This window comes from Nostoc sp. FACHB-190 (genome assembly GCF_014696905.1).
Classification (GTDB): domain Bacteria; phylum Cyanobacteriota; class Cyanobacteriia; order Cyanobacteriales; family Nostocaceae; genus Nostoc_B.
This window is the reverse complement of record NZ_JACJQW010000011.1, coordinates 115,344-207,607: the sequence shown is the minus strand read 5'-3', so window position 1 is coordinate 207,607 and position 92,264 is coordinate 115,344. Positions and strand designations below refer to the sequence as shown.

Genomic DNA, 92,264 nt, shown 5'->3' with positions numbered 1-92,264 from the left:
ATTATTTCTTCATGCTTATATCCATATAACAGCATTTTGACTGCTGTAGCTCGCTTGATTTCACGTTGTTCTTGACTATTTTTGATAAAATCTTCTAACCACTGTATCCACATAACCACAACTGCTTGCTTGTTATATAATTTACTTTCTTACTTTCTCCGTATTTTCTCATAAGTAGTTTAGGATTGCTATAGCAATATACAACAGTATCAAAATGCAAATCTTTGCTAAACCCAGACAGGTTGTATTTACCGTCTTTTCCCTTACCGTTCTCTGTTACAGCCAAGTTGCATCAGCCACTACCACTTTACCCCTACGCAGCAAAAAAGGGATGGTAGTATCTGCACATCCCCTGGCGAGTGAGGCTGGGTTAGCAATGTTACGCCAAGGTGGGAATGCGGTAGATGCAGCAGTCGCCACAACTTTTGCCATATCTGTAGTTGAACCTTTTTCGGCGGGAATTGGTGGCGGGGGATTTTTGCTGCTGCATTTTGAGAAAACTGGCGAGATGAAAGCTTTGGATTTTCGGGAACGCGCACCCATCAAAGCTACCAGAAATATGTATTTAGATGCAGATGGCAAGGTGCGTTTGAATGCAAGTGTGAATGGTTATTTGGCGGTGGCGACACCAGGAACGGTGGCGGGGATGTATGAGGTGCATCGCCGTTATGGTAAGTTACCGTGGAAGGAAGTTGTCAAACCTGCGATCGCTCTGGCTAAAAATGGCTTTATCTTAAGTAAACAACTCACTTGGCGTTCCATTCAAGTTTACGAAAACCGCAAACCTGTAATTCTCCAAAATTCTGCCGCTAGAGGTATATTTACTCGCAACGACGAATTTTATCAGCCTGGAGAAAGATTAGTCCAACAAGATTTAGCACGCACTTTAGAAACCATTGCCGACAATCCCCAAAGTTTTTATACTGGCAACATTGCCCGTGCGATCGCTTCAGATATGGCAAAAAATAATGGTTTAATTACTTTAGACGACCTCAAGGCATACAAACCCATCTGGCGAACTCCTCTCTGCGGTAGTTTTCGTCAAGCTAAAGTCTGTTCTATGCCACCACCATCATCAGGCGGCGTTCATCTATTGCAGATTTTAAACATTATCGGTGACAGTAATTTAAAAGCTTGGGGGTGGCATCATCCCAACAGTTTACACTTAATGGCGGAAGCGATGAAGATAGCCTACGCCGATCGCTCACAATATTTGGGTGATCCTGATTTTGTCAAAGTACCTGTACAAGCCCTGATTAACCCAGCGTACGCCAAACAGCGTCGTCAAGAAATCAATATGGATGTGGCGAAACCTGCATCAGAAATCAAACCAGTAGCACCAGAAATTCTTCAACGGTTTGGCACAGTTAGCAATCAAATTGTTCCTCTACCCAACAAATCATTAAGATTGCCAGCCACTCGCTACGAATCTACAGAAACCAGCCATCTTTGCGTTGTGGATGAACAACGTAACGCCGTCAGCCTGACTTTTACAATTAATCTTGGTTTTGGTGCGGGTGTAGTCAGCCCAGGAACAGGAATTTTACTCAATAATGAGATGGATGATTTTGCGATTGCGCCAGGAGTACCTAACGCTTTTGGTTTAATTGGCAACACAGCAAATGCGATCGCACCCCGAAAAACACCACTGTCGAGTATGACTCCGACAATAGTCACAGAAAATAATCACCTCCGAATGGCAGTGGGGGCCCCTGGTGGCAGCACAATTATCACTCAGGTATTGCAAGTGATTCTCAATGTGCTGGAATACAATATGGACGTTGGTGCAGCTGTCTCCGTACCACGCATACATCACCAGTGGCTTCCTGATGAATTGCGCGTCGAACCTTGGGGTTTGGATGCTTTAACTCTGCAAGACTTACGCCGTCGTGGACACAACATCAAGGAACAAAACACTCCTTGGGGTAATGTTAACGCGATCGCCACTCAAGCAGATGGCAGCCTAGAAGCAGCCGCCGATCCTCGCGGTGAAGGTTCGCCTAGAGGCTGGTAGACAGTCATTACAGAATAATGCAACACTGCCGTTTTTCGAGATATAGCACTCAAAACATCTGTTAAGTCTTATAGCTGAAACTCTTGAAACTACTGGGTTTCTACTCAGCACTCAGCACTCAGCACTCAGCACTTTGCTATAACTGCAACTATTGATTCTGCACCATTGATTCTGAGTATTCTACTTGAGTGCTAAATTCATTCGCTCTCGCACTGGGTACTAGTGTCCAACCTGCCTTCAGCAGTTTTTGATAAGTTGCCCAACCCTTAGAACCGCCAGGAATTTGATAATCTGGCACTGCAAATTGCGGATAAGCTGTGTAAGGCCGCCAACCTTTATGGGCTTCTACTTGCAAATACAAAATCTTCTCACCGTCGCCACTAGACTTCGATAACCAGCACATTTGTCGATTCATGGCAAACTCCTTAGTGTTTAGCTAAAATTGCATAATCGCAGACTTTTGTCAAGCACTGCATCAATCTTCTGGGATAATTTTTAATTTCCCTAGTATGTGTCCATATACCTACAAATTGGTTTAGTAAAATTACGTAAGCCATCAGATAGATTTTCTAGACAGTTTTTAAAGATACAGCAAGACAAAATCACTCCATCCCCAACCTTTGATACTTGCAAAAAGTGTCAAATACTGCGGATTTTGTAGAAAAACGATGACAATAGCTCAATATCTTTGGCTCCATGACTGAATAATGGTGCAAAATCACTGATAGGCGCAAAAACATAACGCTTCTCTGCGATACTTTGCTGGTTATGAGGGCAAGATTTTTCTCATGTTATCTGTGGTTGCTATTAGTGTATGTAACAAGAGTTACTATTTTGCTAAATAACTGAATCACAAATCATTTGTTTTACTAGTTACACCAGTAAGATTTAGTTATCAGTGCTGGGCTAAGAGTGCTGAGTTGAAAGTGCTGAGTGCTGAGTTGTGGAATTAGGGGTGATAGGTTACAGGTTACAGCGCCTGCGGCGCTATCTTTACTCAGCACTCAGCACTCAGCACTTAATAAAATCACTAATAATCGTGCGAATTTCGTTAACTATTTCCGAGTAGTCAGTATCAGAGAAAACAGGTGTTGCACCTGCAATGTCAATTGGTTGCGCTAAATCAATCCAGGACTTGCAACCACCATATTTTGGCAGATAGGGAATTTCTTGGACTTTGGGCAGTTTATAAATGCGTAACAGCAGAACATACAAAGGCTGACGTGGTTTCCATTTTAGGCGATCGCTAATAAAATACTCATTCCAGATATGAAACGGGAGTAAAGCGTTAACAGTAGACTCCTCACTAATCGGCAAAATATCTGTAATCTCTGCCCAACTGCCAATGCGAATTGTTTCTGGATGCCAACCAGGAGTTACGGGACAGACGAGATTTGCATATTCTGATTTTAGCAGAAACGGCTGTTGATGTTCAAAAGTTGGGTAAAGTAAAACCTGCTCATGAGCAACTTGAAAACGTCCATTCTGCTCATGAATACCACCTTTACGCAGCAACATGATGGTTTTGGCAGTTTCCAAAGCATTGATCGCCACAGACCATTCTTTGAGAGCATATAAACTCGAAGTTAAATTCATCGGCATCTGCTGTAACTCTGATTTAATTTCACGCTAAGACCGTTAAAGTATGAAACTATCCGGGGAAATGTAATGAGACAACCATTATGGAAAAGCGAAAATTAGGTACATCTGCCGTAGAAATCACACCCATTATTATTGGAACTTGGCAAGCTGGCAAAAAGATGTGGGTGGGAATTGAAGACGCTGACTCGATTAAAGCCATTCGCGCCGCCTTTGAAGCCGGAATCACAACCGTTGACACAGCAGAAGTTTATGGTGAAGGTCATTCTGAGCGCATTGTAGCCGAAGCTTTATCAGATGTGCGCGACCAAGTACAGTATGCCACAAAAGTTTTTGCCAACCATCTCAAGTATGATCAAGTGATTCAGGCTTGCGATCGCTCGTTAAAAAACCTCAAAACCGATTATATCGACCTTTATCAAATTCATTGGCCTGCGGGTGCCTTTAACAGCGAAATCGTCCCCATCGCCGAAACGATGAAGGCTTTAAATGAGCTAAAACAGCAAGGAAAAATTAGAGCAATTGGGGTTTCTAACTTTTCTGGCGCACAATTGGCAGAAGCATCACAATATGGACGAATTGATAGCTTGCAACCCCCATATTCCCTATTTTGGCGGTCGGTGGAAAAAGATGCTCTGCCCTATTGTATCGAAAATCAAATTTCTATCTTGGCTTATTCACCCTTAGCCCAAGGATTATTAACAGGTAAATTTACTCGCGGCCAAAAATTTGCCCCAGAAGACAACCGCGCCAAGAATAAATTATTTCAGGGCGAAAACTTTGAACGCGCTCACCAAGCCTTAGATAAACTCCGCCCCATAGCCGAACGCCATAATTCTACCTTGGCACAGTTAGCATTAGCTTGGTTAATTGCCCAACCCCAAGCCAATGCGATCGCAGGCGCACGTTATCCCGAACAAGCACAAGATAACGCCAAAGCCGCCGATGTCAAACTTTCCTCTGAAGAAATCGCCGAAATCGACTCTATTGGACGAATTGTCACCGATCATTTAGATGACAACCCAGTTATGTGGAATTGGTAAGCTGAGTTGATAATTAAGGTTTGAAAGAAGGGTGTCAGGGTGTAGGTATTCAAAACCCTTACACCCCATACCCTTTCACCCAATCACCACAGAAAATTTTGGTGCGTAAGTCCTACAAAATAACAACAAAGATTGCAAGAATAAACAAAATGTCAACTTTAGTAAACTACTAGTTGCTGTTTCTTAGGTAAGTGCTAAATTGAATAACAAGACATCAAACAGATTCCAACCAAACCAAAAGGGCAAATGACTCTGATGTCTCCCGTCAGCAGCCCAAGCAAATTTTCAGCAAGCCCTAATTAAATGTGGTGAAAGCCAAAGCATATAAAAGGCAGAGCCAAATCCCAAAGCGGAAAAACAAAGATTGCTGAAGTTGCTAGTTATTAAGTCCACCTTAGTTGTTTACTCTCTCAATTGTTTAGCTAATTTTTAAGAAATTTGAAACCTGTGAATTCCCAATAACCTGGTCATCGTTGACCAGGTTTTGATGTTTTTAGCTATGATTTTCCATTGGCAATCTAGGTTAAATAGAGTAGCAGTGCTTTTTGCTCTTTAACAGCAGTTTCATAGTAATCAACAATTTCATTGTAGTAATCTGTCATGTAATCAATCATTTCTTCATCTGACCAGTCAATCCAAGGTACAGGGTTTGGCTTCTGCGACTCTTTTATAAAACGATTTTTAAATCCTTCTTGAGAAAGTTCTAATAAACCATCCAGAATTTGCCTAACTTCATCACCTGCTTGTAGATATCTAACTGGCCCATAGTCTCTGTCAAAATAGAGGTCTTTACCAGCACCAAAGGCATTAACTAAAGGCTTACCATCCCACTGGGAATTTTTGATGACTAGAAATGGTAAGAAATCTTTTTCGTATCCTTTTGCAACTATTAATTCAGGAATTTTGCCTTGAGGTGTATTGTAATAAGTTGCAATATAACCTGCTAATAAAAATGTTATTTCTTCCCAAGATTTATCTAAATCTAATTCGGGATTTTCCCACTCAGAAAGAAACAATTCTTCTAAGGCTTGCCAATCATAAGTATTTTTCCACTGTTTGCTTCTACCAGCAGGTGTATTACCAAATATTGCTCTAGCATTTTGTTTTGCTACTTCAGCATATTCTCCTGTCCAATAAGGCTCTCTTTGCCAGTAAGGGGATTCTGGCAAGCATTTAGCATCAAAAAACGCATCAACAAGATATGGGTCTTTGATAAATAAATCCAATGTTGATGAAGAAATTTTTTTTATTTCACCTGTTATTCCCATAAAATAACTTTGAAATTGATTTATATTCAATTCTAATAAGTACGATCGCAAGTTAAACTATAGTACACAGTAGTTTTTTTCAATGGCTTTAGTAATTGCAGGTGAACGTAGCGGGGTGGGTAAGACAACAGTCACACTCACCCTTTTGGCATCTTTATGCCGTCGTGGTGGTCAAGTACAATCTTTCAAGGTCGGGCCAGACTACATTGACCCAATGTTTCATCGGTATGTGACTGGTCTTGCTTGTCGGAACTTAGACCCAGTGCTGACTAGTGAAGTTTACGTTAAGCAATGTTTTGCTCATCACAGCCAAGCGAGTGAATATGCTTTGGTAGAAGGGGTGATGGGGTTGTTTGATGGAATAGGAAGTCGGGAAGAGAATACTGTACACCCCTTCACTTTTGCTAGTACAGCGCATATTGCACAATTGCTAGATTTACCTGTGGTGTTGGTAATTGATTGCAGTCGGTTATCGGGTTCTGTAGCGGCGATCGCTCACGGTTATTGTACCTTTGACCCTAAAATTAAAATAGCTGGTTTAGTGCTGAATCGCGTGGGGAGCGATCGCCATCTTTCTTTACTCAAAGATGCTCTAAAATCTCTACAATTGCCGATTCTCGGTGTGCTGCGTCGTCAAGATAATATTACAATTCCTGACCGCCATCTTGGTTTAGTCCCCACAGCCGAATTCAGTGAATTAGATGCAGTTATAGAACGTCTCGCAGATTTAGGTGATACTTGCTTTGACTGGCAAAGTTTATTACCTTTACTCAAAACTCAGCACTCAGCACTCAGCACTCCCCACTCAGCACTCAGCACTCAGCACTCAGCACTCAGCACTCAGCACTCAGCACTCAGTAAAGTCAGGGTTGCGGTTGCGTGCGATCGCGCTTTTAATTTTTATTATCAAGATAATCTCGATTTACTGCAAAAATTGGGTGCAGAGTTAGTTTTTTGGAGTCCTTTAGAAGATGCAGAATTACCACCAAATATTCAAGGAATGTATTTTGGTGGCGGTTTCCCAGAAGTATTTGCTCAACAATTAACCAAAAATACCAATGTTTTGCAAGCAGTAAAAACAGCGATTCTCCAAGGAATGCCAACAATTGCTGAATGTGGTGGCTTGATGTATTTGTGTCAAGAAATCATTGATTTTGAGGGTAAATCTTACCCAATGGTGGGGATAATTCCCACATCTGCTTGTATGGATAAAAGCTTAACACTGGGTTATCGTCGAGCCATAGCTTTACAAGATAGTTTATTAGTAAATGTCGGAACAAATGTTTACGGACATGAATTTCATCGCTCGACTTTAAAAGCCAATTCTCATCAACCACTGTTTGATACTTATCGCTACGATTGCGATGAAAATACGGGCTTTGAAGGCTGGAATTTACCGATTAATCTTCACGCTTCATACATACATTTACACTGGGGCGCTAGTACAGAAATTCCCCAACGATTTATTCAACAATGTAAAAGTTAGAAGATTAAATTGAAGTTGAGTAGGGTGTGTTATGGCAATGTCCAGACTTGAGCGTGTCAGAGATGGGAAATTTAGCCGTAACGCACCTGATTGAATGGAGCCTTACATTTCATTAACGCATCCCACTAACTCAAACCCAATAACTTTGCACCTGGATAAAACAACATACTCACTACCCAGGCTAATCCTAACCCGTAAGCTGTGATGAAAGTGCAGATGTAATTGAGCAACTGCAAACCCAAATGGTATGAAAATCCATCTGTTGACCTTTACAATTCTTTACCAAATTGGGCGATTAACTACAACTAGCACTTTCATCAGTTTTTGCATCCCTAGTAGTAATGAACTAATCAAAAAAAATATTGAAAAAATAGCTAAAAATTAAAAATTAATTTACAAAAACTTTTCTCACCAGTATGCAATTGACAATATATTGAATATTGCAGTCTATATTGCTTGAAAAATAAGGGCTTTTTTGCTCCTTCCTAGAGAGATATTATCGAAAAAGGCAGGCTATATGTTATTTAATTTACTAATTCAATAGCCAATTTCGCGGTGATGAACATAGCATAAGTTTCTACAGGAAAAATTTTCCGTAGTTTTATTTACCAAATTATGCTGAAATTCACACAATCTTCAGAAAGAAAAACTTAGAAAACTCTGATGAAGGAGCTAAAGTTTTGTTAAGATGCAATTGCTAGGAATTTTTCAACGGGAACTATAGTCAGCGTGTTGAAAAATAAGTACTACTAGCCACACAGAGTTCAAAGGTGATGCAATGACCACCTATATTTTTTTTGATGATGCCCTGCGGATGCTTACTAACGCCTATTTGTTATCAGCTGTCCTGCTAATCGCAGCGTCTGGTATAGGGTTAGCAGTGATAGAAACAATTGAAAAAACAGGAGAACGCTAATTTATCGCCATAAGGTGTACTACTTGCCAAAAACCACAAAGCGCAAGTAGGTGTTCACCGTCAAGAAATCCTGGGAACACTAAATTGTGAAAGTCTCACAGCGTTGCAGAATTACCTGCAAGTCCAAAACATCCAGGTGACTGTGCGCTACTGAGACAAAAATCCAGGAGCAACACACATGAATTTAGTAGACAAAATCTTGGGCAAAGAAAACCAAGCCCCAGAAAAGTTGACATCAGCTGAAGCTTTTGCCGCTATTGCTTTGGTTGCAGTGACCTCAGATGCTGTACTTTCAGAACAGCAAGTGCATAATATTTCTGCTGTATTGTCACGGCTTAAGCTTTTTAGCAGTTATCCTGAAGAATTTATCAAAAAACTGTTAGAAAAAAACCTAAATATTCTGCGGTGTGATGGTTTTAATGCTCTCTTTAATGCAGCTAAAGAATCTTTATCGCCAGAATTGCGAGAAGTAGCTTTTGCGGTTGCGGCTGATTTGGTAATGACTGAAACCGTAGTTACTGAAGAAGAAAAAAATTTTTTAAATGACTTGTATCTGGCTTTAGATATTCCACGCGATAACGCGATTAAAATCTTGCAAGTTTTAATGGTGAAGAATCAAAGCGAATGAGTTTCACGTAGTCTAACGCATATCAATGGGAATTTTCTCTAACTTGATTTAGTTCAAGTTATAGATTTGGCTGCTTAAAACTAAGTTACATATTCTCCCGTTAATATGATTTGTTGCCATTGGCTAGTATAATTTAAATTCTAGTTTTAGTGTATGGTTATATATGAGTTTATAGTTATATAACTCAGGTGAATACCACAGTATATCGATGGGCAATAGTGGCTTATTGCTGCAAATTTGAGTATACTGTTTTTAAAAGTTAATTATTAAGTTTTTTGTCATGGCAATCCTATTACTAGAAGATGGTACAGTCGAAAGCGATTTCAGTGAGATATTGCGTGAACTTGCGCCTATTGGTGTACATCTCAAGCACTATGACCCTGGAACGTCACTACTGTTTACAAATCTTTTAGAACAGGATGTTTTGACAGCTTTAGAAAAGCAATACATTGTTGAGTTGCATAACGGTGTGTTTGAATGTCTCCAACAAGAAAACGGTTCTCTCTGGTGTGACTTGCTGAATGTGCATCCAGGTGTGCCGAATCTTCAGATGTTGATTGATACTTACAGTCGTTATCATACTCATACTGCGGCTGAACCACTGTATGTCTTAGCAGGAGAAATGATTTTTGGCTTTGTCAGACCAGATGGTAGCCAAGTCCAGTTGTTAGTGCAATCTCAAGACTATATTTCTATTCCCGCAGGTGTGGAGCATTGGTGTAGTTTGACAGCATCGTTAAATTTTAAAGCTGTGCGCTATTTCACTTCAGCCGAGGGTTGGCTACCCAATTACACAGGTACGCAGTTAAGTGATGCACGCCAGCAGCCGTAATTTATCGTAATATCATTCATAGTTAAAAAGATGCGATCGCAATTCTATAAATACCTATGGCTGTTAAAGTTGGAGACATTGCTCCTGATTTCACCTTACCTGCTCAAAATGGTACAACAGTCAGCTTAAAAGACTACCGTGGTCAAAAAGCTGTTGTACTATACTTTTATCCCAAAGACGATACACCTGGATGTACAGCCGAATCTTGTGCTTTCCGCGACCAATATGAAGTGTTTAAAGATGCTGGCGCGGAAGTGATTGGTGTCAGTGGTGATTCTAGCGAATCTCACCAGAAGTTTGCCGCTAAATATAATTTACCGTTTATTCTTTTAAGTGACAAAGGCGACCAAGTACGTAAGCAATATGGTGCGACGGCGGCTTTTGGTTTATTTCCTGGACGTGTCACCTATGTGATTGATCAGCAGGGAGTTGTGCAGTATGTGTTTGATTCCATGCTGAACTTTCAAGGGCATGTTACAGAAGCATTGAAGACTTTGCAAACTCTCAGCAAGTGAGTGATGAGTAATGAGTAATGAGTGCTGTACACTTCGACTTCGCTCAGTGTACGGCACTCAACACTCTTTATTTAAGTGAGGGTGATTTCTCCTGGATGATGTTATTGAGGGAAACCTTACCGTTTTTACCGTTAGTATGGCCGTTATTGTTGCGGGGTTGAATGACACCGTAACCGCCGTGGTTGCGTTCGTAAATCACGTTAATTTCTCCAGTTTCGGCGTTACGGAACATATAAAAGTCGTGTCCCACGAGTTGTAATTGTTCCAATGCTTCAGTGAGAGTCATTGGTGGCATGGAAAAATATTTTGTACGGACGACTTCGCTGGGTAATTCGGGGGTGCGATCGCCGATTAAATCTGGTATTACTGGTTCTGGGACGACTACTTCGTTTGTTGGTTGACTTTGAGTTTTCTTGTCTTGTCGCCTTTCTTTATATTTGCGTAATTGTCGCGCAATTTTATCTGCTACTAAATCTATGCTGGCGTATAAGTTTTCGCTGCTTTCCTCGGCACGGATGACACTTCCATTTGCATAGATAGTGACTTCGGCTGCTTGTTTCGGGTTAATTCGGGGATTGCGAGCTACGCTTAGGTGGACATCCACTTCATTTGTAATGTTCTGAAAGTGACTAACCGCTTTTTCTATCTTTTGATGCACGTAATCCCTAATTGCTTCGGTGATTTCAATATTTTTGCCGTGGATGACAAGCTTCATGTAAACTCTCCCGCTCTATATGTGATGTGTGATGTGAGTTTGTTTTGTGTGAAAGTAAGTTGCGGTAAGGTCTATGACTGTTGCCAAAACAAGTTTTTTAGTTTGATATACTGCTGAGTTGGCTCTAAATAATTTATTGCTTTCAATTTTCACGCGTTCCCTTGTATTGATATCCGCAGTGGATGTCTGCGCTTGTATCTTAATTCTTAGAGTCATCAGCCAGTTCATTCTTTCTTCTTATTTTGGCGTGATGCTTATTGCAGAGAATTCCTCCTAAGACCGTTGCGGTTATTTATATATTCAAACTAGCACTTTGTATTTTCTATAGCAGGTTCCCTTGACGTTCCTTTAAAATCCTTTGCAAAGCTTGACAATTGTTGCTTGCAACGATCAAAGTTGCAATATATTTCATTATTCCTTCAGTTGATTTTTGGCATGATTCGTAGTAGTAGACCGCTAGAGAAGCGTTGTTTGTTATATGACAAAAAATTGATGTCTTACACAGATGCACACGCATGGCAGCGATCGCTTCTTGCAGAACGCATTCAAGACCCCAGCCTCGATGATGTGTTAATCTTGCTAGAACATCCGCCTGTCTATACTTTGGGACAAGGTGCAACCCCAGAATTTCTCAAGTTTGACCTTGATCACAGTGATTTTGAAGTTCACAGAATTGAGCGTGGTGGCGAAGTGACTTATCATTGTCCTGGTCAATTGGTGGGGTATCCAATTTTAAATTTGCACCGCCATCGTAAAGATTTGCATTGGTACTTGCGTCAACTAGAGGAAGTGATTATTCGGGTGTTGGCTGTTTATGGTTTGGCGGGCGATCGCATCCCCGATTTTACTGGTGTATGGTTAGAAAATCGCAAAGTTGCAGCGATCGGCATTAAAGTCAGCCGTTGGATTACGATGCACGGTTTTGCATTAAACGTATGTCCTGATATGACTGGCTTTCAACATATTGTCCCCTGCGGTATTGCAGATAAACGAGTCGCCAGTCTAGCAGAGTGGGTTCCTGATATTACTTGCGAACAAGTGCGTCCTCATATTGTGCAATGTTTCGCAGATGTATTTGGTTTTGATGTCGTGGAGTAATTTATCAACTGGTTATGAATTAAAATTGGTGTGTGCTGAGTGATAAATTAGAATAGTATACCTCTTGTATAAATCAGATTATGCCTACTAAACAAGCGAATTTTCTGTAACTCTTTGCGCTTTTGCGCGAGACTTAAAATTCGTGTTTTATAACATTCGTGCAAGAGGTCTAGTGTAAAATTGATTAAGATACGACATGTAAAATTGCTATATATTTTTAGCTAACGCTGTCAATATCGAATAATTTATAGTTCAAAACATCTTTATTTTTAATTACTAACTATTGACAACCTTAACATTATATTTTAGTACAATATTTACATAATTCCTAAGATAGTGAATTATACAATTTGTTATCTTTGCCCACAAATCACTCCCAACAATGCGCCAGGGTGAATTACTGGTTCCCACTTAGAGCTAACAGAGACTACAGCTAAAGCTTGACCATTTTTTAAATAAAGAATTGGTGGATATTGTGCGCGGCTATTATAAGCACTAACATTGGAATAAGGACTTCCATAATCTCCATACTTGTTCCATAGACTCATCTCTTGATACTTACTACCATAAGTACCATAAGGATTACAGATGGACTGATCATCAAAACGGTCACTTGAAACATTACCTAAAAACTGACCAGTACGAGGATGCATTAAAAATGCATTACCATCTAAATCAGATAAACTCTGAGCTTTAGTAGATGTTGAAGTAGTACCAATAAAAGATAGACTTAATGCTACGACTAAAAAAAACTTTTTTGGGTGCATGGTAGATATTATGTTATGGTTGAATTCTATTGGATACAAAATCAGATAGAGCTAGTTGGGGCATATTTATTTAATATTTTGTCTTGCTTATAGCAGTTGTGTCTTCCGAAGCAATACTGTTGTTTTTGTAAGCTTTATCTAAAGTTAAAAAGAATTAGTTCAGGCTATCATACTAATGTTTCGCTAAAAATGGCACACTATATAGTTAGGAATTATGCAAAAAACTCTCAAAATATCATTCCTACGTAAACTCGCATCTCTGTGATTTGATTTTTCGTGGCTTGTACGTAAGTCCTGATAGTCTTGAAATACTATTTTTTAATTTAAATATTATTAAAAACTCAAAATCTGAGCTAAATTTATTAATTTAACAGTACTTTGTAAATAAATTCCAGTATTTATATACTGTGAGTGCATCTGCCCAAGTTAAAATATGGTGGTTTACTAGTCAGGCAACAAATTCAGTACACAACTCAACTCAAATTTTGCGTGTGAAATCCCTAATTAATTTTCAGATGTATGCACCTGCGTTAAATTCCCTGAGACAGCGCGACTGGAAAGCGTTGATAGAACTATTTGACAGGGAAGACTGCGACGAAATTGAAGCCGACATCAACAAAAATTTGCACTTGAGGACACCTGAACCTTGTTGGGAAGATGATCCATTTGATTTCTTGCGGGAATATTTGTAGAGTTATTAGTCATTGGTCAAAAGGTAAAAGGTAGGAGAATGAATAAAATTTCATACTTCATACTTCAGACTTCACACTTCATAGAGGCGGCTAAGGAAGGTACGTAGGCGATCGCTTTTTGGATTTGTGATCACTTCGTAAGCTGCGCCTTGTTCTGCTACTATGCCTTGATCCATAAATATCACCCGATGGGCAACTTCTTTGGCAAATTGCATTTCATGAGTGACGACTACCATTGTCATTCCCTCGGCGGCTAATTGCTGCATCACTTGTAAAACTTCACCGACAAGTTCGGGATCTAAGGCGCTGGTAGGTTCATCAAATAGCATAATCTGGGGATTCATACATAAGCTACGAGCGATCGCAACTCTTTGCTTTTGTCCACCAGATAGTTGTTCGGGATAAGCCGAGGCTTTATCAAATAAACCTACTTTTTCTAAATATAACCCCGCAAGTTGGGCGCTTTCTTTGGCGGTTTTGCCTAAAACTTTACGCGGCGCAAGTGTGAGATTTTCCAATACGCTGAGGTGAGGAAATAAATTGAATTGTTGAAAAACCATCCCGACTTGGGTACGGAGTTGGCGCAGTTGTTGACTGTTGAAATGAGATTGTGATAATTCAATCCCATTCACTACCAAAGAACCGTGATCAATACGTTCCAGGCGATTGAAGCATCGCAGTAAGGTACTTTTACCACAACCAGAGGTACCAATCACCGCCACAACTTCCCCTGACCGAATTTCGCCAGTGATTCCTTTAAGAACTTTGAGGGAACCAAAGTTTTTTTCAATATTTTCAAAAATAATGATAGGGTTAGAATTTTTCATAGCCCATTATAAATAAGATGATTAGGAAAATTTTCTGATGTTGTATTTGAAACCTATAGATCCCCCTAAATCCCCCTTAAAAAGGGGGACTTTGATTCATTTTCCCCCCTTTTTAAGGGGGGCTAGGGGGGATCAAGCAAAATATTTAATACTTCTCAGACATATTATTAGATTAAAGTTTAGGCGTTGGTGGCGCTGGTTGTTGGTGGTTGGGTTCAGTTGTGTCTTACTAACTGGCTGTAGTGTGAATGATAGCATTGGCAAAACTTTACGAGTAGCAACTGAACCAGCCTTTCCGCCGTTTGAGTTTAAAAGCCCAAATGGAGAATTGCAAGGTTTTTCTTATGATTTGATGAATGCGATCGCCTCTGCTGCTAATTTTAAAGTAGAGTTTCAAAGCATTCCTTTTGATGGCATTATCCCCGCAGTCCAAGCTAAAACCATTGATGCGGCGATAAGTTCTATTACAATTACCGCAGAACGCACCAAAACAGTTGATTTTTCCCGTCCTTATTTTAAGGCGGGGTTAGCGATCGCAGTTCGTAACAACAATCAAGATATTACTAATTTAGATAGTCTCAAGAATAAAAAACTAGCCGTCCAAATTGGGACAACAGGCGCAGAAAAAGCCAAAAGTATTCCCGGTGTACAGATTCGCAGTTTTGATTCTGCACCTTTAGCCTTGCAAGAATTAGTCAATGGGAATGTGGATGCGGTAATTAACGATGCACCTGTAACTTTATATGCCATTAATACTGGTAACTTGCAAGGCATTAAAGTTATTCAACAATTACTTACAGAAGAATATTACGGAATTATCACAGCTAAAAAGTCGCCTAATTTAACACTGATTAACGATGGTTTAGATAAAATTCTCAAAAATGGCAAATATTTACAAATATACAAAAAATGGTTTAAAGCGGAACCACCAGCCTTACCTGACACATCTCCATTTGCAAATCAAAAGAATAGTAGTAAGGCTAATCTATTTACATCATTAAATGTAGCTTTGCGAGCTTTTCCGCTACTATTGCAAGGTGCATTTGTCACTCTCCAAATAACAGTTATTTCGGTAATTTTAGGCTTAGTTAGTGGTTCCTTAATTGGCATTATTCGCCTTTCTCAGATTAAACCTGTGCGTTGGTTAGCCAGAGCATATATAGATTTTTTTCGCGGCACACCTTTGCTAGTCCAAATTTTTATGATTTACTTTGGTATACCCGCACTGGTGCAACAACTTGGTTTTACCTTTAGCTTCAATCCCTTTGTAGCTGGTGTAATTGCTTTAACATTAAACAGCGCCGCCTATATTGCCGAAATTGTCCGCGCGGGGATTCAATCAATTGAAACAGGACAAACCGAAGCAGCAGAATCACTTGGTTTAAGTGCTGTAGAAATAATGCGCTATGTAATTTTTCCCCAAGCTTTTCGGCGGATGATTCCACCTTTGGGTAATGAGTTTATTAGCTTATTAAAAGATACCAGCTTAGTTTCAGTTATTGGTTTTGAAGAATTGCTACGTAAAGGACAACTCATTATCGCTAGTAACTATCGCTCCTTTGAAATTTACGCTGCTATAGCCTTGGTTTATTTATGTTTGACACTGCTTTCTTCCCAAGCATTTAGCAAGTTAGAAGTGTGGATGAATCCGGTTAGACAGCAGAGGAAAATATGATCATAATGAGACATTTCCACAAATGAATGTATAGAAGTTACATAAAAATGACGCAACAAAAAACGAAAAAATGATTTTGCAGGGAGTTTGGGGGACGGTTGCGTCCCTCAATCGGGGGTTTGGAGGAGAATCCCCCAAATCTTATACCGTTTCACTTTGTAAGCAACACCGAGATTGCCTAGTGCATTAACCTCACCTTTACGGTCGTTGATTTCCCGCGCGATCGCATTTGCGGATAATTTTTCTTGCAAAAGCCCTCTTAGGCAGATGAACAGGTGTAAACTCTGCATCTAAGATACGAAAACTAAATTGCTCCTGAAACCAGGAATGGGTTTATGATGAATGCAAATTCTCATGCAAACTCTCATATTTGGACGCTGACACCTACAGATGTCTACAAAACTCTCACCACAACTCCCCAAGGTATCAGCGAGGCAGAAGCTAATTTAAGATTAAAACAATCTGGTTATAACGAACTTCCCGAACCGCAAACCCGACCATTAATTCTGCGTTTTATTGACCAATTAACGCATTTTATGGCGTTGCTGTTGTGGGTGGCGGGAATTTTAGCGTTTATTTCCCAAACACCGGAATTAGGCTGGGCAATTTGGGCAGTTATTTGGATTAATGCTATTTTCAGTTTTTGGCAGGAATTTCAAGCGGAAAAAGCTTTATCAGCCCTGAAAAAAATCTTACCTTCTCAAGCCAAAGTTTATCGGGATGGCAAATTAACTGTGATTCCTACCCGTGAATTAGTTAGCGGCGATGTGATGCAGTTAGAAGAAGGTGATAAAATCTCCGCCGATGCCAGACTTGTGGAAAGTCAGTCTTTATATGTCGATGTCTCCATCCTTACCGGAGAATCTTTGCCAGTTCCCCGCATTAGCGAACCTGTCACCGTACTCAATATTCATGCTTCCGAAGCCAGTAACTTAGTATTTGCAGGTTCTACCGTCGCCGCCGGTCGCGGACTGGCGGTGGTATATGCAACGGGTACACATACAGAATTTGGTCAAGTCGCCCGTCTCACCGCCAATGTGCAGCGAGAAGCCAGTACTTTAGAAGTGCAGATTTCCAGAGTTGTTCACATCATTACTATCATTGCGTTGAGTATGGGGGTGGTGATATTTCTCCTGACTAAGTTGCTGGTGGGAATGCAACTACGCGAAAGTTTTATTTTTGCCATTGGGATTATTGTGGCATTTGTTCCTGAAGGCTTATTACCTACTGTGAGTTTAGCTTTAGCCATTGGTGTCAAGCGTATGGCTGCCAAAAATGCCTTAGTGCGGCGTTTATCTGCGGTGGAAACTCTTAGTGCAACAACGGTAATTTGCACCGACAAAACCGGGACTTTGACGAAAAACGAAATGACAGTCCGCCAATTGTGGATACCTAATACGCAAATTAACGTGACTGGGGTAGGTTATGAACCCAAGGGAGAAGTAGAAATTCCCTCTCCTGAGTATGAATCCCAAGTGCAATTAATGTTAGCTGGTGCGGCGCTTTGTTCTAATGCACGGTTAGATCATCCTCCCAATTCCCATCAATGGCAAGCATTGGGTGATCCCACAGAAGCCGCGTTATTAGTAGCCGCAATTAAAGCTGGTTTAAATTTGGAAGATTTGCAACACCAAGCACCCAGAAGGAGAGAAATCCCGTTTGATTCCCACCGCCGGATGATGACGGTTTTATTAGAAGGACATTTACCGTTAGACAATACAGAAAATTCTCAATATCTTATTTTTACCAAAGGCGCACCATTAGATGTATTGCAACATTCACGCTATTTATGGCACACAGGTGAAAAGCCGGAACTGACCCAAACCCAGCGCGAGGAAATTATCGCCGCAAATGATCAACTAGCAAGTCAAGGTTATCGTGTTCTGGGAGTAGCCACAAGTCAAGGTAGTGCAGAATTAAACCAGCCAGATGATCATTTATTGGAACAAGATTTGACTTTTTTAGGATTAGTGGCGATGATTGACCCACCGCGCCCAGAAGTTGCGGATGCGATCGCTCTTTGTCATCGTGCCGGAATTCAGGTGACAATGATTACAGGTGATTATGGGTTAACAGCAGCTGCGATCGCTCAACGCATTAATTTAGTCAACGGCAAAGCTAAAATCATTACAGGCGAACAATTAGGACATCTTTCAGATACACAATTACGGCAAATCCTCCACAAGCACAAAACTGGCTTGGTATTTGCCAGAGTCATGCCAGAACAGAAACTCAGATTAGTAGAAGCATACAAAACCCTTGGTCATATCGTCGCTGTAACTGGTGATGGTGTCAACGATGCCCCTGCTTTACGTGCTGCAAATATCGGCATCGCAATGGGAATCAGTGGTACAGATGTTGCCCGTGAAGCTGCGGATATTGTTCTCATCGATGATAATTTTGCCACTATTGTCTCCGCCATTGAACAAGGTAGGGCAGTATATCAAAATATCCGCAAATTCATGACTTATATTCTCGCCTCCAACATGGCAGAGTTTCTCCCTTTCCTGGCAATGGTGTTTCTGAAAATACCACCAGCTTTGTTAATTTTGCAAATCTTAGCCATTGACTTAGGTACAGATATGATTCCTGCACTAGCTTTAGGTGCAGAAAAACCCGAAGCCGGTTCAATGGAATTACCACCGCGCAAAAAATCCCAGCCACTCTTAGATTTACCCTTACTCCTGCGTGCTTACTGCTTTTTAGGACTCCTGGAAGGTTTAGCAGGTATGGCAGGATTTTTCTTTGTCTGGTGGACGAATGGCTATAATATTCCCCAACTACAAGCCCTCAGCCCCAGTATTCTCTCACACTCAGCCAGTGCAGCCACAATGGCGATTTATCATCAAGCCACAACCATGACCTTAGCTGTAATTGTCGCTTGCCAAGATGGTAACGTTTTTGCCTGTCGTTCCGAACGCTTTTCAATTTTGCGCTTAGGCTTTTTTAGCAACCGCTTAATTTGGGCGGGAATTGTAGTTGAATGGTGCTTAATTCTCTCAATTATTTATTCTCCTACCTTACAAACAATCTTCTCCACTGCACCTTTACAACCCTCTTACTGGCTAATCTTACTGTTATGTCCACCGTTCATCTTAATAGCCGACGAACTACGAAAGCGAATGATTGCTAAAGTCAACCATAAAAGCGATCCTGATATCTTGCACCATACTCAACACCTGTAGGATGGGCAATTCAAAAAAAAATCACAATTGTGCAATAACCAATAACAAAAATTTTCTAGCTGGAGATCACCAACGAGGTGAATCGGAATTACATCAGGACTTACGCACAAAAATTTTCTGCGGAGACTGGGTGTAAGGGTTAAAGGGTGTGGGGTGTAAGAGTTTTGGACACATACACCCCTATACCCTTCCCAAAACCCTTGGTTTTTCGTCTCACTGCGTAAGTCCTATTACATTAATAAAATAGCCAAAATTATTTTGTTTAATTCCCACATTTTTGTAGGGTTTATTTTCGGCAATAAAATTAATTTATAGTAATGCCAGCATATTGTTTAAAGCATACACTACACTATCTTTATTATTTTTTATATATTCACAACAAAGTTTATACCATACACTATTTTTTTTAGCAAGTACAAATTTTCTCAGTGTACTGACATCCCTAATGTATGTTGTTTTGATTAAAAAAATATTTAAAGTTAAAAAATTGCGTAGATTACTGAGATGATATTTTAGAGACTATTGTTCCCTACATTTATTTATACTTTCTTGACTCGCTTAGATTCGCTGAATCTAATTTTGCGGAGCCTTTCAATGTCTTTCACTAATGACCTATTGCAAGCTTTCAAGTCAACATTACCAGACAACAATGTAAATGTCGTAGTCGCTTTTCCAGGTTCTGGTGGTGATGGGCCAAGCTACGTGGATCTCACAATCAGCAACGGTAATTTTCTCAATGGACTATATGACACCTATTGCATTGATGCCAATCAAACTATAGTTCCGGGGCAAACCTACCAAGCGCAAGTTTATTCTAGTTATGATGACCCGTTACCCACAGGGATCATTGATAAACCCGAAAACCTAGATGAGATCAACTGGCTAATCAATCAAAAATTTGTCGGACAAATATCTTCTGGAGGTTTCGGTGCCTATACTTCCGGCGATTTACAGGTAGCTATCTGGACTCTACTGGAGAACAGCTTTTCTTCCGGGATATTAAGTACAGTAGGGGCATACAATCAAAATCGAGTCACTCAGCTGGTTAATGCAGCCCTTCAAAATGGCGCAGGCTTTGTACCGGGCATTAGCCAAAATGGCACACCTCAAGATATTGCAATTATTGTTGTTCCTGTTAACCAAGCTGGAACTAATATTGCACAAACTACGATTAATATCCTCAAGACGGCAGCTTTAGGTGATTTTGTCTGGGAAGACCTCAATGCCAATGGCGTTCAGGATGCCAATGAAGCGGGTGTGGCAGGTGTTACTGTTACCCTCACTGGTGGCGGCAAAGATGGTGTAATTGGTACAGCAGATGACACTACTGTCGCTACAACCACCGATGCCAATGGTTCTTATCTATTTCCACTTCTTGTGCCTGGTGTAGAGTACAAAGTTACCTTTAGCAACCTACCAACAGGTTTTGTCTTTACACAGTCCAATCAAGGTAATGATACAACCGATTCTGATGCTGACCCACTCACAGGTCAGACACAAATCATCAAGCTAAATCCAAATGAGTTCAATCGCACTATTGATGCAGGTATCTATAGAAAAGCCAGTTTAGGAGACTTCGTATTTAACGATGCCAACAACAACGGCATTCAAGATACAGGCGAAGTTGGAGTTGGTGGAGTCACAGTTCAACTCATCAACCCAACAAACGGTAGTGTCATCGCCACAACCACAACAGATAGTAGTGGTGGCTATCAATTTAGTGGCTTAACCCCAGGAGACTACCAAGTTAGATTTACAGCCCCCACAGGTTATAGTTTCTCCCCAGCCAACCAAGGCAGTAATGACGCATTAGACAGCGATGCCAACACCAGCACAGGTTTAACCCAAACAGTCACCCTAACATCAGGAGAATTCAACGGCACATTAGATGCAGGCTTAGTCGCCCTAGCCAGTTTGGGGAATTTCGTCTTTGAAGACAGCAATGCCAACGGCATTCAAGATGCCGGGGAAGCAGGAATTGGCAATGCCACAGTCAACCTGTTGAATGCCGCCGGGAATATCATCGCCACAACCACAACCGATGGTAATGGACTGTACTCATTCACCAACCTGCAACCAGGAGATTACAAAGTCCAATTTGTACAACCCACAGGCTTCAACGGTATTAGTCCGCAGAATGTAGGTGGAAATGATGCCATTGATAGTGATGGGTTAGTCTCGGATACAGTCAACCTGTCACCAGGAGAAAATGACACCACAGTTGATGCTGGGTTCTACAAAACGGCAGCATTAGGAGACTTCGTATTTAACGATGCCAACAACAACGGCATTCAAGATACAGGCGAAGTCGGAGTTGGTGGAGTCACAGTTCAACTCATCAACCCAACAAACGGCAGTGTCATCGCCACAACCACAACAGATAGTAGTGGTGGCTATCAATTTAGTGGCTTAACCCCAGGAGACTACCAAGTTAGATTTACAGCCCCCACAGGTTATAGTTTCTCCCCAGCCAACCAAGGCAATGATGACGCATTAGACAGTGATGCCAACACCAGCACAGGTTTAACCCAAACAGTCACCCTGACATCAGGAGAATTCAACGGCACATTAGATGCAGGCTTAGTCGCCCTAGCCAGTTTGGGGAACTTTGTCTTTGAAGACAGCAATGCCAACGGCATTCAAGATGCCGGAGAAGCAGGAATTGGCAATGCCACAGTCAACCTGTTGAATGCCGCCGGGAATATCATCGCCACAACCACAACCGATGGTAATGGACTGTACTCATTCACCAACCTGCAACCAGGAGATTACAAAGTCCAATTTGTACAACCCACAGGCTTCAACGGTATTAGTCCGCAGAATGTAGGTGGAAATGATGCCATTGATAGTGATGGGTTAGTCTCGGATACAGTCAACCTGTCACCAGGAGAAAATGACACCACAGTTGATGCTGGGTTCTACAAAACGGCAGCATTAGGAGACTTCGTATTTAACGATGCCAACAACAACGGCATTCAAGATACAGGCGAAGTTGGAGTTGGTGGGGTAACTGTTACCCTGACTGGTGGAGGTGCAGATGGCATTATCAATGGTATTGGCGATACGACTGTTACCACAACTACTAATGCCAGTGGCAATTACAATTTTGCCGGATTGACACCTGGTCAACAATATCGAGTGGGATTCTCTGGTCTACCCGCAGGATTTCAGTTTACTCAAGCTAATGTGGGTGCTAATGATGCTGTAGATTCTGATGCTAATCCCAGCACTGGCCAAACTCAGATTGTCACCCTTGTTTCTGGTGAAAATAATCTGACTTTGGATGCAGGTATTTATCAAAATATCGGTGATTTGTCAATAACCAAAACAGATGGTTTAACAACTGTAATTCCAGGACAGCAGATAACCTATACCATCGTGGCGCGAAACAATGGTCTGATTACTGCTACCAATGCGCTGGTGAGTGATATCATCCCCAGCAACTTAACCAACGTCACTTGGACAAGTGTGGCCAGTGGCGGTGCAACAGATAACCAAACCAGTGGTACAGGCAACATCAATGATTACGTCACCTTGACAGCAGGTAGTAGCATTACCTACACAGTCACAGGGACTGTCGCGCCTAGCCCAGTATCCACAGGTAGTCGAACCACATTTGACTTCGATGGTAATAGTGCCTTGGATGGGACAGATGGCAATACGCGGACATTCACCAAAGATGGAATTACCGTCACAGCCAGGGCATTTAGCCGTGTGGATGGGACAAATGGTGCTTGGAGTGCGGCTTATCTGGGTAGCTATGGTGGTGGATTGGGTGTCACCGACAGTAGTGAAGGAAATGGCGGTAACAACACTCACGTCGTTGATAACGTTGGCGGAAGGGATAACTACGTCCTATTCCAGTTCTCAGAAGCAGTGGTGTTGGATCGTGCTTATCTGCAATATGTCATTCAGGACAGTGATATCTCTGTCTGGATTGGCAATTTTAGCAGTCCTCCCACGACTTTAAGCGACTCAATTCTCAGCAGTTTTGGGTTCACCGAAGTTAATGAAACTACTAGTACTAGCGATCGCTGGGCTGATGTAAACGCAGGCAACTATGTGGGTAACACCATTGTGATTGCAGCTTCGGACAAAGAGACTAGCCCAGAGGATCAGTTTAAGATTCGCCATCTTGATGTTCTCAAAGTCACGCCCGCGTCTCTGGTTAATACTGCCACGATTACTGCTCCCACTGGGTTCACTGATACTAATTCCAACAATAACAGTGCTACTGATACCAACACTATCGTTACTCCATCTACTGTCAAAGTAGGCGATCGCGTTTGGTATGATACCAATGGTAATGGAGTGCAAGATACTGGTGAGTCTGGTGTTTCTGGTGTAACTGTCAAACTCTTTAACCAAGCTGGCGCTCAAATCGGAACAACCACCACTGATGCCAACGGTCTCTACCAATTCAACGTTAACGCCAATAGCACCTATAGTGTTCAATTTGTTGAACCCACTGGTTTCAACGGATTCACCACCGCTAATGTAGGTAACGATGCAGCTGATAGTGATGTTGTTAATACCAACGGCACAACGGCTCAATTCTCTGTCGGTACAACTGATAACCTCACCATTGATGCAGGACTGATCAAAAATATTGGTGATTTGTCAATAACCAAAACAGATGGTTTAACAACTGTAATTCCAGGACAGCAGATAACCTATACCATCGTGGCGCGAAACAATGGTCTGATTACTGCTACCAATGCGCTGGTGAGTGATATCATCCCCAGCAACTTAACCAACGTCACTTGGACAAGTGTGGCCAGTGGCGGTGCAACAGATAACCAAACCAGTGGTACAGGCAACATCAATGATTACGTCACCTTGACAGCAGGTAGCAGCATTACCTACACAGTCACAGGGACTGTCGCGCCTAGCCCAGTATCCACAGGTAGTCGAACCACATTTGACTTCGATGGTAATAGTGCCTTGGATGGGACAGATGGCAATACGCGGACATTCACCAAAGATGGAATTACTGTCACAGCCAGGGCATTTAGCCGTGTGGATGGGACAAATGGTGCTTGGAGTGCGGCTTATCTGGGTAGCTATGGTGGTGGATTGGGTGTCACCGACAGTAGTGAAGGAAATGGCGGTAACAACACTCACGTCGTTGATAACGTTGGCGGAAGGGATAACTACGTCCTATTCCAATTCTCGGAAGCAGTGGTGTTGGATCAGGCTTATCTGCAATATGTCATCAAGGACAGTGATATTTCTGTCTGGATTGGGAATTTTAGCAGTCCTCCCACGACTTTAAGCGACTCAATTCTCAACAGTTTTGGGTTCTACGAAGCTAACGTTACTACTAGCACGAGCGATCGCTGGGCTGATGTGAATGCAGGCAAGTATGTTGGTAACACCATTGTGATTGCGGCTTTAGACACAGATACCAGCCCAGAGGATCAGTTCAAGATTCGCCATCTTGATGTTCTCAAAGTCACGCCCGCGTCTCTGGTTAATACTGCCACGATTACTGCTCCTACTGGGTTCACTGATACTAATTCCAACAATAACAGTGCTACTGATACTGACACAGTAATTGCTGCACCTGGTGTGCGTACCCCAGGTTTCTGGGCAAATACCGAGTGGCAGAAGTTCTGGGATGGTGTCCAAGGTAACGAGCCAACACAAAAAACACTGGCTAATTTTGCAGACAGTGACCTTCTGTTCCCTTCTTATACCAACTCCGCCCAATCTGGAAAAGTGCTTGATCCTGTGACTGGACAGTATAGTGCAGGGTTACTTATCGGTGACTACAACCGCAACGGTACAACTGATACAGGTGAGAATACCATTTTCTATACTCTCAACCAAGCACGCCAGATTGTTGATGCCTCAGCACATCCTAATGGAGATGTACGTTACGATCTTGGTCGCTCTTTAGTGGCTAGTTGGTTGAATTATCTTGCTGGCAACCCCATTGACACAGCAGCTAGTACAACCGATCAAGATGCTCGATACTATATCAACGAAGGCATCAATTGGTTGCAAGCTGTAACTCCAGACGAAAATGCTGATAAGAAGGGTGATGGCGCGTTAAATCAACTTACTGGGAGCAGTGTCAATAGCCCACGCATAGATAATTACTGGAGTCAAGGTATTTCCAGTGCATCCAATTTGCCAAGTCCCTACAACTCCAATACCAAAGTTACCTATGGTTTAGATGCTGGTAGTTTCATTACTAGCAAACTGGATGAATACAACAACGGTTTGGGGCTGGCAGATCATGTTTTCTACGGAGGAAACGCATAACTGACTAGGAGAAAAAGCATTTTGATTGGATTATTTCAATCAAAATGCTCTTGTCTCGTTGAGTCTGTAAAAGAACTTGGTACTCATTTAGAGAATTGATCTGAGCGCATTGAGCAAATGTAGCTTAGATCAATCCCTAAGCATTTTTGGAAAATGATAAGAGTTGCGAGATGTTCAACTAAGATATCTCCGCAAATACACTCCGTAATGATTTTGGAATAACCATAAATTTATAATTTGAATTTTGTTAAAAATATGAATATTGCCGACTCATTAACTCAATTTGCAGGCTCTTTGTTAGAAGAATGGACAAATACAGAAACAGATTATCCCAGAAATGCGACAATTCACGAATTATTTAGAATTCAAGTATTAAAAACACCTAACTCTGTGGCGGTTGAGTATGAACGTCAGCAAATAACTTATCAGGAACTTGAAAACAAATCAAATCAACTGGCTGATTACTTACGACAAATTGGGGTCACAACAGAAACGTTAGTGGCTTTATATTTAGACCGTTCTCCTGATGTAATTATCACTATTTTAGCTATATTAAAAGCAGGTGGAGCCTATTTACCGTTAGATACATCTGCTCCTTTAGAAAGATTAGAAATTATTCTCAAAGATGCAAATTTATCTATTCTAATCACTCAAAAAAATAAATTAAATCATCTATCTTTAATTGCAAATCATCTTCAAACTATCTGTGTTGATGAGCAAAGTAATTTAACCACCATTTCTGATGGTACTTCTTTTGATAGTGAAGTCACTGCCCAAAATTTAGCTTATGTAATGTACACATCCGGTTCAACAGGCAAACCCAAAGGCGTTTGTGTAACACATCGTGGTGTTGTGCGACTAGTTGAAAATACAAATTATGCTAATTTTAGTGCTGATGAAGTTATTTTACAGCTTGCGTCGATTGCCTTTGATGCAGCAACATTTGAGATTTGGGCTGCTTTATTAAATGGCGGTAAATTGGTGTTGATGCCAGTTAAAACACCATCCTTACAAGAAATTGGCACAGCAATCAAGCAATATAATGTTACTACATTATGGTTAACAGCAGGATTATTTAATTTAATAGTGGAAGAACAGATAGAAAATCTAAAATCCCTACGCCAACTTTTAGCAGGAGGAGATGTTTTATCAAGATATCATGTCGAGAAAGTTTTAGAAGAATTACCAGAATGTCAATTAATCAATGGCTATGGCCCTACAGAAAATACAACCTTTACCTGTTGCCATAAAATTACTGTTAATGATTTGCAAAAAGACTCAATTCCTATTGGTCGTCCCATTGCTAATACCCAAGTTTATATACTTGATGATGGTTTACAAGTAGTTCCCATTGGTATTCCAGGAGAACTTTATATTGGGGGTGATGGGTTAGCGAGGGGTTATTTGAATAGACCAGATTTAACCGCAGAAAAATTTATTCAAAATCCTGTTAGTGATGACCCAGACAGTCGTCTTTATAAAACAGGCGATCGCGCTCGCTGGCTACCTGATGGCACAATAGAGTTTTTGGGTAGAATTGATTTTCAAGTCAAAATTCGAGGCTTCCGGGTGGAACTGGGTGAAATTGAGGCAGTTATGGCACAACACCCATCTGTGCGATCGGTTGTTGTACTCGCCCAGGAAGACCGTCCAGGAGACAAGCGATTAGTAGCATATTTTACTCAAGAAGCAAACATTGGTGCAGTAAATTCTAGTGAATTACGCCATTTTCTCCAACAGAAATTGCCAAATTATATGATTCCATCGGCTTTTATTTTGTTGGATCAGTTACCTCTGAATGCTAATGGTAAGGTGGATCGAAACGCCCTACCTAGTATGGAGAATCTCTGCATAGATATAGATAGCAATGTTGTGTTACCTCGAACTCAAACAGAGAAAACACTAGCGAAAATTTGGTCAGAGGTTTTAGGGTTTCCAGTTGGAATCTATCAACCATTCTTAGAAGTAGGTGGACACTCTCTTCATGCTACTCAGATTGTTTCTCGCGTGCGGGACTGTTTTAGAGTAGATTTACCTGTTTCCGCAGTCCTAGAAGCATCTACAATTTTTGAGTTGAGTCAACAGATTGAATCAGCACATCAGCAAACAGACTCTCTAGAGAGTGTTCCTGAATGGCCAGTAATTTCAGATAAAAATAACCTACCTTTGTCGTTATATCAAGAACGATTATGGTTGTTAGAGCAAAAATCTGGTCTTAGACCGATTTATAACCTACCAATAATGTTGCGGCTGACAGGAACTTTGGATATTGCGAGTTTGGAACAGGCAATTAACACAATTATTCAAAGACATGAATCGTTGCGAACTACCTTTCCCATTGTGGAAGGGCTACCTGTTCAACACATTGCTGCTGAATTGAAGATTTCCATTCTCGTCCAACAAATTGAAAACTACGAAGAAAGGGAAATTCAAAGTTTAGTCGATGCAGAAGCCAGACAGACATTTGACCTTACACAAGAGCCACCCATCCGGGCGCGATTACTGCAATTGACCGAGAAAGATTATATATTGATGATCACGATACATCATATTGCTGCCGATGGCTGGTCATTGGGAATTTTTAACCAGGAATTATCAGTTCTCTATAAAGCTTATACACAAAAATCTCCGTCTCCTCTGGCTCCACCGTTATGGCAATACAGTGATTTTAGCCTTTGGCATCGGCGATGGTTTCAGCAGCCAGAGGTATATACACCTTTAGTAGAGTACTGGAGTCGTAAACTAGCGGCTGCGCCTCCCTTGCTGCAATTACCAAGCGATCGCCCTCGTCCTCAATTACAATCTTTTTCAGGGCATATCCAATCATTTCACCTTGACTCAGAGCTAACGCAGCAACTAACACACCTCAGTCAAAAATCTGGATCTACCCTCTTCATGACACTGTTAACTGGTTTTGCAATTTTACTGCATTCCTACAGTGGTCAAAAAGATATAGTGATTGGTTCAGCAACAGCCAACCGCAACCATACTAAAATTGAATCTATCATCGGCTGCTTCTCCAATATTATGCCGCTTTGCATCAGTATAGTTGGGAACCCCTCTTTCCTGAACTTGATCAAGCAGGTACGGCAAATCACTTTAGAAGCCTATCCATATCAAGATTTTCCCGTTGAGCAGTTGTTATCTAATCTACAATCCAGCAGAGATTTAAGTTACTCACCTTGGTATCAGGTGATATTCAATCTGCTGAATGTACCTATGAACAATCTAGAGTTGACTGGATTGGATATAGAGTCAATACCAGTTGAAAAAGGTACGGCTATATGTGATTTGTCGGTGTTGATGTGGGAAACACCTCTAGGATTGGAAGGCATATTTGAATATAATACTGAACTGTTTGATGCTGCCACAATTGAACAGTTAATCCAGAATTTTCAGATTTTGCTACAAGAACTAGTAGCCAATCCAGACCAGAATATTTTGTCATTGCCAATATTGACTCAAGATCAAAAATATTGGCAACAACAGAAAGATAAACTCCATGCTTTCAAAATCCAACCAAGCCAACAACTTTCCCAAGTTACTCAGTCTGCGCCTCAAGATGAGTTAGAACAGCAATTAATTAAAATCTGGAAAAAAGTTTTAGGTGTTTCATCTATCGGTATTGATGATAACTTCTTTCATTTAGGAGGACATTCTTTATTAGCATTGCGTTTATTTGCCGAAATTGAAAAGACTTTGGACAAAAAACTACCCCTAGCCACACTGTTTCAAGTACCAACAATTAGAGAATTGGCTGAGGTGATGCGTCAGACACAAACTGTAGAATCATCTTTCTCTTTCAGTTCTCCTATGTTGAACCAAGAGGATTATCGCAAACTTATAGCAATCACTGCTGGCCGTCAGGGAGAAAAACCTAGACCTGAGTCCTTAATTACCAGTCTCAATCATCAAGGTAATAAACAACCATTTTTCTTCTGTGCTAGCAGTTTAAATGAAGTGTTACCACTTTCTCAACACCTAGGGAAAGAACAACCAATTCATTTTATAGAATCAGGATTATCTGCATTTGGATATCAAAATAAACAAGAAAATATCAAAGCAATTGCATCACATCATATTCATGATATTCTCGCCTTACAACCAAATGATGACTATATTATAGGTGGTTATTCTTATGGTTGTTTAGTAGCTTATGAAATTGCTAAACAACTAGAAATTCTTGGGAAAAAAGTATCTATTTTAATAATCATAGACTTTCCTGCTTATAATCATAGATTGTATTACTATGCTAACCAAGTTTTTCCAGCTATTCGGCAGATAAGAAAGTTCTTTCAAAAGAATTATCAATATTTAGGGAAAAATTCAACAAAGAATTTAGTTTCACCTATGAATATTTACCAACAGCTTTATATTAGCCAACAAGACTACTCTGGTAAGATTCACCTTTTTCTATCTAGTGAATTTGTATATTTATCTCATAAAATGTTACGCTTTCTTTTCCCTCGATTTGGGTGGAAGAAGCAAAAAATAGCACAAATTTATCACCTACCAGGAAATCACTTCAGTTTGCTCCAAGAACCTCATGTGCAGGTTTTAGCAGATAGATTAAATTTGTTGTTTGACAAGAAAAACTCCTAATTTTAGGAGTCAGAAAAGAGAAAATTTGCTTACTCTTTGCGCCTTTGGGGGAGAATTAAATAATATTCCGCAAACCATTAACTAATCTTTCTATCCCTGCTTTGGCTGTATTTTCTTGTAACGCCCCATAAGCAACTCGCAAATAGCAGCCATTTTCCATCCCAAAGGTTGTCCCAGGAATTACCGCAACTTTGTGTTCTTGAATTAATCTTTTTACCAACTCAAACGCATTGATATGAGTATGCACTTTCAGGAAGAAATAAAACGCACCATCGGCTTGAGCAATAGTACATAAACCTTGGAGATGATTGAGCGAGTCTATTACTAACTGACGTACTTGAGCGATCGCACCAATATTTTCCTTCAAATACTCATCTTTTGCCTGCAATGCGCCTAATGCGGCATACTGCGACACCACAGGCGGACAAATCAAAATTGTATCTTGAACTTTTTTGACAGCCACAAGTAAATGCTGGGGAATTACCATATAGCCAATGCGCCAACTGGCAAAACCATAGGCTTTAGAAAGGCTGTAGAGAGAAATTGTATAATCACTACTGCCAGCAAATGCCCCTGGTGAAATATGTTTGACACCGTTGTAGGTAAAATATTCGTAAGCTTCATCGCTGATGTGGTAGATATGGCGATCGCTACAAATTTGATTGACTTGGCGTAAAGCAGCTTCAGAATAGACAACCCCTGTGGGATTATTGGGGGAAATTGTGACAATAGCCTTGGTTTTTGGTGTAATTGCTGCGGCTAAGGCTTCTGGACGCAATTGGTAATTTTCATCTGTCTCTACCAACACCACACGACAACCCGCCATTGTAATAGCCATTTCATGATTGAAATAATATGGCGTATTCAGAATAATTTCATCCCCAGGCGAAGTAATTGCCAAAATCGCGTTCATAAACGCCATATTACTGCCGGCTGTCACCACAACACAGTTTTCATCAGTAATTTCAATACCGTTAAAAGCTGACAATTTTGCTGTCAATGCAGTTAATAAAGGCGGAATTCCTTCCACTGCTTGATAGAGATTATTTCTCGCTTCCCCTAAAAACTTCGGTAAAAGTTCAATTGCTTCTGGTGGTGGACTGTAGGAGACTACACCCTGTCCGAGAGAAATGGTTCCCGGAGAATTTTTAATCAGTTCCCCAACCACAGGAATTATTGGCGACTGAACCGCCTGCATCCGAGAAATCAATTTGTCATCAGTCATGTATGAGTTCCCATCACCCCATCTCTCTCATCTTGACAGGTGTAGGTTATTAAAGTTAATAGGTTTTGGAAAAACCAGGATAATGAACAAAGCGTTTGTGGAAAATCAGCGCCGCAAAATTAACTACCAAACAAGTAATTGCTAGAGATAACAATATATAAGTAGGAGCCATCACAACACCAACCACAAACCAGCTATATACATGAAGTACCATGACTAGAGCAAAAATAATGGCAATTCCTACAACTGGCTGCAATTGAGATGTTGGTCTACGTAAAACCGTCAAGATAATGGTTAATAATGTAGCAATTAAGTTAGCTGGTACAAGAAAGGCACAAATACCAATACAATTGGTACGAGAAAATTCGGCTAAGGTATGAAAATCAAGCATGTATAGTTATGCACTTTAGTATTAACATTTTAAATAAACAAACTAAACATATTTTTATCTATATTCAACTAAACACTAGCATCAACATAAAGTAAATACTCCGCAAATGTAACATAAATTAAACTATAGAAAATCTAATTAATTCTTAAGAAGTTTCTCGTGCTTAGATCCCCGACTTCTCAAAGAAGTCGGGGATCTGTTAAGCTACTAGTAAAATGAGTTTATTAATATTAAAAAATCGCAATAATTGAGGTGGGGATAACCCACCTAAAGTTTATTAACCAGGCAAAATTACTGTATCAATGACATGAATTATGCCATTGTCAGCATCGATATCTGCCGCTAAGACAGTAGCGTTTTTGATTTCAAATCCCTCAGAACAATCTATTTTAATGATTGAGCCTTCTACAGAAGTAACTGTACCTAGTTTTGCTAACTCAGCCTGAGACAACTTACCAGCCACAACGTGATATTTTAGAATTCTGGTCAACTGGGGAATATTCTGCACCAGAGTTTGGATTGTTCCTGGTGGTAACTTGGCAAAAGCATCATCTGTAGGTGCAAAGACTGTAAATGGCCCTGGACTTTTTAATGTTTCGACTAAACCAGCCGCTTGTACAGCAGTTACCAAGGTTTTAAAAGCGTCATTACTAACCGCAATATCAACAATATCAGCCATATTTTTTACCTATTCACTGATAAAAATTTTAAATTATATTAAAGCGATTTAATTTTTTTGACGAAAGTTACAGTTATAAAATTACAATATCATAGGCAAAAGTCTATCTAATTAATAGTTATTAATTATCTTGGGAGCAGCAATGGGCGATCGCAAGTATGCCATCATCGGAACAGGTGCATTAGGCGGGTTTTACGGTGCAAAACTACAAAAAGCGGGTTTAGATGTTCATTTTTTACTCAAAAGTGACTACGAACACGTCAATCAACATGGTTTAATCATCGAATCGAAAGATGGCGACTTTACCTTACCCCAAGTTAACGCCTATAACGATGCGGACAAGATGCCACCATGTGATGTAGTGATAGTTGCCCTCAAAACAACCCAAAATTATTTATTACCAAAATTATTACCACCTGTAATTAAAAATAATGGTGTGGTATTAGTATTACAAAATGGATTAGACATAGAACTAGAAATTTCTCAGATTGTGAGTAATGTCAACATTATTGGTGGCTTATGTTTTTTATGTTCCAATAAGGTCGGACAAGGACATATTCGGCATGTAGATTATGGACAAATAGTTTTGGGTGAATACAGCCATAACTATGAATCTGCGGGAATTACTAATATAATGCAGCAAATTGCCAACGACTTTCAAAATGCTGGTATAGCAATAGAATTAACAAAAGATTTACTCTTAGCGCGTTGGCAAAAATTAGTCTGGAATATTCCCTACAATGGTTTATCTGTGGTTTTGAATGCCAGAACTGATGAATTAATGGCAGATCCCTACACTCGTCAATTAGTTGAGCAATTAATGTATGAAGTAGCCGCAGGTGCAAAAAGTACCGGACGGATAATTGCTGATAGCTTCATTCAAAAAATGCTAGATTACACAGTCAAGATGAAGCCTTACCGCACCAGCATGAAAATTGACTATGATGAACAACGTCCTTTAGAAGTAGAAGCAATTATTGGAAATTCCCTACGTAAAGCCCAAGCCGCAGGTGTGTTTTTACCACAAATTAACTGCTTGTACAATCAGTTAAAATTTTTAGATAACAGGAATAAACGCTAATTTTAGAGCAACGTATCTGTAGAGTGGGCATTTACTACTATGTTCTTGCTGAATTGCAAGTTTTACAGAAAATGCCCGCCTATAGCAATCCTATCTGAGTTGTGAAAAAGTATTCTTTTTAACGAACCGCAAAGGGCGCAAAGGACACAAAGAAAGAGAAAGAGGAAAAGAAAGAGAATTTCACGAACGATTTAGGATTGCTATATGTATAGTTCAGAAATAAAATCCGATCACCTGTATTCAACTAGCTCTTAAAATCTCAAACCCACCCCACCTTGCACAGCCAACGCCGTACCACCGCCATCACGATAAGCATCAAAGGCAATAATCGCATTGCCAAAAATTACCGTATTGCTATTGGGAACAACGTAATCAATTCCTGGCTGTAAAGCAAAACTAATTTTATTTCCTACCGGAGAAGGACTATCACCACCAGTTAACACTAAGCCTGCGCCTAAATAAGCATCTGTTTGCCAGTTGAGAGGCAAGTCATAAGATACAGTAGGGACAACAGCCGTGTTCTGACCAATTAATGCTTGAGCGCGAAAAGAAACTGGCGCTTCTAAAAGTTTGTAACGAAAAGCCACAACTCCGCCGATTTGAATACCATCAGTTAACCCAACAGTGGGGCCGACACCCACATAGCTACCATAAGCAACTTGAGCCTGGGCTGGTTGATAATCAATCAGCAAGCTGAAAACTGCACTAGCCGCTATCAATGAACTTAAATTAGGTAGATACTTCATCACCCGACTCCTCACACCATAATTTGAATGTTTTCATGTATCATTTGTGATTTAGTGAGGAGGTAGGATTAAGTATTTTCCTGACTCCCCATTTAAATTTTACGGGCAACGGGGATGAATGCCACCTTGGGTACAAATGTAAGCTAATTGCTTGGCATCTAGGTTTTTCGCTTGAGAAAAATCAACACCTTTAACTACAGCCGATACTGTACCAGTATCAGGTGTTTCCACAAATTGATCTGCGGGGTCTTGTTTGCTTGGTGCAATAATTGTGTCTTTAAAATCTGCGCCTGCGACATTTGCACCGCGTAAATCGACAAAACTCAAATCAGCGTTGCGTAAGTTAGCATTTTCTAATTGGGCGGAACGTAAAACTGCGCCAGTCATCCGGCTAGTACTCAGGTTAGCATTGCTGAGATTGGCATGATCTAAATAAGCGCCAGATAAATCTGCACCTTGCCAATCAGTTTTGGTTAAGTTGGCAAATGATAATTGTGTCCCGATCGCAATTACTCTACCCAAGCGAGCCGCATAAAGATTAGCTTCGTTTAATTTAGCATCACCTAAATCTGCTCCAGTCAAGCTGGTATTTTCTAAAACTGCATTCCGCAAGTCAGCCCCCACCAGTTGGGCGCTGCTGAGATTTGCCCCAATTAAACGCGCACTTTCTAAATTAGCGCGGTTGAGAGTTGCCCGACTTAAATCACTACCAGTCAATAACACCCGGCTGAGGTTAGCATCGGTGAGATTGGCTTGTTTCATTTGGACTTGCGTTAAATCGGCGATCGCATCATCATAAGTATCCCAGCGACCATCTTCACCCATACTCCGAAAACGGCTACCTTTAAAACTCGCTTGGTTGAGATCAGCCGCTTTTAATTTCAGTCCTGACAAATCAATGTTTTCTAACACCAAATTAAACAAAGGACTGCCATTTGTACTGGTTTGGCTTAACGTAGTGCGAGTCAAGTCAAGACCATTGATTTTGCCACTATATACATTCAAAATCTTATTGATGGTTTGCTGGTTGATTTGTAGCCGCTTTTGCCATGATTCGCGTTCTTGGGGTGCAGCTGATTGCAGTTCGTTAGCCAGAAACTGGTTTTTATTTTTCAACTCTGGGATAGCGGGAATACCCACATTTGTTAAAGCTTGCTGAATGGAATTCAACAGCACTGGGTTAGTTTCATTCACCAACAAATCAGCCAAAAATTGAATCGACTGGGAATCATTTAGACCACCCATCGCCAGAATTGCACTTTGGCGTTCTTCTAAACTAGCGCCAGAGTTGGGACTTAATTGTTTAACAAATTCCAAAAACTTCTGACTGTTAATTTGTGAAGTTTCTCGCTGAGTTTGCTGTTTTTGAATATAAACTTGTGTCCCAATTAAAGCCGCGAGTACCGCACTCATACTTGCTAGGGTGACTGCAAACAAAGCGAGGTTGGAGTTTTGCTGCATCCGCCGCCACAATGTTGGCAATTTGGCATCTGTGGCTGACACGGGTGCGAGACTGACTTCCGTTGCATTTGGGGCTTCTGGTTCACCAGTTTTCACCAATGCACTCCGCCCATTTTGACGTTTAGCATCAATGGTTTCTGTACCTGCTAACCAATCATGTAAGGCGCGACGACCTTGGCGAGAGGATAAAGCTACACTTTCGCCTAACACCATCAATACTGCCAAAAAAGTAAACAGTCCCAAATTCGGAAAGGCAAAACTATAGCGCCAGAGGATGTAAGCAATCGAAACTGGTACAGACAAGCGACCAATACCTTCCCTAGCGATCGCTGCGCCTAAACCTGGGGCTTTACCTTGGTCATTCACCACCCGCACACCAAACCAGCGTTTTGGTAAAGTACTCCCAGTTTTTGCAAGTAAGTACAATTGCCACCAAGATAAAGTGACAGGTGCAATTAAAGCCAACATCCATAAATAATTAGTCGGCCAGGCGACATTGGGAATACCGTAACTAACAGGTAAAGCCAAAGGCCTGGCGATCGCTCTTTCTGTGACAACTAATACAGGGTTGAGTGGTACACGGTTGAGGTCACTCCTGGAATTGGCATAAGCTCCCAATCCAAACGGAATTAACCCACTCACAACCACTAGGCTAATTTCTGCTGTCCAAGCCGCCAAACGTCGAGTTACTAACGGTAATGAATTGGTTTGTGTTGGTGCATTTGAATGACTAGGTTGACTATCATTTCTCCTCACAATTGGTGTCGCCATTGAATAATTCCCTTTAAATTTAATAGTTGCGCCATAACTGGCGTGATTAATATAGAGTGCTATGGCTTATTGGAAAAGCTATCAGCGACAAAAAATTTGTATCCAAGATACACTAACCCTGCCAACACCGCCAGACTAATTGCAGAGGTCACAAGTTTTAGTACTGCTTGCAACACCGCTAAACCCATTAGCACCGTAACACCCATAACTACTAACTTTCCCGTCCCAGATAAACTTTGAAACCAAAGTTGCGAACGAGTAAAATACTGTTTAAAGTTGAGAAAATAAGACCGAGACTGCTGTCTGGCTGCTGTTTTTTTCGCTTCTACACTCTCAGCATTAATTTCTGCTTCTAGCTTTTGTAGGCGTTGTTGCCAATCTTCTTCCGGTTGAGGGTTCATAAATCTTGTCTACCTCTGCTAAAACACTTGTTCAACAGGTGAGCAATCATATCCGAAATTTTTCCGGTTGTGTTTGTGATTTTAACGAATGTTTGATTTTATCAAGGGTGATAATGCCTAAAAATAAGAATTTTTGACGCTATGAACGAATGACTTCATCTCTTTTTTATATTTAGCCATATAGACATACAAGATTAGCAATAAAATTTTATACTTCGTTTTAGGAACACTGAGGGATTGCTATCGTCTCTTAATTCAGACTATTTATATCAATAATCGCTCTACAAATAGTCGGGAGCATAAAAGAATATGAAAACTCTGAGGCTATGGCAAATTGTTCCCGTCGCTGTTGTACTGAGTATGGGAATTATCCAGCCTAACTTGGCAGAAGCACCATCAATTCCAATTCCCGCCAAACTCAAATCAGACCCCCTAGTGTTAACAGGTAAGTCTGGAGGAACTGTCCAAAGTAACTGCGGAAATATTTCTACTGTCCCTAGTCAAATTATTCAAGTCACAGAGTCAATGCCTTATATGCGCTTAACTGTTGACAGTCCTGGACAGCCAACATTACTCATTGACGGCCCTAGCGGACGCTTTTGTGTGTTAGCAGATAACTACTCCCAAAGCAAGCCAGAGTTATCCGGTTACTGGCAAGCTGGCAAGTACTTACTGTATGTAGGGCAATTATCTCCAGAGCAGCATAACTACACTCTTTCAATTTCGCAACAAAAAAAGCCTAGATAACTAGGACTTACGCACAAAAACGAGCAATTAAGGGTTTTGGCAAAGGTGTAGGGGTGTATGTATCTAAAACCCTTACACCAAACACCCCTACACCCAGTTTTTATCGACTACTTTCCTAAATCTAGATATAGTACATCAGGTCTTTCTGCTTGTGGATATTTCGCCGTTCGCACAAATCTTGTAGCGTATTTTGTTGTAAAACAGCATTGGCAGCTTGACAAGCTTCTTGCCAAACTTCCTGAATTACCTGAGTTTCTGTGTTTTGAGCATTTTGACTGGATGCTGGAGCGATCGCATCCAATCCTTCAATACAAGTAATACAATCTAATATAGTAATTTTACGTGGGTCGCGTGCCAAAACATATCCACCTTTCGCGCCGCGAATACTCTTAATGATTCCTCCACGCCTCAAAGTTGCCAGTAATTGTTCTAGATAACGAATTGGTATATTTTGTAACTCTGCCATCTGTCGAATTTGCAAAGACTCACCACTGGAGTAGCAAGATGCCAACTCCAACAGAGCTAAAAGAGCATATTCCGATTTGTTAGAGATTTCCACAGGCGTAAGATTTTTAAATTCACACCTCAAGCTTTTCAAGTTGTTGACTTTACTTGACTCAGTTCATCCTGAGCAAAACTGATCACACAACTTTGATATTTAAAGGCTTAATCTCACTGTAAATCAGCTTTATCAATAAGAGCAATTGTTTTTATTTTTCATTTCAATAAAAATAAATAATTGATAATTGTCAGCGACAAATCCGCAAAACGTCCAATCTTCTTATTTTTGGCTGATTGCTGCTGGGAACCCTTTCAATTTTGATAAAATACTGCTATAATAGTTAATCGTGGATGCGGCGACATAGCCAAGTGGTAAGGCAGAGGTCTGCAAAACCTTTATCCCCCGGTTCAAATCCGGGTGTCGCCTTTCAAGAATATCAACATTACAGGGCTTTCAAGCCCTTTTTTGTTTAGGGTTAAAGGTTTGATTTTCAAAGCCTTCAACAATTTTTGGGGTTATTTTGGGTAGTTTGGGGAAACAACTGGGGTAAAACTGGGGTAAAAATGTAAGGCAAAGGTTTTTACCCCAATCAAGATTTCTGGGGTAAAGCTGGGGTAAAGTAAAAGGATAAAGGTGTTTACCCCAGTCAATTAGCTTATGGAATCTCAAAAATCTCAAAGTATTGCCCCTAGACGTTCAGTGCAGATAAAGAACTCTAACGGCAGTCTCCAATTAGTTTTTTCCCACCCTATTATTACGCCGACGGGAGAGCTAAAAACCAAGCGTTTCTACCTTTCGACGGGACAATATGATACGCCTTTAGGAAGACATCAGGCATCGACTTTAGCGGCAAAAATCCAGAGGGATATTGATTATGGTGAGTTTGATGCCAGTTTGGTTAAGTACAAACCAGCAGCATCATTAACTACTGTTACCCCAATCACCTCAGTTACCCCTCAATTTGACTTGGGAGAATTATGGGAAAAATACACTGAGTTTAAAAAACCACAAGTTAGCCCTTCGACTTACGCTGTTGATTATCGAAAGTACCGCAATCACATCGCTAGTTTACCAACTAAAAATTTGGATGATGCGATCACAATTCGAGACTATTTGGTACAAAATCTTAGTGCTAATGCAGCTAAACGTACTCTGACAAATATTAATGCTTGTTGTGATTGGGCGCTTAAGAGCCAACTGATTGAATCTAATCCCTTCCAAAATATGGCAAAAGATATTCAGACACCGAAATCAGAATCGGTTGAATATGAAATCAATCCCTTCACTAGAGAAGAACGCGACATTATAATTAAAGCTTTTGAGGAAAGTAAACTCTACAGTTACTACGCTCCTTTAGTAAAATTTTTGTTTTTTACTGGTTGCAGACCATCAGAAGCGATCGCCCTTCAATGGAAGCATATCAGTGAGAGATACATCACATTTGAGCAAGCAATCACAATCAGTACTAAAGGGTTAGCCCTCAAAAATGGATTAAAGACTCAAAATCAAAGACGTTTTCCGATTAATAGTCAGCAACGTGAAATTTTAGACTCCATCAGACCAGAAAATTGCAACCTAGATGACTTTATCTTTAGAAGCAAAAAAGGTGGCATAGTAGACTTTGGAGATTTTCTCAATCATGCTTGGAAAGGTTACAAAAATCATCGTGGTACCCACATAGATGGAATCGTAACTCAACTTGTAAAACAGGGTGTAGTAAGCGAATATCGCAAACCTTACCAATGCAGACACACTTTTATTACTCTTTGCCTAGAAGCTGATATTGATGCGAAAGACGTAGGAAGGTGGGTGGGCAACTCTCCAGAAATTATTTACAAGCATTACGCAGGTAATAAACGTAACCTACAAGTACCAGAGATATAAGCTTAATTCTATCGCTTCCCTTAGACTGAAACACCTACTCATGTTTTTTTCAGAACTTTCAAAACCAGATTTTTGTCAGGAACACAGCTTATAATTATTTGGTATTTACCATTAAAGTTCATAACGGTAGCGATAGAGCTAAAAATATTAGTAATATAAAAAATTAATTTTTTACATAGAGATGCGTATCTAAATCAAAGATTGTTATTTTGCTGCCAGCTTTTTTCTAAGACACAACTCAGCTTCCAACTGAGCAATAAGAATCTCAGCCTTCTTTAATTCCATTTCTAATTCGCTAATAGAAAGCCCTCCATTTTTGGTTCTTTCTAACTCCTCAATACGTCGCAGCCCTGCTTTATAAATAATAGAGTGTGAATTGTCAGTCCAATACTTTTGATAAGTTTGGGTATGTTCATCTAAAGTATGACCCATCCATTTTGCTAATTCATGGCTATCTAATCCTAATTCACGTCCCCGAATGGCATAGCGGTGCCGCAAGTCATAAGCTCGAAAGTTTATTCCTTTAGTTTTTAATCTCTCGCCAAATCGATCAGCAAATGTTCGGATTTTTGTCTGAAAAAGCTCTCTAGATTCATCTATATATTTTGTTTTGGGTTTAACGATGTCAAAATGCTCTACCCACTTATAGGGAAGTGGGTATACAACTCTGGAACCAGTCTTGGTTCCCCCCGTAATCTCTTCATTAATGTATAAACGGTAATCAGTAGCTCGGTGAAAAGACTTCTCATAATCTATTGCTAATACTTCATGAGGTCTTAAACCGTAAGTAGCAATCACTGCCATGATCCAACCCCAAGACTCTCCATTACCTTTATGACTGCAAGTAGAATTTTCAACTTGGATTTTTTGCCATCCTATTATAATTTCTGCATCTGTTGGTAAGTTCCTCTCTTGTGGTTGGTAGCCCTTAGCTATACCGGATTCAAATTCATAGTTAAACTTGAAACACTTGAGGAAGACTCTTAAAGAAGATACTGTATCTTTTCTTAAATGAGTGCCAGCATCAGTTAATTCTATTGCTTTGTCAATATATTTCTTGGTTAAGCAAAAGTTGAAATTATTTTTAAAATTGAAAGCTCTAGTGACTACTTCTTGATGATGATTAAATGTGCGCTGAGATTGTTTGGTTTTTTTACGTGTCCAAAAATATCTAGTTTCAAAATCTGCCAACATTTGTTTGAGAGTAAGTTGTTCAACTTGTTCCTCATCCTGAGTATTCGCAGTATTTACTTTATTTTTTGAACCAGGTAGGTATTTTTTGAGACTAGTATCAAATTCGTTGTAATCAATATCCCGTTGAACTTCTAATAGTTTTGCTTCGGCTCTAGTCCAATTGGTGGGAGTATCAGCTAATCCCAAGCTCAGATACTTGCGCTCACCTGAATACAGATATTTAGGTAGGACAATACGCAGATGTCCACCGTTTGATTCAATTCGAGCTTTACCTACAGTTGATGAATCAGATTTATTTCGCCAAGAAGTACGTTTTTTCAATGGTTTTAGCCTTTGTATTCAAATTGTAGCTACAAGCAACTAATCAATTAAAAATTTCTACAAATAATAAGTATATTTACTCAAAATTTTTACGGTATACCCGTAAATTTAACTGATGAGTTAGCTGCTTAATTTTAAATTATAACACTCAGTAGAGTCCATCTGATAATCGGGTAAGTATAGTAAAAATGCTTGTTTGACAAGATTTTTGGCTATTTCATGTGTTAGATTTTTTATTTTTGTATTCAATTTGTAGCAGGCTATGGAAAATTTTAGGTGATTTTTACTGGTATACGTGTGAAAAGTTCGATTAATAGGCTTTTTGGGCAAAATGAGTTTAATAAAACTGTGTATTCAATTTGTAGCGAATCAATTGTTTGCCGATGAAAAATAACAAATTAGACAATCTTAAACACCTTGAGCCAATGGGAAATGAGGCACTGGCTAAGACACCTCTGTGCGTGAAGGTTTCCCCAAAAGTGGATCTAGCTATTAAGGCAATGCCGGACAAGTCCGCTTGGTTACGAAGGGTAATTACAGAAGCTGCTGTTAAAGAAGGTATTTGCTCTGAAGAATCCTGAAAATCAATACTGGTTGCGTTCTAAAATGAGTTTCTAAGCAAGACGCTGTGAGTAATCTTTGTTTCAAGAAATAGGGCTGTATTACTACAGCCCCAGTAATGAGTTATGGTTACTGCACCACAATCGGTCTGTTTAAAATGCTCATGACTTCACCAGGATTAGGGCTGGGTAGTAAAGGACTCCAATCACCAACATCTGCATAGCCAATAACTTGGAAATGATATATTGTGCTGGTTACAGCTTTAGAAGAACCAATTAAAATATGTTTTAGTGGTTCTTTACCTTGCACAATCTGAACTTCGCTTGAACTGTTGGTTTCTGCATTCGTTTCTTCGATGCTGGATAAAAAGCTTTGGGTAATCATAATTCACCTATGTGAGGTGGAAATAGCTATGACACACAATAAAGCTCGTGTTGTCACCATGACAACTAAATAATGCACTGATGACAACTAATCATTACATTTCTTGTCTTGTTTGCGCCGTCGTTTTCTTGCCCATATCTCTCGCAGGTGGGCAGGTTCATTTTCAAATTGAATCCACAGAGCATGAATTTCTGCTAATCGCCGTTTGTCAGATTCTGAAGGTTCCCGACGATGCTCACCTTGGGAAAACCAATGCGCTACCGTGCTTTTAGAACGACCACACAATTCGGCAAGTTCTTCGTAGTTGACTGCCCAGTGTTTTAGGAACTCTTCAGGCTCCATCTTGATAGCAACCCTAGCTTTGTAAACCTCAAACACTTCCCAGTGTCGTCTAGTGGGCGTTTTGGCTGCAATCATATCGATTACTTTAAGAATGCACAGGTGACAACATATAAGTTTATCATACCGGAAATAAGCGATCGCAGATTCAATTGTCTTAGAACTATGTTTGATACCTGTTTTAGGCAGAGGCTAATACCTAATGTATAACGAGAATAATTAACTAAACTGAATGTGGCTGGGATGCTAAGAGTTTTCGGGGCGATCGCAGTTATCTACCTGTATATGGCAAAATGCTACGCTATAAACCCATGAACTATGACCGTTGAAGGTGGAGATAAGTTTACCTGTAGTGACATCCCAGAATTTGATGCTGTTATCACGAGTAGCAGAAGCAATGGTTTTACTATCGGGGCTAAATTCTATACTAACGATCGCATTGCTATTATAAAAATTCAGGAGTCAAAAGTCAGAATAATTCAGATTATTGAATAAGAATTCAGGAGCAATTCTAAATTCTGGCAAATTAGCCCATATATTCTGTTTGATAAAACCTGAATTTGATACGTCATTAACTACTTAATTTACCCTTGAGAATTCCTGCTTCCTGTTGGGGTAACTTGACTGTAAAACTCGTTCCTTCTCCTACCTTACTATCTAGATAAATTTCTCCATTATGTATTTCTAAACACTTTTTAACTACAGCTAATCCTAAACCACTACCAACAACCTTGCCTACATTATTCGCACGATGAAAAGGAAGAAATAAATGCTGTTGAAATTCTGAAGGAATACCAATACCATTATCTTTGACTTGAAAAAAGATAGTATGTGGTTCACAACTAAGAGTCAAAAAAATACTTTCTTCTGGAGATGAATATTTCATAGCATTGGAAAGCAAGTTACTCAAGATAGAGTAGAGTAATTTCTCATCTAATTTTGCATGGGTACAGTTACCTTGGCTAATAAATTTAATCGTATAATTTTGTCGATTAGCAAATTGAATATCTTCGATTAAATTAATACAAAATGCTTCTAGATCCATGAGTTCTGGATGAAACTCTAATTTACCAGCCTCTGCCCTAGTTAAAGTGAGAATATCGGTAAGTAATTGGTTCATTGACCTAGCTGAAGACTGAATCCTATATAGATTCTTGAGTTTTTTCTCTTCTGTCCACTGTTGATTACTTTGAGCTAATAACTGAGCCGAACCTAAGATAATACTCAATGGTGTCCGAAATTCATGAGATACCATCGAAAAAAATTGTAACTTTAATTCGCTAAGTTCTTTTTCTTGAGCTAAAGTCCGTTGAATAGCTTCAGCTTCCTGACGCTTTACTAATTGTTGATACAATAAAGCATAAACACCTAATAAAATCGCAAAACTCAAAAAAGTACCAAGGAGTTCAATTAACATTCGGTTATGAATATTATCTTGTGAATGCCTCACAGAAATTTGCAATAACTCTTCTTCCCTGGTTTGCATGTGAGTGAGTGTTTGGCGGATTTGATTACGATTTTGATTGCTTTGATTTACCAGATGTGCTTGAACAGCAAAAGTCGATTTACCTAATTCTTTGAGATTAATAGACTGTTTAGAAAGTTCAATTCTTTGATTAATGAGTAATTTTAGCTTGGTTAGTTGCTGCTGTTGATCAGGATCATCAGCAAGTTTTTGCTGCAACTTCTGAACTTTTATATCGAGGCTTTCCATTGCCTGATAATAACGTTTCAATTCCAATTGTTCTCCATAGAGAATATAACCCCTGCGTCCGGCTTCAGCATCAGTTAATGTAGCAAATATATCAGTAATATTTTTCATTACCTCATTTGTTTCTTTAACTTTATTACTACTTAAAATTAACTGAGTAGCGTTTTGGTAAGAAATAAGACTAACTATACCCATGAATAATAAGCATAAACTAAAGCCAGAGGCAATCCATTTTCCTTCTAGCGACAATTTCATAAACGCATAAATTAATAGTTCAAAAGTAATATTTTATTACATAAGATGTTGGTAAATATTTTAAGCATAAAGATGGAAATGAAAATTATTTTCATTTCTACCCGATTTCTACCCGATTTCTACCCGATACTTTTATTTAAAACCCTCATAATGTTAAAAACAGGACTTACACAAGAACCCTCTCGAATCTTCTTAACTTCGTGTCCTACCCTGTGGGAAGCCGCTATCGCGTCTATGCGTCCTTTGCAGTTAGTTTTTTCATGATTCTGTGTAAGTCCTGAAAAATTACAAATATAATATCTCATTAATAATTTGAAATAATCTATAAAATTACTAATCATAAAATATAAATTATTTAATATTTTTCGGAATTAAAGAAATAAATGAAAGTGATTCAATTTGTATTAATACATAGGAGGCTACAATTATTGTGTCTTCATTTAAAACCCTTGAACAGCAATCAAAAACTCAAACTTTAACTCAGTTTGAATTATTTAAAGAAATTGGTCAAGTAACGGGTAGCATCATTTTATCAACGATAATGCTATCAAGTTCTATTTTAGCTGGAGGGCTAGTCGGTTTAGCGATTAGTTTTCGGAATTTACCGGATGTGAGAAAAATCCAAAATTTTTCGCCTTCAGAAACTACTTATATGTACGATATTAAGGGTAAGCTTTTAACACGTATACATGGAGAGGCTAATCGACAAGTAGTGCCTCTGAATCAAATTTCCCCGAATTTAAAACGTGCGGTCTTAGCCAGCGAAGATAGCCATTTCTACGAACATCATGGTATTGATCCGGTTGGGATTGGACGTGCGGCTTTAGCAAACTTGACGGCTGGTGGCGTGCGAGAAGGTGGTTCTACAATCACCATGCAATTAGTCAAAAATTTATTCTTATCTCAAAAACGTGCTGTAACTCGAAAAATTGCCGAAGCTGTATTAGCAATTCGCTTAGAGCAAGTTCTGAGTAAAGGCGAAATATTAGAACTATATCTCAATCAAGTTTACTGGGGTCATAATAACTACGGTGTGCAAACAGCCGCACGTACTTACTTTAAAAAATCAGCGCAAAATTTAACTTTAGCTGAATCAGCAATGATGGCGGGTTTAATTCAAGCTCCATAAGAATTTAGCCCGTTTGTAAATATGAACTTGGCAAAACAAAAACAAAAAGAAGTTCTGGGGCGAATGTTGGAACTGAAATGGATTAGCCAGCAAGAGTATAATAATGCCCTCAAACAAAAAATTAAACTGGGTGAAATTAAGTCATTTCAAGGCAGTGCTTTGCCTTATGTTACCAATGCTGTAGCACAAGAACTGATTAAAAAATTTGGACGAGAAACACTGCTCAAAGGTGGAATGCAGGTACAAACTACGATCGACACTAGCTTTCAAATGATGGCAGAAAAAACTGTCAAGAAATGGCATCGTATTTTGGAAAGCCAAGGTTTGCGTAAGAATCAAATGGCTTTGGTGGCAATTGATCCGCGCACACATTTTATCAAGGCATTGGTGGGTGGTGTGAATTCCAAAACTAGCGAATTTAACCGAGCTACCCAAGCGCACCGTCAGCCAGGATCTTCTTTTAAACCTTTTGTTTACTATACTGCTTTTGCCAATGGGAAATTTACGCCCAACAGCACAATCTTAGATACTCCGGTGAGCTACCGTGATGGTAATGGTTGGTATTATCCCCGCAACTATGATAATAGCTTTATGGGAGCAATACCAATTCGTACGGCTTTGGCTTTATCGCGTAATATCCCGGCAATCAAGCTTGGTAAAGCTGTGGGGATGAATAAAGTAATTGACACTTGCCGGACTTTGGGAATTATGAGTCCGATGGAACCTGTGACTTCCTTACCTTTAGGTGCAATTGGTGTCACCCCACTAGAGATGGCTAGTGCTTATGCCACCCTGGCGAATTATGGCTGGCAATCACCTGCGACAATGATTGCTAGGATTTCTGATAGTAGTGGCAATGTGTTGGTGGATCATACACCTAAACCAAAGCTAGTACTTGACCCTTGGGCTTCAGCAGCAACTTTAGATGTGATGCAAACAGTTGTTCAAGAGGGAACTGGTAGAGGTGCAAATATCGGCCGTCCAGTTGCTGGGAAAACGGGTACAACTTCTTCAGAAAAAGATATTTGGTTTATTGGGACTGTACCGCAGTTAACAACTGCTATTTGGATAGGTAGGGATGATAATCGACAATTATCTGGCCACGCGACTGGCGGAGGTATGGTGGCTCCTGTGTGGCGAGATTTTATGCTGAAGGCGCTTCAAGGTGTACCTGTAGAAAAGTTTCAGCCGCCTGCTAAATTTCCTCGGACTAAATCAAAGTAGAGGTATTAAGGTGAGGTATGGGGATGAAGACAAATTGTTTAATTTACAAATCTTGGGGAAATGCGGATTTTGGTAGTGGAAGATGATATCCAGTTAGCAGAAATGCTGATGGAGGCCTTGAGCGATCGCCAATATGTGGTAGATGTAGCTCCAGATGGAGAGCAAGCTTGGGATTTTATCAAGATTTTGGAATATGACTTAATAGTGCTAGATATTACTTTACCCAAGTTAGATGGTGTGAGTTTTTGTCAAAGGTTGCGATCTCCTACAGTCGGGCTGAATTTTTCCCGTAACAGCACCATACCTATTCTGATGTTAACAGCACGCGACACCTTGGCTGATAAAGTGACTGGGTTGGATGCTGGGGCTGATGATTATATGGTCAAGCCTTTTGAAATGCCAGAGTTAATGGCTCGTGTTCGCGCATTATTACGCCGTAATAGTAGCACAGCATCTTTTCCCGACCTGAGTTGGGGCAGTTTGCGTTTAAATACTAACACCTATGAAGTAACTTACGCTGATCAGCCCTTATATTTAACACCCAAAGAATTTGCGCTGTTAGAACTTATGGTTTCTAGCGGTCGGCGGGTACTCAGTCGAGCCGGAATTATTGAACGCATCTGGTCACTAGATGACCCACCCAGCGAAGAAACCGTTAAGTCTCACATCAAGAGTTTACGGCACAAACTTAAAGATGCAGGTGCGCCGGATGAGTTTATTGAAACTGTTCATGGATTGGGTTATCGTCTCAAGCAGTTTTAAATAACTACCCGATTTTTACCCGATTTCTGCCTGATACTTCCACATATAGTCTTTATACTTCCATGTTTATGGACTGGTACATAATTTGAGTTGATTTTCCCACTCATTTGTGACTTGTGGTTTTCACTAACCACTATTAACCTCAAACTCAGAATAACTCCTTTTACACCTTATTTCTCTAAATTAAGTTAATTACTTAGTTTAGAGAATTTTAATATGAAGCTGATTCTCACCTACCCGATTTTTAACCGATTTTTTCTCACTAATTTAACCTTTAATCAGTAAGATTCCAAAGACAAACAGTTTTGGAAATTTTAGTTAACTTTAGGCAATTACTATGTTTGATCCTTCAGTGAATATTTCCAATATTGTTTTAACTTATGAGCAGTATCGTAAGTTAAAAGCTTATGGTCAAGCTCATCACATATCAATTCAAGAATCAATCAAGTTAATCATAGATTCTCATCCTGAATATCAAATCAATCATAAAAAAATCAGTAGAGACTACCCATTTATCTGTTCAAGAAGGATGATTCACTTATTATTTAAAGTTAAATAGTCAGCCAAATTATCTAAAAAACACATATTAAAGCAATTAATCATGAATATTTTCAACTCTCTAAAATTCAGTTAAATATTTGGAAAATATGACTACAGCAATACCAAATTCTCAACCTAGTTATGCCCTAATTTCAGTTCATGGCGACCCTACATCTGAAGTTGGTAAAGAAGGTGCAGGTGGTCAAAATGTCTATGTGCGGGAATTAGGGTTAGCCTTAGCAAAGCGTGGCTGTCAGATTGATATGTTTACCCGCAGAGAACACCCCAATCAACCAGAAATTGTAGAATTAGCCCCCGGATGTCGCACAATTCGCCTGAAGGTTGGGCCAACAGAATTTATCTCTAGAAATAACCTATTTGAATATTTGCCAGAATTTGTCGAAGCTTGGCTGAATTTTCAACAGCGAACAGAATGTAACTATGCACTCATTCATACTAATTACTGGCTTTCTGGTTGGGTAGGTTTAGAACTGAAATCTCGATTGGGACTACCCCAAGTTCATACTTATCACTCTATAGGCGCAGTAAAATATCGCCATGTACAAAATTCACCACAAATTGCAGCAATTCGCTATTGTGTAGAAAGAGCAATTTTAGAACAAGCAGATTGTGTAATTTCTACCAGTCCCCAAGAAGTAGAAGATTTACGTCAGTTAATTTCACCATCTGGACGCATTAAAGTTATTCCCTGCGGCATTAATACAGAACACTTTGGTTCTGTAAGTAAAAAAGTGGCTCGTCAACAATTAGGAATTGCTCAAGATGCCAAAATAATTTTATATGTAGGACGTTTTGACCCCCGCAAAGGAATAGAAACTTTAGTCAAAGCTTGTGCTTGTTTGCCTAATGCTGTTCAACTTTATTTAGTTGGTGGTAGTCGAGAGGATGGTGCAGATTTTCAAGAACAACAACGCATTCAAGACTTGGTTGATAAACTGGGATTAAAAGGCGTAACAGTTTTTACAGGACGGATTTCTCAAGCACTGTTACCTGCTTACTATGCCGCAGGCGATATCTGCGTTGTTCCTAGTTACTACGAACCATTTGGATTAGTAGCAATTGAAGCAATGGCAGCCGGGACACCTGTAATTGCTAGTGATGTAGGAGGCTTGCAGCATACAGTAGTGCATGGTGAAACAGGACTTTTAGTTCCTCCCCGTGATCCTAATGCCTTAAAAAGTGCTATTCGCAGTTTATTAGAAAATCCCATTCTCCAGGAAAGTTACGGTAATGCTGCACGGAAATGGGTGCAGTCTCGATTTAGCACTCCAGGAGTTGGTAATCAAATTTATGAACTTTATCAATCTTTGACAGTTGATACATTTGTTCAGGAAGTTATTCAAAATAAAAAGTTAACGCCTGATTTAGAAAAGCAAATTCAAAATTTGTTAAAGTCAACAACTTTAAAGTCTAATGAAATTAAAGCTTTAGAAAAACTCATTGATTCTTTTTCTAATGATCTTGTTCAATGGGTAACTAGTTGAGTGTGACTATTTGTATATAGCAATCCTAAAGCTAGTGATTTTAAATACAGGAATAAATTACTCTTCGTGTATTTAAAGAAATTTTGAGAGATTAGAAAATATGAAACTACTTTTAGTGATTGAGTTAGATGCTATTTTAGTAGGTAATTATCGAGCTATTGACGCTTTAAATCAAAGACTAGCATGTATCCGCCATCAAATTCATTTAGTTTATATTACTGGTCGCTCTTATACTTCTAGTCGTCAATTAATCGCGCAAGCAAAACTTTTGAAATCAGATTACTTAATTGCAAGCGTAGGTAGTGAAATCTATCAACAAGCTTTGCTTTTAGAAAAAGACTGGGCTAATTATATTTCACAAGACTGGAAAAGAGATGAAGTTGCTGTAGTAGCCAGCTACTTTTCTGTTTTAAAAGCTCAACCAGATATTGAACAAACTCCTTGGAAATTAAGTTTTTGCCTGGATATGTCAGCATCATTGGAAGTGATCACAGATTTGCAAGATTTACTGACATTTATGGGATTACAAGCTCAGGTAATTTTTAGCAACGGTCGAGACATTGACATCATACCCAAGAGTAGTAACAAAGGTAAAGCTGTAGGATATTTACAACACTTGTTAAAAGTAGATCCAACAGCCACCATTGTGTGTGGAGGTTCAGGAAATGATATGAGTTTATTTCAACTTCCATCGCCTGGTATTATTGTTGGTAACGCTCAGACAGAAATTCTTTGGTGGTATTACAATACCTGTTACCCTTGGCATTATTTAACTCATTACCCTGATGCCACAGGTATTCTTGAAGGACTCATCTATTTTAATGTCTTACCATTTCCTAATAACTGGCGACAACCGATTCCAAATTAAAAAAAGACACAGTGATAATTGATGATCTACCGTGTCTGATACTATTGGCTCCTGCTTCACAAAAAATTTGATTTACTTCACTCTGGGTTTGCATAAAGGTATTTAGTTTCCCGTGAATTGATATTAATTAGATTCTCTTTTTGTCACGAAATCTCTTGTCATCTTTATTAATATCTAATTCCTCACGACGAAGAGTCTCTTCAGCTTCCACCGTATCTTGTTCAACTACTTTTTTAACTTTTACTTCTTCACGCAAAACAGCTTCTTTGTGAATATCAGGAGTTTCTTCATATATTCCTACACGGGTGACTTCTCCTTCACGGAAGTCGGCATCCGTAGGTGATACATTTCTAGCATCTGCGCTGGGAGTAGTACGTTCAATAACTACACGTTCTTTTTCAACAGGTACAGAAACTTTAGCTGTTTCAGTTTCCGTGTGCTTACCAATAGCTACCTCTCCAGTTTTAACACGGGATTTATTGGCAACTAATCGTTCTTCGTATAGTTTGAGATTTTGATGATCCTGTTCGTTCATATTGTAGAGATTTGGCTCACTTTCATACTTATATGTATTACGATCATGAGCATGAGATTTGCGATCGCTTGTGATAGGTGGAGCATCTACAGGGGTGGATGTTTCTAAGGATGATTGTCGGACTGGAGTACGATAAACACCACGTACTCTTTCTTCATAGTCATAATCGATTTTCTCCAAATCATTAAAATCTGGGAGATTTTCTACCTGCTCTCGTGTCAACCCTTTAGCATACACTCGCTGATTACTGTATTCAATTTGGGAACGCCCAATGGGTAACAAAACTTGTCTGCCAAAAAACCAAAAACCTGTATCAACTACTAAATAGCGAAAACGACCGGAATCATCTACTAAAATGTGTTTGACTGTGCCAATTTTATCATTATCAACGTCTGAATACACATCGAAGTTGTTGATATCGTAGTTATCAAAATCTGTGTTGTCAGATTGAGCAGCGAAATCTTCAAGTTTGTATAATGCCATGCTGATTTTCCTCCAATAGCTATATTTACTATGCTAAAAACTTATGTCTTTCCTCCTTCTTCCTTAAGAAAGATATCCAGCTAAATGATTGTTGAATTCTCAGTTATTGAAGATTTTGGTTGTTCGTCTGAGTTTCAACAATGTATTGATTGGCAGGTGAATTATTAGCAATTGGTTGTATTTTATTTTGGGAAACCAAAGTTTGATAAACTAAAGCGGAAATTTCTCCTCTAGTTGCTGCTTGATTGGGATTAAAAACATTTGCTTTTGGATAGTTGACCACTATATTTCTTTTTGTAGCTGCGGCTACGCTTCCTACAGCATATTGGGGAATTTTATTGGCATCAGCATAATTATTAGTAACGATTACTGATGCAGGATTACTCACATTGGTCGCTTGTTGTTTAGTTGTCGCAGGAGTCGCAATATTAGTTTGAGCAGCTTGGGCTTGTGGTATGAGTAAAGGCTGCATTAAACTTGTAATTGCTAAAGGTAAGAAAATCCGTCTTTTTGCAGCTTTTGGTTGGGTTTGTTGAGGCACTTCTTTTGCTGTGGTGGGAACAGAGACGGCGGCAGGATTATTAATTAAATCCAACCCTTTGTTTAAAGCAACTATGGCTTCGACCCTAGAAACTGGTTGATGAGGACGAAAATAACCACCAGGATAACCTGCCATAAATCCTTGTTGATATGCTTCTTCGATAGGACGCGCAGCCCAGTAGTTAGCAGGAATGTCTTTATATACAGCACCACTTTCTATTTGACGAACTGGTGGTTGATCAAAAGCTTTACGAATAATTGCGGCAAATTCATCTCGATCTACTGGTTGTTGTGGTCGAAATGTCCCATCAGGATACCCAGCTACAATATTTCTAGCAGCTAAACCTTGAATAAATGGTTGCGCCCAGTAATTAGGCGGAACGTCACGAAAATAAGTAGAAGAAGATTGGGCAGATGTTTCTAATGCTCCAACTGTGAATACTACCAAATTAAGAGATAGTAAAGATATACCAGTTAAAGCTAATTTAGTTAATTGAGCCATTATGCCAGCCTCCTGTTTTGTAATTTTTTCTTTATTTTAAACTTCAAAATTGATTAGTAAGGAGTGAGTTTTTATTGCTAAAACTGTTAATAGAAATAAAATGTAACTAAAGGCTGAATTTATTTCTTACTTTAGAAGCAATTCATACATAAAATCCGAAAATTCAAAATAATAAGAAATATAAAAATTACCTAGAATCAATAATTTATCTCAATTATTTCAATATTTAATTTAAGGTGGTAAAAGAGTATTTATTTAACTGCAATCCTGCATCATATATAAACTATTTACTAATTTGATAGTTAAAAATAAAACTGGAATGCAGGAGGAAATATATCTGAAAAATATCTCTTTGGATAGTAGAGCGATCGCCTAAAAAACTAGATTCTTAGCGATGGGAGGTAAAAATGCGTCAACTCATGATCCAAGTGCCACAAGGAAATGGAATAGCCGTGATGGAAATCGCCAAATCTCATCATGGGAAAAATCTGGCGCGGTTTGAAGGCTATGCAGATGAACCGATTGATGTGGTAATTGTTCACGTTTCTAATCGAGAAGTAGGCAAAGTTTTAGAGGAATTGCAAGACTTACCGAAAGTACACGTCACATTGATACCGACTGGGGTGATAACTCTGCAACCGCCTGCGTCAGAAGCACCGCAACAAGTGGTGGATGTAGAAGAACGCAGTCCGATTGAGATTTTACTTTCGGGGTTGCAAAGTGTTGGTTCTTGGCGTGGTTTTATTGGTTATGCGGCACTTGCAGGTTTTGTTGTCTGGACTGGGTTGTATACGAATACAAGTTACTTGTTGGTAGCAGCAATGCTGATTGCGCCGTTTGCAGGCCCAGCCATGAATACGGCCATTGCAACTGCATGGGGCGATCGCGCACTTCTGGGAATAAGCATTTTAAGGTATTTTGCTGCTTTAGTTGTAACTATTATTACAACTTGGCTACTGAGTTTGATATTAAGGCAAGAAATTGCCACCAGTTCAATGCTAGACAATAGCCAAGTTTCAGCAGTGGCAGTCATTTTACCATTGGCAGCCGGAGCCGCCGGGGCGTTAAACTTGGTGCAGTCAGAACGCAGCAGTTTAGTATCTGGAGCCGCCACAGGAATGTTAGTTGCGGCTTCTTTGGCCCCACCTGCGGGAATTATCGGGATGTCCAGTGCAATTGGTCGCTGGGACATAGTAATTTCGGGGCTGTTTTTATTATTTTTGCAACTATGCGGAATTAATTTTTCGGCAGCTTTGTTGTTCCGGGTATTTGGTTTGTCTGCACAAGAAACTCGTTATCAACGGGGTAACAAGCGAGTCTTCTATTCTGCTTTGGTAATCACTGTGATTACATTGGCTGGTTTACTAACTTGGCAGTTTATCAATTCTCCCAATTTGCAACGCTCTAGCCTTGCCCAACGTGCCAATGCTCAAGTGCAGAAAACGGTGAAACAAGTTGGTTTAGCCAAATTAGTCGAGGCGAATGTGCGTTTCATTCGCTCTGATATTACAGGTCAGGATACACTGCTGTCGGTAATTTATGTACAGCGTCAACCGCAAGTTACAACCTCGAATCAAGAAATTAGCGATCGCCTCACCCAAGCAATTCAAACTCAGTTATTAAACCAAGATTTTAATGTCACACCTTTAGTTAGTGTCAATGTACTAGAACTTCCTGCTAGTAAAAAATGAACCTCGAATTATGATGAATAGTTCTAAAATTTCCGAAAAACAAGCCCTAGAAAGAGAACGCAGCGAAGTCTTGCAACAGTTGGAAGATTGGCTAGAAACGCCAATGTTAATACTGGGCTTTGTATGGTTAGCACTATTTATCATCGAGATTATTTGGGGATTAAATTCTTTACTACAAGCTGTGAGCATTACTATTTGGATTATTTTTATCTTAGATTTTCTCCTAAAATTAGCGATCGCTCCACATAAACTTTCTTATATTAAAAACAACTGGTTAACAGTTATTTCTTTATTTTTGCCAGCATTACGTACTATTCGAGTTCTCCGAGTCGTCAGAATTTTAAGGACAGCAAGGGTAGTCAGAGGGTTACAACTGTTGCGAGTGATGACTCGTGCTAACCGAGGAATGCGAGTTTTATCAGCCAGTGTCAGCCGTCGCGGCTTTGGTTATGTTGTGGCGTTAACCATGATTATTACTTTATTAGGAGCAGCCGGAATGTATGCGTTTGAAAATGAAGTTCCTGGGGAATCTGGGCTGCACAATTACGGTGCGGCTTTGTGGTGGACAGCAATGTTAATCACAACGATGGGTTCTGAGTATTGGCCGAAAACTCCTGAAGGACGAGTGCTATGTTTTTTCTTAGCTTTATATGCCTTTGCCGTGTTTGGCTATGTAACTGCAACTCTGGCAACGTTCTTTATTGGTCGTGATGCTGATAATGACGAAGCCGAGTTAGCTGGGGCGAAATCGATTCAACTACTGCAAACAGAAATTACTGCCTTGCGAGAGGAGATTCAAGAACTATTGCATCAAAATTCAAATTCATGAGAATCCATATAAATTTAAAACTGTATGAGGAATGTTTATGAATGCAGAAATCTCCGCCGCTTGGGATAAATTTCAAAGTATGATTGACGGTTTCATCGCTTTGTTACCAAACATGGTCTTAGCGTTGATTGTTTTTATATTATTTTTGGTGGTTGCCAGCAGAATTAAAGCATTAGTTAAACGTTTAACTCGTAACCATCGCTATGCACGTAATTTAGGATTAGTGTTAGGTAGATTAGCCCAAGGAATTATTATTTTGATTGGGTTGTTCATTGCCCTTTCAATTGTGATTCCCACATTTAAGGCTGGTGACTTGGTGCAACTGTTGGGAATTAGTGGTGTTGCCATTGGTTTTGCCTTCCGTGATATTTTGCAAAACTTCTTAGCAGGGATTTTGATTTTGCTGACAGAACCTTTTCAAATTGACGACCAAATTGTCTTTAAAGGTTTTGAAGGTACTGTAGAAAATATTGAGACAAGGGCAACAACAATTAGAACTTATGATAGTCGGCGAATTGTGATTCCTAACTCGGAGTTATTTACAAATTCGGTGACAGTTAATACAGCCTTTGAACACCGCCGATTACAATATGATGTCGGCATTGGCTACGGCGATGATATTGATTTAGCCAAGCAATTAATGTTAGAGGCACTGCATAGTATAGACGAAGTTTTAAAAGATCCCGCACCTGATGTATTGGCAATGGAATTAGCTGAAAGCACCGTCAATATTCGTGTACGTTGGTGGATTAATCCACCTAGAAGGGCAGATGATTTATCTTCGCGGGATAAGATAATTATGGCAATTAAGAAAAAACTGACGGAAAACGGCATTGATTTGCCCTTCCCCACACAACAAATTTTGTTCCACGACCAAACCGAAGAGAAAGATGGCGATCGCTCCCGTCAGCGAGAAGGTTGGCCTAAAGGTAAAACTGAAGTACCCAAGCCTCGCCGTGTCAGCGATTCACTTAGGCTACTAGCACAAGCCCACTCTACCCAAAACGGTAACAGTAAAATAGACACTCAAACTAACGAATAATGCGAAACGTCAAGATCAGCAAACTGTGGGATCAACTCCACTCAAGTTATTGGTTTATACCAGCAGTTATGGTGATGGTAGCTACTGTTTTAGCTTTCATCATACTGAATCTTGACCGCACAGACAACATAGATATTAACTATTGGTGGGTTTACACTGGGGGCGCAGATGGAGCGCGATCGCTCTTAGAAGCTGTTGCAAGTTCAATGGTGAGCGTTGCTGCTACAGCTTTCTCCATTACCATTGTCGCTCTGCAATTGGCTGCTTCTAATTTTGGCCCCCGGCTTCTGCGTAATTTTATGCAGGATACAGGCAATCAAATTGTACTCGGCACATTTCTTGGTACATTCATTTACTGCTTACTCGTACTGCGAACCATTCATGGAGAAGGAGACGAATATAGCCAGTTTGTGCCACAACTAGCAGTGACAGTTGGTGTTTTACTGGCAATTATTAGCATTGGTATTTTAATTTATTTTATTCATCATGCTTCTACAATCATTCAAGCATCTCATGTAATTCATAACGTTAGTGCAGATTTACATTCAGCCATTGAACGTTTATTTCCTGAAAAAATCGGGTTGAGTGAACCAGAAGATAGACAAGGATTTACAGAAATTCCTACATCTTTTGAGGACGAAGCCTCACCGATTTGCGCTCACAATACAGGTTATTTACAAGCAATTGATGACGCAGAATTAATGAATATTGCTTGTCAGTATAATTTGCTCATTAGTTTGCAAACTCATCCCGGAAAATTTCTCATTCAAGGTGGCGATTTAGTCTTAGTTTTTCCTGGTAAGAAAGTCAATAAAAACCTGACTAAGCAAATCAATGATGCCTTTATTTTAGGTAAAGAACGCACTGAACAACAAGATGTAGAATTTCCGATCGATCAATTAGTAGAAATTGCCCTACGTGCGCTATCCCCGGCAGTGAATGATCCATTTACTGCTATTCGTTGTATTAACCAAATCAGCGCCGGATTATGTCATCTTGTACAGAGAAATTTTCCCTCGCCTTATCGCTACGACCATTATAATAAACTGCGCGTCATTGCCGAAGGTGTCAAATTTACTGAATTGATGGATGCAGCTTTTAACCAAATTCGCCACTATGGATGTGCTGATATTGCAGTCACTATTAGTTTGTTAGAAGCTATAGCTGCAATTGCTACTTACACAGATAATTCTAAATATCAAGCAATCCTGCGACATCATGCTGACATGATTTTACAAAATAGTCTGGCGGAAATTTCCCAACCCAAAGACCAAAAAGATATAGAAGAAAGATATAACCAAATTATTAAAAATTTAGGTAATAACAGCAATATTAAAGATTGGGAACAATAGGATGAAAAGTTTAAATTGGCGGGGTTATCGAGTTATTGCTTGGCTAGGACAAGCTATACTAGCAATCTTTGCGATCGCCGCAGCAGTTCAAAGTAAATGGCTAAATGCTTTAGGTCTAGCATTCTTTTTAATAGCATCTTTTGTATTTGTTGTTCGAGATGATAAATTACCAACCTTATTTGATTTTTTGTTTGTCTTAGCTGCATTACTCAATGCTATTGGTTGGGTATGGAATTTCTTTGGTATACCAGGGCCTTATGACGAGATCGTTCATGCTTATACAACTTTTTCGATTACTCTCGCCCTGAGCTTTTTAGTATACAGTTCCATGTTGAATGTATTTCGCAATCATACAGTTTTGTATATAGTGACAGTTACGAGTTTTGGAATTGCGATCGGTGCTTTATGGGAAATTGTAGAATGGTCTGCGGGTAAAATTCTGAATACTCAAGTCATTGGAAGTTTGGATGACACCATTATTGATTTAATTATGGACTCACTTGGTGCTGGATTAGCAGCTTTAATTAGCCTTTGGGCATTGCGAGAATGGACAAATCGTAATGAAGCAGAGTAAAAATGAATTAGGTTGGGCTGATTTTCGGGTAACTGACTATTCCCAAATGCAGAAATGGTTATAAGTGCTTACTTGATAGTTAGTCTTAACTTTAGTCATTCAACCTTTCATATTCTTTAATTTACTCAAACCTTAGCTGAGAGTCTTTCCAGTTTCGCATTTATCAATTGGATTTCTCATATTAATTGCATTGATGAATCGAATGCACGGTGCTATCCCAAAACCCTACAAATCCAGCGATTTCTTATTTTCTTCTGCCTAGAGTGATGGAAGAGCGTTACAAGAAGTATTTGGCTTAGAATGTCGGATTGTACCTGATCCAATTATCGGAACACCAATGTGTGTTCCTATCGAGCATCAAGGGTATGAGGATGACATATAACAGTGCTGAGTAGAAACTCACTATTCTTAGAGAGCGATCGCACAGATAATGCTGCTTTGTCAGAAATTCTGATGACATTGAAGCACATTTACGATATCTGAACGAAGATTGTACAAGCCGCCTGCGGGAACTGTCTTGGTTATTTACTCAAGCTGTCGAGTAGTCAGTTACCCTTAGTAGTCTGTCACAGCAACTTTGCATAGTGGCAGGCTGAGGGGGCTGGAGAGGGAGGAATTTTCTCCCCCTGCTCGACCTAAACTGCAATTTTGGGTTGGTAAACTACTAGTCTTGGTGCGGAATGATATTATCCGTCTAGAAGCAGAAATTTTCAGCAGCTTTTAGGTACTGTGTTAACTATGCGACTGATATTAGTTGAGGATGAAGCAGATTTAGGTGCAGCTATCAAACAAGTTCTCAGCCATGAGGCGTATGTAGTAGATTGGTTTTTAGATGGGAATGAAGCATGGCAACATCTCGAAAATAGCTCAACTGAGTACACGTTAGCGATTTTTGATTGGATGCTGCCTGGAGTCTCTGGAATAGAGTTGTGTAAATGGTTGCGACAGTGCCAGTCAACTCTACCTGTGTTAATGCTAACGGCTAAAGACCGTATGGAAGAAAAAATTATTGGGTTAGATAGCGGTGCGGATGATTATTTAGTTAAACCTTTTGATATGGCAGAACTACTAGCCAGATTGCGAGCATTGCACAGACGGGCTTCTTACACAGGCATAACATTTACACCCCAAGTCAAACCTCGAATTTTAGAAGTAGGTTATCTGAGGCTTAACTACAACACTCATGAACTGATTCGCCAGTATTTTAACGGAGACACGCAAGTATTAACTTTGACGATTAAGGAATTTCAACTTTTAGAGTTTTTTATGCGACATCCTAACCAAATTATCAACCGTGACCAAATTATTAATCAACTTTGGGAAATTGGTACAGCACCAGTCAGCAATGTCGTAGCAGCGCAAATCCGCTTATTGAGACGTAAATTGGGAGAAGAAGACAGCGAAGCTTTAATAGAAACTATTTATGGTGTAGGCTATCGTCTTAATATTCAGACTACAGAAATAAGTAGTTGATTTACATGAAACGTAATCCTATTTTTTACCAAACTCGGTTGAGATTGGCCGCTTGGTATACCCTAGTGATGGGTAGTATTTTAGGGCTATCTGGTTTCGGAGTATATACTGTGGTTGCCCATAGTTATTATGAAACTATAGATCAGGGATTAAAATCAGTCGCCAAGGCACTTCGTAAAAGTGTTGAACCAGCTTGGCAACAACCTGGACATTTACAGGAACTAGCTAAAGAACTTTCCTTAGAATTATGTATAGCTTCTACAAACTGTTTGCCTCAAAAAACTATTATTAAACAACCAATAGATGAGGTAGGAAATCAGGTTAATTACTATGTGCGCTTATTAGATAGTTCAGAAAAAGTATTTGCCAGCACAGGCATAGAATTTGATAATTTAAAACCTATTATATCATCACAACCTTGGCAAATTATTACTGATGCTTTTGGTACGCGATACCGCCAAATTACTTTACCTTTGTATACTCAAAACCAAATTTCAGGTTATTTACAAGTAGCACGTAGTATTACTGATTTAGAGCAACATCTAGCTTATTTGAGATTAACTTTAATTTTGGGACTGCCAATTTCGATGATTTTTGTGGCTTTGTCTAGTTGGTGGTTGGCAGAAAGGGCAATGCAACCTGTGTATCTTTCCTATCAACAGATGCAACAATTTACTGCTGATGCTGCCCATGAGTTCCGCACACCTTTAGCAGCAATGCACTCTACCATTGAAGCCGCAATCAAGTTACAGCCAGAAGCAAAAGCACATCATGGAACTTTAGATGTCCTCAAACGCCAAAATCATCGCTTATCACAATTAGTTGGTGATTTATTGCTGTTGACAAGGATAGATAAAAAACAAATAGCAGCAGAACATCAACCTTGCTGTTTGAATGATTTAATTAGCGATTTAATTGAAGAGTTAGCATCTTTAGCTGTAGAAAATCACGTCAATCTTTCTGGACAGATGCCAGTGACAAAAAAATTTTATGTCCAGGGAAATGAAGAACAGCTTTATCGTTTAATTTCTAACTTAATTATTAATGCAATTCAGGCAACACCCAGTGGCGGAAAAGTCACTGTTTTTTTAGAAATTAATGAGCTTTACGCCATTATTAAAGTCCAAGATACAGGAATTGGTATTGCCCTCGAACATCAACAACGAATTTTTGATCGGTTCTATCGAGTAGATCGCGATCGCTCTCGTAGTTCTGGTGGTTCTGGTTTGGGTTTAGCCATTGCTTTAGCGATCGCTCAAGCCCACAAAGGCAATATTCACGTTCAAAGTCAACTCGGACTGGGGAGTACATTTACAGTCCGAATTCCTCTGTAATACTCTACCCAATTGATTTTGACAGATTACAGGTGTTCAGATACCCAACTGTCAAAAGTTGGGTATCTATGGGCGATCGTAATTTGTGTTTATTTTGCGACAGTCTTTAAACAATCACAAAATTGCTGACATTCAACGCAGGTGAACTAGACAGTTGTGCAAGTTGCACCTGTCTAAATCCACCAGCATTACCATCTTGGTCAAAGTACAACGCACCAGTAATGTTGTTATAGATGAATCTTTGATCAGTCGTGGTTGCAGAAGTTCCTAAAGTAAACTGACTAATCGACAGCGCCCCAGCTAATAAACCACCACCAAAACCAGCCGCAGATATCCGGATGATGTCATTACTAATACTGAAGTCAGTAATCGTATCAATACCTTCATTAAAACGATTAAAGACAAAGGTATCTGCACCACTACCGCCTGTGATCAGGTCGTTACCTGTGCCACCAATTAAAACATCATTTCCACTACCACCGATTAGGATATCGTTACCAGTACCACCATCGAGAGTGTTATTCCCTAAAGCACCCATTGCCGAAAGATTATCATTACCACTGCCACCATTCAGTACATTAGTGCCACTAGAATTCTGCACAGTTAATGTGTCGTTACCATTGCCTCCATTGAGGATGTTATTTCCAAATGAATTAACAGCAGATAGATAATCATTACCATTGTCACCACTCAGCAGGTTATCACCTGTAGAATCATCCACAATTAATATATCGTGACCATTTCTACCGATAAGGGTATTATTCCCAGATGAATTAACAGCAGACAGATACTCATCAGCGTTATCACCATTTAACAGGTTATTGCCTGTAGAATTATCGACAATTAATGTGTTTCTGCCAGCACCACCATTGAGGGTGTTATTTCCAGACGAACCAACCGCAGACAGATAATCATCACCACTGCCACCATTGAGTAAGTTATCGCCTGTGGAATCATCCACAACTAATATATCGTTACCCGTATCACCATTAAGGGTGTTATTTCCAGACGAACCAACCGCAAACAGATAATCATCATTACTGCCGCCATTGAGTGAGTTATCGCCTGTGGAATCATCTGCAACTAATGTATCGTCACCAGCACCACCATTGAGGGTGTTATTTCCAGACGAACCAACCACAGAAAGATAATCATTACCACTAAAACTATTTAGCAAGTTATCGCCTATGGAATCATCCGCAATTAGCCTATCATCACCAGCACCACCATCTAAGGTGTTATCACCAGAAGCACCAATAGCAGAAAGCGTATCATTTCCTACATCACCTTTTAGCAGATTATTCCCGGTCGAATAGTCAACATTCAATGTATCGTTACCAGCACCGCCACTGATTCGATCGTTACCACCACTACCACCAAAAAGTGCATCATTGCCATTGCTACCAACAATATTATCACTGTAGCTTGTGCCAATAATATTTAGACTTTCGATGTTACTGTAGCGAATCCGATTTGTACCTGCGGTAATTCTGCCACTGTTGTTTGAAGTATTGTATGTGGATGAGATAGGTGCATCAGCATCGCTGTAATCAACAAAAAGATAATCTTCCCCGTCTCCACCATCGACTGTTTGCGTCGCTATAGTGGCAGGACTGGGTTCTTGTGGCACAATGTTGCTCAGATAAAAGGTGTCATCCCCTGCACCACCATAGAGGCTGTTATTTCCGGCGACACGTTCAGCATAAATCTCATCATTGCCATCGCCACCTTCCACAAGATTATTACCTGTGGAGGTACTAATATCAATGATGTCATCACCTTCTCCGCCACTGATGGTATTATTCCCAGTTGTAAAGGAAGCTAGTATGACATCATTTCCACCTTCACCAGCGATGTTGTTGTCTCCATCGCTCACATCAATGCTGTCATCTAAACGTGCATTACTAATGGTAATAAAATCATCAAACTCCGTACCAATCAAGCTCAAACGTTCGATGTTGCTGTAACTGACTTGATTGCTTCCGGCTGTGATGGTGCCAGTGTTGGTGGCACTATTGAAGGTTGAAGATATTGCTGCATCAGCATCACTGTAATCAACAAAAAGATAATCTTCCCCGTCTCCACCATCGACTGTTTGCGTCGCTATAGTGGCAGGACTGGGTTCTTGTGGCACAATGTTGCTCAGATAGAAGGTGTCATCCCCTGCGTCACCATAAAGGCTGTTATTTCCGGCTACACGTTCAGCATAAATCTCATCATTGCCATCGCCACCTTCCACAAGATTATTACCTGTGGAGGTACTGATATCAATTATGTCATCACCTGCTCCACCACTAATAAGGTTATTGCCTTCAGAAAATAGAGCTAGTAGAGTGTCATTATCATCACCCCCTTCTAAAAGGTTATTTCCAGAAGAACGGGTAATATCTAAAAAATCATCTCCTGTTCCACCTCTGAGGATACTGTTTCCTGTGGAACTGACAAAACCAGTGGCTGCATTGAGGCTATCATTTCCAGCACCACCATCTAGAATGTCGTTGCCACCATTGCCCAATAAAGTATCATTCCCAGCAAAGCCTCTAATAATATCATCGCCAGCTGTGCCAATGAGGTTATCATTTCCGCTTGTACCATTTATATTCGCCATAACTTTTACCTAAATAAATCGATGATTTACCTGAAAATTCCGTGTAATACAAAAAAGGAGAGGTGAGCATTGCTCATCTCTCCTCTAACTATCAAAATGAACAATGATGAAATTCCTTGAGAGCTAGGAATATTTAGTAGTCGTCAAGTTATAACTCTTTGAGGAATTCAATCATGGCTTGTTGGTCAGCAGGACTCAAAGAACGATAGCGACGAATGACTTCCTTTGCATCACTGCGATGGGTTCTAGAAACTTCGCTATTGTAAGGAGGACAAATCACGTCTGCTGGTGAAGAGCCATAAGAAATGTTGCCAATGGCTCCCCCTAGTGGTGCTGGACATCCTGCTCCAGGGAGGTTGGTAGGTGTCCGACTATCATCGGGGGCTGGTAAATCATGTAACTCAATAGCTGCACGAATAGCGTCATCTAAAGTACGTACAACTAATGGTGCATTGGTAACTTGACTGTTAGTGAATACAGTACCAGCAGGATTGCTGTTAACTGTGAGTCGGCTTAAGTACACACGAGCATCATGTAAGAATGGAGCGCCCATTCTACCCAAGCCCATCAGGGGTGCAGTGCGGAACTCATCACCAAACGCAGCAGCTTGACCATTGGCAAATACGTCGCCAGCTAAGTTACGCGGAATATCAAAGGTAGCAAAGGAACGACCTACAGCAGTACTAGCACCTTGTTCTCTAGAAAGAGTTGGTTGATATGTTCTGTTAACAACTAACGGCTCACGAGGTAAGGAAGCCCAGCGTTCTGCATCAATTTGAGGTACGTTGTGCAGAAGTAGGTCAGAGAAAATAGGAGCCCACTTATAGCTCAAATGTTGAGCAACGATCGCACCATCTCTGGTTGTGGCTGCTGGTGACTGACCGGTTCTTTGAACAGGGATATGGCAGCTGGCACAGCTCACCATAGAATCTGTACGGTTAATAGCATTAGGATCACGACCGTCACCACCTGCGGGAAAGCGGCCTGGAATCATCCGGTTAGAGAAAGCTACTAAATCAATCCCAAAAAGCTCTGCACCGCGCTTAACTTGACCTTCAGGGCCTTGTGGAGAACGAGAACGTGTAGGATTATTCAACACTGCCAATAGTGTGTCACCAAATTCGGGAGGAGCTGTCATCCGCAGAAAGTTCCGTTCGCTGAGTGGCACACTGAGGTGTGATTCTAAGGTGTTGGGGTATGGGTCAACACAACCTGGACGACCAGCGTTGGTAGGAGAGTCTGTTGGTTCATTACGGTTGAGAATACTTGTAAACCCAACTTCCCCTTGCAAACCACCGGCAACAAACTGAAGGATTTCTACACCATTAGCCCGCAACCCAAAGCGTCCTACACCACCGGAAAAGCCTGAACCAGCAGCGATCGTAGTGCCATTTGGGGTAGGAATAGTGTTGGTTTTACCAGTAATACAATCGCCTGTACAAGCAAAGATACCTGCATTGTTGAGAGATGAGGGGATACTTTGACTATCAGAACCTTCATCTTCAAAGCGCCGGATGTCGTTTGTCGGAATAGCTTCCATCAAACCACGACCAATATATGGAGGCCCAGCGAACTCTACAACACCTCTTCGGAAACCTAGAGAGCTAAGTTTTGTTAATGGATCAACATTGGGTAAGTTTGGGTCTTCAGCAATTGTTGGAATGCGCTCAGGCAAACACTCAGGAAGGGAAAAACGAGTGTGTTGAACAAAGCCGCCGAGGCGTGGTGAAAGTCCGCCCCTGGCAACTCCATCAAGAGGATCAAAGATATTCTGTGAGGGATTATAGTCACCGAAGGTTGTAAAGGCGGCTGTCCTTCCAGTGTTATTGATGGCATCAAGGTTATCAGCTGCTCTTCCACCGCCAGTAGCAGGATCAAGGGCTGTAAACTTAAAGTTTGTTGGTGTCGCGCGTCCAGCTCTAGATACGTTAGAAACGTCACGTACAACTCGGCTGTTAGGAGTAGCTTCAGCAGAACTCAAGTGACAACCTAAACACATTTGTTGGTTAGCAATTGGCCCTGCACCTTCTACTGCAAGGTGGGGTGTTGTAAAGAATTGTATTCCTTCTACCAAGGCCTCTTTTTGTGTGCGAGTTGCAGAAGGATAAACCAAGGCATCAAGGTCTTTCAATCCCAGTGGGAAGGCTCCAACCGCACCAAATTTTTGTCGGGGAACACGTTCTGCTGGAGTAAATGCGATTCCTGGTGCTGGTTCTGCTACATCAAATACGTTATTGATTCCATTGCCTAACTCAGTTTGTCTTTGAGCTAATAACGTCGCATCGTCTGGGACATTACTACCAATGGGAGCAGAGGAGAAAATACCTGCCAAACCGACTTCTGGGAAGAGTGCTGCCGAAGATATGGCCAGGGCAAATGAACAGCATACTATTAATAACAAAGTTGGAAGCCTACGCTTACGCGTAAACCTCATGATGTTTCGCTCTCTCATAAGTTTCTAGATTTTCATAGGAAAGTTGTTTGTTACAAGGGTGTCAATCATCAACTAGGTGATGATTTGTACTGCTGCCCTATCAGAAACATACACTATTTCAACATAAATAAAAGATACAGTATGTAACTAGTAAATTCTGCATGTCTTTACTAATAATTTAATAATCGCTTCATATACTCTGGAAAAATTTACTGATAGAGACGTGAATAAAGTTGCCCAAGATAGGATAAGGCAGCAAGATGGAGATTTTACTAAAAGGTATGCGTATTAACCGAGCGTTAACTTATGTTTTTCACTTTTGTTCTAGCGAGCGATGATAACATTAAGCAACTTATAATCTTAAGAGAATATAAATTTAATCGCTTGTAAATTTTTTATTTATTAGATTTTGACATTCTATATTATTCTTTGTCTTTTATGCCATAATTAAGGCTCGCATTAACTAAGTTAAAGGTGATGGCTAGATAATAAGCAATCACCTTTTTTTTCTGAAATGCTGGCTACTAATATTCTGGTTAGCTATCAATATCTGGCGTTGATATTAGCGTCAGACATAATGAGTATTCACCAACTTTCTGGTTAGTTATCCAGAGTTAACGCAAGAACAAACACCTTGTATAGCAATACTTTTAGAGAATGTATATCTGCTGTTGATGCTAGAAAAACTGCTGAACAAATCAGAGATGTTGGTTTAATTAAAAGTACAATTTGTGCCAGCCATAGCTTTATCCTGGCACGACAATTCAATAATATTAAGGTTTTGGCTGTTTATATATACTTGGGCAATTGGAATACTGGGGTCAACTTGTGACACCACCTTTTAGCTAGTAGTCAATTAGTCTGGCATCTCAATCAGTTTTTAATAATATATCTGATTTTTGAGTAGAAAGTTATTTCATTTAAATTTCATTTTTGCAGCAGTTTCATTGACGGATGTTAATAAAAAGTTGCGTTTTTATATGCCTATCTGTAGGCGGAAAATCATTTCATTTAAATTTCATTTTTTGCAGCAGTTGCATTGATAGGTGTTAATAAAATCTTACAGTTTCATATATCTATCTTTCGGCAGAAAAGGATTTCATTTAAATTTCATTTTTGTAGCATGTAAATTGATTGACTTTAATAAAAAGTTGCTGTTTTGTATGTCTATCTTTTGGTAGACAATAATTTCATTTAAATTTCATTTTCTTGGAAGTAGTTCTTGATGAGATACACTGTAAAAAACTTCAGATATTTACAGACTTTCACTGATGACAAGTGATTGCTAGGAATATGTTCGTCAGAGGTAAAATTCTCTGGTTGAGGCTTTCCCGACAAATGCTCCAACCTCGGCGCTTGGCGTTTGCTGAAGCTTGCTTGATTGGTTTAGTTTCGGGTCTAGCGGCAGTTTTGTTAGGACAAGCTGTGGACTGGGCAGGGGCGTGGCGAGTCCATGTTTCTTACTTATGGCCTGCTTATTTGGTGCTACCGGGGATTGGGTTAGTCGGAGGTCTTTTAGCTGGTTGGTTAGTTGAGCGTTTTGCACCGGAAGCATCTGGAAGTGGAATGTCTGAGGTAAAAGCGGTGTTGGCTCGTGTACCGATGCCGTTAAATCTGCGGATTGCTTTGGTCAAGTTGCTTAGTGCTACATTGGTGCTGGGTTCTGGGATGCCGTTGGGACGAGAAGGGCCAACTGTACAGATTGGGGCAGCTTTGGCAAATCAACTGAGTAATTGGGTTCCGACTTCTCCTGAGCATCGCCGTCAACTGATTGCCGCAGGTGCAGGGGCTGGATTAGCGGCTGCTTTTAATGCACCGATCGCTGGTGTATTGTTTGTTGTAGAAGAGTTACTTCAAGATGTGTCAGGTATTACTCTTGGCACAGCTATTTTGGCTTCGTTTATCGCTTCCGTGATTTCTCGCCTTTATGGTAGTCACAGCTTTGATTTGAGTCAGATAAATTTAGTATTTGGGCATACGACTTTCTTTGCTCAGGAAATCCCTTTTTACTTGATTTTGGGTGGATTGGCAGGATTATTAGGGATTTTGTTTAATAAAGGTGTGATTGCTAGTTTGGAGATGAATCAGCGTTTACTACACCTAAGTTTACCTTGGCGAATTGGAATTGTGGGGTTGGTTAGTGGAATTGCGATCGCTTTGTTGCCTGTAACTTTTCGTAATAATGCTGGGCTAAGAGAAATTATATTGATGGGTGATGCTCATTGGTTATTTGCCGCGATCGCTCTTTTAGTCCAGTTTACCCTGATTCTTTTAACTTATGGCTCTGGAGCGCCTGGGGGTTTACTTGTTCCCACTTTAGTTTTAGGCTCGGCTCTTGGTTATTTGGTTGGTACTGCCGAACAAAGTTGCTTGGGGATGAGTGCAGCAACAACCTATGCTCATGTAGGGATGGCGGCATTTTTCAGTGCTGTCTCTAAAGTACCGATTACAGCAGTGATCATTGTGTTTGAGATGACGACAGATTTCAATCTGGTGCTACCTTTGATGATTGTATCTGTAGTTGCCTATTTAGTAGCGGAAAAAATTGATCACAGGTCGCTCTATGACCTTTTACTCGAAAGAAAAGGCATTCACATTCAAAAAGAGCCAACTACCGATGGGCTGTTAGCACAACTCAGCGCCGCAGAGGTCATGCAAAGACGTGTTGAAACTCTCTCTAGCCAGATGAGTATTGATGAAGCAGTGCAAGCATTTTCTCAGTCTCACCATCGCAATTTCCCGATTTTAGATAATGGTAAAGTTGTAGGTATTATCACTCAGAAAGATTTAGTTACCAACGCTTCGCAACAGATAAAGGGAAATACAACTATCAGCGATATCATGACACCAGAGCCAGTGACTGTTAGCCCTACAGCCACACTAGCCTATGTTTTGCATATACTTAATCGTCATAATCTCAGCTGCTTACCTGTAACCGAAGGCAGAAAACTAGTAGGAATTATTACTCGTAGTGATATTATCCGTGTAGAAGCAGAGAGGTTAAGTGGCCAGATTCAAGCGATAGAACCAAAATCAGCGCCTTCTTATGTAGTTTATCAAACTCGCACTCCGGCTACAGGCAAAGGCAGACTACTAGTACCGCTTTCACATCCACAGACAGCCAAGACTTTATTAGAAATGGCAGTTGCGATCGCTAAACAACGCAACTATGAAATAGAATGCTTACAAGTAATTATTGTCTCACCAAGGCGTATCCCATCAGAAACACCAGTAGACACTACCAAAAGTCACCGTCTTCTGGAAGAAGCAATATTATTAGGTCAAAAACAGCGTATTCCTATTCATACCCAGATACGAGTTGCTCATAATGTTGCTGAAGCAATTTTGGAAACTGTCAAAGAGCGACATATTGATTTAGTATTAATGGGTTGGAAAGGCACTACATCAACGCCTGGTAGAGTTTTCAGCCGAATAGTAGATACCATAATTCGACAAGCTCCTTGTGATGTTGTCTTAGCTAAGTTAGATGACAAAAAAGCCTTTGACCGTTGGTTATTGCCAATTGCCGGTGGGCCTAACTCTCGCCAAGCAATTAAATTATTACCTGCCTTGAGTTCCTTAAGTTCATCCCCTAAAATCAAGCTGTGTCAAGTTTTTCAGCCGAGTAATTTCACACCTGACACAAGATTATTAGAAAAATCCCTTCATTTTCTCCAACACCGAGTTAATGGTAAAGTACTCGCTACTTCAGTCCAGTCCAATTCTGTTTCTGAGGCTGTCATTGAGTGTGCTGCACAAGACAACACCGATGTGATTATTTTAGGTGCTAGTCGTGAAAGTTTATTACAACAAGCAATTCAAGGAAATATTCCCGAAAAGATTGCGCGGAATAGTAATTGCACAGTCATTATGGTCAAAACGTAAAATATACAAATATAGCTCCAAGTTTTATTCAAAAATGACTCAAACAATATCGAGAAACCGAGAATATTGCTCCGAAAGTTAGAACAAAACAAACTTCTCTAAAGCTGAATGAAGAGCAACTTAAACTTCTCGAAGAAATAGTTGAGAAAAAGAATGATGCCACTTTGTAAGAAATTCGTGCAGAACTCAAAGAAAAAACAGGAATAACAATTGGGATATCTACGATGCACCGAATGCTAGAGAGGATAGAAATCAGCCTTAAAAAAACATTGCACGCCTCGGAAAAAGATACAGAAAGGGTTCAATTATTAAGATTACAATTCTGGCTTCAACTTCATGGGATACTGGCAGAAGACCTTGTTTTCCTTGACGAATCAGGAGATAACCTATCTTTGGATGGCACTCAAGCTAGAGGATTAGGTGGTGCATTGACATCCTTAGCACAGCAACCCTTTGTCCCTTGGATTTTAGGTATAGTGGCTTTAGGTTTGATTGCTTATGGCATCTATTCCGTCATTGAGGCTCGTTATCGCCATATTAATAATTTATAAATTAGTAAAAAAAGAAGCTATATTCATAGAACTAACTACGGAGACGAAAAATTAAGGGTTTAAACAAGGGTATAAGGGCAAAATAAAGTCAAAAATTATCTAGTTTTTAGCTTTATTTTGCTGGAAAGTTTAAATTTACAACTTTAGTTAAAAAACCTAGTAACAATAACATCGAAAATAGCATTATAAACGCTATCAAATTAAACTCTAAACCAAATCCGGTAGGATTATTCATCCAGCGCAAAATCCAGAAAGTATTATTACCAATAATAAATGAAGGAATTTCTAATATTTTAAAAATTGGTATTAGTAAAAAACTAGAAATTAGTACTAAAGCCAAAGTCATAAAGGCAATTTTTAATAAAGATTTTAAACTTGAATGCGGTCTAGATTTATCCTTAGCAAAAGGTATCTCTTGGCGAGTTACACTAGGAGGCGCATAAATCGCCACCCCTTCTTCCCTATCTTCAACTTGAATCGACTGCGGACAACGTAATAACTGTACTGCTATCCAGATATCGCCAACTGCACCCCCTGTATTAAATGCAATTACCCAAATCAACCAAGATGCTTGCGGGAAAATTGCTAACAATAGCAAACATACAACATCAATAACTATCAATGGTGCTAAACCAATCACAATAAAAGCATTACGGTGAAACAAGTTACCCGGTGAAGTGGCATAAGCAAGGGGTAATAAATACTTAACTTTCAATCCATAACGTGGCGAACCACCAAAAGCAGCAAAAGCAATTCCATGCACTAATTCATGAACGAAAATAGTTCCAAAGATAATAGCAAGTACACCCACAAAAGCCAATATTACTGGCCAAATACCTCCATCAGAACCTTCTACACTAAAAATCACAGATTGTTGATGAATAATAGCGTAATACCAACTCGCACCAGCCGCCGCCAATATTAAAAGCAACGAACCTAAAGTAGTCCAAATCAATGATATTTCTGGAGTGAGCCGAAACACATAGATTGGCTGATTGCGAGTTAATATACTCATAATTGATCCCAATTATTAACCTGTAATTTTTAGGTTAATAATACTTAGCTTTTTTTGCATCACACTCAGAGATGATTTATAAAGTAAATCTTAGGTAGGGTGTGTTATAGCTTCAGCCTAACGCACCGCCAGATTATGATGGTGCGTTAGCCGATTTTACATAGTTATGGTGATTATTTGGCTCCCAATATGCGCCTAACGCACCCTACGATAATTTTGATTAAATTGCCTTTTGTAATTCTTCAGATGTTAGAGATTTGATTAAACTTAATGGGAGTGGTTGCCGACTAATATTATTAATGTAATCTGTACTCAAATATGGAAGAAAATTCGCTTGGTCAACAGCATAAGTTTCCAAAAAAGCAACACTCAAAGCTTGAATATAGCGTTGTGCTAAAGCTGGACTAGAACCGATGATTGCTGTAGGGACAGGTACAACTGCATTGGATGATTCGGAAATTGTAGAAAAATGTGTACCACCATTGATAAGTGCTAAATATTTGTTTGGTGTTGTTAACCAAGTAAAAGGCTGAATTTGTTCTGGCAAAGCCGGAGCAACTGTATCAGCACTACCAGACACAATCATCAACGGAATTTTAATCTTGCTGAGACTAGCTTGGCCAAAAATACTACTATCAACTGGATTAATTGCAATCGCCGCTTTTATTCTACTGTCAGATAAATTGTATTCAGTATGAGGTAAATTGACTGCCAAACATTGCAGTAAAAGCGAAACATTTAATGTATCTTCTAACGCGGGGCAATCGCTATTTAATTTTTTAAAATTAATTTCTGCACCTACTAAAGCTAATGCCGTATATCCACCAAATGATTGTCCAATTACACCAACTTGCTCTAAATTTAAACGTCCTTGAAATTTTGGATTATTTTTTGATAAACGAGTCAATTCATCAAGTAAGAATTTAATGTCTAAAGGTCTATCAATAAATTCTCTAGGATTAGTAACTCTATCTGCCGTACCTGATAATAAAGCTTGTAGTTGTTTTGAATTACTACCAGGATGTTCAGGAACAGCAACCACAAAACCATAAGAAGCTAAATGTTCTGCTAGATATGCAAAACTGGTTCTATCAGAGCCAAGTCCGTGTGAGATGAAAATTACGGGACGAGGATTTTGAGTGATTGGTAGATAAATATCAGCCGGAAATTGTCTAAGACGCGATAAATCATTAAGTAAAATAGTTTGTTTTATAAACCTAAAGCTTCCAGGTTTTCTCAAGTCCTGCAATGGTGCAACTTTAAGAGTAGAAGTATTTATTAGCTGTTGCTGAGACTGTTGGTTAACAAGAGCGACTGCATTTTGAGTTTGATTAACTAAATCTTGTAAAGCGTCTACAATTTCTAAACTCTGATTTAAATTAATAGAAATTGCACTTGCAGGGAATTTTTGTAATACATTTAAAAGTGTAAAATTCTGTTTGTTTGTTGCAGATAAAATCAATGCAGCGCGAATTGCATAGAATCCTGATAAGTTAGATTCTGTCTGAATAACTTTTCCTAATTTTTCTAATAATCTTTCCCCAATAGGTGTATATAAAAACTGTGAAACTTCTATTTGACTCAAAGGAATAGGAGTGATTAAAGCTTTTCGCAGTTGAGTTAGTTGCTTTTTGCCTACATATCTGCTGTATGAAGCTAAACTTTCGTCTACTTTACCTGTTTTTACATAGCTTTCTAATGAACTAATGGGTATAGACTCTTCTAAAAGACCATAGTTAAATTTTATTCTTTCAGCACCTAACGCGGGATAAGCGGTGAGTGTGGATAATAAACTTATACTAAAAATATTCCAAGCTCTTTTGAGCAAAATCATTTGTTTACCTATCAGATGTTGCATACACTTTAAATAAAATTAGCTGACAAGAGAATTTGATAAAGATTTACATCCTTTTCAACTAAACAGGCATGACCACTATGAGGTAGAGTTATTAATTGAGAATTAGGAAAAATACTACTTAAACGTTGTGCTTCGGCTTCTGATGGCAAAAGTCGATCATTTTTACCAGCAATGAGTAAGACAGGTTGAGTAATTTGAGATAATTTTTTCTCATCAATATCAAATTCTCTCATCAAAGCTAGTCGCTGACTAGCAGTTGCTTTAGGTGCAGAGCTAGTTGATTTTAAAAGAGCTTGACTAGCCGCAGGTGAAATTTGCTTTAAGTTAGTATTTACCCCCACTCTCATCTACCAGAACTGTGGGTGGTGGTGTAGCTGGAGCTGCGATCGGTCGCTCAATTGCTGGTAAGGTAGGTGCAGCAATTGGTGGTGTTGCAGGTGCAATTACTGGCTCATTCGCAGGTAATAAATTAGCAGAATACGCAGAGGAATTTATTGAAGAACTTCAGCCAACCACTGGCTTGGGATTAGGTGCAGATCACAAGCCTGTTGAATTACCCCGTCATTACTGTTGGGAAGAACTAAAAGCACTATCCAAACCCCAAGGTGGAGTAATTCAACTTTAATAAACTAAAAAGGTATAAGGGATCTGCGGGTTAATAGTGTCCCAACCAGCCGGGTTTCGACACTTCGACAAGCTCAGTGCATCGCTTCGCTCAACCCTCAAAGATCGAGAGTTGAGCGGAGTCGAAACTCGGTTTACTGGTACTTTATTTTCATGCAATTCCCTAAGCTGAAACACATCTAAGTTTGAATGCACATCCGATAAGACTGCGATCGCTCACCAAACGATCGCCTGTCTGCATTCTCTCCCTTATTTCATCAAACTCATCCTCAATTTAGCGAACGGTGAGTGATGAAGTCGCTATAAACAATCCCATACAATTTATTCCTTCATAATGGAGGTGCTAACTAAACAATACTTTTGTCTACCAATGGAATACATTTGTACTGATACAGAGCATCAAAGTTATTTAGATATCAATTCTAAATTAAGCAAAACTGAGAAAATACTAAAGATTGGAGCTTATATCGTAAACTTACCAGATGATTCAGTTCTGAAATCGCTATGTAAAACTGAGGATTTGCAATTTTTATGGTGGAAGATGCGTTGCTTTTATGGACAAATTGCTGAATGTTTTTGTCTTTTATTCTTAAAAGAAAATATAGAAGAACGTAGTTTTAACATAAAAGATATTTTTAAGGATGCTTTTGATAAAAAATGTATTAGCAGAAATGACGTACACATTTATACCTTTGAAACAGAACGCATTTTGAAGGAATGGAATCTAATTGAAGCTGGATTTCCCTATCTTATTGCAGAAATGCCTAACTTTCCTTTTAACGAAGATATAAAATTATTCTTCGATTTTTTAGATAATCAAGCTACTGAACAGATTAAACGACATACCGCAAAGTACTATGAAATTAATATTAATGAACGTTCTAAAATTTATGGGCAAGTTTATGAAGCTGCACGGGGTAAATCAGATAACATAAATAAACTCTTAACAAATCCAATTATTCATAGATATAAGTTGAAAGAGGAAATTATAAAATTTTTATGTATCAAGTCCCAAGTAGATCCAGTTATTCAACAAAATTTGAAAGCATTGCAAACCGCACACAATGATTTTGATTTATTAGCAGTGGAAAATTGTAAAAATCGAAATAGTAGTGGAAAAACTTTAAAATCTGAAGTTTGGAAAAATGGCGAAAGATATATACTTACAAAAAAGGGATTAATTAAAGAACCATTGATTGAAGAATTAAGAGCGTACTTTTCTGAAAGTTCTCTACAAGAAGCCAGGTCAGTTCTACAGCAGTTTGTTCATTGTAATTAATATTTAATAAAAATTAAAGCTTTTGGACATTAGCATTTTGTCCAAAACTTTACCAAATTTAACATGATTTGGTTAACGGATTTAGATATTTAGCAAATCAGTTGGAGCCTGCATTTGGCTAATTATAGTGAAATCAACTTCTCCAATCATTTGAGAAGAGTAATTATGATTTGAATTTTAGCTTTACAAAACTTTATTTGATAGCACTTATCCAAGATTAGAGATTTTTGAGCTTATTTTAGTAAGCGAAGTTAAACAGTTATTTCTCTAAGGTTTGAAGAGGTTGTCATAATAATGGCAAATATCTCTTAACACTTTTCTGAGTAGGCATTCTGTAGAGCTTCATTAAAATTTTCAGATTGAAAATTCCTCTGATATTAGTGTCGAAAAGCCATTCAAAATCCACTAATTCTCAGGATAGTTAACTATGTCTGCAAATCTGAAGGAGTTGTATGTCTTTCTCGTTCTGTAACAAACATTTCCTAGCACAAAAAATTGGGTATAGTTCACATACTCTTAAATCAATACGGCAACGTGGTGAATGGATTGAAGGAATTCATTATGTTCGAGAGAATTCTAGAACAATTCGTTACAACTTAGAACTTTGCCTTAATTGGCTGGCCAATAAGCACAATCCAGACGCACACCAGAAAGAAATTGTCCGCTATTTGACAAGTTTAGAAGTCCAAACAACTCGAAAAAATAAAAGGTGATTTTTATGCTCACTAACAAGGAAACTGCGTTGGAATGGCAGTTTCAATACTATTTGATTAAACCGCCTAATAGCAATGACAAAAAGAGGAATTGACAATGGATGAAATACAGAAAGAAGTGATCGCTGCTAGTAACAGCGATCGCCAAATAAAAAAAAATTCTTCTGCTCAAGATTCTAACAGCATTAACACAATAACGCCTAAGCTACTTCTTCAGGAATTGCAATCAATACCTAAAGATTGGGCACTGGTTGCAGTGGGGAATCATAAAGCTCCATTGGGAAATAACTGGCAAAATACTCCTTTGGAACTACATGATTTTGAAGCAGCAGTCGAAACTGGAGAATTCCAATGCCTAAAAATGAAGAAACAGGATGGCAAAATCATTAATACGCCTGTTTCTCGGTGGTGTGCAGTTGGCGTTCTTTGTGGAACTCCATCAAACGGGTTAGTGTTTGTTGATCATGATGGAGCAAGTTGTGACGACCTAATTCAGAAACTTTCACAACAGTCTGTTGAAGCGGCATTACCTCAAACAGTTACCTTAACATCAGGTAGAGAAGGACGCTATCAGGCTATTTATCGAGTACCAGAAAAGTACTGGGGAGCGATCGCCACCAAAAAAATCAAACCAGACACCAAAGGAGAAGATGGCAAGCCTGAACAACTGGAACTCCGTTGGGATGGTTGTCAGTCTGTTGTTGTTGGGTATCATCCTGTTACAGGAGCCTATCAATGGTTTCCGGGACAGTCACCTGCGGAATGTGAGATTGCAGAAGCTCCTTTATGGATAATTGAGCAAATGCTGGAGAATACATCTCCGCATCAACTTACTCAGTCAAAATCTAAGACTTTAAATAGTGTACGAACATGGACTGACAAGCAATGGGCTTTATCTTACCTCAATGCTATTCCTTCAACCGAAAACTACGATATCTGGATTAAGGTTGGAATGGCTTTACACTCTGTTAGCCAAGAATTGTTACCTGAGTGGGATAACTGGAGTCGAGGTGCTACGAACTATGAGGGAAATGCTTGTGCAGCGCATTGGCAGTCTTTTAAATCTGGTAAGGGTATTGGGTTAGGCACATTAGGATTATTCGCTAAACAGAATGGTTGGCAATCTCCATTTAGTATTAATAGAAGCGAGAGCAAGGATGATCAAAAGTCTTTATCATCATGTCTTGAACAATCTGAAGATATAGAGGAATTGGCTCAAGAGGTTCAACAACTTCTTGAAATCACTGAGGAACCTGCACCTGTTCAATCATTACTTTCTTCTCACCTGACGATTCCATTAACGTGCTTAGCCAAACGATTCAATGTTCCGCTCGAAACTTTTATTGGAGTTTTCTTACCTGTTGCAGGTTCTTTATTAAGGGTTAATACTTATATCGAAATTGATGCTGCTACAAACTTCTGTCCACCTGCAATTCTGTGGATGGGTTTGGTTGGTGAAACAGGGACTACAAAATCACCGATTTTCAATAGCATACTGAATCCGCTGGAGGAGTTACAGGCAGATGCGGAAGAGGCTTATAACCAGGAATTAGACCAATGGCAAAAACTCTCCAAAGATGAGAGAGAAAATATACCTACTGAACCAACTCCGCGAGAGTATTACCTTCAAGATGCAACTTTAGAGGCGATCGCTGATTATTTAAGCAAACAACCAAATCGAGGAATTATTTTTGATGTTGATGAATTAGCAGGATTATTTGCTGGGTTTAATCAATATCGTCCTCAAGGCAAAGGTAATGATCGTCAAAAATGGCTATCTGCTTATGACGGTAAAGCTATTAAGATTAACCGCAAAACTGGCCCTAGAGTGTCGGTACCTCGTACATCTGTAAGCGTGGTAGGAACAATTCAACCCTGTGTTTTACAAAAACAGATGGGTAACTTGAAGGAAGATGACGGTTTTTGGCCTAGATATATGTGGATTCAGGTACCATTAACCGAAATGCCACCACCTGGTGGTGATACAACCCATAACCTCTCAATATTGCTTCAAACACTTTACAAGAACTTAGAAAACTTGCCGCCTAAGACTTACAAACTGAATCAACGTGGGCAACAAGTTTGGAAAGAATGGCATTGTTGGTGTGAAAAGCAGAAAGTTTCTGAACCAAATCCTGCATTGAGAGCTATTTATCCAAAATCTAAAGAGAGAGCAGCTAGGATTGCTCTGATAATCCATTGTGTAAATGCCATTGTTGATGATCGAATACCGGAACCTATCGTGCCAAGCGAGATATTGGAGGCAGCGATATCATTTACAAATTGGTTGATTGGTCAAGCTCGTCTGATTTATGCTGACTCTGGCATAACTAGTCATCCAGATTCATCAAAAATTACCCGATTTGTAGAACGGTTTAGAGGAACGGGCTGGATTACTGCAAGGAAAGTTACTCATTGGTCATCGAGCCGTGAGAAACTAAGTGCTGATATGGCTAGAGCATTCATGAGACAGGTTATCGATTTGGGTTATGCAGTTGATAATCAACAGTCTGGTAGAGCTTACCAAATCAGAATCAAAGATGACTCTGGTAATACTGGTAACAATGTACTCTAACTGCTTTGTGCAATAGCTTTGAAGCTTGGTAACAAAAGTGTTAACAGGCTGGTAACAAATAGCAATGTAAGGCTTGAATGCCTTAGCGGAAGGGTATCTAATGACGGTAACAAAGATTTTACAATCATGAGTATTCTGTTACCGTCGATCTCTTTCCTTTCAAATAACCAAATATCAAAGGATGTATTAAGTTGCAGAAAAGCCTGTTACCAAATAGTTAATAAGTTTGTTACCAGTCTAGAAGCTTCCTGAGCTAAAGAATCTAATGTAATTTGTTACCAAATTACCAACTTCCATCTTTACGTTATCGAGCAAGTTTATTAAAAGCGGCACAATATTTTCATCTAGGTAAATATTTATTACTGTATCTAGCGAACTATTGCACTTATGTAGGTTTGTTGACTGAATACTATTCTGGGGTAAAACTGGGGTAAAACTTGATGATAATGCTTAAAAACTTCATAAATGCGTTATTTTATGAGGTCTGCAAAACCTTTATCCCCCGGTTCAAATCCGGGTGTCGCCTTTTAAGAATATCAAGGTTATGGGGCTTTCAAGCCCTTTTTTGTTTAGCGTTCAAGGTTTAATTTTCAAAGCCTTCAACCATTTTTGGGGTTATTTTGGGGAAACAACTGGGGTAAAAATGTCAGGCAAAGGTTTTTACCCCAGTCAATTAGCTTATGGAATCTCAAAAATCTTAAAGTATTGCCCCTAGGCGTTCAGTGCAGATAAATAACTCTAACAGCAGTCTCCAATTAGTTTTTTCCACCCTATTATTACGCCGACAGGAGAGCTAAAAACTAAGCGTTTCTACTTTTTGACAGGACAATAAGTAGTTAGACAGCTTTATTTAATGTAGTCTACTTCATTAGACTAGGAAAGTCTATAGATTGATAAATACACTATTCATATTTAATATCTTCCCACTCTCCCCATTCATCTTTACACCACCCAAAACTACGCCAACATCCACGACTATTAGATTGTCTTTCAAAAACAAACTCAATGACACTTTCACCTGTTGTAAGACACAGGCGCTTTTTACTAATAGCGTCAAACAAAAATAGCGTCAGGCTAACATGAAAAACATTGTCTCCATTTTCAGTACCAACCATATCACCGCCTATCACAGCTAACCAAACTGTAGATAGGGGAGATTTTTCTGTTTCCATTGTCCACATCCATCGACAAAATGAAGGAGAATGCAGTTTTTTCGTATCTAAATAAATTTCTGTATCGCGTTTAAAATTATGACCCATAAACTCCTGAAAATCATCCAATAGAGCATCGATAATTTCATAAAAATCTTCTTTTGTATATGATTCATTCTCTTTACCTAGATTCCAAAGCTTTTGTTCAATATTTAATTTCATGTTTGAGTTAACCAAAATAATATGTTTATAATAGCGATATTTGAAAAACTTATATTAATTTAAATAAATTAAATTTTATCCCCTTATTTACTAGTATTAAAACTCTCTAAAATCGAACTAAATAATTATTCTTATCTTCCTTTTTGTTTTTGGCAATTCGTTAAAAAATCAAAAATGAGTTATGATACTATATATATTACTATTGCTCAATAAGCAAGTTAAAAAAATTGATTAAGCAATTTCTCAACCGACCACCAGAGGTCACGTTTGAGGATTTGCGCCTTTTTTAGAGTACTATTTGAATTTGAAGTATTCCATCATACTTTATCCTGACTCTGAAGGAGGATATGTTGCTCAAATTAAAGATTTACCTGGATGTCTCAGCCAAGGTGAAACAATAGAAGAAACGATGGAAAATATTAATGAAGCCAGAGAATTATGGATTGAAACGGCTTATGAAGCTGGAGACGAAATCCCTTTACCTATCACTGATGATAAATACAGTGGTAAGCTACTTCTGAGAATGCCAAAATCTCTACATCGTCAGTTTAGCTGAAGCATCTGAACAAGAAAATGTCAGTTTAAATCAGTATATTCTGTTTTTATTAAGTGCATCAGTTTAACACTTGTTCAATATCTAAATTTCTCTTAATTTCAACAGAGTGGGTGTTCTGTGCTAAAAGATAGTATGATTTTCAGCCTGAACACTCACCATGACTAATGCCTTTAACCGACTTGCACCCTTCATTCAAGAATATATCTACCATCACAACTGGACTGAATTACGACCAGTGCAAATTGCTGCTTGTGAAGTGATTTTTGACACTGATGCTCATTTGTTAGTAGCAGCAGCCACGGCGGCCGGAAAAACAGAAGCAGCATTTCTACCAGTTTTAACTGTATTACATAATTATCCTACTAATACAATTGGTGCATTATATATCGGCCCAATCAAAGCTTTAATTAATGACCAATTTGAACGCCTCAATGGCTTACTTAAAACAGCAGATATTCCTGTTTATCATTGGCATGGTGATGTGGCTCAAAGTCGCAAAAATCAGCTTTTAAAAAAGCCTCAAGGCATTCTTCAAATTACGCCAGAATCTTTAGAGAGTTTATTAATAAATAAACATCATGATTTAGTGCGTTTGTTTGGAGATTTAAAATTTGTCATCATTGATGAAATTCATGCCTTTATGGGTTCGGAACGTGGTTGTCAGATTATTTGTCAATTGCAGCGTTTAGCCAATGCAATTCAATCACAACCCAGGCGTATTGGTTTATCAGCTACTCTTGGTGATTATTCAATGGCGGAAGAATGGCTACGTTCGGGAACTGATAAACAAGTAATTACTCCTAAAATTGAAGCTGGTAAACGTCAAATTAAACTGGCTGTCGAACATTTTTATATTCGTGATGATATTAATTCATCGGAAATATATGATAATTATCTTTTTAATCTTAGCCAAAATAAAAAATGTCTGATATTTGCGAATAACCGCACTCAAACTGAATCTGTAATTGCTTCCCTGCGGCAAATTGCTCAAGCACAAGCACAAGCAGATATTTATCATGTCCATCACGGGAGTATCTCAGCTAGTTTGCGCCAAGCTGCGGAAAAAGCTATGCAAGAACCCCATTACCCTGCTGTAACTGCGGCAACACTTACCTTAGAATTAGGTATCGATATTGGTAATTTAGAGCGAGTCATTCAGTTAGAATCACCTTTGTCTGTAGCTAGTTTTTTACAAAGGTTGGGACGGGTTGGAAGAAGAGGTGAAACGGCGGATATGCGCTTTGTTTGTGCTGAAGATGAACCTTTATCGGAAGCATATCTGCCTGAGCAAATTCCCTGGCAACTTTTACAGTGTATTGCCATTATTCAACTGTATTTAGAGGAACGCTGGATTGAGCCGATAAAGCCGCCAAAATATCCTTTGAGTTTGCTTTATCATCAGACAATGAGTATTTTATTAGCGGCAGGAGAATTATCCCCAGCGAATTTAGCTAAACAAGTTTTAAATATGCCACCTTTTGCGGCAATTTCTCCAGCCGATTTTAAATTGTTGTTACGTTATTTAATTGATATTGGTCATATTCAACAAACTGAGCAAGGTAAATTAATTATCGGTTTGACTGGGGAAAAGATAGTCGGAAGATTTCAATTTTATGCTGTGTTTGCTGACAATCAAGAATATACCGTAAAGCAAGGCACAACAGAAATTGGTAGTATTGTGACACCGCCACCTGTGGGGAATCAATTTGGTTTAGCTGGTCGCACTTGGGAAGTTTTAGAAGTTGATTTTAAAAAAAAGTTAGTTTTAGCTAAACAGGTAGATGGTAAAGCGACTGTTTATTGGCGTGGTGGTGGCGGTACTATTCATACTAAAATTTTACAACGAATGCGACAGGTTTTAATAGAAGATGTTGAATATAGCTATTTACAAAAAAATGCTCAACAACGCCTAAAAACAGTTAGAGAATTATTTCAGTCTGCTGGATTAGCGAAATCTTATATATTGCCATTAGATAAAAATAAATGTTGTATTTTCCCTTGGATGGGAACAGTAGCTTATCGCACTTTAGAAAGATTTCTGAATGCTTTTTGTCGAGAATCTTTAGAAATTAGTAGTATGGGTGGAATGAACCCTTATTATATGATTTTGAAATTAGGCAAAGGTAAGCTGAAATATCTGCAATCAGAAATTGCTTCTTTGTGTGAGCAAAGAATTTCCGCCGAAGATTTAATCAGTACAGCCGAAGCTCCAGAAATGCAAAAATATGATGAATTTATTCCCCATGCTTTATTACGCAAAGCTTTCGCTTATGATTATTTAGATATAGAAGAACTCAGACAGCAAGTTGCTCTTTGGCAAGTTACGGAATGCGATCGCACTTAAGATAGATGTTTTTTAAATAAAACAATTCAGATGTCGGACTGTAAAACATTAAATATACTCTCCTAGAAATCAAGCTCTGACTTCTGCTAGAGGAATCTTTACCTTTGTTACAGATAGTCTTGATATGTCTTGGATAAAGTTGATTGGTTTCAAAATAGGTGAGATTTTAGCTCAATTTCATCACTAACTTATATTTAAAGTCAGCCAATTAACTCCAAAAACCTCAAGATAATGGAGTACAGTCCGGTCATGATACATTTAATTTCTCAGGTATTTTCTCGTATTAATTCCCTGTTAAATCAATTTCAGGTAAAGCAGTTTGTCGCTGTAGTATTAGTAGGATTTTTAGTCTTGACGACAAACGCTAATATTGAGCGTGGTAACACCAAAGCTGTCACTAGAGAGCTTGATAGAGTTGTACATCAGGATAAGGCTGATAGACCAAAAACTACTGGTGAGTGGAACAGAGAAGCTCGTCAAACTGAAAATGACCCTGGTAAACGCGCTGAAAGAATTGCGAAAGAATCAGCAGAGGCTGTTAAACAATGGGGTTCAGTTTATCCTGATACAGCTAAACGCAGCGCCAACAGTGTAGATGAAAATACAAGATAGGTATTGAAGAAGGGTTTAGGGGTATAGGGGTGTACTTCGACCCTTCTCCTGCCGGAGACGCTACGCGAACGACAGGCTCAGGGCGGCGCTGCGCTCAGTAAGCAGGGTGTAGGTTTTCAAAACCCCTACACCCATTCTCAACAGTCAGTCCAACAATTTTAAGCTTTGAGGCTGAAAATCTTTTCGATTACATCTTCAACGACTTTATCGGGGGTGGATGCGCCAGAAGTCACACCGACGACGATTTTACCTGCTGGTAGCCAATTTTCGGCGATCGCTAATTCTCCATTTAACTGGCGATGTTCAATAGCGTCACCAGATTTAATTCGTTCTACGGAATCAATATGGTAAGAAGGAATACCCTTTTCAAAGGCAATTTGTTGTAATTGCGTAGTATTTGATGAGTTAAACCCACCAATTACCACCATTAAATCTAATTCATGTTGTACTAATTCCAACATGGCATCTTGTCGTTCTTGGGTAGCATCACAGATGGTATTAAAGCTTTGAAAATGCTCGTTTAACTGGTCGGGGCCATATTTCTGCATCATCGTCCGTTCAAACAATTTACCAAGCTGCTCAGTTTCCCCTTTTAACATAGTAGTTTGGTTAGCAATCCCCACCCGTTCTAAATCTTGATCTGGGTCAAAACCAGCAGAACAAGCTTTAGCAAATTTTTGCAAAAATTCTTCTCGATTACCACCATTTAAAATGTAGTCAGCAACATATTGTGCTTCTTTTAAATTTAGGACAATTAAATATTTGCCAGCAAAGGAACTAGTTGCAACTGTTTCTTCATGTTTATATTTACCGTGAATAATGGAGGTGTAATCGATTTTTTTATGCTTTTCCACGGTATTCCAAACTTTAGATACCCAAGGACAAGTTGTATCAACTATTTTGCAGCCTTTATCGTGTAATATCTGCATTTCTTGAACGCTGGCTCCAAATGCAGGTAGGATAACTACATCGTTGTTGTCCACCACCGAAAAGTCTTTTTTGCCTGTTTCTACAGGAATGAATTTTACTTCCATTTCCTGCATTCGCTGATTCACAGAAGGATTATGGATAATTTCGTTAGTAATCCATATACGTTCGGTGGGGAAGTGCTGACGAGTTTCGTAAGCCATTGCAACAGCGCGTTCTACACCCCAGCAAAACCCAAAAGCTTGGGCTAACCGGATGGTAACATCACCCCGTTGCAGACTGTAATTGCGATCGCGGATTTCTTGAATCAAACTGCTGTGATACTCAGATTGCAACTGGGTTGTGACTTCGGCTTGATGGCCAAACCCCTTGCGATTGTAATTTTCTGAATGTTGGAGTGAACGTTTAAAAGCTTTTGTATCCATGTTTAACTCTGTGGTGTCTCCTCCTTCTGATTTTCGCGCGTGAAGACCAAATTTAGAAGTATGAAGTGTAAAGTCTAAAATTTTCCCCCACTCCCCACTCCCTACTCTCCACTCCCCGATGTAGTATAAATCTGCAATGCAGTCCGCCAAACCAGATAGCCGGCAGGACTGAGATGTAAACCATCTGTGGAAAGTTCCGGGCGGAGATTACCTTGTTGATTAGCAAATAAGGAATATAAATCGAGATATTTTGCCTTACGTCTAGTGGCTATACGTTGTAATTGTTCATTTAATAAGCGAATGCGACTATTAGGAATAGTTAAAAGTTTGTCTCGTCCTTCCCAGGTGGCTTCTTCTGCGCCATGTGGCAAAATCGACTGAACAACTATTTTGGCTGTGGGATGAGTTTTGCGGAGGTATCTGATAATTTGCCGCAGATTCTCTAAAATCACTTCATCACTTTCTCCCCGAATGAGGTCATTAATGCCAATCATGACAAAAATCACCTCTGGTTTAGTGCTATCAAATATATCTAATCTTTTTAAGAGTCCTGTACTGTTTTCGCCAGAAACTGCTTGATTTAGCCAATATCGATTTTCTGGTAATAATTCTGTGGGGAACCAGAGGCTGATAGAGTCTCCCACCAAGATACTTAAATGCTCAGGATTTTTTTCAGTAGCAGCTTGAGCTTCTTGTTTAAGAATATCTAACCACTGTTGGTAATTAAGTTGATGATGACGGCCTAACTCTGGTGCGACAGTTTGGGATGTATTGATTGTTTGCTGTGACGGCGAACCACCAAAAACGGCGGTCAATCTCTGCTTTTGCAAAATTAGCAGGATGACCGCCAACATCAGTATGCCGTTGGTTGCCAACGATAACAATGCCCAAGTGGGGAAGGTTTTTGCAGAAGTGGTCACGACTAGCGAAATTTGCCAATAATTTGACTCAAATTTTATCCGCTAGTTCGCAAAAGTCACACTATATTTAGTAATTGCTTTTACATTGACCACTATCTGCGGAGATGAGCAAACTGTTGGGGAATTAAGAAATAGGTCTATCCCCACCAAATTCAGAGTTGTAACCTTCCTCACCGTGTTCGTTGATATCCAAACCTTGAATTTCCGTTTCTTCTTTAACACGCAAACCAATGGTAGCATCGATTACTTTGAGAATAATAAATGTACCAACTGCGGCGATCGCATAAGCAACTACAATTGCTACTAGTTCTACTCCTAGTTCACCAAAGTTACCTTTGAGTACACCATCTTTACCTGCGGAATTAACCTGGCTTGTGGCAAAAATAGCGGTTAAGATTGCTCCGACTGTACCACCTACACCATGTACAGGATAAGTATCTAAGGCATCGTCAACTTGGAGTTTATGTTTGAAACTGACGGCATAGAAGCATACAGTAGCAGTAATAAAACCAATTAAAATCGCAGCTAACGGAGTAACAAATCCGGCGGCGGGAGTAATACCAACCAGACCTGCAACTGCACCTGTGGCTGCACCTACGGCTGTGGGTTTACCCCGGAGAAATGCTTCTAAAAGCAGCCACATCAACGCACCCGCAGCAGCAGAGGTATTAGTAGCGACAAAGGCTGTAGTTGCTACGTTTGTCGCTACATCACCAGAAGTTCCACTAGCAATAGATAAAGCACTACCAGCATTGAACCCAAACCAACCAAACCACAGCAAGCCAGCACCTAATAAAATAAAAGGTACGTTGTGAGGCGGGCTGAGGCGGTCGGGGTGAGTTTTGCGGGGGCCGAGAACAATTGCAGCGACTAAGGCCGATACACCAGAACTAATGTGAACGACTGTACCACCAGCAAAGTCAAGAGCGCCTAAACCACCGTATAAGCCGAGAAATCCACCTTTAGCCCAAACCATGTGAGCCAGGGGGCTATAAATAAAGGTTGACCAAAGTAAGACAAACAAACTGTAAGCGCGGAAACTCATCCGTTCCGCGATCGCACCAGAAATCAAGGCTGGGGTGATAATGGCAAACATGGCTTGATAAATCATGTATGCCTGATGGGGAATTGTCGGAGCATAAGAAACTACTTCTTGTGGTTCGGAACCTTGGAGATAATTTGTTGTTTCTAGCCCGACACCATTTAACCCCAGCCATTGTAAACCACCGATAATCGCGTTTCCTGGTGCAAATGCCAAGCTATAGCCCCACAAAACCCAGGTAACACCTACAATTGCCATCAACACAAAGCTCATCATTAAGGTGTTGAGGATATTGCGCGATCGCACAAATCCACCGTAAAAAAACGCTAATCCTGGTGTCATCAACAAAACCAGTGCAGATGATACCAGCATAAAAGCTGTATCTCCTGTATCAGCCGCAGGTGGTGTGGCTGCTGATGTTTGGGCGTAAGCACTACCTATGAGCGGCCATGCTAACAGAAATATAGAAACAGCCGCGATCGTCAAAACTTTCTTGAACACTTGTTTCTGTCCCTTTCTCACATCAGTCAATTTTTTTGTATACTTAATTACATTTCATGCTTTTTTATCATTGGTTTTTGTCGTGAAAGATACCCAACAGTATTGATTTTTAAAAGATTAACAAAAATATAATCCTTGTGATAGTTGTTCAGATATTAATTAATGTGTATCTATAAAATTTTTATATTATTCTTCGAGTCACCTTATTTCTGTAAGGGTTTTAAAAACGCTGTAGTTTGAGTTAGCATCTTCACCACATAATCAGTGAGAAATTCACAAGAGAAATTGCACTTAGTTCCGAGGTGCGAACATGATAATTAGAACACTAAGTAATGCGACACAAGTACCAATCAGGTCATAAGTATCGGGTGTAACTTTATCTACTCGCCAACCCCAAAGCATTGCCATAAAAATAAACACACCACCATAAGCCGCATAAACTCGACCAAAATTTGCAGGTTGAAAAGTAGAAATTACACCGTACAAAACTAAAGTAATTCCACCTAAAATTCCTAACCAAAACGACTGGCCTTGTCTTAACCACAACCAGATGAGATAACAGCCGCTTAGTTCAAATAAACCAGTCCAGACAAAATATATTAGAGATTTCATCATCATCAAAAACTCAAATATTAAAGTTAATCTGTAACCTCTCACCTGTTAACTCATATTGAATAAAAAAACCGCCCACTAAAAAGTTATGGGCGGATATTAGTCAGCAATAAGATGTAGAGACTTACAGAGTACTTGGTAAATCACCACCTGATGAAATTTCTCCAGAACTTGTCCCTTCCGAAAAACCACTAGGACTAGCTTCTTTGAGGAATCCACTGTAAGCTTCCATACCGTGTTCACCGATATCTAAGCCTTCTAATTCTTCTTCTCTGGTGACTCTAATGCCTAAAGTTGCTTTCAGCACTAACCAGAAGATGCTGCTAACAAGAACAGTCATTCCCCCTACTGCGGCCGCACCTAAGAACTGAGTAATAAACTGTCCTATGCCACCACCGAGAAATAAACCCTTAGCAGGGCCAAGACCTTCACCATACCAAGAGTAAACACCAGGGCCGACAGAAAATAAACCAACGCACAGAGTTCCCCAAACACCACAAACCAAGTGAACTGAGGTAGCACCAACTGGGTCGTCAATACCAATTTTGTCAAAAAATGGTACAGCGAAAACCACTACAATACCAGCAATCAAGCCAATAACTATGGAACTAGGAATGCTGACGTAAGCACAAGATGCGGTAATACCCACCAAACCAGCCAAAATTCCGTTAATAATCATGGATAAGTCTGGTTTACCCAAATACACCCAAGCGGTAATTGTGGCAGCAATTCCACCAACTGCACCCGCCATGTTGGTTGTCAAAGCAATGTGAGTAATTGCATTCGGGTCAGCCGCCATCACCGAACCAGGGTTGAAACCAAACCAGCCCAACCACAGAATTAAGCAACCCAAAGTAGCAATACTCATATTGTGGCCAGGCAGAGCCACAACTTGCTTATCTTGATATTTCCCGATGCGTGGGCCAAGAAAGGCCGCTCCCATCAATGCAGCCCAACCACCAACGGAGTGAACGACAGTAGAACCAGCAAAATCCCAAAAACCCACATCTGCCAGCCAGCCAGCGCCCCAAATCCAGTGTCCAGTAATGGGGTAGGCAATACCGACAAGTAATAAGCTGAAAACTAAGAAGTCAACAAACTTAATCCGTTCTGCGACAGCACCAGACACAATTGTGGCTGCGGTTCCAGCAAACACTAGCTGGAATAAGAACTTGGCAGCTAGAGGAACGCCTGCCCAACTCAGGGCGCTAAATACTCCTTGATAAGCATCGCCAGTAGCAGGGCTGTTATCTACACCTGCTAAGAACAAGCCACTAAGTCCGATAAAGTCATTGCCATTGCCAAACATTAAACCAAACCCGATCGCCCAAAATGCTACGGTCGATAAGGCAAAAACAATTAAGTTTTTGGCAAGAACGTTAACGGCGTTTTTCTGACGGCAAAACCCGGTTTCTAACATTCCAAAACCGGCGTTCATAAAGAATACTAAAAAGGCAGCGATCGCCACCCATAATGTATCAAGTGCAATTTTTAAATCTGCTGTTGTTGGCCCCGCAGGCGCTGGAGTTTGAGCAACCGCTACATAACTCCATCCCAAAACAATTAAACAAGCCAAAGGTAAACAAGCCCGCCAACTGGGAGACAATCGCTTAATTGCTAAATTTAACTGCTTGACTTTTGAGTTAAATCCTGTGCTTTTAGCGTAATTTCTGGCCGATGATCGCCTGATTTTTGTTTTTGATTTTTGTCTTTGCATGAGTTTGAACCTCACCCTCCAAACCTTCCTAAAAGGAAAAACATCTAGAGCAAAAAAACTAATACTCTCAGTCAAAAGCAGTGGTTTTTGATTTGAACCTTTAAACCACTTATTTCCACGCTAGAAAGCCAAACAACCCAAACATAAGTTTAGAAAAATTCCTAAACTCGTTGTAAATATTTTTTGCTGTTATCCTTAAGAAATTATTATGTATTATCCGCAACCGTCAAGTATTCTTCACCTAATCTTTAATCTTGAATTGTCTTGTTTGACGTGGTTAATTGCTGGCAATTGTCAACACAATGCTGGCTAGAGAATATGCCCACATTAACACATCATTTGCATAATACACTCAGATAATGGTGACTATACTAATGTCAAGTTATCCAAAATCACATAACAGAAATTCGGCAAACGCTACTTGTTCTAAACATTGGTGAACTCACAAATAAATTTGACTGATTTTCTATTTATCAAAACTGCAATTCTGTATATTTAGATACTGTTTTTTCAAGATTGTGTTTTTTACTACGCTAAAAATAATAAAAGTAAAAACCACATCCTTTACAGGGAATGGATTGATCCTCTTTGATCAAGAAAATTTTCAAATAATATTAAATTTTTATAAAAAAAATTAATTGATTGTTACTTACTCAGTGACGTGATAATCATCACTGAAGAGGTAGGGGGAGCAAGCCCTTTCCCTAAAGTGTGGAGCGTAGCGAAACTTATGTAAAAAGCCCCGCCCAGACTCCCCACACCCCCCACACTTCCCACACCCCCACACTTCCCACACCCGCTACCCATACGTGAGAAATTCGGGCTTACTCCCTGCCTATTTTGATCTGCGGTTAAAGTTCTTCTTTGAGATATTGTTCATAACCTAGCTGTGTTAATTTTGCTTGCTTGTTCATCACCAATTCCGATAGAGATTGGCGGTATTGCTGTACTTTGGCGAATAAATCTGGTTGGTGAGTAGCCAAAATTTGTACAGCTAATAGCCCAGCATTCTTGGCATTCCCAATGGCGACTGTCGCCACTGGGATACCTGCTGGCATTTGGACAATAGAATATAAAGAATCAACGCCTTGCAAATTGCGGGTAGCCACAGGTACGCCAATTACTGGTAAAGCTGTAAGAGAAGCTACCATACCAGGGAGATGGGCTGCACCACCAGCACCGGCGATAATTACCTTAAGACCCCGTTCATGGGCGGTTTGGGCATACTGCACCATCCGTTCTGGGGTACGATGGGCAGAAACTATCGCCACTTCTGTTTCTATACCAAATTCTGTGCAAACTGCGATCGCATCTTTCATAGTGGGCAAATCAGAGTCGCTGCCCATGATAATACCGACAAGGGGAGACATAGAATTTTTGATTTTGGATTTTGGATTTTCGATTAAAGGCTGATTGCGAGATTTAGAATCGTGTCAGACTTAGACTTAGCTACTTTCAGTCCAAGGTGATGACCCAAGCAACACACAAACCCATCGCTTCAAATGTAGATATTATCAATGCGCGTGTACCTGGTTATCAAGATTTACAGATGCTCTTAGTGAATCACGAAGGTGTGATTGAACAAATCTTGCCAATGGGTACGGTATTCAAACGAGTTCCACCACCTGATTTACAAATATTGGATGTAGCTGGTGATTGGATTTCATTAGGCGGTGTTGATTTACAGATTAATGGGGCGCTAGGCTTGGCGTTTACCGAACTAACACCAGAAAACGCGGCAATGTTGCCAAAAATTTCGCAATATTTGTGGGATGCTGGTGTCGATGCTTATGTACCAACATTAGTCACTACTGCCATCGAAAATATTCAGCGATCGCTGGCTATTATTGCTGATTTCGCTGCTCATTCCACAACTGGGGCGAAAATTCTCGGTGTACATCTAGAAGGGCCATTTTTAAATTATGGTAAGCGTGGCGCACATCCAGCCGAATATCTCTTACCTCTGACAATTGAGGAAGTCAAACGGGTATTAGGGGATTATGCCTCAATTGTCAAAATTATCACCCTAGCACCAGAATTAGATCCTGGCAGTGAAGTCATAGCATATTTGCGTTCTTTGGATATCACCGTCAGTTTAGGACATTCCCAGGCAACTGCCGACCAAGCCCAACAAGCCTTTGATTTGGGTGCAACGATGGTAACTCATGCTTTTAACGCCATGCCACCTTTACATCACCGCGAACCGGGATTATTGGGGGCCGCCATTACCAATCCCAATGTTATGTGTGGTTTGATTGCCGATGGGCAGCATGTCACGCCGACAATGCTAAAAATTCTCTTGCGGGCGACTCAAGAACTATTCTTAGTCAGTGATGCCCTAGCACCTCTGGGGCTACCTGATGGGATATATCCTTGGGATAGTCGCCACATTGAAGTTAAAAACGGTACAGCCCGGTTACTAGATGGCACATTGACAGGCACGACTTTGCCGTTATTCGTGGGAGTACAAAACCTGTTGAAATGGGGAATTTGTGATGTCGAAAGAGCGATCGCTTTAGCTACTA

The 92,264-nt window shown here is 39.7% G+C and carries 69 protein-coding genes, 1 tRNA gene and 3 pseudogenes (1 of these 73 only partly in view); 40 read left to right on the top strand and 33 right to left on the bottom strand.

Annotation, left to right across the window (positions count from 1 at the left end):
- The first annotated feature begins 214 nt into the window (after positions 1 to 214).
- Positions 215 to 2,014, top strand: coding sequence for a gamma-glutamyltransferase (ggt, locus tag H6G28_RS15075; RefSeq protein ID WP_190671711.1), 1,800 nt, complete (start codon positions 215 to 217; stop codon positions 2,012 to 2,014).
- A 148-nt stretch (positions 2,015 to 2,162) separates the two neighbouring features.
- On the opposite strand, the gene H6G28_RS15070 is transcribed toward ggt, so the two are convergent.
- Entirely contained in the window at positions 2,163 to 2,429 is a 267-nt protein-coding gene (locus tag H6G28_RS15070; RefSeq protein ID WP_190588859.1) for a hypothetical protein, read from the bottom strand.
- Between the two features lie 596 nt (positions 2,430 to 3,025).
- Positions 3,026 to 3,616: a DUF1802 family protein gene (locus H6G28_RS15065; RefSeq protein WP_190671709.1), complete on the bottom strand. Its 591-nt coding sequence runs from the start codon at positions 3,614 to 3,616 to the stop codon at positions 3,026 to 3,028.
- Between the two features lie 80 nt (positions 3,617 to 3,696).
- On the opposite strand from H6G28_RS15065, the gene H6G28_RS15060 reads away from it, so the two are divergent.
- Complete coding sequence (locus tag H6G28_RS15060; RefSeq protein ID WP_190671706.1) at positions 3,697 to 4,656, top strand: aldo/keto reductase; 960 nt, start codon at positions 3,697 to 3,699, stop codon at positions 4,654 to 4,656.
- A 518-nt stretch (positions 4,657 to 5,174) separates the two neighbouring features.
- On the opposite strand, the gene H6G28_RS15055 is transcribed toward H6G28_RS15060, so the two are convergent.
- Complete coding sequence (locus H6G28_RS15055; RefSeq protein ID WP_190671703.1) at positions 5,175 to 5,924, bottom strand: DUF1877 family protein; 750 nt, start codon at positions 5,922 to 5,924, stop codon at positions 5,175 to 5,177.
- A gap of 82 nt (positions 5,925 to 6,006) precedes the next feature.
- Here H6G28_RS15055 and H6G28_RS15050 point away from each other — a divergent pair, with 82 nt between their 5' ends.
- The 5 genes from H6G28_RS15050 (at position 6,007) to H6G28_RS15030 (ending at position 10,301) form a co-directional block, all read left to right on the top strand.
- Entirely contained in the window at positions 6,007 to 7,410 is a 1,404-nt protein-coding gene (locus H6G28_RS15050; RefSeq protein WP_190671700.1) for a cobyrinic acid a,c-diamide synthase CobB, read from the top strand.
- 778 nt (positions 7,411 to 8,188) lie between these two features.
- Positions 8,189 to 8,326 carry a hypothetical protein gene (locus H6G28_RS15045; protein WP_062294792.1) on the top strand — a complete coding sequence of 46 codons (138 nt, stop codon included), beginning with the start codon at positions 8,189 to 8,191 and terminating at the stop codon, positions 8,324 to 8,326.
- A 178-nt stretch (positions 8,327 to 8,504) separates the two neighbouring features.
- On the top strand, positions 8,505 to 8,954 hold the full coding sequence (locus H6G28_RS15040; protein WP_190671699.1) for a tellurite resistance TerB family protein: 450 nt from the start codon (positions 8,505 to 8,507) through the stop codon (positions 8,952 to 8,954).
- A gap of 280 nt (positions 8,955 to 9,234) precedes the next feature.
- The gene (locus H6G28_RS15035; protein WP_190588873.1) at positions 9,235 to 9,786 is read left to right on the top strand and encodes a 1,2-dihydroxy-3-keto-5-methylthiopentene dioxygenase; all 552 of its coding nucleotides are present in this window, start codon (positions 9,235 to 9,237) and stop codon (positions 9,784 to 9,786) included.
- A gap of 56 nt (positions 9,787 to 9,842) precedes the next feature.
- Positions 9,843 to 10,301 (top strand): peroxiredoxin, encoded by a 459-nt coding sequence (locus tag H6G28_RS15030; protein ID WP_190588880.1) that lies wholly within the window; start codon positions 9,843 to 9,845, stop codon positions 10,299 to 10,301.
- Positions 10,302 to 10,368: 67 nt separating this feature from the next.
- On the opposite strand, the gene hpf is transcribed toward H6G28_RS15030, so the two are convergent.
- A complete protein-coding gene (hpf, locus tag H6G28_RS15025; protein WP_190588882.1) occupies positions 10,369 to 11,016 on the bottom strand; it encodes a ribosome hibernation-promoting factor, HPF/YfiA family in 648 nt (215 codons plus the stop codon).
- Between the two features lie 435 nt (positions 11,017 to 11,451).
- On the opposite strand from hpf, the gene lipB reads away from it, so the two are divergent.
- On the top strand, positions 11,452 to 12,114 hold the full coding sequence (gene lipB / locus H6G28_RS15020; RefSeq protein WP_190671760.1) for a lipoyl(octanoyl) transferase LipB: 663 nt from the start codon (positions 11,452 to 11,454) through the stop codon (positions 12,112 to 12,114).
- 353 nt (positions 12,115 to 12,467) lie between these two features.
- Here the strand turns inward: lipB and H6G28_RS15015 are convergent, their stop codons facing one another.
- Positions 12,468 to 12,881 carry a hypothetical protein gene (locus tag H6G28_RS15015; protein WP_190671697.1) on the bottom strand — a complete coding sequence of 138 codons (414 nt, stop codon included), beginning with the start codon at positions 12,879 to 12,881 and terminating at the stop codon, positions 12,468 to 12,470.
- Between the two features lie 407 nt (positions 12,882 to 13,288).
- On the opposite strand from H6G28_RS15015, the gene H6G28_RS15010 reads away from it, so the two are divergent.
- Positions 13,289 to 13,573 carry a hypothetical protein gene (locus H6G28_RS15010; RefSeq protein WP_190671767.1) on the top strand — a complete coding sequence of 95 codons (285 nt, stop codon included), beginning with the start codon at positions 13,289 to 13,291 and terminating at the stop codon, positions 13,571 to 13,573.
- A gap of 71 nt (positions 13,574 to 13,644) precedes the next feature.
- Here H6G28_RS15010 and H6G28_RS15005 read toward each other — a convergent pair whose 3' ends face one another.
- Positions 13,645 to 14,400 carry an amino acid ABC transporter ATP-binding protein gene (locus H6G28_RS15005; RefSeq protein WP_199332854.1) on the bottom strand — a complete coding sequence of 252 codons (756 nt, stop codon included), beginning with the start codon at positions 14,398 to 14,400 and terminating at the stop codon, positions 13,645 to 13,647.
- 163 nt (positions 14,401 to 14,563) lie between these two features.
- Here H6G28_RS15005 and H6G28_RS15000 point away from each other — a divergent pair, with 163 nt between their 5' ends.
- Positions 14,564 to 16,075 carry an ABC transporter permease subunit gene (locus tag H6G28_RS15000; protein ID WP_313949928.1) on the top strand — a complete coding sequence of 504 codons (1,512 nt, stop codon included), beginning with the start codon at positions 14,564 to 14,566 and terminating at the stop codon, positions 16,073 to 16,075.
- Positions 16,076 to 16,182: 107 nt separating this feature from the next.
- On the opposite strand, the gene H6G28_RS14995 is transcribed toward H6G28_RS15000, so the two are convergent.
- The gene (locus H6G28_RS14995; protein ID WP_190588889.1) at positions 16,183 to 16,326 is read right to left on the bottom strand and encodes a hypothetical protein; all 144 of its coding nucleotides are present in this window, start codon (positions 16,324 to 16,326) and stop codon (positions 16,183 to 16,185) included.
- 84 nt (positions 16,327 to 16,410) lie between these two features.
- On the opposite strand from H6G28_RS14995, the gene H6G28_RS14990 reads away from it, so the two are divergent.
- The 3 genes from H6G28_RS14990 (at position 16,411) to H6G28_RS14980 (ending at position 30,132) form a co-directional block, all read left to right on the top strand.
- Positions 16,411 to 19,260 (top strand): cation-translocating P-type ATPase, encoded by a 2,850-nt coding sequence (locus tag H6G28_RS14990; RefSeq protein ID WP_242054584.1) that lies wholly within the window; start codon positions 16,411 to 16,413, stop codon positions 19,258 to 19,260.
- A 594-nt stretch (positions 19,261 to 19,854) separates the two neighbouring features.
- Complete coding sequence (locus H6G28_RS14985) at positions 19,855 to 25,530, top strand: SdrD B-like domain-containing protein (RefSeq protein WP_190671692.1); 5,676 nt, start codon at positions 19,855 to 19,857, stop codon at positions 25,528 to 25,530.
- A gap of 255 nt (positions 25,531 to 25,785) precedes the next feature.
- Complete coding sequence (locus H6G28_RS14980) at positions 25,786 to 30,132, top strand: non-ribosomal peptide synthetase (protein ID WP_190671688.1); 4,347 nt, start codon at positions 25,786 to 25,788, stop codon at positions 30,130 to 30,132.
- 55 nt (positions 30,133 to 30,187) lie between these two features.
- Here the strand turns inward: H6G28_RS14980 and H6G28_RS14975 are convergent, their stop codons facing one another.
- The 3 genes from H6G28_RS14975 to cupS form a co-directional block, all read right to left on the bottom strand.
- Positions 30,188 to 31,357 carry a pyridoxal phosphate-dependent aminotransferase gene (locus H6G28_RS14975; protein ID WP_190671676.1) on the bottom strand — a complete coding sequence of 390 codons (1,170 nt, stop codon included), beginning with the start codon at positions 31,355 to 31,357 and terminating at the stop codon, positions 30,188 to 30,190.
- Between the two features lie 55 nt (positions 31,358 to 31,412).
- A complete protein-coding gene (locus tag H6G28_RS14970) occupies positions 31,413 to 31,748 on the bottom strand; it encodes a hypothetical protein (RefSeq protein ID WP_190594587.1) in 336 nt (111 codons plus the stop codon).
- 277 nt (positions 31,749 to 32,025) lie between these two features.
- The gene (gene cupS / locus H6G28_RS14965) at positions 32,026 to 32,427 is read right to left on the bottom strand and encodes a CO2 hydration-associated protein CupS (protein ID WP_190594586.1); all 402 of its coding nucleotides are present in this window, start codon (positions 32,425 to 32,427) and stop codon (positions 32,026 to 32,028) included.
- Between the two features lie 142 nt (positions 32,428 to 32,569).
- On the opposite strand from cupS, the gene H6G28_RS14960 reads away from it, so the two are divergent.
- The gene (locus tag H6G28_RS14960; RefSeq protein WP_190671752.1) at positions 32,570 to 33,508 is read left to right on the top strand and encodes a putative 2-dehydropantoate 2-reductase; all 939 of its coding nucleotides are present in this window, start codon (positions 32,570 to 32,572) and stop codon (positions 33,506 to 33,508) included.
- Positions 33,509 to 33,759: 251 nt separating this feature from the next.
- On the opposite strand, the gene H6G28_RS14955 is transcribed toward H6G28_RS14960, so the two are convergent.
- From H6G28_RS14955 to H6G28_RS14945, 3 genes are all read right to left on the bottom strand, one after another.
- A complete protein-coding gene (locus H6G28_RS14955; protein ID WP_190671674.1) occupies positions 33,760 to 34,254 on the bottom strand; it encodes a hypothetical protein in 495 nt (164 codons plus the stop codon).
- Positions 34,255 to 34,353: 99 nt separating this feature from the next.
- Entirely contained in the window at positions 34,354 to 36,486 is a 2,133-nt protein-coding gene (locus H6G28_RS14950; RefSeq protein WP_190594582.1) for a pentapeptide repeat-containing protein, read from the bottom strand.
- Between the two features lie 59 nt (positions 36,487 to 36,545).
- Positions 36,546 to 36,887: a hypothetical protein gene (locus H6G28_RS14945; protein WP_190594581.1), complete on the bottom strand. Its 342-nt coding sequence runs from the start codon at positions 36,885 to 36,887 to the stop codon at positions 36,546 to 36,548.
- Positions 36,888 to 37,196: 309 nt separating this feature from the next.
- Here H6G28_RS14945 and H6G28_RS14940 point away from each other — a divergent pair, with 309 nt between their 5' ends.
- Positions 37,197 to 37,634: a hypothetical protein gene (locus H6G28_RS14940; RefSeq protein WP_190594580.1), complete on the top strand. Its 438-nt coding sequence runs from the start codon at positions 37,197 to 37,199 to the stop codon at positions 37,632 to 37,634.
- Positions 37,635 to 37,755: 121 nt separating this feature from the next.
- Here H6G28_RS14940 and H6G28_RS14935 read toward each other — a convergent pair whose 3' ends face one another.
- Positions 37,756 to 38,193, bottom strand: coding sequence for an RrF2 family transcriptional regulator (locus H6G28_RS14935; protein ID WP_190594579.1), 438 nt, complete (start codon positions 38,191 to 38,193; stop codon positions 37,756 to 37,758).
- A gap of 297 nt (positions 38,194 to 38,490) precedes the next feature.
- Between H6G28_RS14935 and H6G28_RS14930 the strand changes: the two genes are divergently transcribed.
- Both H6G28_RS14930 and H6G28_RS14925 read left to right on the top strand, forming a co-directional pair.
- Positions 38,491 to 38,562, top strand: a tRNA-Cys gene (locus H6G28_RS14930).
- Positions 38,563 to 38,793: 231 nt separating this feature from the next.
- Positions 38,794 to 40,020, top strand: coding sequence for a site-specific integrase (locus H6G28_RS14925; protein WP_190671671.1), 1,227 nt, complete (start codon positions 38,794 to 38,796; stop codon positions 40,018 to 40,020).
- Between the two features lie 204 nt (positions 40,021 to 40,224).
- Here the strand turns inward: H6G28_RS14925 and H6G28_RS14920 are convergent, their stop codons facing one another.
- Positions 40,225 to 41,535: an Arm DNA-binding domain-containing protein gene (locus H6G28_RS14920; RefSeq protein WP_190671669.1), complete on the bottom strand. Its 1,311-nt coding sequence runs from the start codon at positions 41,533 to 41,535 to the stop codon at positions 40,225 to 40,227.
- Between the two features lie 383 nt (positions 41,536 to 41,918).
- Here H6G28_RS14920 and H6G28_RS14915 point away from each other — a divergent pair, with 383 nt between their 5' ends.
- Positions 41,919 to 42,116, top strand: coding sequence for a hypothetical protein (locus tag H6G28_RS14915; RefSeq protein ID WP_190671765.1), 198 nt, complete (start codon positions 41,919 to 41,921; stop codon positions 42,114 to 42,116).
- 109 nt (positions 42,117 to 42,225) lie between these two features.
- On the opposite strand, the gene H6G28_RS14910 is transcribed toward H6G28_RS14915, so the two are convergent.
- The 4 genes from H6G28_RS14910 to H6G28_RS14895 form a co-directional block, all read right to left on the bottom strand.
- Positions 42,226 to 42,480 (bottom strand): hypothetical protein, encoded by a 255-nt coding sequence (locus H6G28_RS14910; RefSeq protein WP_190671667.1) that lies wholly within the window; start codon positions 42,478 to 42,480, stop codon positions 42,226 to 42,228.
- An 87-nt stretch (positions 42,481 to 42,567) separates the two neighbouring features.
- Positions 42,568 to 42,897: a hypothetical protein gene (locus tag H6G28_RS14905; protein ID WP_199332853.1), complete on the bottom strand. Its 330-nt coding sequence runs from the start codon at positions 42,895 to 42,897 to the stop codon at positions 42,568 to 42,570.
- A 168-nt stretch (positions 42,898 to 43,065) separates the two neighbouring features.
- Positions 43,066 to 43,245 (bottom strand): WD40 repeat domain-containing protein, encoded by a 180-nt coding sequence (locus H6G28_RS37790; protein ID WP_397329612.1) that lies wholly within the window; start codon positions 43,243 to 43,245, stop codon positions 43,066 to 43,068.
- Between the two features lie 145 nt (positions 43,246 to 43,390).
- Positions 43,391 to 44,785 (bottom strand): sensor histidine kinase, encoded by a 1,395-nt coding sequence (locus H6G28_RS14895; protein WP_190671665.1) that lies wholly within the window; start codon positions 44,783 to 44,785, stop codon positions 43,391 to 43,393.
- A gap of 430 nt (positions 44,786 to 45,215) precedes the next feature.
- Here H6G28_RS14895 and H6G28_RS14890 point away from each other — a divergent pair.
- The 5 genes and pseudogenes from H6G28_RS14890 to H6G28_RS14870 all read left to right on the top strand — a co-directional run bounded on the left by H6G28_RS14890 (position 45,216) and on the right by H6G28_RS14870 (position 50,813).
- Positions 45,216 to 47,138, top strand: a pseudogene (locus H6G28_RS14890) (transglycosylase domain-containing protein).
- A 60-nt stretch (positions 47,139 to 47,198) separates the two neighbouring features.
- Complete coding sequence (locus H6G28_RS14885) at positions 47,199 to 47,900, top strand: response regulator transcription factor (RefSeq protein WP_190594353.1); 702 nt, start codon at positions 47,199 to 47,201, stop codon at positions 47,898 to 47,900.
- 337 nt (positions 47,901 to 48,237) lie between these two features.
- Positions 48,238 to 48,459 carry a hypothetical protein gene (locus H6G28_RS14880; RefSeq protein ID WP_190594354.1) on the top strand — a complete coding sequence of 74 codons (222 nt, stop codon included), beginning with the start codon at positions 48,238 to 48,240 and terminating at the stop codon, positions 48,457 to 48,459.
- 88 nt (positions 48,460 to 48,547) lie between these two features.
- Positions 48,548 to 49,945 (top strand): glycosyltransferase, encoded by a 1,398-nt coding sequence (locus H6G28_RS14875; protein WP_190594355.1) that lies wholly within the window; start codon positions 48,548 to 48,550, stop codon positions 49,943 to 49,945.
- Between the two features lie 100 nt (positions 49,946 to 50,045).
- Positions 50,046 to 50,813: a sucrose-phosphate phosphatase gene (locus tag H6G28_RS14870; RefSeq protein WP_190594356.1), complete on the top strand. Its 768-nt coding sequence runs from the start codon at positions 50,046 to 50,048 to the stop codon at positions 50,811 to 50,813.
- A 127-nt stretch (positions 50,814 to 50,940) separates the two neighbouring features.
- On the opposite strand, the gene H6G28_RS14865 is transcribed toward H6G28_RS14870, so the two are convergent.
- Positions 50,941 to 51,831, bottom strand: a complete 891-nt coding sequence (locus tag H6G28_RS14865) for a DUF2382 domain-containing protein (RefSeq protein ID WP_190671664.1) — start codon at positions 51,829 to 51,831, stop codon at positions 50,941 to 50,943.
- A 103-nt stretch (positions 51,832 to 51,934) separates the two neighbouring features.
- Positions 51,935 to 52,873: an S-layer homology domain-containing protein gene (locus tag H6G28_RS14860; RefSeq protein ID WP_190671662.1), complete on the bottom strand. Its 939-nt coding sequence runs from the start codon at positions 52,871 to 52,873 to the stop codon at positions 51,935 to 51,937.
- A 407-nt stretch (positions 52,874 to 53,280) separates the two neighbouring features.
- Here H6G28_RS14860 and H6G28_RS14855 point away from each other — a divergent pair, with 407 nt between their 5' ends.
- From H6G28_RS14855 to rppB, 8 genes and pseudogenes are all read left to right on the top strand, one after another.
- Positions 53,281 to 54,564 (top strand): TIGR00341 family protein, encoded by a 1,284-nt coding sequence (locus H6G28_RS14855; protein WP_190594359.1) that lies wholly within the window; start codon positions 53,281 to 53,283, stop codon positions 54,562 to 54,564.
- A gap of 13 nt (positions 54,565 to 54,577) precedes the next feature.
- Positions 54,578 to 55,393 carry an ion transporter gene (locus H6G28_RS14850; RefSeq protein ID WP_190594368.1) on the top strand — a complete coding sequence of 272 codons (816 nt, stop codon included), beginning with the start codon at positions 54,578 to 54,580 and terminating at the stop codon, positions 55,391 to 55,393.
- A 37-nt stretch (positions 55,394 to 55,430) separates the two neighbouring features.
- Complete coding sequence (locus tag H6G28_RS14845) at positions 55,431 to 56,435, top strand: mechanosensitive ion channel family protein (RefSeq protein ID WP_190594360.1); 1,005 nt, start codon at positions 55,431 to 55,433, stop codon at positions 56,433 to 56,435.
- On the top strand, positions 56,435 to 57,787 hold the full coding sequence (locus tag H6G28_RS14840; RefSeq protein WP_190594361.1) for a DUF2254 domain-containing protein: 1,353 nt from the start codon (positions 56,435 to 56,437) through the stop codon (positions 57,785 to 57,787). The genes H6G28_RS14845 and H6G28_RS14840 overlap by 1 nt, the downstream gene beginning before the upstream one ends.
- Before the next feature lies 1 nt (position 57,788).
- Positions 57,789 to 58,361: a DUF2238 domain-containing protein gene (locus tag H6G28_RS14835; protein ID WP_190594362.1), complete on the top strand. Its 573-nt coding sequence runs from the start codon at positions 57,789 to 57,791 to the stop codon at positions 58,359 to 58,361.
- Between the two features lie 277 nt (positions 58,362 to 58,638).
- Positions 58,639 to 58,743: pseudogene (locus H6G28_RS36855) on the top strand (cobalamin/Fe(3+)-siderophore ABC transporter ATP-binding protein); the annotation flags it as partial.
- Between the two features lie 356 nt (positions 58,744 to 59,099).
- Complete coding sequence (gene rppA / locus H6G28_RS14830; protein ID WP_190594363.1) at positions 59,100 to 59,834, top strand: two-component system response regulator RppA; 735 nt, start codon at positions 59,100 to 59,102, stop codon at positions 59,832 to 59,834.
- 5 nt (positions 59,835 to 59,839) lie between these two features.
- On the top strand, positions 59,840 to 61,168 hold the full coding sequence (gene rppB / locus H6G28_RS14825; RefSeq protein WP_190594364.1) for a two-component system sensor histidine kinase RppB: 1,329 nt from the start codon (positions 59,840 to 59,842) through the stop codon (positions 61,166 to 61,168).
- A 106-nt stretch (positions 61,169 to 61,274) separates the two neighbouring features.
- On the opposite strand, the gene H6G28_RS14820 is transcribed toward rppB, so the two are convergent.
- Both H6G28_RS14820 and H6G28_RS14815 read right to left on the bottom strand, forming a co-directional pair.
- Positions 61,275 to 63,776, bottom strand: a complete 2,502-nt coding sequence (locus tag H6G28_RS14820) for a beta strand repeat-containing protein (RefSeq protein WP_190671660.1) — start codon at positions 63,774 to 63,776, stop codon at positions 61,275 to 61,277.
- 148 nt (positions 63,777 to 63,924) lie between these two features.
- On the bottom strand, positions 63,925 to 66,177 hold the full coding sequence (locus H6G28_RS14815; RefSeq protein ID WP_190671658.1) for a cytochrome c family protein: 2,253 nt from the start codon (positions 66,175 to 66,177) through the stop codon (positions 63,925 to 63,927).
- Between the two features lie 1,326 nt (positions 66,178 to 67,503).
- On the opposite strand from H6G28_RS14815, the gene H6G28_RS14810 reads away from it, so the two are divergent.
- The gene (locus tag H6G28_RS14810; RefSeq protein ID WP_190671745.1) at positions 67,504 to 70,095 is read left to right on the top strand and encodes a chloride channel protein; all 2,592 of its coding nucleotides are present in this window, start codon (positions 67,504 to 67,506) and stop codon (positions 70,093 to 70,095) included.
- Between the two features lie 395 nt (positions 70,096 to 70,490).
- Positions 70,491 to 70,646, top strand: a pseudogene (locus H6G28_RS37785) (DUF1206 domain-containing protein); the annotation flags it as partial.
- Between the two features lie 112 nt (positions 70,647 to 70,758).
- Here H6G28_RS37785 and H6G28_RS14800 read toward each other — a convergent pair.
- The 3 genes from H6G28_RS14800 to H6G28_RS14790 all read right to left on the bottom strand — a co-directional run bounded on the left by H6G28_RS14800 (position 70,759) and on the right by H6G28_RS14790 (position 73,860).
- Positions 70,759 to 71,661: a DUF3267 domain-containing protein gene (locus tag H6G28_RS14800; RefSeq protein ID WP_190671657.1), complete on the bottom strand. Its 903-nt coding sequence runs from the start codon at positions 71,659 to 71,661 to the stop codon at positions 70,759 to 70,761.
- A gap of 220 nt (positions 71,662 to 71,881) precedes the next feature.
- Positions 71,882 to 73,519, bottom strand: coding sequence for an alpha/beta hydrolase (locus H6G28_RS14795; protein ID WP_190671655.1), 1,638 nt, complete (start codon positions 73,517 to 73,519; stop codon positions 71,882 to 71,884).
- A 5-nt stretch (positions 73,520 to 73,524) separates the two neighbouring features.
- Entirely contained in the window at positions 73,525 to 73,860 is a 336-nt protein-coding gene (locus tag H6G28_RS14790) for an alpha/beta fold hydrolase (protein WP_242054582.1), read from the bottom strand.
- Between the two features lie 17 nt (positions 73,861 to 73,877).
- Between H6G28_RS14790 and H6G28_RS14785 the strand changes: the two genes are divergently transcribed.
- The 3 genes from H6G28_RS14785 (at position 73,878) to H6G28_RS14775 (ending at position 78,710) form a co-directional block, all read left to right on the top strand.
- Positions 73,878 to 74,144, top strand: a complete 267-nt coding sequence (locus H6G28_RS14785; protein WP_190671654.1) for a hypothetical protein — start codon at positions 73,878 to 73,880, stop codon at positions 74,142 to 74,144.
- 369 nt (positions 74,145 to 74,513) lie between these two features.
- Entirely contained in the window at positions 74,514 to 75,422 is a 909-nt protein-coding gene (locus tag H6G28_RS14780) for a hypothetical protein (protein ID WP_190671653.1), read from the top strand.
- 810 nt (positions 75,423 to 76,232) lie between these two features.
- Complete coding sequence (locus H6G28_RS14775; protein ID WP_190671651.1) at positions 76,233 to 78,710, top strand: DUF3987 domain-containing protein; 2,478 nt, start codon at positions 76,233 to 76,235, stop codon at positions 78,708 to 78,710.
- A 902-nt stretch (positions 78,711 to 79,612) separates the two neighbouring features.
- On the opposite strand, the gene H6G28_RS14770 is transcribed toward H6G28_RS14775, so the two are convergent.
- Entirely contained in the window at positions 79,613 to 80,083 is a 471-nt protein-coding gene (locus H6G28_RS14770; protein WP_190594578.1) for a hypothetical protein, read from the bottom strand.
- A gap of 304 nt (positions 80,084 to 80,387) precedes the next feature.
- Here H6G28_RS14770 and H6G28_RS14765 point away from each other — a divergent pair, with 304 nt between their 5' ends.
- The 3 genes from H6G28_RS14765 (at position 80,388) to H6G28_RS14755 (ending at position 83,595) form a co-directional block, all read left to right on the top strand.
- Entirely contained in the window at positions 80,388 to 80,639 is a 252-nt protein-coding gene (locus tag H6G28_RS14765; protein ID WP_242049275.1) for a type II toxin-antitoxin system HicB family antitoxin, read from the top strand.
- Between the two features lie 157 nt (positions 80,640 to 80,796).
- On the top strand, positions 80,797 to 82,983 hold the full coding sequence (locus H6G28_RS14760) for a DEAD/DEAH box helicase (RefSeq protein WP_190671649.1): 2,187 nt from the start codon (positions 80,797 to 80,799) through the stop codon (positions 82,981 to 82,983).
- Positions 82,984 to 83,232: 249 nt separating this feature from the next.
- On the top strand, positions 83,233 to 83,595 hold the full coding sequence (locus tag H6G28_RS14755) for a phage tail protein (RefSeq protein WP_190594576.1): 363 nt from the start codon (positions 83,233 to 83,235) through the stop codon (positions 83,593 to 83,595).
- A 158-nt stretch (positions 83,596 to 83,753) separates the two neighbouring features.
- Here H6G28_RS14755 and H6G28_RS14750 read toward each other — a convergent pair whose 3' ends face one another.
- The 6 genes from H6G28_RS14750 to purE all read right to left on the bottom strand — a co-directional run bounded on the left by H6G28_RS14750 (position 83,754) and on the right by purE (position 91,109).
- Positions 83,754 to 84,947: a 4-hydroxy-3-methylbut-2-enyl diphosphate reductase gene (locus tag H6G28_RS14750; RefSeq protein ID WP_190594575.1), complete on the bottom strand. Its 1,194-nt coding sequence runs from the start codon at positions 84,945 to 84,947 to the stop codon at positions 83,754 to 83,756.
- Between the two features lie 101 nt (positions 84,948 to 85,048).
- Positions 85,049 to 85,867, bottom strand: coding sequence for an SGNH/GDSL hydrolase family protein (locus H6G28_RS14745; RefSeq protein WP_190594574.1), 819 nt, complete (start codon positions 85,865 to 85,867; stop codon positions 85,049 to 85,051).
- Between the two features lie 124 nt (positions 85,868 to 85,991).
- Positions 85,992 to 87,410 carry an ammonium transporter gene (locus H6G28_RS14740; protein ID WP_190671647.1) on the bottom strand — a complete coding sequence of 473 codons (1,419 nt, stop codon included), beginning with the start codon at positions 87,408 to 87,410 and terminating at the stop codon, positions 85,992 to 85,994.
- A 291-nt stretch (positions 87,411 to 87,701) separates the two neighbouring features.
- Entirely contained in the window at positions 87,702 to 88,025 is a 324-nt protein-coding gene (locus H6G28_RS14735) for a YnfA family protein (RefSeq protein WP_190594591.1), read from the bottom strand.
- 121 nt (positions 88,026 to 88,146) lie between these two features.
- Positions 88,147 to 89,739 (bottom strand): ammonium transporter, encoded by a 1,593-nt coding sequence (locus H6G28_RS14730; protein ID WP_190671645.1) that lies wholly within the window; start codon positions 89,737 to 89,739, stop codon positions 88,147 to 88,149.
- Between the two features lie 851 nt (positions 89,740 to 90,590).
- A complete protein-coding gene (gene purE / locus H6G28_RS14725; protein ID WP_190671644.1) occupies positions 90,591 to 91,109 on the bottom strand; it encodes a 5-(carboxyamino)imidazole ribonucleotide mutase in 519 nt (172 codons plus the stop codon).
- 98 nt (positions 91,110 to 91,207) lie between these two features.
- On the opposite strand from purE, the gene nagA reads away from it, so the two are divergent.
- Positions 91,208 to 92,264 carry the 5' portion of an N-acetylglucosamine-6-phosphate deacetylase gene (gene nagA / locus H6G28_RS14720; protein ID WP_190594570.1) on the top strand. The gene runs 113 nt beyond the window's last position, so only the first 1,057 of its 1,170 coding nucleotides appear in the window; the start codon lies at positions 91,208 to 91,210; the stop codon falls past the right edge of the window.

What these genes read in the sequence shown, in the direction of transcription:
- ggt (WP_190671711.1), top strand. Translation starts at nt 215, where the DNA reads ATGCAAATCTTTGCTAAACCCAGACAGGTTGTATTTACCGTCTTTTCC.
- H6G28_RS15060 (WP_190671706.1), top strand. Translation starts at nt 3,697, where the DNA reads ATGGAAAAGCGAAAATTAGGTACATCTGCCGTAGAAATCACACCCATT.
- H6G28_RS14915 (WP_190671765.1), top strand. Translation starts at nt 41,919, where the DNA reads ATGAAAAATAACAAATTAGACAATCTTAAACACCTTGAGCCAATGGGA.
- H6G28_RS14770 (WP_190594578.1), bottom strand. Translation starts at nt 80,083, where the DNA reads ATGAAATTAAATATTGAACAAAAGCTTTGGAATCTAGGTAAAGAGAAT.
- H6G28_RS15030 (WP_190588880.1), top strand. Translation starts at nt 9,843, where the DNA reads ATGGCTGTTAAAGTTGGAGACATTGCTCCTGATTTCACCTTACCTGCT.
- H6G28_RS14970 (WP_190594587.1), bottom strand. Translation starts at nt 31,748, where the DNA reads ATGCTTGATTTTCATACCTTAGCCGAATTTTCTCGTACCAATTGTATT.
- rppB (WP_190594364.1), top strand. Translation starts at nt 59,840, where the DNA reads ATGAAACGTAATCCTATTTTTTACCAAACTCGGTTGAGATTGGCCGCT.
- H6G28_RS14950 (WP_190594582.1), bottom strand. Translation starts at nt 36,486, where the DNA reads ATGGCGACACCAATTGTGAGGAGAAATGATAGTCAACCTAGTCATTCA.
- H6G28_RS14810 (WP_190671745.1), top strand. Translation starts at nt 67,504, where the DNA reads ATGTTCGTCAGAGGTAAAATTCTCTGGTTGAGGCTTTCCCGACAAATG.
- H6G28_RS14750 (WP_190594575.1), bottom strand. Translation starts at nt 84,947, where the DNA reads ATGGATACAAAAGCTTTTAAACGTTCACTCCAACATTCAGAAAATTAC.
- H6G28_RS14990 (WP_242054584.1), top strand. Translation starts at nt 16,411, where the DNA reads ATGATGAATGCAAATTCTCATGCAAACTCTCATATTTGGACGCTGACA.
- H6G28_RS14885 (WP_190594353.1), top strand. Translation starts at nt 47,199, where the DNA reads ATGCGGATTTTGGTAGTGGAAGATGATATCCAGTTAGCAGAAATGCTG.
- H6G28_RS14955 (WP_190671674.1), bottom strand. Translation starts at nt 34,254, where the DNA reads ATGAAGTATCTACCTAATTTAAGTTCATTGATAGCGGCTAGTGCAGTT.
- H6G28_RS14905 (WP_199332853.1), bottom strand. Translation starts at nt 42,897, where the DNA reads ATGATTGCAGCCAAAACGCCCACTAGACGACACTGGGAAGTGTTTGAG.
- H6G28_RS14925 (WP_190671671.1), top strand. Translation starts at nt 38,794, where the DNA reads ATGGAATCTCAAAAATCTCAAAGTATTGCCCCTAGACGTTCAGTGCAG.
- H6G28_RS14730 (WP_190671645.1), bottom strand. Translation starts at nt 89,739, where the DNA reads ATGCAAAGACAAAAATCAAAAACAAAAATCAGGCGATCATCGGCCAGA.
- hpf (WP_190588882.1), bottom strand. Translation starts at nt 11,016, where the DNA reads ATGAAGCTTGTCATCCACGGCAAAAATATTGAAATCACCGAAGCAATT.
- H6G28_RS15045 (WP_062294792.1), top strand. Translation starts at nt 8,189, where the DNA reads ATGACCACCTATATTTTTTTTGATGATGCCCTGCGGATGCTTACTAAC.
- H6G28_RS15065 (WP_190671709.1), bottom strand. Translation starts at nt 3,616, where the DNA reads ATGCCGATGAATTTAACTTCGAGTTTATATGCTCTCAAAGAATGGTCT.
- H6G28_RS14880 (WP_190594354.1), top strand. Translation starts at nt 48,238, where the DNA reads ATGTTTGATCCTTCAGTGAATATTTCCAATATTGTTTTAACTTATGAG.
- H6G28_RS14870 (WP_190594356.1), top strand. Translation starts at nt 50,046, where the DNA reads ATGAAACTACTTTTAGTGATTGAGTTAGATGCTATTTTAGTAGGTAAT.
- H6G28_RS14735 (WP_190594591.1), bottom strand. Translation starts at nt 88,025, where the DNA reads ATGATGAAATCTCTAATATATTTTGTCTGGACTGGTTTATTTGAACTA.
- H6G28_RS14800 (WP_190671657.1), bottom strand. Translation starts at nt 71,661, where the DNA reads ATGAGTATATTAACTCGCAATCAGCCAATCTATGTGTTTCGGCTCACT.
- H6G28_RS14875 (WP_190594355.1), top strand. Translation starts at nt 48,548, where the DNA reads ATGACTACAGCAATACCAAATTCTCAACCTAGTTATGCCCTAATTTCA.
- H6G28_RS14760 (WP_190671649.1), top strand. Translation starts at nt 80,797, where the DNA reads ATGACTAATGCCTTTAACCGACTTGCACCCTTCATTCAAGAATATATC.
- H6G28_RS14775 (WP_190671651.1), top strand. Translation starts at nt 76,233, where the DNA reads ATGGATGAAATACAGAAAGAAGTGATCGCTGCTAGTAACAGCGATCGC.
- H6G28_RS14960 (WP_190671752.1), top strand. Translation starts at nt 32,570, where the DNA reads ATGGGCGATCGCAAGTATGCCATCATCGGAACAGGTGCATTAGGCGGG.
- H6G28_RS15055 (WP_190671703.1), bottom strand. Translation starts at nt 5,924, where the DNA reads ATGGGAATAACAGGTGAAATAAAAAAAATTTCTTCATCAACATTGGAT.
- H6G28_RS14840 (WP_190594361.1), top strand. Translation starts at nt 56,435, where the DNA reads ATGCGAAACGTCAAGATCAGCAAACTGTGGGATCAACTCCACTCAAGT.
- H6G28_RS15035 (WP_190588873.1), top strand. Translation starts at nt 9,235, where the DNA reads ATGGCAATCCTATTACTAGAAGATGGTACAGTCGAAAGCGATTTCAGT.
- H6G28_RS15040 (WP_190671699.1), top strand. Translation starts at nt 8,505, where the DNA reads ATGAATTTAGTAGACAAAATCTTGGGCAAAGAAAACCAAGCCCCAGAA.
- H6G28_RS14855 (WP_190594359.1), top strand. Translation starts at nt 53,281, where the DNA reads ATGCGTCAACTCATGATCCAAGTGCCACAAGGAAATGGAATAGCCGTG.
- H6G28_RS14945 (WP_190594581.1), bottom strand. Translation starts at nt 36,887, where the DNA reads ATGAACCCTCAACCGGAAGAAGATTGGCAACAACGCCTACAAAAGCTA.
- H6G28_RS14845 (WP_190594360.1), top strand. Translation starts at nt 55,431, where the DNA reads ATGAATGCAGAAATCTCCGCCGCTTGGGATAAATTTCAAAGTATGATT.
- purE (WP_190671644.1), bottom strand. Translation starts at nt 91,109, where the DNA reads ATGTCTCCCCTTGTCGGTATTATCATGGGCAGCGACTCTGATTTGCCC.
- lipB (WP_190671760.1), top strand. Translation starts at nt 11,452, where the DNA reads ATGATTCGTAGTAGTAGACCGCTAGAGAAGCGTTGTTTGTTATATGAC.
- H6G28_RS14850 (WP_190594368.1), top strand. Translation starts at nt 54,578, where the DNA reads ATGAATAGTTCTAAAATTTCCGAAAAACAAGCCCTAGAAAGAGAACGC.
- H6G28_RS15050 (WP_190671700.1), top strand. Translation starts at nt 6,007, where the DNA reads ATGGCTTTAGTAATTGCAGGTGAACGTAGCGGGGTGGGTAAGACAACA.
- H6G28_RS14940 (WP_190594580.1), top strand. Translation starts at nt 37,197, where the DNA reads ATGAAAACTCTGAGGCTATGGCAAATTGTTCCCGTCGCTGTTGTACTG.
- rppA (WP_190594363.1), top strand. Translation starts at nt 59,100, where the DNA reads ATGCGACTGATATTAGTTGAGGATGAAGCAGATTTAGGTGCAGCTATC.
- H6G28_RS14780 (WP_190671653.1), top strand. Translation starts at nt 74,514, where the DNA reads ATGGAATACATTTGTACTGATACAGAGCATCAAAGTTATTTAGATATC.
- H6G28_RS14910 (WP_190671667.1), bottom strand. Translation starts at nt 42,480, where the DNA reads ATGATTACCCAAAGCTTTTTATCCAGCATCGAAGAAACGAATGCAGAA.
- H6G28_RS14795 (WP_190671655.1), bottom strand. Translation starts at nt 73,519, where the DNA reads ATGCAACATCTGATAGGTAAACAAATGATTTTGCTCAAAAGAGCTTGG.
- cupS (WP_190594586.1), bottom strand. Translation starts at nt 32,427, where the DNA reads ATGGCTGATATTGTTGATATTGCGGTTAGTAATGACGCTTTTAAAACC.
- H6G28_RS14865 (WP_190671664.1), bottom strand. Translation starts at nt 51,831, where the DNA reads ATGGCATTATACAAACTTGAAGATTTCGCTGCTCAATCTGACAACACA.
- H6G28_RS14860 (WP_190671662.1), bottom strand. Translation starts at nt 52,873, where the DNA reads ATGGCTCAATTAACTAAATTAGCTTTAACTGGTATATCTTTACTATCT.
- H6G28_RS14820 (WP_190671660.1), bottom strand. Translation starts at nt 63,776, where the DNA reads ATGGCGAATATAAATGGTACAAGCGGAAATGATAACCTCATTGGCACA.
- H6G28_RS14985 (WP_190671692.1), top strand. Translation starts at nt 19,855, where the DNA reads ATGTCTTTCACTAATGACCTATTGCAAGCTTTCAAGTCAACATTACCA.
- H6G28_RS14755 (WP_190594576.1), top strand. Translation starts at nt 83,233, where the DNA reads ATGATACATTTAATTTCTCAGGTATTTTCTCGTATTAATTCCCTGTTA.
- H6G28_RS15015 (WP_190671697.1), bottom strand. Translation starts at nt 12,881, where the DNA reads ATGCACCCAAAAAAGTTTTTTTTAGTCGTAGCATTAAGTCTATCTTTT.
- H6G28_RS15070 (WP_190588859.1), bottom strand. Translation starts at nt 2,429, where the DNA reads ATGAATCGACAAATGTGCTGGTTATCGAAGTCTAGTGGCGACGGTGAG.
- H6G28_RS15005 (WP_199332854.1), bottom strand. Translation starts at nt 14,400, where the DNA reads ATGAAAAATTCTAACCCTATCATTATTTTTGAAAATATTGAAAAAAAC.
- H6G28_RS14895 (WP_190671665.1), bottom strand. Translation starts at nt 44,785, where the DNA reads ATGAAATTGTCGCTAGAAGGAAAATGGATTGCCTCTGGCTTTAGTTTA.
- H6G28_RS14975 (WP_190671676.1), bottom strand. Translation starts at nt 31,357, where the DNA reads ATGACTGATGACAAATTGATTTCTCGGATGCAGGCGGTTCAGTCGCCA.
- H6G28_RS14835 (WP_190594362.1), top strand. Translation starts at nt 57,789, where the DNA reads ATGAAAAGTTTAAATTGGCGGGGTTATCGAGTTATTGCTTGGCTAGGA.
- H6G28_RS14980 (WP_190671688.1), top strand. Translation starts at nt 25,786, where the DNA reads ATGAATATTGCCGACTCATTAACTCAATTTGCAGGCTCTTTGTTAGAA.